Annotated in this window: 95 protein-coding genes and 1 tRNA gene (1 of these 96 cut by a window edge); 41 read left to right on the top strand and 55 right to left on the bottom strand. The window is 55.8% G+C overall.

The annotated features are described in order from the left end of the window. The 8 genes from fba to E1180_RS14890 all read left to right on the top strand — a co-directional run. On the top strand, window positions 1-63 hold the 3' end of the coding sequence (fba, locus tag E1180_RS14855) for a class II fructose-bisphosphate aldolase (protein ID WP_155192001.1). Its footprint begins 1,005 nt before the window's first position; only the last 63 of its 1,068 coding nucleotides appear in the window; its start codon lies off the left edge, out of view; the stop codon is at window positions 61-63. A gap of 135 nt (window positions 64-198) precedes the next feature. Continuing rightward, on the top strand, window positions 199-840 hold the full coding sequence (locus tag E1180_RS14860; RefSeq protein WP_208997161.1) for a thiamine phosphate synthase: 642 nt from the start codon (window positions 199-201) through the stop codon (window positions 838-840). Window positions 841-866: 26 nt separating this feature from the next. After that, complete coding sequence (locus E1180_RS14865; RefSeq protein WP_155192002.1) at window positions 867-1,976, top strand: tetratricopeptide repeat protein; 1,110 nt, start codon at window positions 867-869, stop codon at window positions 1,974-1,976. Window positions 1,977-2,131: 155 nt separating this feature from the next. Beyond that, window positions 2,132-2,695 (top strand): elongation factor P, encoded by a 564-nt coding sequence (efp, locus tag E1180_RS14870; RefSeq protein WP_155192003.1) that lies wholly within the window; start codon window positions 2,132-2,134, stop codon window positions 2,693-2,695. A 70-nt stretch (window positions 2,696-2,765) separates the two neighbouring features. Then, on the top strand, window positions 2,766-3,566 hold the full coding sequence (locus E1180_RS14875; protein WP_155192004.1) for an inositol monophosphatase family protein: 801 nt from the start codon (window positions 2,766-2,768) through the stop codon (window positions 3,564-3,566). A gap of 180 nt (window positions 3,567-3,746) precedes the next feature. After that, window positions 3,747-4,736 carry a flagellar motor protein MotA gene (locus tag E1180_RS14880; RefSeq protein WP_155192005.1) on the top strand — a complete coding sequence of 330 codons (990 nt, stop codon included), beginning with the start codon at window positions 3,747-3,749 and terminating at the stop codon, window positions 4,734-4,736. Between the two features lie 5 nt (window positions 4,737-4,741). After that, window positions 4,742-5,776, top strand: a complete 1,035-nt coding sequence (locus tag E1180_RS14885; RefSeq protein ID WP_155192006.1) for a peptidoglycan -binding protein — start codon at window positions 4,742-4,744, stop codon at window positions 5,774-5,776. A 65-nt stretch (window positions 5,777-5,841) separates the two neighbouring features. After that, complete coding sequence (locus E1180_RS14890) at window positions 5,842-6,225, top strand: GFA family protein (RefSeq protein WP_155192007.1); 384 nt, start codon at window positions 5,842-5,844, stop codon at window positions 6,223-6,225. A gap of 133 nt (window positions 6,226-6,358) precedes the next feature. On the opposite strand, the gene E1180_RS14895 is transcribed toward E1180_RS14890, so the two are convergent. Together E1180_RS14895 and E1180_RS14900 are read right to left on the bottom strand one after the other, a co-directional pair. Continuing rightward, window positions 6,359-7,105: a DUF1013 domain-containing protein gene (locus tag E1180_RS14895; protein ID WP_155192008.1), complete on the bottom strand. Its 747-nt coding sequence runs from the start codon at window positions 7,103-7,105 to the stop codon at window positions 6,359-6,361. Window positions 7,106-7,256: 151 nt separating this feature from the next. Then, on the bottom strand, window positions 7,257-8,261 hold the full coding sequence (locus E1180_RS14900; RefSeq protein WP_155192009.1) for an NAD(P)H-quinone oxidoreductase: 1,005 nt from the start codon (window positions 8,259-8,261) through the stop codon (window positions 7,257-7,259). Between the two features lie 147 nt (window positions 8,262-8,408). On the opposite strand from E1180_RS14900, the gene E1180_RS14905 reads away from it, so the two are divergent. Both E1180_RS14905 and rcdA read left to right on the top strand, forming a co-directional pair. After that, window positions 8,409-8,606, top strand: a complete 198-nt coding sequence (locus tag E1180_RS14905; RefSeq protein WP_155192010.1) for a DUF1192 domain-containing protein — start codon at window positions 8,409-8,411, stop codon at window positions 8,604-8,606. A 413-nt stretch (window positions 8,607-9,019) separates the two neighbouring features. Beyond that, window positions 9,020-9,559, top strand: coding sequence for a protease adaptor protein RcdA (gene rcdA, locus E1180_RS14910; protein ID WP_155192011.1), 540 nt, complete (start codon window positions 9,020-9,022; stop codon window positions 9,557-9,559). A gap of 125 nt (window positions 9,560-9,684) precedes the next feature. Here rcdA and rpmE read toward each other — a convergent pair whose 3' ends face one another. Continuing rightward, complete coding sequence (rpmE, locus tag E1180_RS14915) at window positions 9,685-9,909, bottom strand: 50S ribosomal protein L31 (protein ID WP_155192012.1); 225 nt, start codon at window positions 9,907-9,909, stop codon at window positions 9,685-9,687. Between the two features lie 386 nt (window positions 9,910-10,295). Here rpmE and E1180_RS14920 point away from each other — a divergent pair, with 386 nt between their 5' ends. Then, the gene (locus tag E1180_RS14920) at window positions 10,296-12,083 is read left to right on the top strand and encodes an ABC transporter transmembrane domain-containing protein (RefSeq protein ID WP_155192013.1); all 1,788 of its coding nucleotides are present in this window, start codon (window positions 10,296-10,298) and stop codon (window positions 12,081-12,083) included. Between the two features lie 37 nt (window positions 12,084-12,120). On the opposite strand, the gene E1180_RS14925 is transcribed toward E1180_RS14920, so the two are convergent. Beyond that, the gene (locus E1180_RS14925) at window positions 12,121-12,912 is read right to left on the bottom strand and encodes an SDR family NAD(P)-dependent oxidoreductase (protein WP_283404422.1); all 792 of its coding nucleotides are present in this window, start codon (window positions 12,910-12,912) and stop codon (window positions 12,121-12,123) included. 135 nt (window positions 12,913-13,047) lie between these two features. Then, the gene (locus E1180_RS14930; protein ID WP_155192014.1) at window positions 13,048-14,955 is read right to left on the bottom strand and encodes a propionyl-CoA synthetase; all 1,908 of its coding nucleotides are present in this window, start codon (window positions 14,953-14,955) and stop codon (window positions 13,048-13,050) included. Window positions 14,956-15,132: 177 nt separating this feature from the next. Here E1180_RS14930 and E1180_RS14935 point away from each other — a divergent pair, with 177 nt between their 5' ends. Then, the gene (locus E1180_RS14935) at window positions 15,133-15,897 is read left to right on the top strand and encodes a sulfite exporter TauE/SafE family protein (protein ID WP_155192015.1); all 765 of its coding nucleotides are present in this window, start codon (window positions 15,133-15,135) and stop codon (window positions 15,895-15,897) included. A gap of 74 nt (window positions 15,898-15,971) precedes the next feature. Continuing rightward, on the top strand, window positions 15,972-17,606 hold the full coding sequence (locus E1180_RS14940) for an acyl-CoA synthetase (RefSeq protein WP_155192016.1): 1,635 nt from the start codon (window positions 15,972-15,974) through the stop codon (window positions 17,604-17,606). Window positions 17,607-17,684: 78 nt separating this feature from the next. Here the strand turns inward: E1180_RS14940 and E1180_RS14945 are convergent, their stop codons facing one another. Beyond that, window positions 17,685-17,864 (bottom strand): YdcH family protein, encoded by a 180-nt coding sequence (locus E1180_RS14945; protein ID WP_155192017.1) that lies wholly within the window; start codon window positions 17,862-17,864, stop codon window positions 17,685-17,687. A 356-nt stretch (window positions 17,865-18,220) separates the two neighbouring features. Here E1180_RS14945 and E1180_RS14950 point away from each other — a divergent pair, with 356 nt between their 5' ends. The 3 genes from E1180_RS14950 to E1180_RS14960 all read left to right on the top strand — a co-directional run bounded on the left by E1180_RS14950 (window position 18,221) and on the right by E1180_RS14960 (window position 20,174). Then, window positions 18,221-18,427, top strand: a complete 207-nt coding sequence (locus E1180_RS14950; protein WP_196220606.1) for a YdcH family protein — start codon at window positions 18,221-18,223, stop codon at window positions 18,425-18,427. Window positions 18,428-18,542: 115 nt separating this feature from the next. Then, complete coding sequence (purE, locus tag E1180_RS14955; protein ID WP_155192018.1) at window positions 18,543-19,037, top strand: 5-(carboxyamino)imidazole ribonucleotide mutase; 495 nt, start codon at window positions 18,543-18,545, stop codon at window positions 19,035-19,037. 27 nt (window positions 19,038-19,064) lie between these two features. Then, on the top strand, window positions 19,065-20,174 hold the full coding sequence (locus E1180_RS14960) for a 5-(carboxyamino)imidazole ribonucleotide synthase (protein ID WP_155192019.1): 1,110 nt from the start codon (window positions 19,065-19,067) through the stop codon (window positions 20,172-20,174). An 83-nt stretch (window positions 20,175-20,257) separates the two neighbouring features. Here E1180_RS14960 and E1180_RS14965 read toward each other — a convergent pair whose 3' ends face one another. Continuing rightward, a complete protein-coding gene (locus E1180_RS14965; protein WP_155192020.1) occupies window positions 20,258-21,655 on the bottom strand; it encodes an MATE family efflux transporter in 1,398 nt (465 codons plus the stop codon). 335 nt (window positions 21,656-21,990) lie between these two features. Between E1180_RS14965 and rpsU the strand changes: the two genes are divergently transcribed. Together rpsU and E1180_RS14975 are read left to right on the top strand one after the other, a co-directional pair. Further along, entirely contained in the window at window positions 21,991-22,218 is a 228-nt protein-coding gene (gene rpsU, locus E1180_RS14970; protein ID WP_008188883.1) for a 30S ribosomal protein S21, read from the top strand. Between the two features lie 203 nt (window positions 22,219-22,421). After that, complete coding sequence (locus E1180_RS14975) at window positions 22,422-23,234, top strand: tetratricopeptide repeat protein (protein ID WP_155192162.1); 813 nt, start codon at window positions 22,422-22,424, stop codon at window positions 23,232-23,234. A 2-nt stretch (window positions 23,235-23,236) separates the two neighbouring features. Here the strand turns inward: E1180_RS14975 and E1180_RS14980 are convergent, their stop codons facing one another. From E1180_RS14980 to E1180_RS15000, 5 genes are all read right to left on the bottom strand, one after another. Beyond that, window positions 23,237-23,908 carry an RluA family pseudouridine synthase gene (locus tag E1180_RS14980; protein ID WP_155192021.1) on the bottom strand — a complete coding sequence of 224 codons (672 nt, stop codon included), beginning with the start codon at window positions 23,906-23,908 and terminating at the stop codon, window positions 23,237-23,239. Window positions 23,909-23,996: 88 nt separating this feature from the next. Further along, window positions 23,997-24,278 (bottom strand): aa3-type cytochrome c oxidase subunit IV, encoded by a 282-nt coding sequence (locus E1180_RS14985; RefSeq protein WP_155192022.1) that lies wholly within the window; start codon window positions 24,276-24,278, stop codon window positions 23,997-23,999. Between the two features lie 140 nt (window positions 24,279-24,418). Further along, window positions 24,419-25,798: an ABC1 kinase family protein gene (locus tag E1180_RS14990; protein WP_155192023.1), complete on the bottom strand. Its 1,380-nt coding sequence runs from the start codon at window positions 25,796-25,798 to the stop codon at window positions 24,419-24,421. Window positions 25,799-25,901: 103 nt separating this feature from the next. After that, window positions 25,902-26,867 (bottom strand): heme-dependent oxidative N-demethylase family protein, encoded by a 966-nt coding sequence (locus E1180_RS14995; protein WP_208997163.1) that lies wholly within the window; start codon window positions 26,865-26,867, stop codon window positions 25,902-25,904. Further along, complete coding sequence (locus E1180_RS15000; protein WP_155192024.1) at window positions 26,839-28,665, bottom strand: M3 family oligoendopeptidase; 1,827 nt, start codon at window positions 28,663-28,665, stop codon at window positions 26,839-26,841. The genes E1180_RS14995 and E1180_RS15000 overlap by 29 nt, the downstream gene beginning before the upstream one ends. A 188-nt stretch (window positions 28,666-28,853) precedes the next feature. Between E1180_RS15000 and E1180_RS15005 the strand changes: the two genes are divergently transcribed. Next, window positions 28,854-30,404, top strand: a complete 1,551-nt coding sequence (locus E1180_RS15005) for a sigma-54-dependent transcriptional regulator (protein ID WP_155192025.1) — start codon at window positions 28,854-28,856, stop codon at window positions 30,402-30,404. A gap of 284 nt (window positions 30,405-30,688) precedes the next feature. Next, entirely contained in the window at window positions 30,689-32,431 is a 1,743-nt protein-coding gene (mepK, locus tag E1180_RS15010; RefSeq protein ID WP_155192165.1) for a peptidoglycan L,D-endopeptidase MepK, read from the top strand. A 66-nt stretch (window positions 32,432-32,497) separates the two neighbouring features. Here mepK and E1180_RS15015 read toward each other — a convergent pair whose 3' ends face one another. The 3 genes from E1180_RS15015 to E1180_RS15025 form a co-directional block, all read right to left on the bottom strand. Further along, window positions 32,498-32,761: a DUF2312 domain-containing protein gene (locus tag E1180_RS15015; protein WP_155192026.1), complete on the bottom strand. Its 264-nt coding sequence runs from the start codon at window positions 32,759-32,761 to the stop codon at window positions 32,498-32,500. Between the two features lie 135 nt (window positions 32,762-32,896). After that, window positions 32,897-33,193, bottom strand: a complete 297-nt coding sequence (locus E1180_RS15020; RefSeq protein ID WP_155192027.1) for a DUF1244 domain-containing protein — start codon at window positions 33,191-33,193, stop codon at window positions 32,897-32,899. A gap of 34 nt (window positions 33,194-33,227) precedes the next feature. Further along, window positions 33,228-34,037: an N-formylglutamate amidohydrolase gene (locus E1180_RS15025; protein ID WP_196220607.1), complete on the bottom strand. Its 810-nt coding sequence runs from the start codon at window positions 34,035-34,037 to the stop codon at window positions 33,228-33,230. Between the two features lie 696 nt (window positions 34,038-34,733). On the opposite strand from E1180_RS15025, the gene E1180_RS15030 reads away from it, so the two are divergent. Together E1180_RS15030 and pyk are read left to right on the top strand one after the other, a co-directional pair. Beyond that, on the top strand, window positions 34,734-35,165 hold the full coding sequence (locus E1180_RS15030; RefSeq protein ID WP_155192167.1) for a DUF1036 domain-containing protein: 432 nt from the start codon (window positions 34,734-34,736) through the stop codon (window positions 35,163-35,165). Next, a complete protein-coding gene (gene pyk, locus E1180_RS15035) occupies window positions 35,162-36,598 on the top strand; it encodes a pyruvate kinase (protein WP_155192029.1) in 1,437 nt (478 codons plus the stop codon). Before E1180_RS15030 ends, pyk begins: the two co-directional genes overlap by 4 nt. Before the next feature lie 48 nt (window positions 36,599-36,646). Here the strand turns inward: pyk and E1180_RS15040 are convergent, their stop codons facing one another. The 5 genes from E1180_RS15040 to cpdR all read right to left on the bottom strand — a co-directional run bounded on the left by E1180_RS15040 (window position 36,647) and on the right by cpdR (window position 39,397). Next, the gene (locus tag E1180_RS15040) at window positions 36,647-37,669 is read right to left on the bottom strand and encodes an alpha/beta fold hydrolase (protein ID WP_155192030.1); all 1,023 of its coding nucleotides are present in this window, start codon (window positions 37,667-37,669) and stop codon (window positions 36,647-36,649) included. A gap of 78 nt (window positions 37,670-37,747) precedes the next feature. After that, the gene (locus E1180_RS15045; RefSeq protein WP_155192031.1) at window positions 37,748-38,410 is read right to left on the bottom strand and encodes a tetratricopeptide repeat protein; all 663 of its coding nucleotides are present in this window, start codon (window positions 38,408-38,410) and stop codon (window positions 37,748-37,750) included. Between the two features lie 151 nt (window positions 38,411-38,561). Next, entirely contained in the window at window positions 38,562-38,687 is a 126-nt protein-coding gene (ykgO, locus tag E1180_RS15050; RefSeq protein WP_006932207.1) for a type B 50S ribosomal protein L36, read from the bottom strand. 149 nt (window positions 38,688-38,836) lie between these two features. Further along, window positions 38,837-38,911: transfer RNA gene (locus E1180_RS15055), tRNA-Val, on the bottom strand. 126 nt (window positions 38,912-39,037) lie between these two features. Beyond that, the gene (gene cpdR, locus E1180_RS15060) at window positions 39,038-39,397 is read right to left on the bottom strand and encodes a cell cycle two-component system response regulator CpdR (RefSeq protein ID WP_008196017.1); all 360 of its coding nucleotides are present in this window, start codon (window positions 39,395-39,397) and stop codon (window positions 39,038-39,040) included. Window positions 39,398-39,648: 251 nt separating this feature from the next. Here cpdR and E1180_RS15065 point away from each other — a divergent pair, with 251 nt between their 5' ends. Together E1180_RS15065 and hisN are read left to right on the top strand one after the other, a co-directional pair. Continuing rightward, complete coding sequence (locus tag E1180_RS15065; RefSeq protein WP_155192169.1) at window positions 39,649-40,494, top strand: N-formylglutamate amidohydrolase; 846 nt, start codon at window positions 39,649-39,651, stop codon at window positions 40,492-40,494. Between the two features lie 279 nt (window positions 40,495-40,773). Continuing rightward, a complete protein-coding gene (hisN, locus tag E1180_RS15070) occupies window positions 40,774-41,583 on the top strand; it encodes a histidinol-phosphatase (protein ID WP_155192033.1) in 810 nt (269 codons plus the stop codon). A 33-nt stretch (window positions 41,584-41,616) separates the two neighbouring features. On the opposite strand, the gene E1180_RS15075 is transcribed toward hisN, so the two are convergent. Together E1180_RS15075 and E1180_RS15080 are read right to left on the bottom strand one after the other, a co-directional pair. Beyond that, the gene (locus tag E1180_RS15075) at window positions 41,617-42,690 is read right to left on the bottom strand and encodes an alpha/beta fold hydrolase (RefSeq protein ID WP_155192035.1); all 1,074 of its coding nucleotides are present in this window, start codon (window positions 42,688-42,690) and stop codon (window positions 41,617-41,619) included. Between the two features lie 119 nt (window positions 42,691-42,809). Further along, window positions 42,810-43,217 carry a hypothetical protein gene (locus tag E1180_RS15080; RefSeq protein WP_155192038.1) on the bottom strand — a complete coding sequence of 136 codons (408 nt, stop codon included), beginning with the start codon at window positions 43,215-43,217 and terminating at the stop codon, window positions 42,810-42,812. Window positions 43,218-43,485: 268 nt separating this feature from the next. On the opposite strand from E1180_RS15080, the gene E1180_RS15085 reads away from it, so the two are divergent. Next, window positions 43,486-43,932 (top strand): Hsp20 family protein, encoded by a 447-nt coding sequence (locus E1180_RS15085; protein ID WP_155192040.1) that lies wholly within the window; start codon window positions 43,486-43,488, stop codon window positions 43,930-43,932. A gap of 55 nt (window positions 43,933-43,987) precedes the next feature. Here the strand turns inward: E1180_RS15085 and E1180_RS15090 are convergent, their stop codons facing one another. The 5 genes from E1180_RS15090 to E1180_RS15110 are packed head-to-tail and all read right to left on the bottom strand — an operon-like array spanning window position 43,988 to window position 47,773. Beyond that, window positions 43,988-45,046, bottom strand: a complete 1,059-nt coding sequence (locus E1180_RS15090; RefSeq protein ID WP_155192042.1) for a threonine aldolase family protein — start codon at window positions 45,044-45,046, stop codon at window positions 43,988-43,990. 48 nt (window positions 45,047-45,094) lie between these two features. Beyond that, window positions 45,095-45,679: a DoxX family protein gene (locus E1180_RS15095; protein WP_155192045.1), complete on the bottom strand. Its 585-nt coding sequence runs from the start codon at window positions 45,677-45,679 to the stop codon at window positions 45,095-45,097. Window positions 45,680-45,717: 38 nt separating this feature from the next. After that, window positions 45,718-46,488 carry an HvfC/BufC N-terminal domain-containing protein gene (locus E1180_RS15100; RefSeq protein WP_155192046.1) on the bottom strand — a complete coding sequence of 257 codons (771 nt, stop codon included), beginning with the start codon at window positions 46,486-46,488 and terminating at the stop codon, window positions 45,718-45,720. A 10-nt stretch (window positions 46,489-46,498) separates the two neighbouring features. Beyond that, window positions 46,499-47,458, bottom strand: a complete 960-nt coding sequence (gene bufB, locus E1180_RS15105) for an MNIO family bufferin maturase (protein WP_155192047.1) — start codon at window positions 47,456-47,458, stop codon at window positions 46,499-46,501. 15 nt (window positions 47,459-47,473) lie between these two features. Then, window positions 47,474-47,773: a BufA1 family periplasmic bufferin-type metallophore gene (locus E1180_RS15110; RefSeq protein ID WP_155192048.1), complete on the bottom strand. Its 300-nt coding sequence runs from the start codon at window positions 47,771-47,773 to the stop codon at window positions 47,474-47,476. 607 nt (window positions 47,774-48,380) lie between these two features. Between E1180_RS15110 and gltB the strand changes: the two genes are divergently transcribed. Beyond that, complete coding sequence (gene gltB, locus E1180_RS15115; RefSeq protein WP_155192050.1) at window positions 48,381-53,114, top strand: glutamate synthase large subunit; 4,734 nt, start codon at window positions 48,381-48,383, stop codon at window positions 53,112-53,114. An 86-nt stretch (window positions 53,115-53,200) separates the two neighbouring features. Next, window positions 53,201-54,634 (top strand): glutamate synthase subunit beta, encoded by a 1,434-nt coding sequence (locus E1180_RS15120; protein WP_155192059.1) that lies wholly within the window; start codon window positions 53,201-53,203, stop codon window positions 54,632-54,634. A 161-nt stretch (window positions 54,635-54,795) separates the two neighbouring features. Here the strand turns inward: E1180_RS15120 and E1180_RS15125 are convergent, their stop codons facing one another. From E1180_RS15125 to E1180_RS15135, 3 genes are all read right to left on the bottom strand, one after another. Continuing rightward, the gene (locus E1180_RS15125) at window positions 54,796-55,893 is read right to left on the bottom strand and encodes an SGNH/GDSL hydrolase family protein (protein WP_208997168.1); all 1,098 of its coding nucleotides are present in this window, start codon (window positions 55,891-55,893) and stop codon (window positions 54,796-54,798) included. Window positions 55,894-56,015: 122 nt separating this feature from the next. After that, window positions 56,016-57,284, bottom strand: coding sequence for a lytic murein transglycosylase (locus tag E1180_RS15130; protein ID WP_155192061.1), 1,269 nt, complete (start codon window positions 57,282-57,284; stop codon window positions 56,016-56,018). A 77-nt stretch (window positions 57,285-57,361) separates the two neighbouring features. Beyond that, on the bottom strand, window positions 57,362-58,822 hold the full coding sequence (locus tag E1180_RS15135) for an outer membrane beta-barrel protein (RefSeq protein WP_155192064.1): 1,461 nt from the start codon (window positions 58,820-58,822) through the stop codon (window positions 57,362-57,364). Between the two features lie 194 nt (window positions 58,823-59,016). Here E1180_RS15135 and E1180_RS15140 point away from each other — a divergent pair, with 194 nt between their 5' ends. From E1180_RS15140 to E1180_RS15150, 3 genes are all read left to right on the top strand, one after another. Then, window positions 59,017-60,024, top strand: coding sequence for a KpsF/GutQ family sugar-phosphate isomerase (locus tag E1180_RS15140; RefSeq protein WP_155192066.1), 1,008 nt, complete (start codon window positions 59,017-59,019; stop codon window positions 60,022-60,024). A gap of 158 nt (window positions 60,025-60,182) precedes the next feature. After that, window positions 60,183-60,950, top strand: a complete 768-nt coding sequence (locus tag E1180_RS15145) for a motility protein A (RefSeq protein WP_155192068.1) — start codon at window positions 60,183-60,185, stop codon at window positions 60,948-60,950. A gap of 21 nt (window positions 60,951-60,971) precedes the next feature. Then, a complete protein-coding gene (locus tag E1180_RS15150; RefSeq protein WP_155192070.1) occupies window positions 60,972-61,826 on the top strand; it encodes an OmpA/MotB family protein in 855 nt (284 codons plus the stop codon). 29 nt (window positions 61,827-61,855) lie between these two features. On the opposite strand, the gene E1180_RS15155 is transcribed toward E1180_RS15150, so the two are convergent. The 10 genes from E1180_RS15155 to E1180_RS15200 form a co-directional block, all read right to left on the bottom strand. Continuing rightward, window positions 61,856-62,305 carry an NfeD family protein gene (locus E1180_RS15155; RefSeq protein WP_155192072.1) on the bottom strand — a complete coding sequence of 150 codons (450 nt, stop codon included), beginning with the start codon at window positions 62,303-62,305 and terminating at the stop codon, window positions 61,856-61,858. Between the two features lie 5 nt (window positions 62,306-62,310). Further along, on the bottom strand, window positions 62,311-63,294 hold the full coding sequence (locus tag E1180_RS15160; protein ID WP_155192074.1) for an SPFH domain-containing protein: 984 nt from the start codon (window positions 63,292-63,294) through the stop codon (window positions 62,311-62,313). Window positions 63,295-63,444: 150 nt separating this feature from the next. Beyond that, window positions 63,445-64,518: a ferrochelatase gene (hemH, locus tag E1180_RS15165; RefSeq protein WP_155192173.1), complete on the bottom strand. Its 1,074-nt coding sequence runs from the start codon at window positions 64,516-64,518 to the stop codon at window positions 63,445-63,447. 123 nt (window positions 64,519-64,641) lie between these two features. Further along, window positions 64,642-65,880 (bottom strand): phenylacetate--CoA ligase family protein, encoded by a 1,239-nt coding sequence (locus tag E1180_RS15170; RefSeq protein WP_155192077.1) that lies wholly within the window; start codon window positions 65,878-65,880, stop codon window positions 64,642-64,644. 30 nt (window positions 65,881-65,910) lie between these two features. Beyond that, entirely contained in the window at window positions 65,911-66,756 is an 846-nt protein-coding gene (locus tag E1180_RS15175) for an ABC transporter ATP-binding protein (RefSeq protein WP_155192079.1), read from the bottom strand. A 69-nt stretch (window positions 66,757-66,825) separates the two neighbouring features. Further along, window positions 66,826-68,139: an ABC transporter substrate-binding protein gene (locus E1180_RS15180; RefSeq protein ID WP_155192081.1), complete on the bottom strand. Its 1,314-nt coding sequence runs from the start codon at window positions 68,137-68,139 to the stop codon at window positions 66,826-66,828. A gap of 65 nt (window positions 68,140-68,204) precedes the next feature. Next, on the bottom strand, window positions 68,205-69,281 hold the full coding sequence (locus tag E1180_RS15185) for a branched-chain amino acid ABC transporter permease (RefSeq protein ID WP_155192083.1): 1,077 nt from the start codon (window positions 69,279-69,281) through the stop codon (window positions 68,205-68,207). A 20-nt stretch (window positions 69,282-69,301) separates the two neighbouring features. Next, window positions 69,302-70,261 carry a branched-chain amino acid ABC transporter permease gene (locus tag E1180_RS15190; RefSeq protein ID WP_283404424.1) on the bottom strand — a complete coding sequence of 320 codons (960 nt, stop codon included), beginning with the start codon at window positions 70,259-70,261 and terminating at the stop codon, window positions 69,302-69,304. Window positions 70,262-70,266: 5 nt separating this feature from the next. Further along, window positions 70,267-71,094 carry an ABC transporter ATP-binding protein gene (locus E1180_RS15195; protein WP_155192085.1) on the bottom strand — a complete coding sequence of 276 codons (828 nt, stop codon included), beginning with the start codon at window positions 71,092-71,094 and terminating at the stop codon, window positions 70,267-70,269. Then, complete coding sequence (locus E1180_RS15200; RefSeq protein ID WP_155192087.1) at window positions 71,091-73,076, bottom strand: AMP-binding protein; 1,986 nt, start codon at window positions 73,074-73,076, stop codon at window positions 71,091-71,093. Before E1180_RS15200 ends, E1180_RS15195 begins: the two co-directional genes overlap by 4 nt. Window positions 73,077-73,332: 256 nt before the next feature. Between E1180_RS15200 and E1180_RS15205 the strand changes: the two genes are divergently transcribed. Both E1180_RS15205 and E1180_RS15210 read left to right on the top strand, forming a co-directional pair. Next, the gene (locus E1180_RS15205) at window positions 73,333-75,309 is read left to right on the top strand and encodes a PAS-domain containing protein (protein WP_155192089.1); all 1,977 of its coding nucleotides are present in this window, start codon (window positions 73,333-73,335) and stop codon (window positions 75,307-75,309) included. Next, a complete protein-coding gene (locus E1180_RS15210) occupies window positions 75,306-76,028 on the top strand; it encodes a response regulator transcription factor (protein ID WP_208997169.1) in 723 nt (240 codons plus the stop codon). Before E1180_RS15205 ends, E1180_RS15210 begins: the two co-directional genes overlap by 4 nt. Window positions 76,029-76,088: 60 nt before the next feature. On the opposite strand, the gene E1180_RS15215 is transcribed toward E1180_RS15210, so the two are convergent. The 3 genes from E1180_RS15215 to E1180_RS15225 all read right to left on the bottom strand — a co-directional run bounded on the left by E1180_RS15215 (window position 76,089) and on the right by E1180_RS15225 (window position 80,992). After that, window positions 76,089-78,755 (bottom strand): TRAP transporter large permease subunit, encoded by a 2,667-nt coding sequence (locus E1180_RS15215; protein ID WP_155192091.1) that lies wholly within the window; start codon window positions 78,753-78,755, stop codon window positions 76,089-76,091. Window positions 78,756-78,775: 20 nt separating this feature from the next. Continuing rightward, window positions 78,776-79,783 carry a TRAP transporter small permease subunit gene (locus tag E1180_RS22710; RefSeq protein ID WP_208997170.1) on the bottom strand — a complete coding sequence of 336 codons (1,008 nt, stop codon included), beginning with the start codon at window positions 79,781-79,783 and terminating at the stop codon, window positions 78,776-78,778. Between the two features lie 108 nt (window positions 79,784-79,891). After that, window positions 79,892-80,992, bottom strand: a complete 1,101-nt coding sequence (locus tag E1180_RS15225) for a TRAP transporter substrate-binding protein (RefSeq protein ID WP_155192093.1) — start codon at window positions 80,990-80,992, stop codon at window positions 79,892-79,894. Window positions 80,993-81,181: 189 nt separating this feature from the next. Here E1180_RS15225 and E1180_RS15230 point away from each other — a divergent pair, with 189 nt between their 5' ends. The 3 genes from E1180_RS15230 to E1180_RS15240 all read left to right on the top strand — a co-directional run bounded on the left by E1180_RS15230 (window position 81,182) and on the right by E1180_RS15240 (window position 84,042). Continuing rightward, window positions 81,182-82,543: a cache domain-containing protein gene (locus tag E1180_RS15230; protein WP_208997171.1), complete on the top strand. Its 1,362-nt coding sequence runs from the start codon at window positions 81,182-81,184 to the stop codon at window positions 82,541-82,543. Window positions 82,544-82,553: 10 nt separating this feature from the next. After that, entirely contained in the window at window positions 82,554-83,216 is a 663-nt protein-coding gene (locus E1180_RS15235) for a response regulator (protein ID WP_155192096.1), read from the top strand. 67 nt (window positions 83,217-83,283) lie between these two features. Further along, a complete protein-coding gene (locus E1180_RS15240) occupies window positions 83,284-84,042 on the top strand; it encodes a gamma-glutamyl-gamma-aminobutyrate hydrolase family protein (RefSeq protein WP_155192098.1) in 759 nt (252 codons plus the stop codon). 97 nt (window positions 84,043-84,139) lie between these two features. Here E1180_RS15240 and E1180_RS15245 read toward each other — a convergent pair whose 3' ends face one another. Beyond that, on the bottom strand, window positions 84,140-86,008 hold the full coding sequence (locus tag E1180_RS15245) for a HoxN/HupN/NixA family nickel/cobalt transporter (protein ID WP_208997172.1): 1,869 nt from the start codon (window positions 86,006-86,008) through the stop codon (window positions 84,140-84,142). Between the two features lie 332 nt (window positions 86,009-86,340). On the opposite strand from E1180_RS15245, the gene E1180_RS15250 reads away from it, so the two are divergent. After that, window positions 86,341-87,414 (top strand): Glu/Leu/Phe/Val dehydrogenase dimerization domain-containing protein, encoded by a 1,074-nt coding sequence (locus E1180_RS15250; protein WP_155192100.1) that lies wholly within the window; start codon window positions 86,341-86,343, stop codon window positions 87,412-87,414. 58 nt (window positions 87,415-87,472) lie between these two features. Here E1180_RS15250 and E1180_RS15255 read toward each other — a convergent pair whose 3' ends face one another. From E1180_RS15255 to E1180_RS15275, 5 genes are all read right to left on the bottom strand, one after another. Then, window positions 87,473-88,012: a TetR/AcrR family transcriptional regulator gene (locus E1180_RS15255; RefSeq protein ID WP_155192102.1), complete on the bottom strand. Its 540-nt coding sequence runs from the start codon at window positions 88,010-88,012 to the stop codon at window positions 87,473-87,475. Window positions 88,013-88,095: 83 nt separating this feature from the next. Then, complete coding sequence (locus E1180_RS15260) at window positions 88,096-88,995, bottom strand: LysR family transcriptional regulator (RefSeq protein ID WP_155192104.1); 900 nt, start codon at window positions 88,993-88,995, stop codon at window positions 88,096-88,098. A gap of 98 nt (window positions 88,996-89,093) precedes the next feature. After that, complete coding sequence (locus E1180_RS15265) at window positions 89,094-89,597, bottom strand: DUF2937 family protein (protein ID WP_155192106.1); 504 nt, start codon at window positions 89,595-89,597, stop codon at window positions 89,094-89,096. A gap of 20 nt (window positions 89,598-89,617) precedes the next feature. Beyond that, the gene (locus E1180_RS15270) at window positions 89,618-90,601 is read right to left on the bottom strand and encodes a WD40 repeat domain-containing protein (RefSeq protein ID WP_155192108.1); all 984 of its coding nucleotides are present in this window, start codon (window positions 90,599-90,601) and stop codon (window positions 89,618-89,620) included. A 12-nt stretch (window positions 90,602-90,613) separates the two neighbouring features. Next, entirely contained in the window at window positions 90,614-91,702 is a 1,089-nt protein-coding gene (locus tag E1180_RS15275; RefSeq protein WP_155192111.1) for a CobW family GTP-binding protein, read from the bottom strand. A gap of 204 nt (window positions 91,703-91,906) precedes the next feature. On the opposite strand from E1180_RS15275, the gene E1180_RS15280 reads away from it, so the two are divergent. From E1180_RS15280 to E1180_RS15295, 4 genes are all read left to right on the top strand, one after another. After that, window positions 91,907-93,097: a pyridoxal phosphate-dependent aminotransferase gene (locus E1180_RS15280; protein WP_155192113.1), complete on the top strand. Its 1,191-nt coding sequence runs from the start codon at window positions 91,907-91,909 to the stop codon at window positions 93,095-93,097. Between the two features lie 136 nt (window positions 93,098-93,233). Then, window positions 93,234-95,399 carry a diguanylate cyclase gene (locus tag E1180_RS15285; protein WP_155192120.1) on the top strand — a complete coding sequence of 722 codons (2,166 nt, stop codon included), beginning with the start codon at window positions 93,234-93,236 and terminating at the stop codon, window positions 95,397-95,399. A 255-nt stretch (window positions 95,400-95,654) separates the two neighbouring features. Beyond that, complete coding sequence (locus tag E1180_RS15290) at window positions 95,655-96,068, top strand: universal stress protein (protein WP_155192123.1); 414 nt, start codon at window positions 95,655-95,657, stop codon at window positions 96,066-96,068. A 30-nt stretch (window positions 96,069-96,098) separates the two neighbouring features. After that, a complete protein-coding gene (locus E1180_RS15295; RefSeq protein WP_155192125.1) occupies window positions 96,099-97,739 on the top strand; it encodes a BCCT family transporter in 1,641 nt (546 codons plus the stop codon). A 70-nt stretch (window positions 97,740-97,809) separates the two neighbouring features. Here E1180_RS15295 and E1180_RS15300 read toward each other — a convergent pair whose 3' ends face one another. From E1180_RS15300 to E1180_RS15315, 4 genes are all read right to left on the bottom strand, one after another. Next, window positions 97,810-98,901: a LacI family DNA-binding transcriptional regulator gene (locus tag E1180_RS15300; protein ID WP_155192127.1), complete on the bottom strand. Its 1,092-nt coding sequence runs from the start codon at window positions 98,899-98,901 to the stop codon at window positions 97,810-97,812. 94 nt (window positions 98,902-98,995) lie between these two features. Next, window positions 98,996-99,526 (bottom strand): OmpA family protein, encoded by a 531-nt coding sequence (locus tag E1180_RS15305; protein ID WP_341873560.1) that lies wholly within the window; start codon window positions 99,524-99,526, stop codon window positions 98,996-98,998. Between the two features lie 46 nt (window positions 99,527-99,572). Beyond that, on the bottom strand, window positions 99,573-100,217 hold the full coding sequence (locus tag E1180_RS15310; protein WP_155192129.1) for a L,D-transpeptidase: 645 nt from the start codon (window positions 100,215-100,217) through the stop codon (window positions 99,573-99,575). Window positions 100,218-100,329: 112 nt separating this feature from the next. Further along, on the bottom strand, window positions 100,330-101,235 hold the full coding sequence (locus E1180_RS15315; RefSeq protein WP_155192131.1) for a DMT family transporter: 906 nt from the start codon (window positions 101,233-101,235) through the stop codon (window positions 100,330-100,332). 120 nt (window positions 101,236-101,355) lie between these two features. Between E1180_RS15315 and E1180_RS15320 the strand changes: the two genes are divergently transcribed. Next, on the top strand, window positions 101,356-101,811 hold the full coding sequence (locus E1180_RS15320) for a methylated-DNA--[protein]-cysteine S-methyltransferase (RefSeq protein WP_155192133.1): 456 nt from the start codon (window positions 101,356-101,358) through the stop codon (window positions 101,809-101,811). A gap of 16 nt (window positions 101,812-101,827) precedes the next feature. Here the strand turns inward: E1180_RS15320 and E1180_RS15325 are convergent, their stop codons facing one another. Continuing rightward, entirely contained in the window at window positions 101,828-102,364 is a 537-nt protein-coding gene (locus tag E1180_RS15325; RefSeq protein ID WP_155192135.1) for a MarR family winged helix-turn-helix transcriptional regulator, read from the bottom strand. Between the two features lie 183 nt (window positions 102,365-102,547). After that, window positions 102,548-103,151, bottom strand: a 604-nt coding sequence (locus E1180_RS15330; protein ID WP_155192137.1) for an MFS transporter, incomplete at its 5' end; no start/stop codon positions are given.

Consider the following 103,151-nt stretch of genomic DNA (forward strand, 5'->3'; position numbering starts at 1 on the left):
GTAACGCTTGCCGACATGGCGGCCCGTTACAGTGATGGTAGCCTCGATCCTAAAATCGGGTAACCTGTGCCTGCGATAAGGCAGAACTTCATTCACTTTCTCGAAAGAGGGGCCTTGCGTCCCTCTTTTGCCGTCTTTACGGACAAGAACCCAATTCCAGTACTGGTCCAAAGACCGCATCTTCAGGATTAAGCCCACGTGAACCGCCCGCGCCTCTTTCTCGTAACGCCGCCCAGCTTTGACACGAGCTCCCTTGCAGACAAGCTGCGGCTAGCGTTTCGCGGTGGAGATATTGCCTGTGTCCTGATTTACATGCCGGACGCGAACACCAAAGACATTCAGGCCGCTGCCCAAGCCCTGGTACCCATCATTCAAGAAGGCGGAGCCGCGGCGCTGGTCTATCGGGACACTCAGGCGGCTGGGCGCAGTGGCGCGGACGGTGTGCACGTTGACACCTCCCTTGAGGACGTGAAACTTGCTGTCGAAAGCTTTCAGCCGGACAGAATTGTTGGAACCGGTGGGACCAAGCAAAAACATGATTCCATGGAATGGGCCGAAACTGGTGTTGACTACATCTTTTTCGGAAAATTGGATCTGGACGAAAAGCCGGACGCGCACGCCAAGACCATAAACTCAGCTTCCTGGTGGGCCGAGCTCTTTGAAACACCTTGTGTCGCAATGGCAGGCCAGAGCCTGGAAAGTGTTGAAGAAGCAGCCGGAACGGGGGCGGACTTCGTCGCTATAAAGGATGCCGCCTGGCAGGCGCCCGGAGGGATCGACGAAGTGGTCGCAAACGCTAACCGCATACTGGAGAAGTATCCATTTCCCGACGCCGATTGAAAATTTCAGAAGCTGGAGCCGCAGTCATGGAACTTAAAGGCCAGCAGGTCTTGAAGCAGGCCGCTATGGGTGCGTCTTGTGCCCTATCGGCTCTTGTGTTGGCAGCAGGACAGGCAAATGCGCAGGTGGCGCCTTCAGGAGAGGCTGGCGATGCGCCCGCAGCCGCTGTGTCTGAAGCGCCCCTGGTTCGGGACTACACCACAACTGACAAAACTCTCAAAAGCATTGTCGATGTGGGCCCGCCACGTCTTTCAGATGGAGAACAGGCGACCGCTGTGACAGCCTATTCGGCTTTCCAGCGGGGGTGGTACTTGACTGCTCTTGCGATTGCCACACCGCTTGCCGAACAAAATGATGTCGCAGCTCAAGCGCTGCTTGGTGTATTGCACGAAGCAGGGCTCGGAATAAGGCAGGACAAAGCCAAGGCCGCGGACTGGTACTCACTTGCAGCGGCAAGCGGCGACAATGGTTCGGCGCTTCAGCTTGCGCAGCTCTACCTTGCCGGAGATGGGGTGGATGAGAACAAGAGCCGCGCAGCCGACCTTTTCGAGCAGGCCGCGCAAACCGAAAATGCGTCGGCCTTGTACAATCTCGCGATCATCTACCAGGAAGGCGAAGGGCGGCCGTTTAATGAGCAAAAAGCCCGTGATCTTCTGGTCGAGGCAGCCCAGCTGAACGACCCGGAAGCCCAATATGCCCTCGCCCTCTCCTTCCTGGAGGTTCAAGGCGATGAAACCGATGCGCGGAAAGGCGCCTTCTGGATGGGACGCGCAGCGCGCCGGGGCCATTCTTCGGCACAAGTTTACTACGGCATCCTGCGGTTTCAGGGCAAAGGGGTCGAGCCGGATCGGGAAGAAGCTGCAGACTGGTTTGAACGGGCCGCCCGCGCGGGAAACCCTGTGGGCATGAACCGGCTTGCCCGGATTTATGCTTATGGCGAAGGGCGGGCACAGAACAATACGGCAGCTGCTGGTTGGCACTTGATAGCCAGGACACTCGGAGTTTCAGACCGGACGCTTGATGGCCTGGTTGGAACACTGGATGATGAAACTCTGGCAAACGCCCAGAAGCTGGCCCAGCAATACTCGACCACACTGATGGCCCCAACCGCGAACCCGGCGAGAGAATCACCGTAATCCTTGCGATTGACATGTGATTGGGAGCCTTTGCCGCCTTTTTTCCTTGATAACAGCTTGGTTTTGTGGTGGACAGGCGCCAGCAAACACTGCGTGCCGGCTTAGACGGCCTCCGCATTGCTTAGATCCAAACAACTTGTGAAGTCGGTCGTTCCATGAAAATCAACGGAAACGAAATCAAGCCGGGCAACGTGCTCCAGCATCAAGACACCCTGTGGGCCGTCGTAAAGGTCCAGCACGTTAAGCCGGGAAAAGGTGGCGCGTTCGCTCAGGTTGAAATGAAAAACCTTATCGACGGCCGCAAACTGAACGAGCGTTTTCGCTCCGAAGACAAGGTCGAGCGGGTTCGTCTTGAACAAAAAGACTTTCAGTATCTCTTCACCCAGGAAGACATGCTGGTATTCATGGACACCGAGACATACGAACAGCTGGAGCTGCAAGCCGATTTCGTCGGCGACCGCGCCGCGTTCCTCCAAGATGGCATGATGGTCACTGTCGAGCTTCACGAAGAGCGCCCGATTGGCATCACGCTGCCTCAGCACGTCACCCTCGAAATCAGTGAGGCTGACGCTGTAGTCAAGGGTCAAACGCAGTCCTCGTCCTACAAGCCGGCTCTTATGGAGAACGGTGTTCGCGTCATGGTTCCCCCGTTCATCACCGCCGGCGAAAAAATCATCGTCGACACCGGGACATTGGAATATGTCCGGCGCGCGGACTGACTTTTTAACGGTACTCAAATGTTGGTGCGCCATGGAAACCGGGCCGCACCTGGAAAGTAAGTGTTCTTAAATGGCTCGCACAGCTCTTCTCAATGTCATGGTTCAGGCCGCGATCAAAGCAGGCCGAAGCCTCGTCCGTGACTTCGGTGAAGTGGAAAATCTTCAGGTATCCCGCAAGGGTCCGGGGGACTTTGTCTCCGCCGCGGACCGCAAAGCTGAAGAGATCGTGCGCTCCGAACTGACCAAGGCCCGGCCGACATTTGGTCTCGTGATGGAAGAAAGCGGTGTCATCGATGGTACCGACGGCCAGCACCGCTGGCACATTGATCCGTTGGACGGCACCACCAATTTCCTGCACGGCATCCCGATGTTTGCGACATCCATCGCATTGGAGCGCAATGGGGAAATTGTCGCCGGTGTAATCTACAACCCCGTGATGGACGAGCTTTACACGGCCGAACGGGGCCGCGGCGCCTATTTGAACGACCGGCGGCTTCGCGTTGCCGGCCGCACCGAGCTTCCTGAAATGGTGTTTGCAACCGGCTTGCCCTTTATCGGTCACGGAGACCATGGCCGCAGCCTTCGGGAACTACGCTACATCATGCCTGAGGTTGCAGGTATTCGCCGGGCCGGTGCCGCCGCCCTTGACCTGGCATGGACTGCCTCCGGCCGCTTGGACGGGTATTGGGAGCGCAATCTGAATTCCTGGGATATTGCGGCTGGACTTTTGATGGTCAAAGAGGCCGGCGGCTTTGTCAGTGACCTTGACGGCAAGAACAAGATGCTGGACAGCGGCGACGTTGTTGTCGGCAACGAAGTCGCTCACAAACACCTTCTGGCGCTTTTGAAAAAAGCAGCGGTCACAGACTAGGGTCTTAGCGTCAAGACCGGATCCTGCCGGGTTCTTTGCATGTGAAAACACGGTAGGGAACGTCTGGTAATTTCCACCTTTCCAGACATATTCCGGCTTATCGCCGGATAAGAGGTTTCCAAGCCGTTAAAAATCACGCTATCAATCTGTTACCCCTTAAACAGGTGACAGATAGCGCATATGGCACGTGAATTTGATCCCTACAGCCTGTCCAGCCCGAGGGCGTATTTAACATTCATGATCATCTTTCTGGTGATCGTCGCCTTCATTGCCTTCATTCTATTTCCGCAGATTTCAACAGCGTTTATGAGCAATCCGGGTCTGAACGGATTGATCGTCATGGTCGGCGCATTTGGTGTGCTTCTGCTGTTCGGGCGAGTTATCCGGCTCTTCCCCGAAATCAGCTGGGTCAACAGTTTCCGCATAGGCGATCCCGCGCTGGACACCCGCTCACCCGTACTACTTGCCCCAATGGCCGCCCTTCTGGGCAACAAGGCCGGCGACATGGCGCTGACGCCGACAACCGCACGGTCAATCCTTGATTCCATTGGTATGCGCCTCGAGGAATCGCGTGAGATGTCGCGGTACCTGACCGGCCTATTGGTTTTTTTGGGACTCCTCGGGACCTTCTGGGGCCTTTTGCAGACAGTCAGTTCTGTTGGAGCCACAATTCAGTCCTTGGACGTTGGCTCCGGCGACGCCAATGTGATTTTCGAGGATCTGAAAGCCGGACTGGAAGCACCGCTATCGGGCATGGGCACGGCCTTTTCATCCTCCCTGTTCGGATTGACCGGTTCCTTGGTGCTCGGTTTTCTCGACCTGCAGGCCGGCCAGGCGCAAAACCGTTTCTACACCGAACTGGAAGACTGGCTTTCAACCGTTACTGATATCGATCCGGAAGATGGCGGCTTTGGCGCGGCCGATTCGCCCGGCGTGGAACAAATCCAGACATCAATCTCGGCCCTGCAGAAATCGGTTGAAGAAGGCGGCAGCAAGAATGCCGCCCAGGCGATGGCCAATCTGGCAGAGGGCATTCAGGGTCTCGTCAAACATGTCCGGTCGGAACAGCAAATGATGCGGGATTGGGCAGAAGCACAGGGTGAACAGCAAAAGCGCATTGAAGCCTTGCTGTCCTCCATCGCAGCTGCGTTTGACCGGGCGAAGGAGTAGCGGGAATGGCCGGAGGATTGCGCGCGCGCCGCAGAGGCCAATCCACGGATTATTGGCCCGGCTTTGTCGATGCGATGGCCACATTGCTGCTGGTCATCATATTCCTGCTGTCGATTTTCATGCTGGCGCAATTCTTTCTCTCGCAGCAATTGTCCGGGCGCGACACCGTCCTCAACCGCCTGAATGCGCAGATCAGCGAACTTACCGAGCTGCTTGCGCTGGAACGTGCCAGTTCCGGCGAACTTGAGGATACAATTTCAGGACTTCAGGCAAGCCTTGGCGCAGCGGAAGCCGAACAGCAGCGTCTACTCGGGCTGTTGGATAGCAGCTCAGGCGAGGCAGATGCCGCAGGCGGCCGCGCAGCCCGGCTGGAAAACATGCTGGATGAGGAACGGCAAGTGAGCCAGCAGGCCTTGGCCCAAGTCGAACTTCTCAATCAGCAAATCGCAGCGCTCAGGCGGCAGATTGCAGCCGCAAATGCGGCCTTGGAGGCCTCAGAAGCAAAAGAGGCCGAAAGCCAGGCAAAAATCGCCAGCCTCGGGCGCCGCCTCAATGCCGCCTTGGTTCAGCGGGTTCAGGAACTGTCGCGCTACAGATCAGACTTCTTTGGCCGGTTGCGTGAAATCCTGTCCCAAAGGTCGGATATTTCCGTCGTTGGGGACCGCTTCGTCTTCCAGTCTGAAGTCTTGTTTGATTCCGGATCCGAAGACATCAACCCTGCCGGACAGCAGGAACTCGACAAGCTGGCAGAAGCCATTCTGGAGCTCAGCGTCCAGATCCCGGATGAGATCAATTGGGTCTTGAGAGTTGACGGTCACACGGATGCAAGGCCGCTTTCCGGCACAGGCCGCCTTCGCAACAACTGGGAGCTCTCAGCCGCACGCGCCATATCGGTAGTCCGCTATCTCATCGAGCAGGGTGTTGACCCGCGGCGCTTGGTTGCTGCCGGGTTTGGTGAATTCCAACCGCTTGAAGAGGGTGAAACACCCGACGCTCTTGCGCGGAACCGGCGGATCGAGCTGAAATTGACCGAACGTTAAACAGAAAGCCCCTCATCGCTTGATGAAACGAAAACTGCCTCTCGGCAATTTCTCAGGAGACAGACTTGCTCAAAGGTCGCTGTGACTGCGGAAAAGTCCGGTTCGAAGTTCCAAAGGTTCGAAATACGGTCACGGTTTGTCATTGCGGACAATGCCGCCGTGCGAGCGGGCATGCCTGGGCATCGACGCATGCCCCCTATGACAGTTTGAGCTTCACGGCGGATGATGGCCTGACCTGGTATGAATCATCTGATTTCGCCAAACGCGGCTTTTGCAAGTTTTGTGGATGCAGCCTGTTTTACCGCATGAATACCGAAGACGGCATAGGCATCGCAGCCGGGTGTCTGGAAAGTCCGACCGGACTTAAAATTGGCAAACACATCTTTGTCAAAGACAAGGGTGACTATTATGACATCACCGGCGACGCCCCTCAGCTCCAGAAACTCTAAGTAACATCTGCACCTAACCTAAGGTCAGGGACTGTTACAGCTTCCACCCCGCGCATTTCCTCACCTTAGAGGACAAAAAACCACCGGCTGATGCTTCAACCGGTGGCTTCAGAACTGCCGCTGGAGCAGGCGTTTAAGACTTGTTCGAGCTGTCGTCGTCCGTTTCGTCGCCGCCTTCTGATTCTTTCGGAGAGCTCAGATTTGCGAACACGGCGTCGACATCGATCTCCTCTTCTTCCTCGCGCTGGATCGGCTTGCTTGTATCAAGCGAGAAAGCAGCGGCGATTGCATCGTCACTGGTGCTCTCATCGACGGACATAAGGGTGTTTTCAGCCTCTCCGGCCGCTGGTAGAGGAGCATTCTTCGCCGCCTTTTCGACTTCCATATCCAACTCCAACTGGCTGCAAAGTCCAAGTGTGACGGGATCAGACGGTGTCAAATTGGCGGAATTCCAGTGCGTCCGGTCGCGAATAGCTGCGATGGTCGGCTTTGTTGTCCCAACCAGCCGCATGATCTGGGCATCTTTCAACTCCGGGTGGTTGCGCACCAACCACAAAATTGCGTTCGGCCGGTCCTGACGGCGGGACACCGGAGTATAGCGCGGCCCTTTCCGTTTGGATTCGGGAACAACAACTTTCGAGCCCTGCAGCTTCAGCTGATAGTTCGGGTCGTTTTGAGCCTTTTCGACTTCTTCACGCGTCAGCTGACCAGTTAGGATCGGATCAAGACCTTTAATGCCCTGAGCAGCTTCGCCGTCCGCAATCGCCTTCACCTCAAGCGGATGAAGTTTGCAGAAGCTTGCGATCTGAGTGAAGCTCAGCGCGGTGTTGTCCACGAGCCAGACAGCGGTTGCCTTCGGCATAAGCGGCGTGTTCGCCATCGGTCAAATTCCTCCTGTGTGCTCTCTCGCCCGGCAGGGCGAAAAAGCGATGTACCATTCAAGATTAATGGGAAGTTGCCTGAATATAGTCCGAACGCAGTCCAAACGCAAACATCCGCGACAGAAACCTTGGCTGAAGGCAACGGGGCAGTCACGTTTCGAACGTCAGCACGATTTTCCCGATATGGCTTGAACTCTCCATGCGTTCATGAGCCTTGGCCGAATCTTGAAATGGAAAAGTCGAATCCATGACGGGGCGTATCTGCCCGTCCCCGACCTTCGGCCATACAGTGTCCAGCAATTGGGCCGCAATCCGGTCTTTGAAAGCAACGCTGCGTGGCCTCAGAGTAGTCCCGGTATGGGTTAAGCGCTTCACCATGAGGCGGGAAAAATTGACCTTGTCGGAGACACCATTGAGTGTCGCAATCTGGCAGACCCGTCCTTCTATTGCTGCAGCTTTCCAGTTCCGCTCAACATAGTCGCCCCCAACCATGTCAAGAATGACGTCAACACCCTGTCCATTGGTAATTTCCAGGATTTCCTTTTCAAACACCTGGTTGCGGTAATTGATGACATGGTCCGCGCCCAGCTTTTTGACGGCGTCTGCTTTGGCATCGGATCCCACGGTCGTGAACACTTGCGCACCGAAGGTTTTGGCAAGCTGGATCGCCGTTGTTCCTATCCCGGACGACCCGCCATGAACGAGAAACGTTTCACCTGCCTTCAAGCCGCACCTGTCGAACACATTCGCCCAGACCGTAAAGAACGTTTCCGGCAATGCTGCGGCTTCAACAATGGACAGGTTACCAGGGACGGGTAAAGCATGTCCGGCCGGCACTTTACAAAACTCTGCATAACCGCCACCCGGGGCCAGAGCTGTTACCAGTGCGCCAGGTTGGTACCGGTCAACATCCGGCGCAACGCTGACAACTTCACCGGCGACCTCAAGCCCCGGCAGGTCTGACGCCCCTTTTGGTGGAGGATAAGCCCCTGCCCGCTGAAGCACATCAGGACGATTAACGCCCGCAGCCTGAACTCTGATCAGGATTTCCCCGCTCTCAAGTTCTGGCAGAGGCCGTTTTTCCAATTTTAGGACTTCCGGCCCTCCGGGTTCCGAAATCGCAATCGCAGACATTTCTTGCGGCAGATTTTGCATGGCGGCCTTTCTTCGCGGTTCATTTTGACACACTAGTCACAGTATCCTAAGCCAGATAGACGCAAGCATAAGGCGGCAAAGGCAAGGCAAAACTGCTGCAGAGCCGGATGTGCAACGAGTGCTTAACACGTGATTGGGAGTGTTGACATGGGCCTGTTCGATGAAGATGTCCCCAAAAAATCCCCATTTGAAACAATTTCGGTGGGCGATAATCTCGAACGCCTGTCCGAAGATGAACTCGCCGAGCGGATTAAGGCTCTTAAGGGTGAGATCGAAAGGACACAGGCAGCCCTCGAACAACGTGGCAATATTCGCAATGCCGCAGACGCGTTTTTCAAAAAATAGATGTGATATTTCTTACATTTACTAGAGAGATAAACAGCTTCCCGTCAAACTCTAGGGCAGCCAAATAGGTAAAAATTTAATCGTTTACCAGTCATTAATCTTTCTAAAATATAAACAGAGGCATCCAGTCATCTGGATTGAGTGGCTCTAATCCACTCTGTTTGACGCCTCCCTGTTAATGACTTCAGAGCCGCTGCTTGCGGCTCTTTTTTTTGCTTCAAACCAATAGTAAGGTGACGGCATCTGGTTAACGGCCGTTAACGAATTGCATCTGGCACGCCCTTTGCTGAGTTACCGGTACACCAGAGCGAAAGGTCCCAAAATAAGACACCTGAACCGGAGTGAGACACTTTGACAGGATGTCGGGACCCACAAGCTCTGAACCGGCAGTATTAGCGAGGCGTAGCAGTCCTATGACCGAAGAAATCAAATCAGCAAGCCGCCCTGTGAGCGCTGTGCACATTGCGCACCACCTTGCAAGCTCGGACAATTTCCAGAGCCTGTTTCAGGAAGGCATGTCTTTAGTTGAAGAGACTGCAATGTATCTGGACGGTGACGGCCGCGAGGAAGCCAAGCTTCTTGAACGCCCTGCTTCGCTTGCCTATGCCACAGAATCAATGCGGCTGACGACACGGCTCATGCAGCTTGCATCCTGGCTGCTTCTTCAGCGCGCGGTGAATGAAGGCGAGATGTCACGCGAGCAAGCCGGCAACGACAAGAACAAGGTGCGTCTCGACAAACTGAGCAGTGCAACCGGCGGATCGGCCTGGCAAGACCTGCCGCAAACCCTGCGCGATTTGATTGAACGCTCAACGCGGCTGCAGGAACGCATCGTCCACCTCGACAAGATGCTTTACCGGGTCGAAGAAGAGCAAGCCGAGCAAGCAGGAAACGACAATCCGGTCGCCTCTCAGCTCAACAAGTTGAATGCCGCGTTCGGCAACATCCGATAAAGAAATGCGCTTATGACGCTTGAGAGGCCGCCTGCATAAGGCGGCCTTTTTCATTTAGCCAGCGCCAACAAAAAACCCGGCCATCGGCCGGGTTTTCTCGTTTGCTTTCCGATTTTCCTAACAGCTTAAGAGCCGAGAAAACCAGCAAATTTGTTCTTGAAGCGAGACACGCGGCCGCCGCGGTCCATCAGCTGGGTGTTGCCACCCGTCCATGCTGGATGGGACGAAGGATCGATGTCGAGCTGAAGAGTGTCACCTTCTGCCCCATAAGTGGAGCGGGTGGTGAACTCGGTACCATCGGTCATAACGACTTTGATGGTGTGGTAATCGGGATGGATATCCGCTTTCATGGCCTGTCCTTTCAAGCGCTTCCAGCACGCCTATTTGTGAAACGGGCAAGGACAACGCAAACGAAATAAAGGGCCGCCAATCCGGTTGCAGACGCCGCCCTTAGAAACATGAGGCGGGGATATACCCTAAGGCAGCGGCTGAAACAAGAGGTCGGCGGTGCTTTTTACAAACAGGAATAGCTCCCCGTCCCGCAATAACTCGAAAGCCACTCTGATGTCAGATCCGTTACACACCGATCCCTGAGTTTTTCAGACAAGTCCTTCGAGGAAAATCTGGTGGATCAGGCGGAAATTCGCTGCCGGATTTGAAAAGGATTGGCACCGCTCCCTCACCTGATTATGTAGGCACTCAACCAAAAAAACCCAAAGAGCAAAATTCCAAAACAATGACGACGGACAAAACCAACCGAAGCCAGAAGTCTCTTCGTCCGCTGATCCGGCTACTGCCCTACATCACGCGCCACAAGCTGATGGTTTCAGCGGCGGTAGTTGCATTGTTTTCGGCGGCAATCATTACACTCATTCTACCGGCGGCGGTTCGCCGTATGATCGACTTCGGCTTTGGTGCCGACGATCCTGCCTTGGTGAACTCTTATTTCAGTGTTCTGATTGGGGTCGTTTGTGCGCTGGCTTTGGCGAGCTCGGTGCGATACTTCCTCGTGATGTGGATCGGTGAACGGGTGGTGGCCGATGTCCGCTCAGATGTCTTTGCGCACATGACGTATCTCAGCGCAAGTTTCTATGACAGCGCGAAATCAGGCGAGATACTCTCGCGTTTGACAGCCGATACGACCCAGATCAAGTCGGCCTTCGGTGCCAGTGCCTCACTTGCCATGCGCAACTTGATCATGTTTGCCGGTGCGAGCGTAATGATGGTCGTGACAAGCCCGCGCCTCTCAATCATCGTTTTGGCTGCAATTCCGGTGATTTTGGTTCCCGTGCTCGGCTTCGGCCGTCAGGTCCGGAAACGATCCAGGTTCGCACAGGACACGCTGGCTGACGCGTCCGCCTACGCGGGTGAGATGCTGGGTTCCGTGCGCACCCTTCAGGCCTTTACCTATGAAGCACTCAGCGCTGGAAAGTACGGCCGGGCCGTCGAAACGGCCTTTCAAGCCGCCCGCAAGGCCATCGTGGCGCGGGCAGCGTTGACCGGCTTCGCCATCATCGTCATTGGGAGCAGTATCGTTGCCGTTCTCTGGATTGGCGCAAGCGATGTTTTTGCAGGGCGGATCACAGGCGGGGAACTGAGCCAATTCCTTCTTTACTCGATCCTGGCGGCAGGTTCGCTGGCAGCTCTTTCCGAAGTCTGGGGAGAGCTTTCACAAGCAGCGGGCGCCGCCGAGCGCCTTTCGGAACTTCTGAATGTCGCGCCCGAAATTGCTGCCCCTGCGCAGCCAAAAACGCTGCCGGACACCGCCAGAGGTGAAATCATCTTTGACAACGTCTCTTTTTCGTACCGCAACAGCAGCACGCTTCCCGTGGTGGAAAACTTCGCGTTGACCATTTCACCTGGTGAAACCGTTGCGGTTGTGGGACCATCTGGTGCTGGCAAATCGACGCTCTTTAGCCTGTTGATGCGCTACTACGATCCGGTTGATGGACAGATCCGTTTCGATGGTGTGGCCCTTCCCGATTTCGACCCGCAGGACCTGCGCCGCCACATAGCGCTTGTTCCTCAAGATACTGTCGTTTTCGGGGCGTCCATCGCGGAAAACATCGGCTATGGCAAACCGGAGGCGAGCAGAGCCGAAATAGAGGCTGCGGCAAAAGCAGCGCTTGCTGCAGACTTTATTGAAGCCATGCCTGAGGGATACGACACAATCGTCGGCGAGCGGGGCATCACCTTATCCGGTGGGCAACGCCAACGAATTGCGATTGCTCGCGCTGTTTTGAAAAGCGCTCCGGTCCTCCTGCTCGACGAAGCCACAAGCGCCCTGGACGCCGAAAGCGAAAGCCTTGTTCAACAGGCACTCGACAGCTTGATGAAGGGCCGGACCACACTTGTCATTGCGCACCGCCTTGCAACAGTGCTGAAGGCCGACAGAATTGTCGTGATGGATCAGGGAAAGATTGTGGAGTCAGGCACCCACGACGCGCTGAGCAAGGCCGATGGGCTTTACGCAAAGCTCGCCAGGCTTCAATTCGGTGCGGACAAAAAAAACGGGATGTCTTGAGACACCCCGCTTCGTCTTGTCTGCTTTGCAGAACCAGTTAGTCACCGTCGGGAACCGCAACCGTGTAATTCAGCGGGAGGCGCCCGCCATCTGCAAAAATCGTCTGCCCGGTGACATAGCTCGCATCCTGGGATGCAAGGAAAGCGGCCACACTGGCAATTTCAGACGGCTCACCAATACGCAGCATCGGAGTCCGGGACATGATCCGGTTTTTCGCCGCCGGGTCGCTATTCACCGATGATAGCATCTCCGTCATGATCGAGCCCGGACCGATCGCGTTTACGCGAATGCCATGAGGCGCAAGCGCGAGCGCGGTCGTCTTGGTGAGCTGCGTCATGCCACCTTTGGAAACGCAGTAAGGGATCTGATTCGGGATGGCGACCACCGAATTGATCGACGACATATTGATGATACAGCCAGGGGATCCGCCTGCCTCGACCTGCTCGACCATGTGACGGGCTACCGCCTGCGAACACAGGAAGGCTCCCTTCAGGTTGATCGAGAGGACGCGATCAAAATCATCTTCTTCCAGTTCCAAAAAGTCCGCGCCCACGACAACTCCGGCGTTGTTTACCAGAATATCGATATCCTTGAAGGCGTTCAGTGTTTCCGCAACGAGGTTACGGACATCCAGCCGCTGCGCCACATTGCAATGCACATACATCGCATCACCAAGGCTCTGAAGATCCTTCACAGCCTCTTCGCCCGCCTGATCATCAACATCGGCAATGACAACTTTCGCGCCATCCATGACAAAGCGCTTGGCAACTGCAAATCCGATTCCGCGCGCAGCACCCGTAACAATGGCGACCTTGTTTTCCAAAGACACGTTCAAAACCCCACGGCAAACTATCTGACCTGCCACGAATAACACGTGGGCCGCATTGCGGCGGGGAGACCATAGGCGCGGAAAACCGGCATGTCGATGGATGTTCTCCACATGCCGTTAGGACACATTTGTTTCCTAAGCCGAAATGCCGTGGGATTTCAAAGCTTCGGTGATCTCGTCCAAAATCGCCGGGTCGTCGATCGTTGCGGGCATCTTGTAAGTTTCCCCATCTGCAATCTGACGCATCGTTCCGCGCAAGATTTTACCGGAACGGGTTTTCGGCAACCGGTCGACGGTGATCGCAATCTTGAAGGCGGCGACCGGCCCAATACGCTCCCGGACCAGTTTCACAAGTTCTTTCTCGATGTCCTCATGAGCGCGCTCCACACCGGCTTTCAAAACCACAAACCCGCATGGCAATTGACCTTTAAGCTTGTCGGCGATCCCGATCACGGCACATTCGGCCACATCCGGATGGGTCGCCAGCACTTCCTCCATGCCACCAGTCGATAGCCGGTGCCCGGCGACATTGATGATATCGTCGGTCCGCGCCATGATCGACAGATATCCATCATCGTCGATTACTCCGGCATCAGCCGTTTTGTAGTAGCCGGGAAACTCGGCCAGATAAGAATCAAAGAACCGCTTGTCGGCATTCCAAAGGGTCGGGAATGTACCGGGCGGAAGCGGCAACTTAACTACGATATTTCCCAGTGTATTTGGCCCAAGCGGGTGGCCGGCATCATCGAGGACCTGAACGTCATAGCCCGGCATCGGAACCGTTGGCGATCCCGGTTTCACCGGCAATGATCCGAGCCCAAGCGGGTTGCCGACAATGCACCAGCCGGTCTCCGTCTGCCACCAGTGATCAATCACAGGGACCTGCAGCTGATCGATTGCCCAGTTGACAGTCTCTGGATCCGCCCGCTCGCCAGCCAGGAAAAGCGAGCGGTAAGTCGACAGATCGTACTGCTTGATGAGTTCGCCCTTCGGGTCCTCCTTGCGGATGGCCCGGAACGCGGTGGGCGCCGTGAAAAGCGAAACAACGTTGTGCTCCGAGATGACGCGCCAGAACACGCCTGCGTCCGGTGTTCCAACGGGTTTGCCTTCGAAGAGAATCGTTGTGCAACCATGCAAAAGCGGCGCATAGCAAATGTAGGAATGACCAACGACCCAGCCGACATCGGAGGCTGCCCAAAAGACTTCTCCCGGTTGCACGTCATATAGGTTCGACATGGTCCATTTCAGAGCAACCATATGGCCGCCATTGTCACGCACCACGCCTTTCGGCTGGCCGGTCGTACCCGAGGTATAAAGGACATAAAGCGGATCCGTCGCCTTCACGGGCACCGGGGACACTTTCCTCCCAGCGGCGACAGCATCTGCCTGCAAGGCACCCAGATCGTGATCGCGTCCGTCCTGCAGCTCAGCTTTTTGTTCCTCGCGTTGAACAACCAGCACACTGTCCGGCTTATGCTTGGAAAGCTCTATAGCCTGGTCAATCAGCGGCTTGTAGGCAATCACCCGGCCAGGCTCGATACCGCAAGATGCAGCGATAATGGTTTTTGGCGTCGCATCGTCGATCCGGGTCGCCAGTTCGTTTGCCGCGAAACCACCAAACACGACCGAATGAACGACCCCGAGCCTTGCACAAGCAAGCATCGCCATGACCGCTTGCGGGATCATCGGCATGTAAATGATGGCCCGGTCACCCTTGGATAGGCCCTGATCCTGAAGGACGGCCGCAAACCCTTCCACTTCTTCCAGGAGCTCCGCGTAAGTGAAGGTTTGCTTCCGCCCCGTGATCGGGCTGTCATAGATCAGCGCTGGCTGCCCCGGGCGTCCGCGCTCGACATGTCTGTCGAGGCAGTTGTAGCACGTATTGCATTCCCAATCGGGGAACCAGCGTCCATACTGCCCTTGATCCGGATCAAATATCTTGTCCGACGTCGCCACCCAGTCGATCTCAGAGGCGGCAGACTTCCAAAAACCGAGCGGATCTTCCTTCCAGCCCTTATAGACGTCATGATAACGGCTTGCCATGCATCGTCCTCCCAAACTCGCAGCGGCGCTTTCGCCTACAGTGGTGCATGCGGCGGCGCAAAAGCAAGTGTCACTGCTTAGGCAATTAGATTATCGGGTCTTTACGTAAGTCTTTCGCCGTGATTGTTTCGCGTTCCCGCGCGCTCAACCCGCAAGCACCCGAAAAGCGTTTCTCTCATGCATCCAATAGCTGACCCCTGGTTTTATGCGGCCGCGATCCCGGCAGTGTTTCTCGTGGGTCTTTCCAAGGGCGGGTTCGGGGGCACTTTTGCAATGCTCGGCGTGCCGCTAATGGCCCTGGTCATTTCGCCGCTCCAAGCAGCCGGCATCATGCTTCCCATCCTGCTCCTGATGGATGGAGTTGCGTTGGTCGCCTACAAGGGACGGGCGGATTGGCGGACACTGCTTATCTTGTTGCCTGCGGCAATCGCAGGGATCGGCATTGGCTGGGCGACTGCCTCCTATGTTGATGAAGCGGTCATGACCTTGGTGATTGGACTTATCGCAGTGGCGTTCGTGGCCGACTATGTTTTCAAGCGCAAAGGAACAAGCGAGCCTGCGGATCATAATGTGCCAAAAGGTGTATTTTGGGGAACGATCGCAGGCATAACCAGTTTCGTCAGTCACACAGGCGGCCCGCCATTTCAAATGTACACGCTGCCGCTCAGACTGCCACCGGTGCTATTTGCGGGAACCGCAGTCATTTTTTTTGCCGTCGTAAACACCGTAAAGGTCGCTCCCTATTTCTTCCTCGGCCAGTTTGATGCTACCAACCTCGCCACTTCGGCGATGCTGTTTCCGCTTGCCCTTGTTGCAACGCTCATTGGTGTCCGGCTGGTAAAGATCGTCAAGGCAGAGACTTTTTACAGGCTCTTGTATGCGTTCATGGGGCTGATCGGTTTGAAGTTGCTCTACGACGGCGCAATCGTTCTGATCGCCTGACCTCGACAAAGGTGACATTGCGCAGACGTGCTTTTCCCGCTTTGATGCTGGCAAAACAATGCGGGAGGAAGATCATGGACGCCACAGCGACACCCTATGCCCAGGGTCTGGAAAAAACCGCAGCAAATTACGCAGCCTTGAGCCCTTTGAGCTTTCTGGCCCGGGCGGCTGGTGTTTTCCCGGAGACCACTGCAATCGTACACGGCCGCCAGCGCTTGGATTACCGGACATTTTACAAGCGCAGCCGCCAGCTCGCATCCTCGCTCAGCAGGCTGGGCGTCGGTAAAAACGATACGGTCAGTGTCATGCTGTCCAATGTTCCACCGATGCTGGAAGCCCACTACGGCGTGCCCATGGTGAAGGCGGTTCTTCATTCGCTCAACACGCGGCTGGATGCCGCCATCATCGCCTTTCAGCTCGACCATGCGGATTGTAAGGTCCTCATCACCGATCGCGAGTTTGCACCTGTTATTCAAGAAGCTCTCTCATTGGCAAAGGTATCACCAACGATCATTGACTACTCTGACCCCGAGTTTCCCCAAGAGGGGGCCCGTCTCGGGACCTTGGATTACGATGAATTCGTTGCTGATGGAGATCCCGAGTTTGCCTGGTCGCTTCCGGACGATGAATGGGATGCCATTACTTTAAACTATACCTCTGGAACGACCGGCAATCCGAAAGGCGTCGTCTACCACCACCGCGGCGCTTATCTTCTGGCTCAGGCGAACGTCATCACCGCTTCAATGGCAAAGCATCCGGTCTACTTGTGGACCTTGCCAATGTTCCATTGCAATGGCTGGTGTTTTCCCTGGTCCCTTTCCGTTGTCGCCGGCACGCATGTTTGCCTTCGCTGGGTGCGCCCGCAAGCCATGTGGGATCTCATGGCGGATGAGGATGTGACCCATCTCTGCGGTGCTCCGATCATCATGTCGACCCTCTTGAACGCACCAGCCGACCAAAAGCGGGACCTTGGAAGAACGGTTGAGTTCTTTACCGCCGCGGCGCCACCTCCTGAAAGCGTATTGGCCGCCATGAAGAATGCCGGTTTCAATGTGACCCATCTTTACGGCCTGACCGAAGTCTATGGGCCTGCCGTCGTCAATGACTGGAAGTCCGAGTGGGAGGACTTATCACCGGCGGAACAGGCTCAGAAAAAGGCAAGGCAAGGCGTCCGGTATGTTGCTCTTGAAGATCTCGCAGTCCTCGATCCGGAAACAATGACACCGGTCCCGGCTGATGGAACAACATTGGGCGAAGTCATGTTCCGCGGAAATGTTGTGATGAAAGGATATCTGAAAAATCCGGAGGCAACCGACAGCGCGTTTAAGGGCGGCTGGTTCCATTCCGGCGATCTGGGTGTCATGCATCCAGATGGCTACATCCAACTCAAAGACCGCTCGAAGGACATTATCATTTCAGGGGGCGAAAACATCTCGTCGATTGAAGTCGAGGATGTACTTTACAAGCACGATGCCATTCAAGCAGTTGCCGTCGTTGCAAAGCCGGACGAAAAGTGGGGAGAAACACCTTGCGCCTTTGTCGAGCTGAAGCCTGGAATGGAGGCGACCGAAGCGGAGTTGATTGCCTTTTGCAAAGAGCATCTTGCCAACTTTAAAGCACCCAAGAACGTGGTGTTCGTCGACGTGCCGAAAACTTCGACCGGAAAGATTCAGAAGTTCGCGCTGCGGGAGCAGGCGAAAAACCTTTAACGCGTCTTTCTCCGGGCTTCCAAACAAAAACGCCGCGGAGGTCGCGGCGTTTCAAATTCCGATAGTGGCTTTCACTCCTTAGTGGAGCGTTTCGCCCTGCCGTATTCGCTCGATCTCGTCTTTGATCTTGAGCTTTTTTCGTTTCATGTCAGCCAATTGAAGGGAGTCCGTACTCGGATGCAACTGAGCGTCTTCGATCTTGCGTTCCATTTCCGCGTGGCGGCGCTCGAGTTCGGCGAGATGTGACTGCAGTGACATGGATAAACCTCCTGTCTGTTGGCTCAACCCAACCATGGTGCACATAAAAGCGGATCTTGTCGATTGCCGAAATTGCATATCGTAGGCGTTTTGCCGACGAATTATGCATTCTCGCAATTAGCCTTAGGAAACCCTAAACCCGCGACGGCTTGCCGATGCTCAAAACCGCGCTTTTCCCTTCGGAGAGCCATCGCCAAGAACCCGCAGCTGAAGGAGACTGAAAACTCATGGCATTCCGCTCATTTCAACGCTGGCGCAAAGACGGACCCGCGGCCGGAAATGCGTTTCAAGATGATATCTTGCAGGATGGCAGTAAATTAGACTAGGACTGAAGCCTTGGTTTTGGGGGAAGATGAATGGCACCGATGGACACAGAGGCCTTGCGCACCGAGCTGGCCCAACTCCGTCAGGAACACCGGGACTTGGATGTCGCGGTCGAAGCTCTTGCAGCCACGGCCAATCACGATGTGCTTCAACTCCAACGGCTGAAAAAACGGAAACTGATGATCAAAGACCGGATATCCGCTCTGGAGGACCAACTGTTCCCGGACATCATTGCCTGAGCTGTGAACAAGCAAACGCCAAGCAAGAAATCAACATTTTCCATTCGGGCTTGCACTGAACCGCTCCCTGCATATACTCCGCGCCTCTTCAGCCCTCGGACCGCCGGAGCCGAACATGACACAAGCCGATGTCGCCATCATTATGGGCAGCCAATCCGATTGGCCGACGATGAAACATGCCGCAGAGACGCTGGCGCTGCTGGGCATCAGTTATGATGCACGTATCGTTTCCGCCCACCGCACTCCGGACCGGATGTACGATTTCGCAAAAGGGGCAAAGGCCGCGGGCTTCAAGGTCATTATTGCAGGCGCAGGGGGCGCGGCGCACTTACCCGGAATGACGGCGTCCTTGACACCGCTTCCAGTGTTTGGAGTGCCGGTGGAAAGCCGCGCGCTTTCCGGTGAAGACAGTCTTTTGTCGATCGTTCAAATGCCGGGCGGCATTCCGGTCGGCACTTTGGCAATCGGAAAAGCAGGAGCAACCAATGCCGCCCTTCTGGCGGCGGCAGTGCTCGCACTGTCAGATGAGCGGATTGAAACCGCCCTTGAGACTTATCGCGCGGACCGGACCCGTGCCGTTGCGGAAACACCCGACACAACAGCCGGCTAGGCACACTTCAGCAGCAGGACAAGCAGGATGAGCACACCGGCGAGGCTTCAGCCCGGCGATACGATCGGAATTCTGGGTGGCGGCCAGCTTGGCCGGATGCTGGCCCAGTCTGCTGCAAAAATGGGCCTGAAGACACATATCTATTGCCCGGACCCGGGCAGTCCTGCATTTGACGTCAGCAACACATTCACGGTTGCACCTTATGAGGATGCGGACGCGCTCGACAGATTTGCGGCCGCCGTAGATGTCGTGACTTACGAATTCGAGAACGTTCCCGGTCCGACGGCCAGCCGGCTGCACGCTAAAGTGCCGGTCCGCCCCGGTGTGCGAGCGCTTGAGATTTCGCAAGACCGCCTGTTCGAAAAACAATACCTTACCAAGGCCAGTGTCGACATAGCCGGTTTTGCCGAGATCAACTCGCAGGAAGATCTCGATCAAGCGCTTCAAAAATTCAACGGAAAAGGTGTCCTGAAAACCCGACGCTTCGGATATGACGGCAAAGGCCAATTGATGATCCGGAGCAGCGCTGACGGCAACGGCGCATATGCCGCACTTGGTAGCGTACCGGCGGTCCTGGAGCAGCTCATCGCATTTGAATGCGAAGTATCGGTTATCGTAGCAAGAAGCCTTGATGGCACCTGTGTCAGCTATGACATCGCCCGGAACCACCATGAGAACCACATCCTGAAGACATCAACCGTTCCTGCGGGCGTGACGGCAGAAACACTGAATACCGCACGCCGGATGGCTGAGCAGATCGTGACAGGCCTTGAATATGTGGGTGTCATGGGCGTTGAAATGTTTCTGCTTCAGGAAGATGGAGAGGAACGGCTCCTCGTGAATGAAATAGCGCCTCGGGTCCACAACTCCGGGCACTGGACCCAGGACGCTTGCCTGACATCCCAGTTCGACCAGCACATTCGCGCTGTTGCCGGATGGCCGCTCGGTTCGGCCCAACGCCACTCGGACGCGGTTATGGAAAACCTGATCGGATTTGAAGCTGATGAGTGGCATGCAGCCCTATCCGATCCGAACGCATGCCTTCACCTATACGGCAAATCGGAAACACGTGAGGGGCGCAAGATGGGTCATGTCAACCACATCAAGGCCAAAGCCCTCACTGAGGGCGAAACCTGACTTTTTAGCTTCTAAAACGGTGCCTGCTCGAGCAAAGCACCGTTTGGCTATCGTCCAGTCCGCACGATCAGACACTGGAGCCCTCAGAGCTTGACCAGGCCGAGTTTCTCTCGCCTCGAAAACCGGTAGTTTGCGAGAAGGGCAACCGATGCAAGACCACCGGCAAGGCCACACCATACGCCAACGCCCCCCCAGCCCGCCACGAAGCCTAGGCCGAGCGACAAACTGATCCCAACTCCCCAGTACCCGAACAGGGCGTAAAGTAGAGGGATTGTGGTATCTCCAAGGCCGCGCAGGTTGTTGACACCGATAATCTGCCCGCCATCGGCCAGCTGGAATAGCGCTGCGACGAGCAAGAACGAGACGCCATAAGCCAGGACCTCGGCGGATTCCGGATCGCTAAGATCCAGGTAAAAGCCGACGAGCGTTTCGGGGATCGTCCAGAACAGGATCGCAAAGAAACCCATGAAGACCATCGTCACGGCAAGAGACGTCCAACCGGCCCGGCCAACACCGGCCCGGTCACCGCGCCCGGCGGCAAGGCTTACGCGGGTCATGGCGGCCACCGACAAGCCGACCGGAACCATGAAGGTGAGCGATGCGATTTGAAGGGCGATCCCGTGTCCGGCCAGCGGCAACGTCCCGAGCCATCCAATCATGATGGCCGACATTGAAAACAGCGACCCTTCCGCAATGATTGTTAATCCGATTGGTGTTCCCAACCGGACAATCATAAAGAACGCAGGCCAGTCTGAACGCCAGATCCGGCCAAGAATTGCATAGCGGCGCAGTTTTGGATGGACGAGCGTATAGACCAACAAGAACACGAATGTTGTCGTTGCACTGAAGACCGAAGCAATCCCCGCCCCGACCAGCTCTAGTCTTGGAAAGCCGTATTCCCCGAAAATGAGCAGGTAATCCAGAATGGCATTCACCACCGCACCAGCGATCGTTGCCCATAAGACCACCTGCGTCTTCTCCATGACGGTCAGGAAGCCTCGGATTGCCATGATCAGAAGGGCCGGCAGCATCGTCCACTGCAGATACACCATGTAATCCCCTGCCATCTGCGCAAGTCTTGGATCCTGGCCGAACAGGATCAGGAGCTCCTCGGTGAAAAACAGAAGCATCCAGACGGGAAGGCAGAACAGGACGGCGATCCAGAACCCCATGCGCACCGCACGGCGGAGGTCCCTCGGCTTTCGCTGGCCGCGCGCCTTGGCCGCCAGCGGAATTACGGCCTGCAAGACTCCCATGCCGAAAAACCACAGGAGCATATAAAAGTTGAAGGCCAAAACGGAGGCCGCAAGTTCCTCGGCACCAAGCCGCCCGATCATCAGAACATCGGTGGTATTGATCGCCATCTGCGCAAGCTGGGCGCCCGCCAGCGGCAGGCCAAGACTGAGCGTTGGCAGCACGTCCGTGCGCCATAACGATTTTGCGGTAGGCGAATCAGGGGTCCCCGGAGCGCTCGGCGCCATCGTCTCCTCCAACACTCAGGGCAATGGGAAAGACGACAGCTCTACTTGGCAATATCGTCAGTGTCCATCCCCAATGGCTACGCACCGGAGGCCGGTCAACCCGGAGAAACCGATTCTTTTGCCGATGGCTGTGGACACAGCCGGTTTGCTCTGGTAGATACTCGCACAAAGTAAGCGACGCGTAAGCGGCGGCTAAGTTTCTGTACTCTTATGAAAGCATGCCGGTTTGATTGCGTGTTTCCGATGCAGTCAAGCGCTCCGCAGTCTGTGTTTTGCTTCAATCAACTTTTTCAGCTGTGGATGGGCCACAGCGCATCGAAAACGGGAAAAAACGCGTGCAGGTTCTGGTTCGCGACAACAATGTCGATCAAGCGCTGAAAGCGCTCAAGAAAAAGATGCAGCGTGAAGGCATCTTCCGCGAAATGAAACTTCGCGGTCACTTTGAAAAACCGTCTGAGAAAAAAGCTCGTGAAAAAGCTGAAGCCATTCGCCGCGCGCGCAAATTGGCTCGCAAGCGGGCTCAGCGCGAAGGTCTTCTTCCGGGCAAATCTGCTCGCCGCTAATCGCGGCTAGAGCTGTCTGGTAAGGTGAAACGCCTTAGCTGCTATATAGAAGCCGTGAGGCCGGCCGGAATAACGGTCGGCTTTTTGGCGTTACGGGCCGCAAATCAGCAAGGCAAAGCGAAGCTCCCAGTCATACTGGTGCCGTAATGAAGGCAGACAACCGCATGTGTTACCGCTTTGGATTGAAAGAGCATCTCTATCGCATGCGCAGACTGCTGCCACACGCTACAGTGCTTGGACTTGCGACCTTTCTCGCAGCCTGCCAGGGCAGCGGTGTTTATAACGACGTTCCGGTAAACACATCCGCCGGTTCGGCGACAAACATTGCGTCATTGACCGCAGTCATCGAAGCCAATCCATCGGATGCAAATGCCTACAGCACCCGTGGAATTGCGTATGGTCAGGCCGGCAAACTTGATCAAGCCGTCGCCGATTTCAACACCGCGCTCCAGCTGAATCCGCAGTCATTCCAGACATATGCGAACCGCGCGCTTGTCTACCGGCGGCTTGGTCAGAATGATTTGGCCGTCGCTGACTACACGCGCGCGATCAATATCAAGCCTGATTACGATGTCGCCTATGTGGGCCGCGGCAATATCTACCGTCAGCAAGGAAACTTCAGCGCCGCCTTGGCTGATTTCAATTCGGTTATTGCGCGCGACAGCAGCGATGCCCGCGCCTTCTATAACCGGGGCCTGATTTATCAGGCGCAGAACCAGGACAGCCAGGCGATCGAAGACTTCGCGACCGCGATCGGTCTTAATCCGAAAGCCAGCGCGCCTTACATCGCCCGCGGGATTTCCTATCTTGCCGTGAACGATCCGAACGCTGCGCTGGAAGACCTGTCCATGGCGGTCAACCTAGACCGGGACTCGTCCGTGGCCTGGGCTAACCGCGGCTTGGCGCTCGAGATGCTTGGGCAGAACTCCGATGCGCGCCGGAACTACACCCGCGCCATGACGCTGGATAACTCCAATCAGATTGCCCGCGACGGTCTGGGCCGGATCAGAAGCTGACCCTAAAACGGGTGCTGCATCTCAAAACTCATCCATGTGCCATCGCTTGGATGATGCAATGACAGCTTCTCAGCATGCAGAGCCAGTCTTGATTTGGCTGCAAGGGCTTCGCCAGTAGCATAAAACCGGTCACCGATAATCGGATGGCCCAGCGCCATCATGTGAACACGCAACTGGTGCGACCGGCCGGTTTTCGGCATCAGCTTCAAAAGCGTGGTGCGTTCCCGTCTTTCGATCACCTGCCATCGGGTTTCGGCAAATTTTCCGTGTTCAAAACAAACCTTCTGCCTTGGGCGGTTCGGCCAATCACAAATAAGCGGCAGATCGACAACTCCCCCGGTTTGGCTCATGTGGCCCCAGACTTCGGCGAAATAGGTTTTTTCCGTCTTACGGCGCTCGAACTGAAGGCCGAGATGCCGATGCGCCTTTGGGCACATGGCCAGAACCATCACCCCTGAGGTATCCATATCAAGCCGGTGGACAATGCGCGCGCAAGCATAAAGAGACTGAGCCCGCGCTTCCACGCAATCGCCGTGTTCCGACGCCTTGCCAGGCACACTCAAAAGGCCGGTTGGTTTTGAGACAACTAGGATGTGGTTATCAGCGTGCAGAACCGGCAAGAATGGTTCTTGCGGCGGATTGTATTCAAATGTGGGCGGGACAGTCTGCTCCATGCGGTCACATTTCAAAAACAACGCAAAAAGGCGCGGCAAGGCCGCGCCAATTCGCAAATTCAGATAACCTTTGGCAATGGCCCCGGGTTTAAACCATCAGGACAGCCAAAACGACGGTCAGGCCGAACACTGCGGTCGGGGGAATCCATCCGGACGCGCCAAGTGCCATGCCAATGGCGGTTGCGACTAGGGTCGCGATGAGCATCAGCCATCCGAACACAACGGCTGTTGTGCCGCCGAAAGCAAACAAAATAAGGCAAACAACGATGTTCAACACTGCAACAGTGCCGATCTTCGAGAAGTTGATAAACGCCTCATACGTCCGCTCGTGCGAGTCGTAGTCCATTGCCGACGCGTTGTCTTCAGACATTAAGTCCCCCAAAAAGATCCTCTATCAGCTGGTTCTTTACAATACGGGCCGTCATTGGGCAATCCAATCAACTGTGATTTTCCGCCGCAAGCTTTGCGGCTTGCAACGCCAGGGTACGGCTTGCCCATCTACCGTGAATTTCACTCAGCAGCTGCGATTTCGCGAAGTCCGGCCTGCCGCATGACACCGTCCTGCCGCTGCTCGACTGTGTCTGCCTCGAAACCATCGATCTGCTCGTTGAACAACTGATAGAAGTTGAGTTCCGCCCGCAGGTGCAAAAACACCCCACCGAGACCGATGGCTGCCCGGTCCATGAAAACGAATTCTTGCGGCACCGTGACCGGGCCAAGCTCCTTCAGTGCGGAGTGCACTCGAAACGCCTCTTTGCGCCCATACTCAGCGGCCGACACACCATCTGCGATGGACCGGACACGGTCCGTCAGCAACGGTCCATAGATGAAGCGCGCCCAGATGTTCAAAACCTCGATGATTTCCTTTTTGAGATTTTTAAAGCCCCACAATTCATACGCACCGACCACACGGTCGTCATCTTCGGCAAGGAGCCCACGATAGAGCTCAACCACGCCCTGGACGAACTGTTTCGGGAAGATCCTGATACAGCCATAATCCAGCAGGTTGATGCCTGTGGGCGCCCCGTCTTCCTCAAATACCGTATAGTTTCCAAGATGCGGATCACCGTGAATGACGCCAAAATGGCTGAACGGGTGCCACCACGCATGGAACATGGTTTGAGCGAGGCGATTCCGTTCTTCCTGACTGTGCTCCTTGAAGTCCAACAATGGTTTTCCGTTCAACCATCCCATGGTCAAAAGACGGCTTGTTGAAAGCTCAGACCGCACTTCTGGCACGCGGATGTGGTCAGCGCCTGCCAGAATGATTCGATACATTGCAATGTGTCCCGCTTCGCGGGTGTAATCGAGTTCTTCGCGGACCCGCGCACTGATTTCCTTTGCGATCTCCCTGGTATCGATTGCAGGGGACATCCGCCGATGCATCGAGAACAGCCATTGCAACTGTTTGAGATCTGCTTCAACTGCTGACGCCATATCGGGATATTGCAGTTTACAAGCGAGACCTTCGCCATCTTTTCCGACTGCCCTGTGCACCTGCCCCAAAGACGCGGCAGCGGCTGGCTCCTTGTCGAACTCACCAAAGCGGTCTTGCCAATTGGCACCAAGCTCAGCGCGCATGCGCCGTTTGACAAATGCCCAGCCCATGGGCGGCGCATTCGCCTGCAACTTCGCCAATTCCGTGGTGTATTCGGGCGGCAAAGCATCTGGTATTGTAGACAGCAACTGCGCAACCTTCATAAGCGGGCCCTTCAACCCGCCCAGCGCTGCCGCCAACTCGGCCGCATTCTTGGAATTGTCCAAGTTCATCCCAAGCAGCCGGGCGCCGGCAACCTTGGCTGCAATGCCGCCGACATTGCCGCCCACGCGGGCGTAGCGGCCCATTCGCGCTGAAAGCCTGTTACCTTCCCGGTCTTTTTCCTCGGCCATACGGCAGTTTACCTCAAAGTATCTGGACCTATTCTTATCGGACTACATAAGACGTACCCGCAAAACGACCAGATGGTGCATGTTTGAATCCACACTCTGCCGATCACATCAGTTGGCCGTTTCCAAGTTTTTCAAGAGCATCAACAAGGTCTGCCTTGATCCGGCCAATCCCTTTGTAGTGGGTTTGATCAGGATCGAGAGCACGCAACTGCTTTGCCAGCCCACTCGCAAGCGAGCTCCCGTCCGGATCATCCAAAATCGCGGCAATCGGATCGTGATGGATCTTGATCGTGAACAGCAAATCACCGCTTTCCGGCATCCGCCGGAGGGTTTGCCGCTCTACACGCACATACAAGCGGACAAGGCCTTGTGCCGTTACATCTCCGCGCAAGCGTTTCGGGCGCGGATGATGGAGTTCGGCATCGGGGTACAAAGACCAGTTGTAGCGGCACACAATCTGCTCAGGCTTCAGGTTTTCAAAAATGCGCGCCACCATTTGCCCCATGCGCGCACCATTGAAGCCGGGAACATTTTCATGAAGCCCAGACATGGGCTGTCCGAACTTTTCAACCAGCGACCATGATGATGGGAAACAGAGACAGGCGGCGGCCAAGCGGTATTCATCACCCGAAGCCCGCATCACAACGAGGTCTTCTTGAACGAGGCGGGCTGCAATCGTCAGCGGAGCGTCCCCGGGCGCGGTCTGGACTGTCCGGTTCTCGCCGATTGTGACCGTGTCGGGGCTGACCTTATAGATGTCCGGATGATGGATCTGAAGATGATCCCGTATCATCGCAAGGATTTCCCGCTGCGCCGGCTCCGTTTCAGCCTCTGCTTGAAAAACGCTTTCCCGGCTGGTCTCCAGCAAGCTGTCTTTTACCGCCAGATGCTCCAAAAGATGGCGGTCCGGCTCGATCCAAGCCGCCTTGTCAATGGGCCGCAAGCCGACTGTAAACGGATTGGTTGACCCATCATAGGGCGTGTGCATGAACGGTGGAGCTGCGCGTTTCATTGGGTTCACAAGCTCAAGTGACAGGTTTTCAGTGCCTATCCAACTGCTCGAGCTCATCTATAAGCCCTTCGATGACGGCAAGCCCTTTCCGCCAGAAATCTGGCTCAGCAGCGCTCAAACCGAAAGGTGCCAAGAGCTCGCTATGGTGCTTGGTTCCGCCGGCCTTGAGCAAATCAAAGTACTTGTCTTGAAAGCCCGCATCAGCTTGCTCATAGACGGCATAAAGAGAGTTCACCAGGCAATCGCCAAACGCATATGCGTAGACATAGAAAGGTGAATGAATGAAGTGCGGGATATACGTCCAAAAGGTCTCATACCCGTCGTTGAGTTTTACCGCCGGGCCGAGACTCTCGCTTTGCACCGACATCCAAAGCTCACCAATCTTGTCGGCCGTCAGCTCGCCATTCCGGCGTTCCGTGTGCACCTTGCGCTCAAACGTGTAGAACGCGATCTGGCGCACGACGGTGTTCAGCATGTCCTCTGCTTTGGACGCCAGCATGTTCTTCTTTTTTTCGGGATTGTCCGCTTTTTCAAGCAAAGACTTGAATGTCAGCATTTCCCCAAAGACGCTCGCTGTTTCCGCAAGTGTCAGCGGTGTTGGCGCCATCAGAGGTCCGTTCGCTCCGGCCAACACCTGATGGACGCCATGACCCAGTTCATGGGCCAAGGTCATCACATCACGAATTTTGCCCTGGTAATTGAGCAGGACGTACGGATGCGAACTTGGAACAGTGGGATGGGCAAAGGCGCCTGGCGCCTTTCCGGTGCGCGCGGGTGCATCTATCCAGCCTCTTTCAAAAAAGCGGTTCGCGATTTCGGCCATGTCCGGCGAAAAGCGGCTATAGGCTGCAAGCACTGTGTCCTTGGCTTCGGTCCACGGGATAATCCGGGTATCCGCGTCTGGCAACGGCGCGTTCCGGTCCCAAGCATTGAGCTGCTCCATGCCCAGCCACTTGGCTTTCATTTTGTAGTAGCGGTGCGAGAGCCGCGGATAGGCCTCGCGGACCGCCAAAACCAGAGCATCAACAACTTCACGTTCGACCCGGTTCGACAGATGCCTGTCATCGGCAATATCCGCAAACTTACGCCAGCGGTCGGAAACCTCTTTGTCTTTGGCCAGTGTATTCGTGATCAGGGTGAACGTCGGCAGCTGGCGGGAAAACGTCGACTGCAAGGCGTCAAAAGCAGCCTTGCGAACATCACCGGACGGGTCCTGCAACATATTCAGGGTTGGCTCGATACCAAGGTCTTGCCCGTCCACCTGGAACGATAGCGACGTCATCGTTTCATCGAAAAGGCGGTTCCAAGCGCCGCTGCCGGTCACTGACTTTTCGTGGAACAGCTGCTCGACCCGGTCTTCGAGCTGGTAAGGTTTGCCTTTTCGCAGATCCGTGATCCAGGGCCGGTAGTGCGACAGGCCTGCGTCTTCCATGGCCTGATCCATCACCGCATCGTCGATTCGGTTCATCTCCAGCGTAAAGAATAAAAGATGCGTGCTCGCCGTCGTGATCTGTTCTTGAACATCGCCATAGAACTTCTGCGTCGCGGGATCGGACGTATTACCGGCATAAACCAGGCCTGCAAACGAGATCAGACGGCCCATGAGATCCTCAAGATCCTCATAGGCACGGATGGCGGTTGTCAGCCCAAACACGTTTTCTGATGCCAATTGCTCGAGCCGGCCTTTGTAGGAGGTCTCAAACGTCACAGCTCTGCTCAACGCCTCAGAAAGATCACCCTTCACCTGATCGGAGTCCATCCCGGCGTAAAGATCGGTCAAATCCCATTCCGGTAGACTTCCAAGATCTTCTGCGGCGGCCGTCTTTGGCGAATATACGGGCTGGTTACGAGGCATTTACAACTCCGGTCAAGACTTTGATTCAGGCGCATCAACACTGTTTTCCGTGAAACTAGTAGGCTGCGGCCACTGCATCCGGCAATCAGTATGCCGGATTTTTTTTGAACCGCCATGGAGGAATTGTTTACCCAAATCCGACCAGAATGGTTCGAAACGAGACAAAATCAAATCGGGTAGCGACAAGAATGCAAGCTGTAAATGGCCGGATCCTGATCGTGGACGATGACCCAATCCAACGGCGGCTTCTGGAGGAGGCGGTCAAGAAGTTTGGGTACAGGTCAAAATCCGCCACGAATGGCGCCGAAGCCGTACGGATCATGACCGGCCCGGAAGCGGGGGAGATCGACCTCATTATTCTGGATATGGTCATGCCCGAACTCGACGGCTTGGGGGTCCTGGAAAGGCTTCGGTCAGATAAAATTCCCACACCCGTCATTGTTCAGACGGCTCATGGCGGCATTGATACGGTGGTGAGCGTCATGAATGCTGGCGCCCAGGATTTTGTCGTCAAGCCGGTCGCGCCCGAACGTTTGAATGTGTCCATTCGCAATCTTCTGAAGACATCGGCTCTGGAAGACGAGATTACCCGCATTCGCAAGCATGCCTCAGGCACCTTGACGTTTGCCGACATCATAACGCGTTCAAGCGCCATGGAACGGGTGCTGGATCTTGGCAAGCGGGCGGCTTCGTCGAACATCCCCATTCTGATCGAAGGTGAAAGCGGCGTCGGCAAGGAGATGATTGCGAGCGCCATTCAAGGTTCCAGTGACCGCAGAAACAAGCCGCTTGTGACGGTCAACTGCGGAGCCATTCCGGACAGCTTGGTGGAATCAATCCTGTTCGGGCATGAAAAAGGTGCGTTCACAGGCGCAGTCGACAAGCATGTCGGCAAATTCCAAGAGGCCCATGGCGGAACTCTTTTTCTGGATGAGGTCGGCGAGCTGCCGCAGGATGTCCAGGTCAAATTGCTGCGCGCGCTACAGGAAGGTGAAATCGATCCGATTGGTGCACGGCGCCCCGTGAAGGTTGATTTCAGGCTGATATCTGCCACGAACCGGCGGCTGATCGACCAAGTCAAGGACGGCGCCTTCCGAGAAGACCTTTATTACCGCTTGAACGTCTTTCCGATCTGGATTCCCCCGCTTCGCGACAGGATAGAAGATATTCCGGCGTTAACGCGTCATTTTATCGCGCGTTTCGCGGCAGAAGCCGGAAAGCCGCAAGTCGCCGGCATAACGCCTGACGCCCTTGACCTTCTCCAGCAATACAGATGGCCGGGGAACATTCGCCAGCTTGAAAATGCCGTGTTCCGGGCAGTCGTTCTTTGTGATGGCGTTCAGTTGACCGCACATGACTTTCCGCAGGTCACCTCTGCAATGGATTATCCTGCGCCGTCGGGCGTCCCATCAAACAGCGCGCCGATAGCAACGCCTGCACCGCACCATGCCCCCGCCCCGCATACACCGGGAACGCAGATAAGCGAGCCAATCCAGGCGGAGCAGCCGCAGTCCGGCTTCGAGCATCAAGCCCCATTTGGTTTCATGCGCAATCTGGATCATGACGGGCACGTGCGCAAACTCGCTGATGTTGAGGAAGAGATGATTCGCGCTGCAATCACCCACTACTCGGGCAGAATGACCGAAGTCGCAAAACGGCTAGGCATCGGCCGTTCAACACTTTACCGCAAACTCAAAGAATACGGCCTCGATGATAATGGCAAGGATGCTGCCGCCTGAATTTGGACAATCAGAATGCATTCAACCGGTTGGACGATTTTCGTCATAATCATGAGGTATCGGGAGAGCTGGGCCGACGGGCATTGCGGTACATGCTCGTCTCACCGCCGATATGTTACGTTTTTGCCACGATTTCCAAGCGATCGTTTTTAAGGTAAAAACTTCTTAACTTGCGGTGGCTAATGTACGGCTCCTGCTGGGGAGCATCGATGGGCGGCAAGCCATCAAAACGGCGAGACTTGAGAGTGCTGAAACGGTTAGGTGAATTGAGCGCCGTCGTCTGGATGAAGCGCGCTGCAATAGCGCTCGGAGCTGCTGCTATTCTGGCAACGGGTTTTAGCATCTCCGCTCTTGCAGAAACCCGCACACTGAAGCTCTACAACACGCATACCAAGGAACGGGTGTCGATCACATTCAAGAAGAATGGGCGGTATCTGTCTGGCGGCCTGCGCGAAGCGAACCGATTCCTGCGCGATTGGCGCCGTAACGAAATCACAAAAATTGATCCCGAACTGCTGGATCTTGTTTGGGAAGTCTATCGGAAAGTGGGCGCCCGGGACTACATTCACGTCGTCTCAAGCTACCGTTCGCCGGCAACCAATAATATGTTGCGGAAACGGTCCTCTGGCGTGGCCCGGAACAGCCAGCACACCCTTGGCAAGGCCATGGACTTCTACATTCCCGGTGTAAAGGTCTCCAAGTTGCGGGCAGCAGGCTTACGTAAGCAAGTCGGCGGAGTTGGTTATTATCCGCGCTCAGGCTCGCCATTTGTTCATTTGGATACCGGCAGTGTTCGCCACTGGCCGAAGATGAGCCGCTCTCAGCTCGCGAGAGTGTTTCCGAATGGCAAGACATTGCATATCCCGTCCGATGGCAAGCCGATGAAGGGGTACAAGGTTGCCCTGGCCGAAGCGAAGTCCGGCAACAGGCGGAAATCCAGACCAACAATTGTCGCATCACGAGACACATCGACATCGCGGCCAGCAAACACACGCAACCAATCACTAACCAACAGCCGCGAGGACACGACGACTTCTGGCAGAGAAGCTCCTGAAGGCGGAAATCTTTTTGCCCGCCTCTTTGGCGGGGCCGGGGACAATCAGGAAACGGCAACGCGGCCAGGGGCAATCGGCAACCAGCCGGCTCGCGCGGTAGCTTCCGCCCCCTCACCGATCGTCGACAATCCGCCCGTACCAGTGAAAAAATTTATCGACGTGCCTGACGAGCCAACAACACCGATAGTTGTTGCAAGCGCAGCTCCAACGCTTAAGCCGGAAACCGAGCTGTCGGCAACTGCTGCGGTTGTTGCGAGCGCGTCTCCGCCCCCCGCCCCGAACACGCTGGATGCCCAGCGCCAAACACTTGAGACCGGAGGACCGGCTGCCGCAAGCCAGCCGCTTGACGCAAGGTTCCAGATCGCAAGGGCGCCTGCCGAAAAACCGACACCTAGCTTGAGCGCTGCAGCACAGGAAGCGGCTGCTGAATTGGGGCTTTCCACAACTGCAACGCCGCGGGCGGCACCTGCCGGAGATGCAGTCGCTGCGATTGCCGCAGCCACCGGCACGGCGCCTCCGTCTCCTGCACCGGCCCCGCGCCCGGAAACGACGCTTGCCTATGCATCTCCCACCGCAACACCTCCAGCGCTTGAACGCAGTTTACGGCCGTCAGTTTCGCCGGACACACCGCAAGCAGCACGCCCCTCACGAGCCGTGGAGGAAAACCGGAACCGGCCTGCAACCGCCTCTGTTTCGGGCCGCATTCCGAAAGACCAGATCGTCGATCCTTTAGCAGGGTTCGCCAGCTTGCCCGACAAAAGTGAACCTGCCCTTCTTTCCGGCACAGGGACAACACGCCACCAGGATTTCGCTTGGCTGAGCCACCCCAACCAAAGGCAGATGGAAAACGTGATGCTCCCAGGAAACAGGTTTGTATCGGCCTCCTTCGAGCGCAGGCCATACGGCAATCTGCGAACGGACCGGTTTGATGGACCAGCCATTGTTGTGCTGCCGATCCGATACGCACGCTAATCCTCGTTCATTCAAACAAAAAAAGAGCGGCATCAGCCGCTCTTTTTGTTTCTAAGGCTGGAAGGACTAACCTTCGGCAGGCGCGCCGGCCATACCGAGCGCGTGCAGATAAAGATCAAGCACAGCCTCTTCTTCTTCGCGCTCGTGCGGCTGCTTCTTGCGAAGCGAAACAACCTTCCGCAGAATCTTCACATCGTAGCCATTGCCCTTTGCTTCCGCATAGACATCCTTGATGTCGTCGGCAATGACTTTTTTCTCTTCTTCAAGCCGCTCAATGCGTTCGATGAATGCACGCAGTTGATCTGCGGCCACTCCACCCGGATCGGACATGAGTGTACAACTCCTTCTTGTTTTTCTCGCGTTTGCTGATGATCCGCATGATCGGCGGAATTAGGACGACGCGGGCCGTGCCGTGCCAGTTTTGCGCCTTACCGTCAAGACGCATTAGACACGGACGCCCCCCTGTCAGTTATGGGTGTTGCTCTTCTCAAAGGCTGCCTTTTGCTCGGCTGTCGCTTCCGTCTGATACTTGCTCTTCCACTCGTCATAAGGCATGCCGTAAACGAGCTCGCGGGCCCCGGCCTTATCAAGATCAAGACCTTTCTCGGCTGCAGCGTCCTGGTACCAGTTTGAAAGGCAATTGCGGCAAAACCCTGCCAGATTCATCATGTCTATATTCTGAACATCCGTGCGTGCGCGCAGATGCTCCACAAGACGCCGGAAAACCGCAGCTTCGAGCTCGAGCTTTTCTTGATCATCCATATCCAGGGTCCTTTTCATCCAACAAGCGGTGGTTTCAGTCGGCATCGCACCGGGAGCGAAAGAACTGAATGGTTCGGCACTCCGCATCCTGTGCGATTTCTCTCAATATTGGCTCCAAACGGCCCGCCCATTCCAGCTGTCCACCCGTGTTGGCTATGAGGTCCTGGCGAAGCTCCAGAAGCACTTGAGACAGACCGCGGCGGGTTGCATGCCGGTACATTGTGTCGTTTTTGAGCGCTCCATCATAAGGCTCATTATCACCGACAACCAGATCAGGTTGCCGGCGCAAACCATCAAGCATTAGCCTTACAGCCCTTGGATCGCTGTCCCACAAAACCGTTGCATGCCATGGACGCGGAACACCGCGCCACACCGGTGTGAAGCTGTGGATGGAAACCACAACCGGCGGCGGCGCAGACTGAAGCGACAGGTCAAGCGTTGTCTCGATCAGATCGTGATAGGGCTTGTGAAAACGGCTGATACGGCGCTCTCGTTCTTTCTGATCGGCATGTGCATTTCCTGGAACGACGGCGCCATCTGACAACCGCATCAAGAGCGTTGGATCGTCCTCCCCACGATTTGGATCGATCAGCAATCGGGAATAGGTTGTCAGGCAAGCCGGGGCATTCAAACGCTTTGCAAGTTCAAGCGTCACGGCACGGGCCCCTATGTCATAACCAATGTGCCGTTCAAACTGCTCAGCCGGCACGCCTAGATCACCATATTCGGGCGGCACGGCATTTGACGCATGGTCGCAGAGCAGAAGAAGGCCGGACCCAGGATCTCCAGTCACATACTCATAGGGCGGAAAATCAATCGCGGACGGGTCTGCTGCTTGGTTCATCTTTGCCATTTTATCAGTTGAGCGGCTCTCGGACGCTGACCTATCAGGATTTGCATGTGTTTTGGACAAAAAACGCATCTCGCCAGACATCGAACAGCAATCCTCGCGCGAGGCCCGCGAGGTAATCACAGCGTGGTCCGCCAGCTTTCAATCCCTGCGTTCAAGGTCTCCAGCATCCGGGTTCAACTCAAAACACCAGGCCCGGTTTTTAAACCGGCCGACATGTTTCGTAGGGGCAGCTTAAAGGGGCGCAATGCTCTATTCAGGGCCGCTCATTTGACACTTCAGAATATGGTCTGATTGCAATCATCGATCATGGCGGAAATTGAAGCGAATCGATCAATCTGAGGTGGGTAAAATGATGCTACCGGATTGCCGCCTAAACGAAATTCCTCGTGGATAGCAATGCTTTATATACCATTTTCCGATCGCTAGGCATCATGGATGCCGCTTTGGTCATGTTCCCGCCCCAATTGTCCAGTCATAGGAGACCTTGGAAACCTGCGGCTTTCATGCCGTGGGATTTTCGTGCATAAGGATGGGCGAAAGCACCAACATATCTTGTTAACGACGTTGACAAGCCCCCCTTGTCCACGCAAAAAGCGAATGTCTAACAAGCAGCAAAGTGAACGACTGCATATGTTTAAGGTACGGGAACGGCGCCAGGGACGGCCTCGGGCACATTGCTTTGTGTCTATGCCGACGGCGACTGTATGTCTCCTGAGCCTTTTGCTGCTTCCTGCACTCAGTGGTGAGGCAAAAGCCGACTTGCGTCTGTGTAACAAGACAGACAGCCAGGTCGGCGTAGCAATCGGATACAAGGATAATGCCGATTGGGTCACCGAGGGCTGGTGGAACCTTTCCTCCAACACCTGTGAAACACTGGTGCCGGGCGCTTTGGTGTCACGATACTATTACATCTACGCAGTTGACTATGATCAGTTCGGCGAGTGGGGCGGGCGCGCGTTCATGTGCACCCGTGAAAAGGAATTCACCATTCGCGGGATCGAGGATTGCGTGGCTCGCGGCTATGAGCGGACAGGCTTTTTTGAAATCGACACGGGCGAACAGAGCAGCTGGACGGTCCAGCTGACAGAACCCGTGCAACAAGGGACAGGTGGGCGATGAGGCGAAACCGGCGAGTCAAAATTCTAGCAACTCTCGGTCCCTCCTCCTCAGAACAAGACATCATCGAAAAACTGTATCGCTCGGGTGCGGACGTGTTCCGCATCAACATGAGCCATACTGATCATGATCGTCTGAAGATGCTGGTCAGCCGCATCCGGACTGTGGAAGAGAATATAGGGCGTCCGATCGGCATATTGGCTGATCTTCAAGGACCCAAACTGCGCGTGGGAACGTTTTCAGACGGACCTGTGATGCTTGAAAATGGCGCAAAGTTTACTCTCGACGCCGACACGTCGGACGGGGACGTAAACCGGGTTCACTTGCCCCATCCGGAAATTCTCCAAGCGCTGGAACCGGGACACCGGCTCCTCCTGGATGACGGAAAAATTCAACTCAAGGTCATTGAGGCGAACCCGACGAAGGCCGTGACCGAAGTCGTTGTTGGCGGAAAATTGTCGAACCGGAAAGGCGTCAGCGTCCCGGACTCGGAAATTGCGACCAGCGCGATGACGGAGAAGGACCACAAGGATCTGATCGCCGCCCTGGATCAGAATGTCGACTGGGTTGCGTTGTCTTTCGTTCAACGGCCGGATGATCTGGCTGAAGTCCGCAAGATTACCCGCGGACGCGCCGGGGTTCTGGCGAAGATCGAAAAACCGCAGGCAATTGGCCGCCTGGACGAAATAATCGAGCTATCTGATGCGATCATGGTCGCCCGGGGAGATCTGGGCGTTGAAATGCCGCTGGAGCAGGTTCCCGGCCTTCAAAAGCGCATCACGAGAGCCTGCCGCCGCGCCGGCAAGCCGGTTGTTGTTGCAACCCAGATGCTGGAATCGATGATCACCTCACCGGTACCGACCCGCGCTGAAGTATCGGATGTTGCAACGGCTGTTTTTGAAGGCGCGGACGCGGTCATGCTCTCCGCCGAATCTGCTGCAGGCGATTTCCCGGTTGAAGCCGTGACCACCATGGACAAGATTGCGCAGCAAGTGGAGCAGGATTCCAACTACCGCAACATCATCCACTCGCAACGGACCGACCCGGAAGCCACCGGCGCCGATGCAATCTCAGCCGCAGCGCGGCAGATTGCGGAAACACTCAACCTGGCGGCCGTCGTTTGTTACACGACATCAGGGGCAACAGGCCTGAGGGCATCGCGTGAACGCCCTGCCTCTCCGGTGATTGTTCTGTCGCCGGTTCTTTCAACAGCCCGCCGCCTTTCCCTTGGCTGGGGTCTGCACTGCGTTGTCAGTGAAGATGCAGCCAATGAGGAAGATATGATCGACCGTGCCTGCCGGATATCCTATTCAGAGGATTTCGCGAAGCCGGGCCAGCGGATCATCATCACGGCCGGTGTTCCGTTTGGAACCCCCGGATCAACCAACATGTTGCGGATTGCGTTCGTTGGGAACGACGGCCAAGGTGGCATTTGACGATCTAATCGTTTCGCATGCTCACAAAGGCGGCTTCGGCCGCCTTTTTTAGTGCGCGTTTTCCAACCTCATCCCCGGCACCGGACGGCATTCCCTCTCACTGGTTTCAGCCGAGCGATCTTGCACACGCCGAACAAGACGGTTCAATTCCCTCAGGATTGCATCTGTGTGAGTATGATGCGGCATGTGTCCCGCTGTGTCCAAAATCAACAATTCGGCATCCGGCAGATCTTGAAGCAACCCCTCAGAATGGATCGAAGGCCACACAACACTGTCCGCGGTGCCGGTTACAATCAGGGCCGGTTGACCGATCGACCGGTACTTTTCGGATTGCGCGATGACAGAGGCTTTCAGGTTGGCGATATCAAAAGCGTTGGAGCGGAAGACATCCGGCACCAGCAGTAAGTCAGCCCTGATTTCAGAGACGTAGTTGCCCGGTGCCGGCTGCGGTTTGAAAACGTTTTCTACTGCCCTCGGCATCACGCGCTCGGCAACAGGAAGCGTCAATGTCCAGCAGAAAATTTTGCCAACCACCGGCGTTGCCGCCAATCGGTAATACCAATTCACTTCAGTTGGCCAGGGATGGGTGGCAGGAGCCAGAAAAGCCACGCCCTTTACCTTCTGCGGCTCTTCCATCGCCAGTGCCGCGGCAACCGCAGCGCCCAGCGAATGACCAATCACGATCGCATCGTGGATCTGAAGTTCGGACAACAATGCGCTGATAAGCTTGGCCTGGCCTTCCGGCGTATTCTGGTCCGCGTGAGACCGGTTGGAAAAGCCGAGGCCAGGACGGTCGATAAACAAAAGCGAAAACTTGTCCTTGAGCGTGCTTTCAAAGGCCAGGCGGCTGTCATAAGCGTTCCCGCTAGCGCCATGCAGAAAGACCAGGACCGGACCAGTGTCTCGATCGGCCACGTCAGACTGTAGAAAGTGATAGTGAAGACGTGTGCCATTAAGCGTGGCAAACGAACCATCCGGTGCTGAATTGCGGGATATCTGGTAAGCGCGCACGTGCGTGTAGCCATATAGCGCACAGACGACGGCCAAAATCGTCAAAGCTGCAATGATCATGACACATGAGATGGGCCAGGTAGCCAGGTTATCAACCTGCAGAGCAGATGAGAAGCTGCTTGCAGGGCTTGCGCCCCACTAGGTCGGCTCTCCGTCCGCACCCTTTTGCAAGTCTTCTACGGCCTCACTTGCGTTTTCAAGGCCCGGATGAATCGCAAGTGCGCGCTGGAACGTCTTTAGGGCATCGTCCTCGAAGCCCAAACGGCGCTGAATGATGCCGAGACCCGACAAAGCGCCCCAGTGCCGGGGCTCCAGAGCAAGAACGCGCTCGATATCCACAAGCGATTTTCCAAAGTCTTCGCGCATGTAATGGACGGTTGCCCGGCGGTTCCAGCCTTCGGCATAGTCCGGCTTCAGGATCACGATGGTATCAAGCAAATCCATGGCCAGGGCATGATCGTCCGCTTGTATGGCCTTACCGGCCCGTGCCATCAGCAGATTGACTGTTGGGCTGCCGGAATCCATCCAGGCCCTTTGTATCTCACGGGCCGCCCGCTGTGTCGTGCCGGGTTCATCGGCTTCCGCGAGATCGGCAAACAGTTGGTCGATGCGGGATTTTTCTTCATCACCGCCATCCTCTTCAACAACAACCTGCCCGCCCTCGTCCTCTGGCACGTCGGGTAGTGCATCGAAGTCTTCAGCCGAAGGAGGCTGAACGTCGGGGCCCAAATCCGGCACCGGCTGGGCCAGAGCGAAACCAGAGCAAATGAGCAAAGCTGTTGTAAACGCAAAAATCCGCATCTCACGATTATGGGTCGTGAAATGCGGCGGTCAATCCTGGAATTTGACTCAAAGGCGCTGTGCAAGCTGAACCCGGTCTATATATGGCGGCTAAGCCAATCCACCGCGAGCCCAGAATGCCGGTTTACCGGCGATGCACTCTCAACAAGTGTTAGCCCTGACGTGCTTTAAAACGCGGGTTTTTCTTGTTGATGATGTAAACGCGGCCCTTACGGCGAACCATGCGGTTGTCGCGGTGGCGGGTCATCAGAGCTTTAAGCGAGTTCTTGATCTTCATGTCACTGCCCCCTGGAGGGTCCTGCTTCTTTAAACCAAACGAGCGCCCAAGGCGCTCATGTTCAACTAAGTCAGACCGGAAACAGCTGTCTTACCGCGCTATATTTCTGGCCAACCTGCGCACTGTGTATCGATCACCCTGCGCAATAATGGTGGGCGTGACAGGGATTGAACCTGTGACCCCTTCGATGTCAACGAAGTGCTCTCCCGCTGAGCTACACGCCCGAATTTCTCGGTAGTCCGGCGTCCCAACGCCGTGGTGGAGTGCGATATAACGGGGAACGCTAACCAGTGCAACCCCCCTTTTTGACAAGACTGCCGAATTTTCGGAGTTCGGCCGCCCGTCCCTAATTAGGCCGCCAGCATCCGCTCCACTTCCTGCACCAAATCCTTCAAATGGAACGGCTTGGACAGCACTTTGGCGTCCTTAGGCGCATCGGATTCCGGGTTGAGTGCAACCGCTGCAAACCCTGTAATGAACATAACCTTTAGGTCAGGATCGAGCTGCGTCGCCCGGCGCGCAAGTTCAATCCCGTCCATTTCCGGCATGACAATATCCGTCAACAGCAAGGAAAAAGGTTCTTCACGAAGCCGCTCATAGGCACTTTTGCCATTATCGAACGAAACAACATCATAACCGGCATTTTCCAGCGCCTTCGCAAGAAAGCGGCGCATATCATTATCGTCTTCAGCTAAAAGGATTCGCGGCATTTTAAGTGACCATGTTCCTTTACAATGACTGGTGCAGTGTACCTTTTGCCGGTTATAGCCCGAATTGCACAGAATGATAGAGAGAATTGGTTCTCCTGAGGTTTTGATAAAGGCACTGTGGACTGCGTGTTGATTCCTTGGCACCATGGCAGCTTCAAATTTGCGGGACACGGCATTTGCAAAACGGAACCTGGTCTTCTCCTCAACCGGACACAGAAGCGGATTTTAACGGCCATCCACCTTTTGAGGTGCTGTGCCCGGCAGACCAGCGCCTTCCGTATGTTTTCAACTCTCCCCATTCGGGCCGGCAGTATCCGCAGAGCTTTGTCGAAGGCTCAAGGCTTGATGCGGTGTCAATAAGACGTTCGGAAGATGCCTATGTGGATGACCTTTTCGCTCACGTTGTTCCGCTGGGCGCCCCCATGCTCAGAGCGCATTTTCCAAGAGCCTATCTTGATGTGAACCGGGAACCTTATGAACTTGATCCGAAGATGTTCGATGGACGGCTTCCGTCCTACGCCAACATCCGGTCCATCAGAGTTGCCGGCGGGCTTGGAACCGTTGCCCGTATCGTGAGCGAAAATCACGAGATCTACAGGCACAAGCTTCCTGTGGAGGCTGCTCTCAACCGCATCGAAACTATCTACAAGCCCTATCACTCGACGCTCAGACGGCTTCTCGCCCAAACGCACGTGACATTTGGATATTCGGTCCTGATCGATTGCCATTCCATGCCGTCCAGCGTGAAATGCCAGACAACAGATACACGTCCGGACTTCGTGCTAGGCGACCGCTACGGCACCAGTTGTGGCGGGGCGCTTACCGAATTTGCAAGCTCCATATTGACCAGGATGGGATACAGCGTCAGCCGGAACAAACCTTACGCCGGCGGCTTTATCACCGAACATTACGGCCGCCCTGCTGGCGGGCTGCATGCCCTTCAGATCGAGATCAACCGGGGCCTTTACGTGAATGAGACAACTCAAGAACTCACGCCGGGCTTTGGGACACTGTTTCATGATTTGCGCGAGTTCGTGCAGGAGCTCACCAGCATGCCGGACGCATCATTATTCGCCGATCCGATCGCAGCCGAATAATTCCATCGCTTGAAATAAAAAAGAGGCCGCACTCTAACGAGGCGGCCCGAGTCTAGGGAGGAAACGCCCAAGGAGGGCGATGCGGTAGAACGTACCGCACCGCAATAAAGTCGCATTGCATCGCACAAAAATCAAGGCTGGAGCCCCGTTCGCCTTGCTCAAATAATGAGCAAGGCGTCATGTTTTACCGATCCAATTTTCGGCAAATCACGTTATAGAAGCCCAAACGTTCGAAAAACCGAACAGATCCCTGTATCCCGCCCGCTCTGGAGCCACCTCATGACAGCAGCCGTTCCCCAAAGCTCTCATATATTTGCGCAGTTTCTGGAACAACTTGCTGACGCCGCTGGCGCTGCCATTATGCCCCATTTCCGGCAGGGATCAGCGATCGACAACAAACTGGAAAAAGGGTTTGATCCGGTCACCATTGCCGACAAGAACGGCGAATTGGCCATGCGTGATCTGATTAACCGCACATACCCATCCCATGGCATTTTGGGCGAGGAGCATGGCCCTGAGAACCTGGAGGCCGAGCACGTCTGGGTTCTTGATCCGATTGATGGAACCCGCGCGTTCATCACAGGACTGCCAACGTGGGGATCCCTTATCGGCCTTTGCAGTTCGAAAAAACCGTCGCTGGGCATGATGCTGCAGCCCTATATCGGGGAACGGTTCACAGGCGATTGCAGTGGCGCGTGGTATTCAGGCCCGTTAGGTACACAAAAACTCACGTGCCGTCCCTGCACGGGCATTGAAAACGCGACGGTTTTCACGACCACACCCGCGCTTTTTAATCAGGTTGAGCGACCCGTCTTCGACCAAATAGAACAAATAGCACAACTGACCCGGTACGGCACAGATTGTTATGCCTATTGTATGGTTGCTGCCGGCCAGGGCGATGCGGTCATTGAATCCGGCCTGCAAGCCTATGATATCGTTGCGCTGGTACCGATTATCGAGGGCGCAGGCGGAGTGGTCACGACCTGGACTGGTGGATCTCCGGCAGATGGCGGCCAGATCGTCGCGAGCGGTGATCCCAGGCTCCACGACCTTCTGCTCAAGGAGTTGTCAGCGGCTGCATCCGCCTAATCCATCAAGCAGCAAGCTCAAACCCTTGGTTGGCTATTCGGCACCCGCCCTTCGTGCAAGATCCTGTTCGGCCTCAAATCCTGGCAGAAACGCATCGAATGCCGCCCAGAACTGATCTCTGAAAACATCGCGTTCCATCATCAATTCGTGTTCGGCCCCAGGAATCTCGATGTAAGTTGCCGCTTTTGTGCGGGACACGAAATCTTCGATCATAGGCGTCGAAACGATACGGTCATTCCCTGCGGCCAGAACAAGGCACGGCAGCCGCACATTGGGGCCGGCATTCCTCAGCCGCAGATTTTTCATGGCTCTGGCGGCTGCATTCAACCAACCGAGTGTCGGAGACCCAATACCGAGATCGGGCGCGACGTCCAGAACCTTGTTAAACCGGTCAAACCGCGCTTGATCGGACGTCTGCCGGTTTGTGTGGAAGGGAACAAGGATCTGGGAGTTGCCGCCCGGCACGAAGAGCCGCCCAAGGCCGATTAATGCTGCAAAGTAGGCTAGCGGAAACCCAATCGTTTCAGCAAGCGGAGGTTTGCGTGCGGACGCGGACCTGGGTGGCTTTTTCCTGATAAGGCCCAGGCTGAGGACGCTCACCAAAAAGCGTTTGATGGAAAACCCCTTGCCGCTATTGGCAAGCCCCAGCAAGGGAGCCGTCAATATCGCCCGGTCCAGCATCGTTCGCAGTCGCTCGGTATCTGAAAGGAGAACCAGCGCCCCTGTTGAATGCGCCACCGCGAAATGCGGGCCCGAGTAAGTTGCCAACGAGACTTCTTTCAGGATTGTCCGCAGATCCAGCCTGAATTTTGCAAAGCTGCGGATATGGCCGCGCTTCGGATTACGGGTCATGCGCTGTGATCCGCCCTGGCCACGCCAGTCGAACGTCACGACGTTGAAGCCACGCTCACGCAGATCGGAGATAATCTCAAAATACTTCTCTATGAATTCCGACCGCCCTTGAAGAAGCGTAACCGTTCCAAGTCGGCGGCTGCCGGTTGCCGGCCAATGAGCGAAACGCAGTCTCACTTTGTCCGGCGTGACGATGACACCGCTTTTTGCCCCATCAGGAACCGGGTTTTCAGGAATTGAAATCAATAAGCTCATGGCAATCCGGTCTCGACCTCGACACCCAACTGATACAAGCCAAAAACGACCGCCTCAATAGGCTTCCAGCCGGTCCCCCAAGGAACCGGCCCGAAAGACTTTACAAGTCCGGCAAAAGCTTACCATCCGTAGGTGCGGTAGTAACCTTGTCCGATCGGCCGGCTGCGAACAACTTGTGCGGTACGGCTGTCGACCACCAGTCTCATCGGCATTCCCCGCCATCCACGGGCCTTCACAATGTAGACGGGGCCGCGCTTGTCCAGAATCTTGATCCGGTAGTATCCCTGGTGGCGAAGGCTGCGGCGGATTTGGCGTGGCTTCATCTTGTGCCCGTACCAATGACGCTCACCGCGCCATCCGCGCCCTCCATGCCGATGATCAACCTGAACAATTCGTTCCGAGGCAACATCCTGCCCAAGAAGCTTTGTGTGTCCGGGCGAAGCAGCCGCGCTGCTGGACACGGATGCAGCTGCAAGGAAAGCAATTGCGGCAAGTGGGGCGGCGATACTGGATGCGGTCTTGAACATTACATGTCTCCTTGTCCTTGCCAGCGCTTCGCTGACGATGAAAGGAGATTGCCTGACTGCGTTTGAACCCAACCGGAAGCATCCGTTCATCGCAGGTTCATGTCCAAAGCAACGGACCACTTGTCTCCTCTTGACAAGAAATCGACCAATTCCCACCTCTCCCATTGCAGGCGCCAATAGGGTCTGCATCACACGCTGCTCCCGCCTGTATGGGGGAGCCGCACAACGAAACAGTGAAGTATCAGTTGCTCAAATAGAGGACATAATCATGCGTCACTTCGACCTGACACCGCTCTACCGCTCCACCGTCGGCTTTGACCGCCTTTTCTCCATGCTGGACAACGCCGGTGCGGATACACCAAGCTACCCGCCCTACAACATCGAACGCACGGGTGAAAACGCCTACCGGATCACCATGGCCGTCGCCGGGTTCTCCGAGGATGAGCTCTCCTTGGAAGCCAAGGAGCACGTCCTGACGATCAAGGGCGAGAAAAGCGAAGAGGATTCCAACCGCGAAATTCTTTATCGCGGCATCGCATCGCGCACGTTCGAGCGCCGCTTCCAGATTGCGGAATACGTCCGTGTTGACGGAGCCAGCCTCGAAAACGGCCTGCTTCACGTGGACCTTGTCCGCGAATTGCCGGAAGCCATGAAGCCGCGTAAAATCGAGATCACGTCCAACACGGCGAAGCAGATCGAAACGACTGCCCATTAAGCGTTGAACTGAAGATTGTTTTGGAAGCGCCTTGCCTCAAGGCGCTTCCTTGGTTTTAAGTGGCCGGTTTCAGCGTATTTAGGAACGCGTCGACATCTTCGCTTGTGGTTGCAAAGCAAGTGACCATGCGCAGGCAGACCTCATCGTCACTTGGCCGGATCGAATCAGGCAGATCACCTCCCGGCCATTCGTAAAGCTTTGCACCAGCGGCTTGAAGCTGTTCAAACTGGCTCCGCTTGAGAATCGGAAACACTTCATTTGCCTCCACCGGACACGCAGTCCGCCCGCCCGCCGCTCTAATTCCTTCTGCCAGCAGCAGGGCCATCGCGTTTGCGTGAGCGGCTGTCCCCAGCCAGTTGCCGTCCTCGAAATAGCCCTCGAACTGGGCCGCGGAGAAGCGGTTCTTCGAGAACAGGTGCCCGCCGCGCTTGCGCAGATATTCAAAGCCTTCGGCAGCCTTTAGATCAAAAAACACCACAGCTTCCGCACACCAGCATCCGTTCTTTGTCGCTCCGAAGGAAAGAACATCGACACCGGCACGCCAGGTCATATCGGCAGGAGAGCACCCGAGCGTGCTGAGCGCATTGGCGAACCGGGCCCCGTCCATATGGAGCGGCACATCACGGGAGGCAGCCACCTCTTTGAGTGCTGCGATTTCATCAAGCGTATAGACAGTGCCCCACTCCGTTGCCTGCGTGAGTGAAACAGCGGCAACGCGTCCATGGTGAACAACGCCATCGGGAAATGCCGACATGGATGATCGCAGCGAATCTGGCGTCATCTTGCCGAAGTCCCCGGGGACACTGACAAGCTTATTGCCGCCTGTCATGAACTCCGGACAATTGCATTCATCGACCTGCACATGCGAATCGCGATGACAGAACACCACTCCCCCAGGCTTGGCATAGGCGGCCAAGGCGAGCGCATTTGCAGCGGTTCCCGTTGCCACCTGAAAAACGGCAACGTCGCGTTCAAAAATTTCGTTGAATGTCTGAGCGACGCTCTCGGTAAGCGGATCTGATGTGTAAGCGGGCGCGTAGCCCGTATTATGGCGGGTCAGCGCCGACATCACCGCCGGAGCCGCACCCGCCCAGTTGTCACTGGCAAAATTCATAGGCCGGTTTAAGCACTCACACTTGGAACCGGCAACCCGTAATCCGGATCAGTAGTACATTTCGCGCTTCCGATAGGATCGTCCAAGCAGCCAATCCAGGGATAACGCACCCGGTCCCTTCAGGGTTGGAACGAGCAGAAGAAAAATCCACATGAGCCGGTCATCTGCGATGATTGAATAAGGATCGCCATCGAACAGAGCGCCAATCGTTTTGGCATCCGCACCGTGGCCTGTGATGTCGACATAAGACATCACCACAATGAACACGATCATTCCAAGACTAGCCGCCCGCGTGAACAGGCCAACCACGACCAGAACCGGCAAAATGAATTCGCCCCACGTTCCAAGGAGAACAATCAGTCCATAGGGAAAAAAAGCGATCTGACTCGTGTCGTAACTCACCTGCTCCATAAGCTGCGGCAGCATTTGCGCGTAGGCACCGGCTGTCGGCGTAAAGATGTTCATGAAATTGCCGCCAATTTTGGTCAGCGCAGAATTCCAGAAAAACTGAAACAAGACGGCAGCGAAAATCACGCGTGATGCAAGCCCCAAGAGCCAACCATTGGTGAGCTGCTCGAGCGTCCCAAATACAACTGTATAAAGCCTGACGAAGAATCCGATCAGTGCCCCCATAACTACCCCCTTACCGCAGCTGGTGCGTGGCGCTTGGCCTATTGCACAATGATATCTTTAAATGCACCGCTAGAGAAACAGTCCGACAGAGCGCCGGACAACGAAAATTCCGGATCCGCCGCTGCAGAGGCTTCGGCGGCCTCCTGGAGCGTGCGCCCCTTCAAAAGCAGATCCATGAAAACAGCATTGCTGTGCTGAACGAAAGTCATCTTCACATCAAGCTCAGGCCGGGTCACCAGCACCTGCTGTGGCTGCTTCAAGTCGACAGAAACTGTATCGTTTTTTTCAAATCGGTTCTGGCGAACGAGATCGAGAATCGGAAACTCGGACACAATAAGCGCAGATGCCGGATGCGGCTCGAATCGCGCGGCTCCCAGCTGTTCGGGAGCAATCGCAACGACCACGGAAGGGTCCAACGGCCCGCAATCAGCTGTATGATAGGCCTGTAGCCATGCCCACTCCAAACGCGCGACATCAGCGAGATACGGATAGCCCGCCAAAGGAGGAAAAGCCTCCAGAAAAGCCGGGAAGTCGGCACCATACCACAGCAACACAGGTGATTGCGGCGGATGTACTGTTACAAATGCTCTGGCTAGTGCCTGGAAATACTCATCGCCAAGCAGATTCTGAACAGCGGGAAATGTTTGCGCCAAAGCCTCTGACAGGCTTACGACGACATTGTTGCGGTACACATTGAACCGTTTCGGTGAGATGTCGCCATCGGGGCCGACAATTCCGCGCGGCGCCGCCTCGTCAGGCTTCAACAAAGCCGAACTGAATTCTGCAGCGCTAACAGTGGATACCGGCATCGCGCGCTCTTTACATTGCTTCTTTATAAGACGCGGAAAGGGTCCGCTGCATTAGGCGGTCAGCGGCCTCGACCTCTTCCAACAGGACAGGCCACGACGGGACGTCGTTGTCCCATTCTATCAAGGTCGGAACAGCCCCAGCCCGCTCAATGGCAAAGGCATAAAGCGACCATACGGCATCATCGACCTCGCGGTCATGTGCATCAATCAACAAAGGCCTGCCGTGATCATCCGTGTCGGGAGCGTGTCCCCCAAGGTGAATCTCGCCCACTGCTTCCATGGGAAATTCATTCAGATAATCCCGTGGACAGCTTTCGTGATTTATAGCGGAAACATAGACATTGTTGACGTCGAGCAAAAGGCCGCAGCCGGTCCGCGCAACAACCTGTTTCAAAAAGTCCAGTTCGCTCATCGAGCTTTGCTCGAAGGCAATATAGGTCGACGGATTTTCCAGCAGCATCTGGCGGCCTACAACATCCTGGACCTCATCGATATGGTCACAAACCCGATTAAGGGATTCAGTGTCATAAGGAACGGGCAGAAGGTCATTGTAGTAGACGGTGTCATGCGTCGACCAGGCCAAGTGTTCGGAAAACAGGCCTGGCGCATATCGCTTGTTAAGCGCTGCAAGCCTTGCCAGATGCGCTTTGTCGAGGGTTCCTTCGCCACCGATGGACAATCCGACCCCGTGAAGCGACAAGGGATATCGGTCACGCATGGCTTCGAGTTGCCGGTGCGGCCGCCCTCCGTCTCCCATGTAATTTTCTGCGTGGACCTCAAAAAAACCCACATCTGCGGAGGTATTTAGGACCGTCTCTATGTGCTCGGACTTGAGGCCGGCTCCGGCTCGCGCAGGAACATCCGCCGCTGGTCTTGGCCGTTCAGGTGAGGTGGTCTTCAAGGTTCGCTCCAAAATGGCCCGCGAGTTCCCGCCGGATGGCAGATAACCGCCATCCCGCAACGTATTCATCAGAATGACCAGATATCAGGCTTCCGGCAAGTCCCGGTCAAGCTCGGACAAGGATCCCTTGCGGTCGCCAGGCAATTCCATGGTGACGCATGTGCCCTTGGGGACCAAGGTCCATGCATTGCCCTGATAATCTACTGTCGAGCTGCCGGCACACGTCGTACCCGGTCCTGCTTTACAATCGTTTTGACCAGCCAGGGAAATACCATAGCATTTCTCCTTGGCTTGAGCGTGGGCCGGAGTGGTGGCCGACAGGCCTGCAACTGCTGTCGCAACGGCACCGGCTACAAATGCTGCGGTCATCGCCTTTTGTGTCATGTCTATCTCCTCTGGTCGAGCCGACTTAAAATTGGTGCTTCGGCACTATCATTCGGTTCGCGCCGGACACTCCTGATACATGCTCGTAATGCGGATAAATGGGAAATCAAACGCCCGTGACCCTGTCGCGAGCGCGCCCCTTCGAACAAGTATCCAGCAACAATCTTACACAAAGATGCGCCCGCAGGACTTTTAGAGACGCTTGGCAGGCCACATGCGAAACATCTATAATGATATGGTGAAGAAACGCTCTTGCCGATGGCGGAGAAATCTGTCATGGTCCGCGCGCCTAGGATAGGACAGTCATGCTGTCCTTTTATCGAGCTGCGGTAACGCCATGTGTTAGGCGCGCGTGCCTGTGGTAAGATCAGGTAGCCTGCATGCCGGTTCCGGGGAGGAATACGGGTCCGGAGGCAAAACAGTTTCGGCAGCGGACATCCGCTGCGTCAATGCGACGGTTTGTTTAGGGCGGCCGTTGCGGAATATACAACACCAGAGCCGCGGCATAAGCCAGGGTTCACCGAGCCGCAATCTTGAAAGATTGCGACCCGACTAGATCCCGGCGCTCAAAGCGACGGTTTAACTGGGGTTAGAAGTGAGGGCGCACATGACGAATATAGAGCTGACGACCAGCACAGCTATGCAGGCAGCAGGTACGGAGACAAAGTCTACCGTCACCAAGACACTTGCAGACCGACTGGGCACGGCCGCCGAAAAAGGGCTCTACAATCCGTCACGCGAACACGACGCCTGCGGTGTCGGCTTCGTCGCGCATATGAAGGGCCAAAAATCCCACAAGATCGTCGCCGATGGCCTTCAGGTTCTCGAAAACCTGACCCATCGCGGTGCCGTTGGCGCGGACCCGCTCATGGGTGATGGCGCCGGTATGCTTATCCAGATCCCCCACGCCTTTTTCAAAGAGGAAATGGCAAAAGCGGGATCCGAGCTGCCTGAGGCTGGCAATTACGGTGTGGGCTTCCTGTTTTTGCCGCAAGACGATGATCTTCGCTCCAAGTGCGAGGAGATCGTTGAGCGCGTCATCGCGGCGGAAGGTCAGCAACTCATCGGCTGGCGGGATGTGCCTGTCGACAACGCCTCCCTTTCCAAAGCTCCGGATATTGCCGCGACAGAACCGGTTTCACGCCAGGTCTTTATAAAAAAGTCCAGTGATGATGACGAGAAGGCATTCGAGCGGCGGCTCTATGTGCTTCGCAAAGTGATCTCCAACACGGTTCGCGCAGAGACCGATGCGGTCAAGAAGGGCTTTTATATCGTTTCGCTTTCAAGCCGGACGATCGTCTATAAGGGCATGTTTCTGGCCTATCAGCTTGGTGCGTATTATGCGGATCTGAGCGACGAACGGTTTACGTCGGCGCTGGCGCTTGTGCACCAGCGTTTTTCCACCAACACATTCCCGTCCTGGGATTTGTCGCACCCTTACCGTAAGGTCTCGCATAACGGCGAGATCAACACACTGCGCGGTAACGTCAATTGGATGGCGGCACGGCAGGCATCGGTGTCCTCAGCACTGCTGGGGGACGACATCTCAAAACTCTGGCCGATTTCCTATGAAGGCCAGTCCGACACGGCTTGTTTCGACAATGCGCTCGAATTCCTGGTCATGGGCGGCTACTCGCTGGCACATGCTGCGATGATGCTCATCCCCGAGGCGTGGGCCGGAAACCCGTTGATGGACGACAACCGGCGCGCCTTTTACGAATATCACGCCGCGCTTATGGAGCCTTGGGACGGTCCGGCCGCGGTTGCTTTCACGGATGGACGGCAGATCGGAGCCACGCTGGACCGGAACGGATTGCGTCCCGCCCGCTACATCGTCACCGAAGACGATTTTGTAATCATGTCGTCAGAGGTTGGTGTCCTTCCGGTTGAAGAGGAAAAAATCGTCCAGAAGTGGCGCCTTCAGCCGGGCCGCATGCTGCTGATCGATATGGAAGAGGGCCGTATCGTCTCGGATGATGAGATCAAGCGGCAACTGTCAACGGCCAACCCTTATAAGGACTGGCTGCACCGGTCCCAGATCGTGCTGGAAGATCTTCCTGGCGTACGCCAGCGCGCGCCAGTCGCCGGTGAGAGCCTGCTCGACCGCCAGCAAGCATTCGGCTACACGCAGGAAGACATTAAACTTCTGATGACGCCAATGGCGACCATTGGCCAGGAAGCGATCGGTTCAATGGGAACCGACACCCCGATTTCAGCTTTATCTGACAAGTCGAAGCTTCTTTACACATACTTCAAGCAGAACTTCGCTCAGGTCACGAACCCTCCGATTGACCCGATCCGCGAAGAATTGGTTATGAGCCTTGTATCGTTCATCGGCCCCCGTCCGAACATTTTTGATCTGGGCGGCCTGTCAACGTCCAAGCGCCTCGAAGTACGTCAGCCGATTTTGACAAACGAGGATTTGGAAAAGATCCGCGCGATTGGGGATATCGCCGACAATCAGTTTTCCGCCAAGACGCTAGACATCACCTACAATGCGGAAAAAAGTTCCGGCGGCATGGAAAGCGCTCTGCAGGAACTCTGCGATCGCGCTGAAGCGGCTGTTCACAACGGCTACAACATCATCATCCTATCCGACCGGCTCATCAGCCGGACCCGGATCGCAATTCCGGCACTGCTTGCAACGGCGGCAGTCCATCATCACTTGATCCGCAAGGGATTGCGGACCTCGGTCGGACTTGTTGTTGAGACCGGCGAAGCGCGTGAAGTCCACCACTTCTGTGTGCTTGCAGGCTACGGCGCGGAGGCGATCAATCCGTACCTGGCGTTCGAAACCCTTCTGTCCATGCACATGGAGATGGATTTCCCGGAAGAAGTGGATCAGTTCGAGGTCGTCGAGCGTTACATCAAATCCATCGACAAGGGCATCTTGAAGGTCATGTCCAAAATGGGCATTTCGACCTATCAGTCCTACTGCGGCGCCCAGATTTTCGACGCCGTCGGATTGTCGTCGGAGTTCGTTGAGCAGTACTTCTTCGGCACGGCAACCATGATCGAGGGCATTGGCCTCGCGGAAGTCGCCGAAGAGACCGTGCAGCGTCAGTCCGCTGCTTTCGGCGATGTCGAAATTCTGCGCCGCTCACTCGACGTCGGCGGCGAGTATGCTTACCGCACACGTGGCGAAAGCCATATGTGGACCCCGGATTCCATCGCCAATCTGCAGCATGCGGTCCGGGCAAACCTCCCTGACATGTACCGGGCTTTCGCGAAGGAAGTGAACGAGGAAAGCGGACGTTACTCGATCCGCGGATTGTTCCGGATCAAAAGCGCGGAGGAAATCGGCCGAACATCCATCGACATCTCGGACGTCGAACCCGCCGAAGCCATCGTGAAACGGTTTGTGACCGGCGCAATGTCCTTTGGATCGATTTCTCGCGAAGCACATGCGACCCTAGCAGTTGCCATGAACCGGCTCGGCGGGAAGTCGAATACTGGCGAAGGCGGTGAGGAGCCGGAACGCTTCAACCCTATGCCGGACGGGTCAATGAACCCGGAACGCTCTGCCATCAAGCAGGTCGCCTCCGGCCGTTTCGGCGTGACCACCGAGTATCTTGTCAACTCTGACATGATACAGATTAAGGTGGCTCAAGGTGCAAAGCCTGGCGAAGGCGGCCAGCTGCCCGGCCACAAGGTGGATGCTGTAATCGCGAAGGTGCGGCATTCGACGCCGGGCGTTGGCCTGATTTCTCCACCTCCCCACCATGACATCTATTCAATCGAGGATCTGGCACAGCTGATCTATGACTTGAAAAACGTCAATCCGGCTGCCGATATCTCCGTAAAGCTTGTCTCCGAAGTTGGTGTTGGAACGGTAGCGGCAGGTGTTGCCAAGGCACGTGCCGACCATATCACCGTCTCCGGATTCGACGGTGGTACGGGGGCCTCCCCGCTCACCTCCATCAAGCACGCCGGCAGCCCATGGGAAATCGGCCTGGCAGAAACCCAGCAGACACTGGTTCTGAACGGTCTGCGCTCCCGCGTTGCCCTTCAGGTCGATGGCGGTTTACGGACCGGACGCGACGTGATCGTTGGCGCACTTCTTGGCGCAGATGAATTCGGGTTCTCAACGGCGCCCCTCATTGCCGCTGGTTGCCTGATGATGCGAAAATGCCACCTCAACACCTGCCCGGTCGGTATTGCGACGCAGGACCCGGTGTTGCGGAAACGGTTTAAGGGCACGCCGGAGCACGTCATCAATTACTTCTTCTATGTTGCAGAAGAGGTCCGCGAGTTGATGGCATCCCTCGGCGTTACCAAACTTGACGACATGATCGGACGGACCGACTACCTCGACAAGAATGCAGCGCTTGATCACTGGAAGGCCAAGGGGCTTGATTTCAAGCGCCTCTTCTTCCAGCCAGAGGCACCCCCGGAAGAAACGCGTTGGACGGCCCGTCAGGACCATCCGATTGACGACATTTTGGACCGGCGTCTGATTGCTGCGGCTCAGCCGACGCTTGAGACCCGCGAGCCCATGGAAATCCATGAGACCATTTGCTCGGTGGATCGGTCGGTCGGTGCAATGCTGTCCGGCGAGATCGCGAAGCGTTACGGCAGCAAGGGCTTGAAAAAGCCCGATACGCTGATGATCAAACTAAAAGGAACTGCTGGCCAAGCATTCGGAGCGTTTGTCGCCAAAGGTGTCACGATCGACCTGGAAGGCGATGCCAACGATTATGTCGGCAAAGGCTTGTCTGGCGGCAAACTGATTGTCCGCCCGCCTGAAAACACCCGGATTGTTGCGGAAAATTCCATCATTGTTGGGAATACGGTTCTGTATGGAGCGACCGAAGGCGAGTGTTACTTCCGCGGTGTTGCAGGAGAACGTTTTGCCGTCCGGAATTCCGGCGCCATCGCTGTTGTCGAAGGTGTTGGCGATCACGGCTGCGAGTATATGACTGGCGGAGTTGTTGTGGTTATCGGCCAGACCGGGCGGAACTTTGCCGCCGGCATGTCTGGTGGGATCGCCTATGTTCTCGATGAAGACGGGACATTCGGCACCAGGTGCAATCTGGCCATGGTCGAGCTTGAACCGGTGACCGAGGAAGATGATCTTCTTGAGAAGCTGCACCACCATGGCGGCGACATTGAACACAAGGGCCGCGTCGATCTTTCATGCGACATGACCCGTCATGACGACGAACGTTTGCGTCAGATGCTCGAAAAGCATGTTCAATACACAGGATCAGCCAAAGCTGCCGAGATCTTGGGCAACTGGGAGCGTTTCCGTCCGAAATTCGTAAAAGTTATGCCGGTCGAATACCGCCGCGCATTGCGCGAGATGGAAGAGCAGCGCCTCGGAATGGTCGCAGCAGAGTAACGCCAAAATGGACAGGAAGGCTCTCGGCCGCCCCGTGCGGCCGATTGGAGCCTTCCAACGCACGAATAGAATTTGAGGAGGCCGCCTTGGGCAAGGTAACCGGTTTTTTGGAGATTGATCGGCAGGAACAAAAGTACCAGCCGGCGTCGGATCGGATCCGGCATTTCCGCGAGTTTACAATTCCGCTGAATGACCAGGAAGTTGCCAATCAGGCCGCGCGCTGCATGGACTGCGGCATTCCTTTTTGCCATGGCCCGGCCGGTTGCCCTGTGAACAACCAGATCCCTGACTGGAACGATCTCGTGTATCAGGGGGATTGGGATATCGCGCTTCGCAATCTGCATTCGACAAACAACTTCCCTGAATTTACGGGCCGCATTTGCCCAGCCCCATGTGAAGAGGCTTGCACGCTTAATCTGGAAGATGTTCCGGTCAATATCAAAAGCGTCGAACAAGCAATCGCGGACAAGGGCTGGGAAGAAGGCTGGATTACGCCGCAGCCCTCAGCGCGGAAAACCGGCAAGGCAGTTGCGATCATCGGCTCCGGTCCCGCCGGCATGGCAGCCGCTCAGCAACTCGGCCGCGCCGGCCACACGGTTCACGTATACGAGCGTGAACCGAAGGCTGGCGGCCTGCTGCGCTACGGCATCCCCGACTTCAAGATGGAGAAGCACTACATCGACCGCCGGGTCAAACAGATGGAAGGCGAAGGTGTCACGTTCCACTACGGTGTAAATGTCGGCGTAACAGTCAGCCTCGATGAACTTTCAGAACGCCACGATGCGGTTATCCTATGCGCCGGAGCGGAACGTCCCCGGGATCCGGGTGTGGAAGGCATGGACCTGCACGGATGTCACTGGGCGATGGATTATCTGGTTCAACAGAACCGCCGTGTCGGCGGCGAGCCGGAAGGAGCCGAAGCGCCCATCTGGGCCGGCGGCAAACATGTCGTTGTCATTGGAGGCGGTGATACGGCGTCCGACTGTGTTGGAACAGCTTTCCGTCAGGGCGCGCTCTCGGTCACACAGCTTGATATCCGGCCCATTCCTCCGCTGAAGGAAGACAAAATGACAGTCTGGCCGTATTGGCCGACGAAGTTCAGGACATCGTCCTCGCAAGCCGAAGGCGCGGAACGAGAGTTTTCCGCAGCAACGCTTGGGCTTGTCGCCGATGAAGACAATGTGGTGACCGGTGTCAAATGTGCTCGGGTCGATGAAAAGCGGCAGCCAATCGCGGGAACCGAGTTCATTTTAAGGGCCGATCTTGTGTTTGCCGCGATCGGATTTTCCGGTCCGCGCCTCGACACCTATATCGCGCAGGCCGGTGACAAGCTTGAGCTGGATGGCCGGACCAACGTCAAAGCCAACACAGATGATTACAAGACCACGATGGAAAACGTCTTCGCTGCAGGTGACGTGCGCAAGGGGCAATCTCTTGTGGTCTGGGCAATCCGCGAAGGCCGGCAAGCCGCCAGAGCTGTTGATGAATTCCTGACGGGATCTTCTGATCTGCCACGTTAAGGGCGTAAGGGTTGCCCGCAGGTCCACCGCCTTTCGAGCATAAACGGGTTCCCGGACGCGTTTTCAGCGCGTCCGGGAGTGTCCTTTGCCGGACCCGGTTCCACAACCTCTTCAGTCCGGTACGGCAGCACTACCATTTATCGGGCTGCATGTGCCGGTCACTACGATCCGCTTTGATCGGATAATCCCAAGGCCGACGTTTCTTCGATTGGGTGACGGGGATCGTCAACCCGGCCCCGGATCCTTGACGGCGGCTCACCTTTGACAAAGTACCGGTAGGCGGGACTGTTCTTGTCGATCTCGCGGGTCTCTTCGCCGCCAAGCAATAACGATTCGGGCGACGTCGTACGGCCAGTCAGAACGATGAAGTTTGGGTCATCTTCGACGCCTTCAAATGCCAGGCCACCATATCCGCCAAGCAGCCTGGAAAGCTCTCTTTCCACGAAAAACGCGACTTTTCGATACCCAGCCCACGTAAAGCCGATCCTATCATTGGTCCTCAAGCGCGCGTTCTTGCCCTCAACATCCGGGCCAAACGAGGAATACGTGCCGTCTTCCGCCAGGAAGATATCCCAAATGTCCACATAGCGGACACGGCGGTCTTCAGAGGCACCCTGGAAGAGGGAATTCAGCTGCGTAAAATCGCCGTTGAGAATCTCATTGTTGGTTGGAGGCAATCCCGCCCAGACAACCGGCTTCTTTTCGCGCCGCACCGTGTTCACGAGTTCGTCGATTTCATCCATGTAAGCTTCGAGCCACTCGGACGTCATGAACTCAACGGGAGGTTCGCCAGGAAATGCTTCGCCGATATCCTCCCGTCCGATCATCACGACAACAGCTTTTACGTCAGCTCCGCGGATTTTTGACAGGACTTGGGTAGACCAATCCGGCGCTGGCTCGCCTGTAAATCCGGACTTGTCGTCCGTAATCCGCTCAATCCGGATCTGTGGCTTGTCAGCAAGCGTGAACCGCAAGCCGTCGGCAACACCGCGTGCCATTCGGTCACCGACAACGAGAATGAGACCCGCATCGGGATCTTTTTCTACGACTTCAAATCGCGGCGCGGTTCCGGCAGGCCGCGTTGCAGCGGGCCTTTTCTCCACCGGCTTCTGGCGCTTGCGCTCACGATCCCCCCTGAAAAGGCGTTTTAGCGGGGCAAACGGATTAAAGCCTCGAAACGGTCCGTTTTGGGCCAGAATGATCGGATCGTTCCGCACATCTTCAATCGGCTCCGCCACGGCTGTGGAGGACAATGTCACAGAAGCGCTAATGACAGCAGCACATGCCACCGCCAAAAGAGACCTGATGGTTTTAAACCGTTTGCGTCCACATTTTGCTGCGGCCACCTAAACCACCCCTGAGCAATCACCCTTCCAGATTGCTAGCCATCCATTTTGAGTTTGGCCAGCAATACGGCGGAAGCATATCCGTCCGGAACCAATCCCCGCGAAACCTGAAATGCACGGATCCCACGGCGCGTTGCCGGACCGACTTTGCCATCTGCTGCGCCAACTTGGAAGCCACGGCGGTTCAAAAGGGCTTGCAGTTCTTTTGTTTCCGAACGCGTGAGCGGCAGATGCTGCCGCGACCAGTCGCCTGCGAGAGGCCCCCCGCCAATAATGCGATCAGCCAGATGCCCAACAGCCAAAGCGTAGGCGGTGGCATTGTTGTACCGTTTGATCACATAAAAGTTGCGGAGCATCAGGAAGGCCGGGCCGTTGGCACCAGCAGGCAGAACCAGGATTGCATTGTCTGACGGCCGCGGGAAATCCCGGCCATTCATCCGCTGCACACCGTACCGGGTCCATTCAGACAGTGTCTTCGTTTTTTCGCCATCTGCCAGGTGATAGTCAAAACCGGACGGCAACTGAACTTCGTAGCCCCAGGTCTTGCCCGTCTGCCACCCATGCTTTTTCAAGTATGACGCCGTGGACGCCAGGGCATCCGGAATAGATGTCCAAATGTCGCGGCGGCCATCGCCGTCATAGTCCGCAGCATAGGCTTTCCAGCTGGACGGCATGAATTGTGTGTGCCCCATGGCCCCGGCCCAAGACCCTTCCATGTCCTGAAAGCGCACGTGGCCTGCCTGCACGATGTTCAAAGCTGTCACGAGCTCCCGCTCCCAGAAGCTCTTCCTCCGGGGAGCTGCGTAAGCCAATGTTGCAAGGGCCTGGATGACATTGTGGCGGCCCATGAAACCGCCATAGTTGGTTTCCATGCCCCAAATAGCCAGCACTGCCTCACGATCGACCCCAAAGCGGGCCTCAATCTGGCGCAGCACCGGGCCATATTGTTGCAAGAGTTCACGGCCCTTCTCGACACGGCTTTCAGAAACAGCACTGTCGAGATATTCCCAAATAGGCTTCACGAACTCAGATTGCCGGTCCATCAACCGCAATGTGTCCGTATCGGGCTCCATGCCCGCAAAAACACTGTTGTAGGTTTGAGCTGACACGCCTGCTGCGCGGGCTGTTGGCCAGAAGTCTGCCACAAATCGGCTGAAGCCTGGATCAGCTGCCGCCTGACCGGCCGGCAGGGCGACTAAGCCGGCTACCGCAACTCGCCACGTTGTCCTTTTGACACTCGACAAAGCACTGGCCACCGGATTACGAAGAAGAAAGACAGTTGCTTTACGCAAAGAACTCCGCATGAGGGCCTCCTAATGCCCAAATCCTATATTGTGTCAGCCCCCGCCTATTGAATGCTCCGGTCTTGGTTACCGTATCGTTAATGCCGGAACCGAAGTCCGGCTTCAATTGCATTTTCCGTATAATCGCTGCCAGTTTGTGAACTGTCAAAACGCCTATGTGTATAACTGCCGGTCAAAGCCACATTTTGTGTGAGCGCAAATGTCAGCCCACCGAACCCGCTCAGTGTCTTTTCCTCAATCGATACACCTTCATAGGTTCTATAACTGTAGCCGGCACCGGTTTCGGCAACCAGCCGGTCGCTGAAACTATGGGCCAGCCGGATATCACCTGAATAGATGATTGATCCACTCGAGCCATCAATGTCTGTGGCAGAGAAACTTGTTCCAAGTCCGGCTGTTACGGTCGTCAAGCGGCTGGGCGACCAAACCAAGGAGGCATCAACAATGAGACCTGCCAGATTATCCAGACGCTGATCTTCAACATCTTCGATCCGCCAACCAGCTCCGACTTCACCAGCCAGCTTTGGGCCGGACGCGATTGCGACGCCGCCCCGCAGTTCATATCCGTTGGCATCCCTTTTTTCGCACAAACTGTCGCTGCACGTATCGTCGTACCGGCGCAACAAGAGAGCCCCTTGGACGAACGGTTCGATGACGCTGCCCGTATTGGCGTCCAAACGCAGATTTGCGGAGTAGAGCGTATTATCGCGGCCGCTTTCGGACCCGTCATCGGACGTGTAGGCACTGCGATCCGCAGCAAGGCCTGCAGACACACCAACCAGCCCAACCTGCCGTGAGGCAGTAACACCACCTGAAATCTGCTGGATGTGATCCACACCGGAAGACGATTCTGCGCTCCCGTCCTCCTCCCGCGCATAGGAGTAACCAAGACTTGTTGTGACCTGCGTAGCTTCACTCACGTCGAGACGGAAATTCACAGCTGCTGTGACGTTCCCATCCGAGTCGTCCGAGTTATCCGGATAACCGGTGTAAGAGCCCCGCAATGACATGTCGAGTTCGTGCCGGGACCAGTCTGAGGTCAAAGAAATGTCCGGGGCAATGTCATAGAAGCCGCCAGGTTCACCGCCGGCTGATTGCGATGTGTTGTCTGTCCATCCACTTGAGATCGTCAATTGCGGCGTCAACGTAAACGAGCCTAAACGGATCCCCTCGGCGGCATCGAATGATGTGTCACCATCAAAGACACTCTCATCAATTCCCCCCTCTGCCAACGGTTCGGCGCGGCTAACTGCGGCAATCCGGTCTGAAAATGGCCTGATCGGCACGACACGCCCATTCGTCCCAAGACCACTGGACCCATCCTCGGCTTCGGCACTGTTTAGTCCGGGCCGAAGGGCGAAAACATCAGATTGTGCTGGATTGCGCTGGCTACCATCCGTACTTTGAGCGGACTCTGAAGCGGTTTCAGGCCCATCTCCAAAATCACCGGACCCGCGCAAATCCTCAAGGGATTGAGCAGCAAGCGGGTTTGTCTGCAGATATGCAAGACAAACCAGGATCGGTAAGGCACGTTTCATCAGGTGTCCGGGACAAGACGGATTTGCAATCTGACCCAACCTGAAGGACTATGGTTAACGCATCCTTTCCAAGTTGCAAAATCGGAAACAGGTTAACTGTTTTCAGTCTAATCAATTTAATAAACGGGCGGTTCTTGATCCCTTCCGGCGGTTACCTTAGAGCTATTTCGTTAAGTAATGAGTGAAAGACCAACATGACCGATCCAGCAATTCGAATTGACACCGACAGTGAGACAGCAGATCTGTGCCTTGTGTCAGCCGAACGGACCTTGGAAACTGAAATCGCTGGATTGAGCGCGGTTCGCGCCGCTCTCAAGAATGGTCTTTCCACACCGTTCAAGAAGACTTTCGAGCTAATTCAATCCAGCCGCGGCCGGGTTATCGTCACAGGCGTTGGCAAGAGCGGTCACATTGGTACGAAAATCGCCGCAAGCCTAGCGTCGACGGGCACACCCGCGCACTTCGTGCATGCAACTGAAGCAAGCCACGGCGACATGGGGATGATCACGCAAGATGATGTGGTCATCGCCATTTCCTGGTCCGGCGAGACACAAGAGCTGGCTGCGATTGTTGCCTATACCCGCAGGTTTAAAGTCCCGCTTGTATCGATCACATCGCGCGAAGACAGCACGCTCGGACGCGCATCCGACATCGTCATAAATCTGCCGGCGGTAGCAGAGGCATGTCCCCACGGCCTGGCGCCGACCACATCGGCCCTCGTTCAACTGGCAATTGGCGACGCGCTGGCGGTTGCTCTCCTTGAAGGGCGCGGCTTCAGCCCGCAGGACTACAAGGTCTTGCATCCAGGCGGCCGTCTGGGGGCCAGCTTGAAGTCCGCAAAGGACATCATGCACACGGGCGATGCCTTGCCTCTTGTGAAGTCGACCATGCCAATGAGCGAAGGCATCGTCCTGATGTCCAAAAAAAGCTTTGGTGTCCTGGGCGTCATCGACGAGTTGAACCAGCTGATCGGCATCATCACGGATGGTGACTTGCGCAGGCATATCTCCTCAGATCTGCTGGCAAAAACTGCGGGCGAAATCATGACCCGGGATCCAAAGACGGTGTCTCCCGCCGCGCTTTCAGCTTCGGTTCTGGAGTTGGTCAACAGCCTATCCATCACCTCTGTTTTCGTTGTGGAAGATGCACGGCCGGTCGGGATTGTGCATTTGCATGATCTTCTTCGGATCGGTGCTGCTTGATCCTCAAATACGGGTCACTTTTGCCTGACTGTCACTGAAAGGTCCCGGTTTAAACGGTTTGTCGCAATCCTTATTAGGATTTGATTAGCCATAGCGACCGTACACTGCCGTCAATGTCAAACAAGCCCGCGGCTTGAAGCAATCGGTGTGTGTACAGAATGGATCTGGCGACTCTAATCGGAATGGTCGGTGCGTTTGGCATCGTGATCACCGCTATCTTCCTTGGCGGCAGCTTCACGCAATTTGTCGATGTGCCGTCAATGCTGATCGTTATCGGTGGCGGACTTGCTGCAACATTGATCCGCTTTCAATTGTCGGACATTGCCGCCGCTTTCGTGACTGGTTTTAAAGTCGCGCTCAGTGGAGCCGGAGCCAGCCCCCGCGATCTCATCACCGAAATCACCAACCTGGGTGAAATCGTACGCAAATCCGGTCCGCTCGGACTGGAAAATGTTGATGTCTCCGATCCGATCCTCGCAAAAGGTGTCCAGTACATAGCCGACGGCTATGAGCTTGAGTTCATCAAGGAGTCCATGGAACGTGAACGGGATCTGCAGCTGAGCCGCTTGTCAGAAGGGCGCCGTGTCATGAAGGCGCTCGGCGATTCCGCACCCGCTTTTGGCATGATCGGAACGCTTGTCGGTCTGGTGCAAATGCTTGCCAACATGGATGATCCGGCAGCTATCGGCCCTTCTATGGCGGTCGCTCTTCTCACAACTCTCTATGGCGCTCTGATTTCCAACATCATCTGCTTGCCGATGGTCGACAAACTGGACGCCAAATTTGATGTTGATGAACTTAACCAAACGCTGATCATTGATGGGGTCTGCCAGATACGGGAATCTAAAAGCCCGGCTCTCATCAAAGAGATGCTCGTTGCCTACCTGCCGGAGAAAGCCCGCGCAGAGATGGTCGAAGCGGCTTAACGGCACGGCAAGGCAAAGCTTATGGCACGCAAGAAACAAAAAACCGGCGGAGGCGCTCCAGATTGGCTTGTGACGTTCGCTGATCTTATGTCACTGCTCGTATGTTTTTTCGTTCTGATTATCTCCTTCTCGATCCAAGACAAGGAAAAGCTTCAGGTTGTTGCTGGGTCCATGCGGGAGGCTTTCGGGGTCAAGGACACCTCGAGAAAAACCGGCATAATCGAGGTCGAAGGTATCCCGATCCGGGACTACATGAAGGATATCAGCCAGGTCGAGCAGGAAATGGACTCCGATTTCTCCCAAGAGCGCCATGAACAGAGGCGGAAACAGGGGCCGGAAGCCAACACCCATGACACGCTCGAAGCTGACATTGAAAAGCCGAGGCAGTTTGCAACCGCTGCCGCGTCGCTCCGCCAAGCCTGGCAGGAAATGCCCGAAATAACGGAAATTTCGAGCAACATTATTCTCGAAGAAAGCGATGAAGGATTGAACATCATGCTGGTCGACCAGGATGGCCGCTCGATGTTCCGGGAAGGCTCCAAATACCCTTATGAGACCACCCGCCGCCTCATTGCGAAAATGGCGCCAGTCTTGTCCCAGATGCCCAACCGGATCGAAATCACAGGGCACACAACGGCGGGACAACGGACAATTGACCCAAGCTACACAGGCTGGGATCTTTCAAGCGAGCGTGCGAACATCGCCCGCCAAATCCTGTCCGAATACGGGGTTCCCAACAACCAGTTTTTCGCCGTGGTCGGCAAGGCAGATACAGAGCCGCTTTTTCCGAATGATCCGTATCTTGCCGCAAACCGGCGTGTCGGCATTTTGTTGAAAGCCGAAGAACCACCCGTCCCGCCCGGGCACAGGCCGTAGACCCTGGTTATAAATACGGCAGCCAGCTGCTATTCAGCCGCAGCCACAACCAGCCGTGCACCGTCGATCGATTCAACACGTACTTTGGTTCCGGCCGGCAGGTCGGGACCCGTAATACGCCAAATCGTGTCATCAATGGACAATCTGCCAGCCCCTTGGGACAAAGGCGCCTCCAGCCGGAATTCGCGGCCGATATAGCGCGAGCCGCGCTGATTGAGACCTGGGTCTCCACGCTCGGATGCGAGGTTCCGCATTAGCTTGCGGCCGACGACGAGGCTGACCAGAGACAGAACGAGAAACAAGCCGACATTGATCTGCCAGCCGGTGTCAAAGCCAAGCGCGATACCACCTGTAATCAAGGCCGCGACACCGAACCACAAGAAGACGGTTCCCGGTGCCAGAATCTCCAGGCTCAAGAGGATCAATCCTCCAATCACCCAGCTCCATGCGCCCAGCGCAGTGATTGTCTCCAGGATCATGAGACTTAGGGCCTTCCGTCCGTTGGCCCGGTGTCCGGGATCCGGGACCCTGAACGCCCGCCTTTTGCCTCATCGCCAAAAGCTTCTTTTGCAATCTCTCCAATGCCGGTAAGCGCACCGAGCAGTGACGTTGCTTCCATCGGAAGGATCAATGTCTTCTGGTTACGGGACGTGGCCAGCTCCTTGAATGCCTCGACATACTTGTTGGCAACGAAATAATTGATCGCCTGTACATCGCCGGCTGCGATTGCAGCGCTCACCATCTGTGTAGCCTTGGCTTCTGCTTCAGCTTCGCGTTCCCGTGCCTCCGCGTCCCTGAATGCAGACTCTCTCCGGCCTTCGGCTTCAAGGATCAATGACTGTTTCTCGCCTTCTGCTTTCAGGATTTCCGACTGGCGTTTTCCTTCAGCTTCAAGGATGGAGGCGCGTTTTTCGCGCTCCGCTTTCATTTGGCGGGCCATGGCATCAACAAGATCGCGCGGCGGATTGATATCCTTGATCTCGATCCGTGTGATCTTTATCCCCCAGGGTTCTGCAGCCGCATCGACGACCCGCAGGATCTGAGCGTTGATCTCATCGCGGTTCGACAAGAGATTGTCCAGATCCATGGATCCCATCACAGACCGGATGTTGGTCATCGTAAGGTTCAGGATCGCGTTCTGGAGCCCCAGGACTTCATAGGCGGCTCTGGCTGCATCAAGGACCTGATAGAATGTCACACCATCGGCAGTTACGGTCGCGTTGTCCCGGGTGATGACCTCTTGCGACGGGACATCGAGGACCTGCTCCATCATGTTCAGCTTGTGACCGATCCGGTCGACAAAAGGCACAATGAAGTTCAGGCCCGGTGTCAGTGTCTTGCGGTACTTTCCAAACCTTTCGATGGTGTAATTGTATCCCTGTGGAACGGTTTTTACGCCGGCAAAGATCACCAGCACGACAAGGACGAGTAGACCAATCAGAAATATGTCGAAACCAGCCAACGGCATTGGAAACTCCCAAGATCAAAACATGAGTCGGACAGCACTATGCGCCGAACCACAGCGGAGTACCAGTCGGCACACAGCGGTCCGGGCGCAAAATCGCTTTACAGTGAAGATCTTGTAGAGGTCCTGTGAAGGCAGAATTATGACGCCAGATCAGATCCAGCCGCCAAGCTCCCGCCGCACAATCTTTTCAAGGACGTCCATTCCTAGATCGCTGTCATTCAGGCAAGGAATATGGCTGAAGTGCTCACCGCCATTCTCCTCGAAGATCTCGCCGGCCTCGCCCGCAATCTCTTCAAGTGTCTCCAGGCAATCTGACACGAAGCCAGGGTTCATGACGGCGACCTTTTTCACGCCGTCCTTGGCAAGTTGCTCCACGGTCTTGTCAGTGTATGGCTGAAGCCATTCTTCCGGTCCGAAGCGGGACTGGAATGTCACCCGGAGTTTGGTGTCATCCATTCCAAGGACTTCACGCATGAGCCGTGTCGTTTTCATGCAATGGCAGTGATACGGGTCGCCGCGCTTGAAGTATGACTGCGGGATGCCGTGGTACGATGTCAGGATGACATCCGGGTCGAAGTCTAGGGTTTCCAGGTGCCGCTCGACTGATTTGGCAAGCGCAGTCACATAAACCGGATCGTCATGATAGGGCGGAACTGTCCGGATGGCGGGCTGCCAGCGCATCTCCAGCAAGGACTTGCAAACAACATCGTTCACTGTTGCCGTGGTCGTCGCCGAGTATTGCGGGTAGAGCGGGAAGACGAGGATTCGATCACATCCCTCGTCTTTCAGTGCTTTGAGCTTATCGGGAATTGACGGCTGGCCATAACGCATCGCCCACTCCACCTTCAGGCGGCCGTCGCTATCGCCAAGAATTTCCGTCAATTTGTCCGATTGGCTGCGGGTAATCGTCCGCAGTGGCGACTCATTTTTTTCGTGGTTCCAGATTTCCTCATAGGCCTTGCCGGATTTGCCCGGCCGCGTCATCAGGACAATGCCGTAGAGGATCGGAAACCAGATCGCGCGTGGCCACTCGATTACACGCTTATCCGACAAAAACTCCCGCAGATAGCGGCGCATCGGCCAATAATCTGTCGCATCGGGTGTTCCCAAATTGACCAGCAAAACACCAACCTTGCCGCTTTTCACGGTCGGGTGGCCGTCTGGCAGATGCACTTGGCGGAAATCCGTTATCTGGTCAGCGGAAACCGGGGGCTGTTGATGCATGTTCATAAGACGTGCTGATCCTTGGCATTCTGAAACTGTGCTGCATTACATAGGCTACTGTTGAGAGCAGGCCAATGCGACAAACCCAGTACGTATCAGAAAACTTACAGATCACCTTGCCCGTCAGCCATAATCCCGCTCATCAGAGATAACCTTACCATCATTCGGCAATCCGCCAGGAGCGACGAGTTCCACCGCCCCTTTGAGTCTCGTAATGTCGCGCAGCGTAGAGGCAACACGGTCTCCGAGCCCGTTTTCCGCACTGGCGGTTTCCACCGACAATGTCATCACATCGCTTTCGCCGTCCCGGCGCACTGCCAGCCTTGCTTTACTGACTTCCGGGTGAGCGGAAACTATTTCGGCGACTTGCTTTGGATCGACAAACATCCCCTTGATCTTTGTCCGCTGGTCCGCACGGCCCATCCAACCCGCAAGCCGCATGTTGGTCCGCCCACATGGAGACTGTCCAGGAACAATCTTGGAGAGGTCTCCGGTGCCGAACCGGATCAATGGATAAGTCGGATTGAAACACGTGACCACCAATTCGCCGACTTCCCCATCAGAGACCGCCTCACCGGTTCCAGGACGGACGATTTCGACAATGTAGTCCTCGTTAACGACCATGCCGGTATCCGCACCGGTCTCATAGGCAATCACACCGAGATCTGCGGTCGCATAACACTGGGCGACCTTGATGCCCTGTCCTTCGTATTCTTGCCGAAGGCTTGGAAACAAGGCGCCACCTGACACAAGAGCTTTCGTGATCGAAGACACATCGCGCCCCTGGTCCTTCGCCCGGTCCAGCAAGACTTTCAGATAGTCCGGAGTACCAACGAAGCCGACGGGCTCGAGTGTCTCGATCACCTCGATCTGCATATCAGTGTTGCCAACGCCTGCAGGAAAAACCGTACAGCCAAGTGCGATCGCACCTTGATCAAGGATGAAACCACCGGGGGTCAGGTGGTAGGAAAACGCATTGAGGACGACATCCCCCGCCCGGAAACCGGCAGCAAAAAGGCTCCTTGCACCGTTCCAAGGATCAAGTCCAGGTGCCTGGGGCTCCCAAATCGGCCCCGGTGACATGAAGACGCGCGATGCCCCGGACAAATCCCCTGCGAGGAAGCCACCGAAAGGAGGCCTGGCTTTTTGTTTTTCCATCAGCTCGGACTTTCGGAGCACCGGCAGCCGGGCAAGCGCGGACCGGTCCGTAACACCCGCCAGATCGCATCCTTGCAAATACTCCGCCCACCCCGGTGCCTTGGACACGGCATGCCCTAAGAACTCCGGCAATTTGGCAAAAAGATCCTGTTCGCGCTGAGCGGGATCTTGCCGCTCGCGCGCATCAAATTGCATCTCGCCCATGGTATTCTCCGCTTGTTTGGGCCCGTCAGATCAGGCCAGCCAGCGCTTCCTGCGTTTGTAGTGTTTCACATTGCGGAAAGAGCGGCGCCCTTCGCCACCTGTTCCGAGATAGAATTCCTTTACGTCCTCATTCTCGCGAAGCGTTTTGGCATCTCCATCCAGAACGATCCGCCCGGATTCAAGAATGTAGCCATAGGTCGCGTATTTGAGGGCGACATTCGTATTCTGTTCCGCCAGCAAGAAGGACACGCCTTCATTCTGGTTCAGCTTGCGTACGATCTCGAAGATCTCCTCGACAAGCTGGGGCGCCAGTCCCATGGAGGGTTCGTCGAGCAAAATCATGGTTGGCCGGCTCATCAGCGCACGGCCGATTGCGCACATTTGCTGTTCGCCGCCGGAGGTGTACCCAGCCTGGCTCTGACGCCGCTCACGGAGGCGGGGGAAATACTCATAGACCATTTCAAGGTCTGATTTGATCGCGCTTTGACCGTCCTTGCGGGTGTATGCACCCGTCAAAAGATTTTCTTCAATCGAAAGGTGGCCGAAGCAGTGCCGGCCTTCCATGACCTGGATGCAGCCGCGTTTAACCAGCTCATTTGGGGATAGGGCCTGAACCTCATTCCCTTTGAACAGGATCTTGCCCTTTGTGACTTCACCGCGCTCAGCACCCAGAAGGTTCGACACCGCCTTCAGCGTCGTGGTTTTGCCCGCGCCGTTTGCTCCCAAAAGAGCAACGATCCCGCCCTTGGGCACCGTCAGAGAAACGCCTTTCAAGACCAGAATGACGTGGTCATAAATCACTTCAATATTGTTGACCGAGAGGATCGTCCCGGTTGCATCGTCCCGTGCCTCTTCCGGCGCAGCATGTACATTCATGGAGAAAGCTCCAAAACTTCCGGTGATGGAACCGGGACCTGGAATGGTCCCGGTTCTCAAGAGACCAACTTACTCGCAGGGCAGAGCCGAACGGTCCGGCCAAGGTGCGTTTGACTCCGCATACTCGGCAGCTTTCGCTTTTTCGAGCGGCTCAATCACAGCGCGATCCGGCATCAGCTTGTCGGAAACCTGAACAAACTCAGTTCCGTTCCACTCCAGCATCCAGCCGCCACCGTGACCGGTGTGGTTGGTGCAACTGGTTGAGAAAGGAACGGTCATGCCAGCCATGCCCAGATCGGCAAGCACTTCATCCGTGATGTTCAAGTTCTCAAGACCCCAGCGCAGCTGCTCTGCATTGATTTCCGGCGTGCCGAACTTCTCCTGAGCAGCCTTGATGCCTTCGACAAGGATCATCGAGATGACAATTCCGCGCTGATAGAAGACCGAGTTCATGTCCTCCGGGCTGTCGAGCAGGGAGTTTCCGGCATCAACAACATGCGTTTTGATGTCATCCATCACAGGATAGGAGCCAGGAACGTTCCAAGAGATGGATTTGTAGCCCTTGCCCTTTTCGCCAACAAGCTTCAGGTCGCCGTCATAGCCAGACCACCAGACGCCAACGAACTGATCCATTGGATAGCGTGTCTTCACCGCTTCGGTGATGGCACCCGCATTCATTGCGCCCCAGCCCCACATGATCACGAAATCCGGACGCTCGCGGCGGATTTGCAACCACTGGGCAGACTGGTTTTGCATTTCCTTAAGACCGACCGGGATCGGCAGGAACTCAAAGCCGTTTTCCTCCGCCAGCTTTTCAATCAGCGGGATCGGCTCCTTGCCGAATGGGTGATCAAGGTGCAGAAGAGCGACTTTCTTGCCGTTCAAGCTGGAAAGATCACCATCTGAAATATAGTTGAGGATCATTGACGCGCCGTCCCAGTAGGAGATCGGCGGGTTGAAGGCCCATGCAAACACCTCGCCATCTGCCATCGGCGAGAACCCGTAACCAGGTGCTAGGATCGGGATCTTGTCCACGTTGGTGCGCGGCAGCACCTGGAGGGTGATGCCCGTTGACCAAGGCTGCGTCACGACCGCCTTGGACTTGGTTTTTTCATAACATTCAACACCCTTGTTGGTGTTGTAGCCGGTCTCACATTCATCAAAGATCAGCTTCGCGCCACCGACACCGCCATCGCGGGCATTTAGCATTTCCACGTAGTCGCGCTGACCGTTCATCAGCGGAATACCGGTAGCGGCAAACGGACCGGTCCGATAGGACAGGTTCGGAATATAGATTTCGGCGGCCGAAGCGATGCTCGAGCTCAGCGCGACCCCGAGGGAGAGAACTCCCGCACAGCCGGCAACTTTCCAGTTAAAACCCATTTCTTCCTCCACATTTTGCGTGCCTCAGTGCCTCCCAACACCTTGGCTCACTCTTCTTGCCATCCCTAGTAAGGGAATGGCCACAAGATCAGTTTTTCCCGAATGATCGCATAGAACCGGGCCAAGCCGTGCGGCTCGAGGATCAAGAATGCAATAATCAGTGCTCCGACGATCATCACATTCAAGTGCTCAAGTGTTGCCGAATCTATCGGAATGCCAAGCGCATTCGGAAGCAGGTTCAGCACCACCGGCAGGGCAACGATTAGAATCGCCCCAAGATAGTTGCCCAGGATCGACCCCAGTCCGCCGATAATTGCGATGAACAAAATTTGGAATGATAGCGGAATGTCGAACAGGTTCGGTTCCGCAGCACCTTTCCAGAAAAACACCAGCAAGCCGCCTGCAATTCCCACGATGTATGAGGACACTGCGAATGCCGTGAGTTTGGCCGTGATCAACTTGATCCCCACCAGTTCGGCCGCGATATCCATGTCACGGGTTGCCTTCCACATCCGTCCGTACCGGCCACGGGTCAGATTGATTGCAAACCAGGTGACAAGTGTCACGACGATGAGCACGCAATAATACTGCACGATGGGCAGAGCGGTCGGCCCCGTAACGGTGATGCCGAAGACGGACGAGGTGGAGACCTCAATAGCTCCGGAGGCATTGTAGTTGTAAAGCCATGCCCATTTCTCGAACAGCCAAACGAGGAAGAACTGGGCGGCCAAAGTTGCGATGGCCAGATAAAACCCCTTGATCCTCAAGGACGGCAACCCGAAGGCTACACCCACCGCAGCTGAGAAAAAGCCCGACAGGAAGATGGCCACGAAGATGTTCATCTCCGGAAAGATGCTCATGAACTTGTAGGTGGCATACGCCCCCACACCCATGAAGGCCGCCGTTCCGAGCGACAGCTGGCCGCAATACCCCGTCAGGATGTTAAGACCAAGTGCTGCAAGGGAATAGATCAGCACGGGAACAAGCAGTGCCTTGAAGGCAAACTCGCTGGCGGTCAGCGGAAACACGACATAGGCGAGAAGCAAAACGCCCAGCACGAGGTAGAAGTCCTGCTTGATCGGGAACAGAGCCTGATCTGCCTCGTAGGACGTCTTGAACTGACCTGCAGTACGAAAAATCATGTGTTACTCCCAGCCACAGATCAGATGCGCTCGATGATGCGCTCGCCGAACAGCCCTTGAGGACGGAACAGCAGCACAAGAAGCGCGAAGATGAACGGGAACCATGTTTCCGTGTTCCCACCCAAAAACGGCTGTCCCCAATAGATCTCGAAAATCTTCTCCAGAATTCCAATGGCTATGCCACCGACAATGGCTCCAGAGACAGACTCCAATCCGCCAAGCATCAGGACGGGCAACGCCTTGTAGGCAATGACTTCCAGCGCAAAGGACACACCGGCACGCGCGCCCCACACCACACCTGTCACGAGGGCTATTACACCTGCGATGAACCAGACCAGAACCCAGATGGTGGACAGGGAGATTCCGACCGAAAGGGCGGCTTGGTGATCATCACCAAGGGCGCGGATTGCGCGGCCCATCTTGGTTTTGTTCAAGAAGACCAGCAAGCCGACAACCAGCAGGATTGCGAGCGTGACAGCTGTCAGATCCTTCTGTTCAATAAGAACGAAACCGCCAAACGGCTCCAGCTCAAAGGCCCCGGTCGGAATACCCAGCTGTTCTGTGATCATGACCTTGTTGTCACCGCCGAAGACGAGCTGACCGAAGCCGATCAGGAACAAGGTGATCCCGATCGTTGCCATGAACAGGATGATGTCCGGCTGATTGACGAGAGGGCGAAGCACGACGCGCTCAATGCTCATGGCAAGTAGGTACATGACCAGCAGCGTCAAAGGCACGGCTGCAATCGCCGGAACCCCCATGGAATGCAATCCAACAAGAGTAAGCGCCGAGAAAACGACCATGATGCCTTGCGCGAAGTTGAAAATCCGCGAGGACTTGTAAATAAGAACAAACCCTAGGGCGATCAAAGCGTAGAGCACCCCAGAGACAAACCCTTCCCAAAGCACCTGCAGGAAAAAGTCCGGCAGGGCAAACATCTGAACGAAGGGATCGATCAAAACATCATAAAGCACACGCACCTCCCCTAATGTGCCACACCAAGATAGGCGTCGATAACATTCTGATTGGCCTGGACCTCCTCCGGCCGGCCATCAGCAATCTTCTTGCCGTAATCGAGAACAACAACCCGGTCTGAGAGATCCATCACGACGCCCATGTCATGTTCAATAAGCGCGATGGTGGTCCCAAATTCCTGGTTCACATCCACAATGAACCGGCTCATGTCTTCTTTTTCTTCCAGGTTCATTCCGGCCATCGGCTCGTCCAGCAGGAGGAGTTCAGGCTCCATGGCTAGGGCCCGGGCAAGTTCGACCCGTTTTTGCAGGCCATAGGGCAGTTTGCCCACCGGGGTCCTCCGGATAGCCTGGATTTCAAGAAAGTCGATGATGTCCTCGACACGTTTGCGATGCTCAATTTCCTCCCGCATGGCCGCGCCATACCAGATCATCTGGAAAAAGATGTTGGCTTTCATCCGTGTCGACCGGCCAGCCATGATGTTGTCGAGCGTGGACATCCCCTTGAACAAAGCGACGTTCTGAAACGTACGGGCAATGCCCTGTGAGACCGCCTCATGAGGCTTGATCTTGTTGCGGACCTTCCCCTGCCACGTGATCGTGCCTTCCTGAGGATGGTAAAAACCGTTGATGACATTCAGCATAGAGGTTTTGCCGGCCCCATTGGGCCCGATGATGGCGCGGATTTCCCCCTTCAGGATATCGAAGGAGATGTCGGTGATTGCTTTCACACCGCCAAATGAAAGCGAGACGTTCTCGACATTGAGCAGAACCTCCCGGTCTTCATCGGCCGATGGGTTGGCTGAGCTCAGGGCCTTGTCGGCGACAAAGGCGTTCATTCGGCCGCCTCCCTGTGAATACTTCCAGAGGGATAGACCGTCATGTCGCGGATCTCCACTGTCGCTTCAATAGCCCCCTTGCGGCCATCCTCAAAGGTTACTTCCGTGCGCACATGCTTGCTTTTTGAACCGTCATAAAGCGCTTCAATCAGCGGCTCGTAACGATCTGCAATAAAGGAGCGGCGCACTTTTTGTGTCCGGGTCAATTCCCCATCATCCGCATCCAGCTCCTTGTGGAGCACCAGGAAGCGCTTGATCTGGGCCCCCGCCATCATCGGCTCGGCCGACAGGTCCCTGTTGACCTGATCGACATGGCTCTCGATCATTTTGTAAACGTCGGGATTTGCCGCAAGCTCCTGATAGGAAGCATAGTTCACGTTGTTCCGCTCTGCCCACGAGCCGACCGCCGTCAAATCAATGTTGATGAACACAGCCACACTGTCCCGCTCATGACCGAAGGCGACCACCTCCTTGATGTTGGGGAAGAATTTCAGCTTGTTCTCGATGTATTTCGGCGCAAAGAGCGACCCATCGGTGAGCTTGCCGACGTCCTTGGCGCGGTCGATGATCTTCAGGTGGCCATTCTCGGCGATAATGCCTGCATCACCTGTCAGGACCCAACCGTCAGGGGTTTTCGTGGAAGCGGTGGCTTCATCGTTTTTAAAATATCCGACGAAGACACCCGGAGAGCGGTACATGACCTCACCACTTTCCGCGATTTTCAGCTCAACGTCCGGCGCAGGTTTGCCGACAGTGTCACCGAAGATTTCACCGTCCGGCTGCAGGGTAATGTAAACGGCCGCTTCGGTTTGACCATAGAGTTGTTTGAGGTTGAGACCGAGAGACCGGAAGAACTGGAAGATCTCCGGACCAATCGCCTCGCCGGCAGTGTATCCGACTTTCAAACGGGACAGCCCCATCCGGTTTTTCAAAGGACCGTAAACCAGGATTTCTCCCATCCTGTAGAGCATGCGGTCAACAAGTCCGACTTCTTCTCCGTTGAGAATCCGCTCACCGGTGTTGCGCGCAACCCCCATGAAGTAGTCGAACATTGCCTTTTTCAGCTTTCCCGCATCCTCCATCCGCACCATGATCCGCGTCAGCAGATTTTCATAAACGCGGGGCGGCGCGAAGAAATAGGTCGGCGCGATTTCCAGCCGGTCGACGTCAACCGTATCCATGTTCTCGGGACAGTTCACGCAGTAGCCGGCAGTAAAGGCTTGGGCCAGCGAGAAGACATGGTCGCCGATCCAGGCCATCGGCAGATAGGCGAGCACTTCTTCCGTCTCATCCAGGCGATCAAACTTGTTTCCGTTCCGCCCGGAAATAACGAGATTGTCGAAGGAAAGCATAACCCCCTTCGGCCGTCCGGTCGTTCCGGACGTGTATAGCATGACGGCAATGTCACTGCCGGTCGCACCCGAAAAGCCTTTGGCCCAGTTGTCCGCAGCACCCGCATCGCTAGCCAGTGCCGCACGTCCTTTTTCCTGGACGGAGGTAAACGCATGCAGCCGCGTGTGGTCATAGTCACGCAAGCCCCGCGGCTCGTCATAAATTACATGGCGCAGGCTCGGCACTTCCTCGGACATCCCAAGAAGCTTGTCGACCTGCTCCTGATCCTCGACAATGGCGAAGACGACTTCGGCGTGCCCGAGGACGTAGGCCATTTCTTCGGCAACAGAATCCGCATAAACCGGCACCGGCACACCGCCAAGCGCCTGAACGGCGACCATTGACCAGTAAAGCCTCGGCCGGTTTGATCCTACAATGGCGACTTTGTCTCCGGCCGATAGACCGAGCGACTTCAGACCGAGTGAAAATGCGCGGAGTTCCTCGAGCACCTCGGACCAGGTCCAGCTTTGCCAGATCCCAAAGTCCTTTTCCCGGAAAGCCGTCCGGGATCCGAGTACTTCTGCATTGTGCAGCAGTATTTTCGGAAAGGTGTCGTCCGCACGCTTCGAGGCGCTGGCAGACCCAACCATGTATCGTTTCTTCCCTTAGAAGGCGCCCCGGTTTCCGGGGTCGTTTTGTCACCGTTCATGAAACAGTCTGCCGATCCGATCCGCAACCCGTAACTTGGGTAAAGCGGGAGACGACATAATCCCAATCCCGACATTAGGACGGTAGCGAGGGGCATTTTCAGCAATATGTTTCAATCATTTCAAATTGTTTCAATCTCGCTGCAGGCGCGAAACGACCCCATAGCCAAGCAGGATTTAGGAGCATAATCTGGCGCCCATGGAGGAGATAAACCAACTCAAAGCGCAGCTGGATTTGATGCAGGCCGCGCTCGACCACATCAATCAGGGCTTCACGGTCTTCGACCGCGATCTCCGGCTGGTTGCATGGAACCGCGGTCTGTACGACATGCTCGACATGCCGAAGGATATCGTGAAGCGCGGATCCCATTTGGAGGCGTTCATTCGTGTGAATGCAGAGCGTGGGGAGTATGGCGCGGGCGACATCGAAGGGAAGATTGCAAGACGGATCGAGCGGGCCAAGCTGTTCGAACCACACTATTTCGAACGTATCCGGCCAAATGGCCAGATTATCGCCGTCTCCGGTACACCACTGCCTCAGGGCGGCTTCGTTACAATCTACTCCGATGTCACGGAGGAGCGACGCCGGCAGGAAACACTGGAACAGACGGTTGCCGAACGCTCGCGCGCGCTCCAGCAAAGTGAAGACTGGCTGCGGCTCGTCACGGACAACATACCGGCACTGATTGCATATCTCTCCCCCGGGCCAGTCTTCCGGTTCGCCAATCGCAGATATGCGGAGTGGTTTGGACAGTCCGTGACTTCAATCGCCGGCCGTGGCGCAAAGGAGGTGGTCGGCGCAGAGCTTTTTGGAGAACTGGAACCGCATATTGAACGCGCCTTCTCCGGAAATGCGGTCAGCTATGAGTACCAGCGCGAACGGCCCGACGGCACAAATGCCTTCATGCGCTCCACCCTTATTCCGGATATGACAAAGGACGGGCGGACCCTCGGGATTTTCGTATTATCGCTGGATGCAACGGATCAGAAGCAAGCAGAGGCCGCCCTTGTTCAATCCCAGAGGATGGACGCAGTCGGTAAGTTGACCGGCGGCCTGGCGCATGACTTCAACAATCTGCTCGCAATCATCATGGGCAACCTTCTCAGTTTGAACCGGGCCGAGACGCCAATTGCACGCACGGACTTGGACCGCAAGGTCGCCCCGATGCTGGACGCGGCACAACGCGGATCTGACTTGATTGAACGGTTGCTAGCATTCAGCAGAGGGAAAGCGATTGATCCTCAAGTAGTTGCTCTTGCAGATATTTTGACGTCGGCCAAAACCCTTTTGGAAGGATCCTTGCCGTCATCCATCGACCTAAAGCTCGATGCCAATGACAACCACATTGCAGCGCTGATTGATCCAACGCAGATGGAGACGGTCTTAATCAACCTGGCATTCAATGCCCGTGATGCCATGCCCGATGGCGGCGTGTTGAGCGTGTCTCTTTCAGAAGCTGACCTTGGAACTGGAGAAGCAGAAAAACTTGGTGTTGCGCCGGGCCATTATGCCCTCGTATCGGTCCGGGATACCGGTATCGGCATGGACCAGGAAACACGCCTGAAAATCTTTGAGCCGTTTTTCACGACAAAGAGTTTTGGCACCGGAAGCGGGCTGGGACTGTCCACCGTCTATGGTTTCATTCACCAATCCGGGGGAGCAATTGATGTTCAAAGCGCGCCGGGCGCCGGAACCTGTTTTTCAATCTATTTGCCTTTCACGCAGTGTGTGTCAGGACCCGGAAATGCCAGTGAGCCAAGCTCCTGGGATGAAACTCTGAAAGGTGAAGGTGAGTTGATCCTGCTGGCGGAAGATGACCCATCGGTCGCACAGGCGGTCACCGATCAGTTGCAAAGACTAGGATATTCTGTCTTGCAGGCGGAAAGTGCCGAAGACGCGAAAAATCTCGCGCTCACATTGCCTGACATCAAGTGCCTTTTGAGCGATATCATAATGCCGGGGCAGTTGAATGGACTGGCCTTGGCAAGATCGATCCGCAAAGACCGGCCGGATTTGGGAATTGCCTTGATGACCGGCTACACAGACTGGTCGGCGCTTGCCGGAAAACAGGCATCGTGTGAGTTCACTGTCCTGGCAAAGCCTTTTTCAGATATGCAATTGGCTGAAACAATTACACATGTTTTATCTTCAGCAAACGGGACTGACGGGTCTTGACCACTTTTCGCCCACCGCAAAAACCAACGGTCTTTATTGTCGACGACGAACCGGATATCGGCCACCTGCTGCAGGAGGCCATGTCACAGTTCGATATCCGGTCTGAGGTGTTTTCAACCGCAGCAAGTTTCTTGTCGGCATTGGAACTCAGGCAGCCTGATACCTGCATTATCGACTTGGGTCTGCCGGACATGGAAGGGATGGCGCTTATCAATGAGGTCCGCCGGTCATCGTCCGTGCCAATCATCGTCCTGTCCGCGCGCGGCCACTCTACCGATCGGGTGCTGGGGCTCGAACTTGGAGCAGACGACTATGTGGTCAAACCTTTCGACCCGCGTGAAGTTGTGGCGCGCATAAGATCCATTCTGAGAAGATCCAGCGACAAGACCGAACAGGCGGCCGAGCCAGCTGAACGCGCCCATTTCGTTGGTTGGGCCTATCAACCCTCATCGCATTGCCTCATATCGCCTGAGGGCGAGGAGACATTTCTGTCAACCGGAGAGGCGTCCCTTCTGGAGGCGCTTTTGCGCGCGCCAAAACGCGTTTTGACGCGAGACTATCTTCTTGAGCACGGTGGCCGGGATGAAAGTCTCGATCGTTCGATTGATGTCCGCATTTCCAGGATACGCAAGAAATTGAACCGGAAAAACGAACCGGCCCATATCCGGACAATCTACGGATCTGGCTACATGCTGGCGTGTGACGTTCACTGGTCCTGAACTAACAACGAAAAACGGGGAGGTCGCCCTCCTCGTTTTCCTGGTCGCTCGCTATGCAGATTAGAAGCTCAGCGAAATATCCCTATGACCGGACAAGCATGCTGCAACGTCGAGAGCCATATCATCCGGCAAACGGTCCTGTTGTCTCAGACCGATGTTCCGGTTGATCGCCTGATCGTAAACCAGAAGTTCTGGCAGCAGTTCTTGCGCACCGCGCTGACGCCACTGGAGATCCGCAGCTAATGCAGCGAGCGTGTTGTCGATTTCCGCGGCGGCTGCCTCCGGATTAGGCTCCCGGCTACGCATGATTTTGCGGGCTTCAGTGAGACCTTTTCTGATATCGCTAGAGCCCTCAATCTCCCCAACGCGCGAGCGCATCGCAGCAATTGCTTCAACCGCTGCCTCAGGCTCCAGTTGCTGGATTTGATCTTTTAGAGCCGCAATGTCCGGTTCCAAAGCAGCCAGCGCATCAGCACCACTGAGGATTGCTTTCACCTCAAGGATAGGCTCGTAAGCATCATCCGCGGTCCGGCGGTAAGTTCTGCGTGCCTGTGTTTCCGCCCGCTGGATCGCCGCGAACTCATCATGGACCGGATCCCATTCCTCCGGAATCTCCGCCAGAAGAGCGTCCCGCTCGGTTCTCAGGCTTTCAATGCGTGACTGCGCACGTTCGCCCTGAGCTTCCGTGTAGATGCCATTCGGACCGGCGCGGCTCACGATAACCTCGAGATCCGCAATGGTTGTATCGATCCGGCGCGCATCCCGCTCAAGAGCCCTCACCTCAACATGCAATGGCCTGTAATCCGTCGCAGCAGCATTTACGGCCTCTTCCGCATCGTGAATGGCTTGCATCTGGGGCAATGCTTCCCGAGCCTTTTCAAACCCTTCGGCAAGATCCTCTTGAAGGTCTTCCGGCAGATAGCTGAAGTCGAGCGCTTCCGCAACTTGGATTGCCGCCAGGATGCCGTTGCCATTCTGCGCGAAATCCTCGTTCACAAGCTTTTCAATGCAATATTGCAAGCGCGGGTTTTGCGGTGGCGGCGCCGTCTCAGATAGCAGTGACGACCGATTCGGCAGATAGTTCACCAGCTGCGGATAGAAACCGACGATGCCAAGGGCGAACAATTGCAGTCCGATGAAAGCAATCACGCCTTTATACATATCGATGGTCTTCACCACCGCAGGCGCGACCCCTCGCAAGTAGAATAGGGCAAACCCGAAGGGCGGGGTCAGGAACGAGGTCTGGATGTTCAGACCGATCATCACCCCAAGCCATACGGCCGTGACATTGGCAGACGGATCGGCGAGAAGGATCGGCGCAACGATCGGCACCACGACCACTGCGATCTCGATGAAATCGAGGAAGAAGCCGAGAATGAAAATCACCAGCATCACGATCAAGAATTGAGCCCAGAAACCGCCAGGCAGCCCCTGCAGGAATTCCTTCACCAGATGCTCGCCGCCAAACGCCCGGAAGGCAGACGTCAGCATGGCTGCGCCCAGGAGGATGATGAACACCAAAGAAGTCGTCTTGGCAGTGTCGATCATCACGCCGCGCAAGGTATCTTCAAGCTTGAGTGTGCGCCAGCCAGACCAGAAGATTGCGATCAAGACGAGCGAGACAGCAATCAGTGCCAGAATAAGGCTGAGCACATCCTGGCTGGTGTCGATCCGCTTAATGTTGACCTCGCCAAAGAAACTGATGACAACGGCAAGCCCAAGCAGCGCGACGATGGCGATGATTGCTGGCGAATAAGCTCCTTTTTCGCCTTCCTTGAGGCGATACCCGGCCATGACCATAGCGCCGACAGCACCGATGGCACCTGCCTGATTGACGGTTGCGATACCGCCAATGATCGAGCCAAGAACAAGGAAAATCAGAGCAAGCGGCGGAACGAGCGTAATCAGAACCCTCACGGCAAATTCGCGCGTGAATGTGCCTTCCTCGTGAACCGCCGGTGCAGCCTTTGGATTTAGAAGCGCGAACCCGAGGATGAAGAGCATGTAAAGTCCGACCAGAACAAGGCCGGGCAGGAACGCGCCCAGGAACATTTCCCCGGCGCTCGTCGACACGACAGCATAGTCTGACGGCATCGACAATTCGCCTGTTGTGTCCTTGTACAGGGTCTGACGGATTGATCCTGCCTGATCGACCGCGCTTGCCAGCTGGTCAGCCAGAATGATGAGCACGATGGAGGGCGGGATAATCTGGCCGAGCGTTCCCGAGGCTGCAATCGTTCCTGTTGCCAACGGTGTCGAATAGTTGTTGCGCAGCATGGCCGGCAGCGAAATCAGACCCATTGCAACAACGGTTGCGCCCACAATCCCTGTGGTCGCGGCAAGAAGGGCACCAACGAAGACAACCGAGATGCCGAGACCGCCAGGAACTGGCCCGAACAGACGTGCCATGGTCACCAATAGATCTTCAGCGATTTTTGAGCGCTGAAGCATGATGCCCATGAAGACGAACAAGGGAATCGCTATGAGCGTATCTCGCTCAGCCTCCCAGTAAATTCCGCGAAAATTGGTGACCCCTGCACTCAACCACTGGGCTGGCCCACCGGAATCGAAAAATGCATCGGTATTGCCGGCAAACAGGTAACCGGTACCAGCGGCCAGCGCGATTGTGATGATCGCCGATCCAGGCAGCGCAAAGGCTACGGGGAAACCCGAGCCCAGCGCGAAAGCCATCAGGACGACGAGAAGAGCAAGAAAAAGAAGTTCCATGTCAATCTGTCTCTGATGGGTTATTGAACGGCATGAGAATCGTGATCCCGGCCGCCGGGTTCACCGCGGATATCCGCTATAGCATCCAGGAAATAGCTTACGAACTGGATCATCATGGACACTGCAAAGACGCCTAGAAAGCCCGCCATGAGGTATTTGACGTAAAGACCGAAACCGGCCTGCGTCGTCTCGTAAGACAGGATCGGCGCATTGATGACGTTCTGCTTGCCGCCCATGCCGATGAAGATGATGACCGCGCAAAGGGACATCCCCAAAACTACGGATCCAATCGCGTTAACATAGCCCTTGGTCTTTGGGCCCATGCCTGCGTAGAAGACGTCAACGCGAACGTGCCCTTCTTCGAGGAGCGTGTAGGCACTGGCAAACAGGAACAGGGCCGCGTACCAGAACCGCACCAGATCCGCCATGAAGGCCTGCTCGTAGGACAGGATGAAGCGGCCGATAACAATCAGCAGTTCCGCGACCACGACCAGCAGCGCGAGCCATGTGAAACCAAGGGTTCTGGTGAAGGCGGCAATTACGAAAGACGCTGCGATGAGGGGCATGTGAATATAGCCGCCCCTAAACTGTGAGCGGCCCAAATTGGCCGCCATGTCAGTTCCAACGACAGCCTCAAGCAGCCCTTCAACGCGCAAGAATGAGATGGCTGCGTCAACCAGCCCCACGATCAACACAGCAAAGAACATTGCGCGGATGAGATAGGCGTTGATGTCGCTTATTTTCTTACTGTCTTCCCGGAGCGTGCGGTCCTTGCTGCGCTGCACGAGCAAAACGGCCACAACGATTGCTGCCACATAAAGGGCCAGCTGAAGCCAAGACCAGAACATTGGAGCCGACCCGTTTGCCACGCCACCAAAGATGGGAGCAACACCTGGTAGGTCCTGCCAGTAGGTCAGATAATTGTTCAGCACAAATGCTGCCATTATCATCAGAATCAACCAGCCGAAGATCCGGAATGATGCGGCGCTTCCCTGCGCCGTGTGAGGAGTTGCCCCTTGTGCAGACACGATGTCTCCAACCCCGCCTACGGCTTAAAATGCCGTAGCGCCAATTTTTGTTATTGAAACGCGGAAGGGGACGGGATGTTTCCCGCCCCCATGTAGCTATGCCGGTTCTTAGACAGTGATGCCAAGAACGCGGTTACGCTGCTGGGTGTATCCAGTATCAGCAAGCAGCATCCAGCGGCCGATTTCGGACCGGGCTTTTGCAAAGCTTTCATGGGTGCGCGCAGCAAGATCGGAGTGCTGAATGGTCTCTTCAAAGACTTCTTCAGCTGCTTCGCCGAACGCGTCATAGACCTCATCGTTGAACTGCTTCAGTTCAACGCCGTGCTCGTTGATGAGGCGGTCAAGATAGACACCGTTCTGAGCATTGGTCTCGGCCATCTGACGTGCATTCTCTTCGTTACATGCTGCCTGAATTATAGCCTGATCGGTTGGAGACAGGCTGTCCCAGAACGCACGGTTCATGCCGAATGCAAGCTGAGAACCCGGCTCATGCATGCCCGGATAGTAGTAGTATTTGGCGGCTTCGTAGAACTTCATAAAGTAATCGTTGTACGGCCCCACCCATTCGGTTGCATCGACGGCACCAGAAACAAGGTTTTCATAAATCTGACCGCCCGGCAGCGACACCGGAGACGCACCCAGCTTCGCCATGACGTCGCCGCCAAGACCAGGAATACGCATCTTCAGACCCTTGAGATCGTCTGCGGTTTCGATTTCCTTGTTGAACCAGCCGCCCATCTGAACGCCGGTGTTGCCGCAGGCAAAGTTTTTCAGGCCGAACTCACCTGCCACTTCGTCCCATAGCTCCTGCCCGCCACCGTATTTGATCCACGCATCAATTTCGGCATAGGTCAGACCGAATGGGACGGCAGTAAAGTAAGCCCATGCCGGGTGCTTGCCCTTCCAGTAATAATCAGCAGCGATGTAAGCCTGCGCGTTGCCGGAAGCCACTTCGTCAAAGGAGTCGAAAGCACCGACGCGTTCGCCAGCGGCGAAGTATTGAACCGCAATGCGCCCATCGGTGAGCTCACCAATGCGAGCGGCAAGACGCTGCGCGGAAATACCCAGGCCCGGGAAATCCCGCGGCCAAGTAGAAACGATAACCAGATCGGTGGTGGACTGCGCGATTGCTGGTGCGGCAAGCGCGGTTCCAGCTGCGATACCGCCAGCACCAAGACCGGCTTTTTTGATAAACGAACGACGATCCATTAGTTTCCTCCCTAAACGGACCCGATATCGGACCGGCGGTTACATTTGCACCGATCTCACCATATGTCTAGTTGACCAGGGGGCGTGTCGGCTATTCGTGGTTCTGCGCATCATTTCAGTAATACTACTGAGCAACGCGCAAGACTGGACACAAAAACAGCTTATCCGCGCAAGAAGAGGACGAAAGCGGTGACGTTTAAGACAAAACTGGCACTCATCACCATTCTTCCGCTGGTTGCCGTTTCTCTGCTGATTGGCGGCGCCACATACTACCAGTCATTGCAATTGATCGATGCCGAAACCCAGTCGGTCCAAAATCGTATTCTCGCCGCTAAACGCCAGGAAATCCGCAACTATGTCAGCCTGGCCCTGACCTCTATCGAACAGATCTACAGGGACGAACCCGGTGGCCGGGAGGCCGCGCAAAGGGAAGTCAAAGACATTCTCCACAATTTGACGTTCGACTACGACGGCTACTTTTTCGTCTACACCTTGGATGGCACGAATGTGGTTCACCCGAAGCTGCCACAGCTGGTTGGCGAAAACTGGTGGGATTTGCAGGACGACAACGGTGACTACGTTATCCGCAACCTGATCGCGCAAGCCCAGGGAGGCGGCGGTTTTCATCAATATGTCTGGCACAAGCCGTCTACGGGTTCGATCGAAGAAAAGCTCGGATACGCGATTCTGCTCGACAAGTGGGGATGGATGCTCGGGACAGGGCTGTACACGGACGACATTTCAAAAGAGGTGGCGGCGATCCGTGCCGACTTTGCCCGGAGCATCCGGCAAACGCTGTTCGTCATCTTCATGATCACACTGACAGCCATTGTCGTTGCCGGAACCATGATCGCTTGGGTCCGGTTCTCAGAACAACGGTTTGCCGACACCCGGCTAAAAGAACTCACAAACAGGATCTTTCAAGTCCAGGAACAGGAACGCAAGCGGGTCTCCACGGAATTGCATGACAGCATATCTCAGCTGCTTGTATCCGTCCGGTACGGGGTCGAACTGATTCACAGTGAGGCGGACAAGGATGTAGAGCTTCAAGCGCACGCAGCCAAGTGCTTGAAAACACTCGACGGGACGATAGGCGAGGTCCGGCGGATTTCACGGGACTTAAGGCCAAGCGTGCTTGACGATATGGGCCTTGCTTCTGCGCTGGTCAGCCTGGGCAAGGAGTTTCAGACCCAGTCGGGTATAACGGTCAATGTCGATGCAGAAAAATGCCGGACACGCCTGTCGGAAGGCGCCAAAACGGCACTCTACCGGGTTGTCCAGGAATGCATGACCAATGTGGCACGGCACGCCCAGGCCAACGAGGTCGATATTTCTTTGAAAATCGGGACGCACTCATTGACGCTTCTGGTTGAAGACAATGGTGTCGGATTGCCCAAACCATTGCCAAAAACGGGCGGGCTGGGCTTCCGCAATATGCGCGAACGTATCGAAACCTACAGGGGACGGCTTACACTGAACCGCAGAGGCTCTGGCGGAACTCAAATCAAGGTGCAAATGCCACTCGATAACGTAGACGCGAAGGCCGCATGATAGGCTCTAGATGACTGCTCCAGAAACACTCAGCAATTCAAAACCCATACGGGTTCTCTTGGCCGATGACCACGAACTGGTTCGTGACGGCATACGTGCGCGCCTGCAGAAGGTGCCAGGATTAGACGTTGTCGGAGAGACGACCAACGGGCGGGACGCCGTGAGCCTGTGCCAGAGCCTCGAGCCCGATGTCCTGTTGATGGATGTGTCCATGCCCATCATGAATGGCTTGGAGGCGGCAACTGAAATCAGAAAACAAAGGCCGGGTGTGGCAGTCCTCATCCTGTCCATCTATGACAATCCGGAATATGTGCGCGGCGTGGTCCAGGCGGGCGCGCGCGGCTACATTCTGAAAGATATCTCAGCTTCGGAAATGATTACGGCGATCACCAGCGTTGCGTCCGGGGGCTATTACTTCTCCTCCGCGGTCGGCCCGACCCTTGTCGGCTCGGCCACATCCGCAGCCGTTGAGGATCCCTACGGCCTGACAGAACGCGAACGGCAAGTCCTGACGGCGATTGCCAAGGGCCAGCCGAACAAGGAGGTCGCACGCGATCTCGGGATTAGTGTGCGAACCGTAGAGTCCCACAGACTGAACCTGCGCGAAAAAGTCGGCAGCAAGAATGCCGCCCAACTCTACAAAGTCGCCCAAGAACTGGGATTGCTGGATTAACGCGCAACGGGTATCAGAACAGTGGGCAGCTCCTGCCCGGCTTCCGACCATGACCATAGGCAAAATCATGTCAAAACCGCTGGTGCTCGTGACCGCCGACGTAAAGTCCATCGATGGCTTCAACTGGCACGCAACGATCTCGACCTACCTCCAGGCAATCGTTAAAGGCGCCGATGCCGTCCCGATGATATTGCCGGCTCTAGGGGCGGACCTCGACCTGGATGCAGCACTGGACAACGTGGACGGTGTACTGATCACCGGCTCCAGATCCAATGTGAACCCACAGCTTTATGGTGAAGAGCCAACGGAAGCCAATGGTCCTTATGACCCGGACCGCGATGCAACCACCCTGCCCCTTATCAAACGCGCGGTCGAACGCGGTGTTCCTGTTTTTGCGATCTGCCGCGGCATGCAAGAGATGAACGTTGCCTTCGGCGGAACCCTCCTGACCGAAGTTCAAAATATTGAGGGGCGCAAAGATCACCGGCCGCCCGTGTCGGACAATCAGGATGAACGCTTCCAGATCGCCCACACAGTTGAAGTGAACCGGGGCGGACCGTTGGAAACGGTGCTCGGAGGCGAGCCTTTCGAGGTAAATTCACTTCACCGGCAAGCGGTCGGAACACTCGGAAAGGGATTGACTATCGAGGCTAGAGCGGAAGATGGGACAATTGAGTCCATGACCGTCGCAGACGCACCCGGCTATGTCATTGCAACGCAGTGGCATCCCGAATACTGGGTCACGACTGATGGCCCGTCCCAGAAGCTTTTTGCAGCTTTCGGTGAAGCGGCGCGGGCTTACCGGCAGAAAAGACTGGCCCTTTGAATGCCAGATTCTTTATTGCAAGTGCAGGCTCCGGCCGGCCGCAAGACCGTAGAGATAAAGCCCCTATAACAACGGGGCAGCCGCATCCCGAGCGGCATTAGCCGTACCCGACCGCCGCGATCAAAAGCGTTATGCCAAGCAGCAAGACAATGGCAGCCCCAACGATCTCAATCGTGCGGTGGATGCGGATCGCCATCGGGCTTCCGTCACCAAACAGACGGATTGCAAGATCTTTCGCCGAAACAGCCAGTCCGGCAAGAAGGGACACAGTAATACCTGTGCCCACGGCCATGGCGAGCGTTGAGGCAACACCTGCGGTAATCATGCCTTGCGAGAGAGCAAACACGAGGACCACCAGAGCGCCCGTGCATGGCCGAAGCCCCACAGCCAATACAATCGACACGGCTTTGGCCGCCGTTATCTCTCCTTGAAGCATGTCTGGCGTTGGCGCATGCGCATGTCCGCAACTCGTGCACACACCATCGGCGCCAATATGATGATGATGGCCATCATCATCATGGTGGTGGTGTTTGTGATGGTGGTGGCCATCATGGTGGTGGGCGTGATGTGCTCCACCTGCATTTGCACCGGCCAACACCAATCCATCCGTCCCGCGATTGGAAAAAAGGGTCATCACGCGGCCAAGGGCAGGCTTTGCAGCTTTTTGCCATAACAGCCAGGCACCGAGCCCGGAAATCAAGACATAAGACCCTATTTCAAACCAGCGCGCGGTGTCTTGGATGGCAATGCTCGTCAGATTAAAAACAACGGCCAAACCACCGACCAGCACAATGGCCGTGACAGCCTGCGCAAAGGCTGAAGCGAAGGACAACACGATGCCCTTTTTGAGGGTTTCATTGTTCGCGACCACATAAGACGTAATCACGGCCTTGCCATGGCCCGGGCCGGCGGCATGAAACACGCCATAGGCAAAGGACAAACCCACGAGCAGCCAGAAGGCATTGGGATTGTTTCGGAAGGACCGCAAACTGGCAACCAGCTTCTGATAAAAGTCCTTCTGCAATTGCGCAATTGAACCGAACACCTGATCAAACAGACCAGGTTCGATCACCATCGTCTGCTGGGTATTTTCAATTACATCGGACCTTCGGGTCGAGCCGCCGGTACCGGCCGATGGCTGAAAAAGCGTCTCCATCGCGACGGCTGCACTGTCAATTTCAGCGCCACCGGGCTCACCTTGCTCGCCCACTGACTGCGCAGCGGCACCCATTTCACCATTCGCTGCGGCAAGAGCCGCGGGACCGCACGCGACAATCATCTGATTGATCTGGGTGGCAGCAGCCCATTGCAACTCGGGCGGCAATTCCCTTTGATCCGGGCCAATTTGAGCAAGTGCGTAGGCGGTGGCATCGTCAAGCGGCGGCGGTTCTTTTCGCGTTACCTGGCATGTTCCCGGCGAATTCACCGTACCGGTAGCCGCCGGATCCTGGCTAAACCGGAAATCCACGTAATAGGTGGGATCATAGACGTCGAGTGTAATCGGCTGAGCTGCATCTGACGGATCTTTCAGAGGCAGGGTGAAATGCAACTCCAGCAGTTTTACGGTTTCAGGAGCGGTGCCCCCATTCATCCGCACATCTTCAGCAATTGCCTCAAAGTCCTCGGGCTTCATGACCCAATAATCTTCGAGCTCAACCGTTCTCACCTCAAGCCAATAGTCCGTTGGAGAATTGAAATCCAGCTCGACACGGCCGTTGTCTCCAAACGTGAAGTAGCCGAAATCCGCCATGCTATCGACATTGACTTGCGCGAGCTCGCTCAGCTCATCGCGTGAATAAACGCCATCTTGATTGGTATCAAACCCCTGAATGGCGAAGGCCGTGAACGCATCGTCAAAACGGAAAACATTTTTTACGGCAACCGCCACGCCGTCATCGTTAAAGACAATCTTCGTCCGGGCCTCCACGAAGACATGCGGATGTGCAGATGCAGAACCAATCGTCAAAAGAGCCGCTAACAAAGCGCCGAGGAACGCCCAACCGGTGCGATGGCGACCTAGCGCAGTATGGATATTCGGACGGTTCACGCGTTTCCCCCAAAGGACCTATGTAACATCATTACCCTTGACCGGGACAGTGCCTGCCCACCGATCACGGCAAGAAGATGACACGCCGGTTTCGCAGCGCAGAATTCTGGAAATAAGAATTTCTCGCACACCCATCAATATCAGGAAATTCCTGCCTTATTGAGCTGCAAATATGAGAACAAAGAACACATATTTCAGCGAGCTGGAATGAAAATCATCTCAACCATAACCACTACCTGCCAGAGCCAGCCATGAACGCATTACACACAACTATCCGGCACAGCGCCGTTTTTGACCATCCTGAAATGGGCACACACGAAGACATCGTCTTTGTTCAAGACCACACAACCGGTTTAAAGGCCATCATCGCCGTTCATGACACCACTCTCGGGCCGGCATTGGGCGGATGCCGCGTCTGGCCCTACGACAAGCCGGCTGATGCCTTGACCGATGCCCTTCGGCTTTCCAAAGGCATGACTTATAAAAACGCGCTTGCCGGACTGGACCTTGGCGGCGGGAAGGCCGTCATTATTGCCGATCCGCGCAAGGACAAAACATCTGCCATGATGGAGAGTTTTGGCCGCCATGTGGAACGCTTGAGCGGCACATACATTACAGCGGAAGATGTGGGCGTATCGCCCGACGACATGGAAGCCGTGGCGCGCCAAACGGCTCATGTCCGCGGCACGCAGGCAACCGGGCTGGGTGACCCTTCGCCCTACACAGCACTCGGTGTTTTTGAAGGCATCAAGGCATCGGCAAGACATGTCTTCGGCAGCGATGACTTAACCAACAAAACAGTCTCTGTTCAGGGTCTTGGGCATGTTGGATACGACGTTGCCCGGCACTTACATCATGCAGGAGCAAAACTGATCGTTTCGGATATTCATGCGCCAGCAGTTGCTGCAGCTGTCGAAGCGTTCAACGCAACCGCGACCGATCCTCTGGCTGCCCATGCGGCCGAAGCAGATATTTTTGTTCCTTGCGCGCTGGGAGCAGGTTTGAACGCCCGGACAATTCCGGAAATCAAATCTCGAATCGTCGCCGGAGCGGCTAACAATCAGCTGGAAACGACTGCGGATGGCGAGGCGTTGAAAGAACGCGGGATCCTCTATGCCCCTGACTACGCGATCAATGCTGGCGGCGTCATTTCAATCGCACTGGCAACACCGGGCTGCGGCGACAATGTCGTCCGCCACAAGACCATAGACATTGGCAAGACGCTGACCCGGATTTTTGAAAGAGCCGAGAAGGACGGCAAAACACCGGAACAGCTTGCTGACCAGATCGCAGAAGAAAGGCTGGCGGAAGCCCGCATTGCCTGAGCGGGCACGAGTTGAAACCGGCGGGACCCCGCCGGTTTTCCCAAAACGGTCAAACGTATTAGGAAAGCTTGCTCAATCTGTCCGATTTGAACATCAGGCGGACAAGATGTTTTGCGTTCTCAACGGCGGCCTCGCCAAGTTCGGCATAGCTTGCCATCACACCTTCGTGGAGCACGTAGATTGACGCGGAAAACTCCATGTTGCCGGCAAGTTCTCCAAAAAGGGTCAGCATCTCGGTTTTGTGACGCTGAACCGTTTCTGCAATGGCGACGCTGTCGGGGTTTGCAGCAAGCGCCTGACGGAAAAAACACGTTTTACCCGCAGTAAGGCGCATCCAGCCTCCCAGCTTGTCGAACAGCTGTTCGGATGCACACAGACCCGGCGCTTCTATGCCCTCGCGAACATATTCCATGTACCGGCGGTGCCTGTACTCAAGTGCTCCAAGCACCATCGCTTCGCGCGACGGAAAATGCCGGTAGAGCGTCCGCATGCTCACCCCAACGCCTGCCCTCAGATCGGGCACACTCGGGTCTGAGAATCCCCGATTCCAAAAAACCTGCTCCAGCCCGGCGGCGATTTTTTCTTGAGCCTTGTCCATCCACCTATTCTGCGACTGATTGACGCTTCTGGCAATCAAAATATCCGGTACAGCAGCCACTTGCTGAATGCTTGCAAGCAAACTTAAACAAAGACCTTTGAACCTGCGTACCATTTCACAAGGAAGTCTACGAACGCCCGCACTTTCCCGGTCAAATGGCGCCTGTGCGGATAGACCGCATAAATACCCCGTTCAGGCTCTTCAAATGTCTCAAGCAGAACCGCCAGTTTGCCTGCCCTAACGTCGTTAGCCACAAAAAAGAGCGGGGTTCTCAGAAATCCCAAGCCTCTCAAGGCCGCCTCGCGGGCTGCCGCAGCACTGTTGACTTCCAGTGGTCCCTTAACGGAAACAGAGACACGCTCGCCGGCGTCCTCAAAAATCCAGTTCTGTTTGAAGCGGTAGTTGGTATCAATGAGACACGGCAAGGCAGCAAGATCTTGCGGAACACGCGGCTCGCCGTATTTCGCGATCGCTTCGGCACTCGCGCACAAAACGGTCCTGAATGGCGCAATCTTGCGCGCAATCAGGCTTGAATCCTCAAGCTGGGTCACCCTGACTGCAAGGTCGAACCCCTCTTCCACAAGGTCGACGAACCTGTCTTCCAACCGTAAATCCAGCTTGATGTCCGGGTGTTGGGCCAGAAACTCCATCATCGCAGGATTTAAAATGTCATCCCCAAGAGACCGGGGTGCCGACACACGAAGGCGCCCGCGCACTTGCTGATGTGATGATTGCACCGAGGCCTGCAGGTCATCAATGCGCTGAAGGATCTCGGCCGCTTCCTTGTAGTAGGCCTCGCCCACTTCCGTCAGCGACACCTGACGTGTTGTCCGGTTGAGTAGGCGGACACCAAGCTCGTCTTCCAGTTCACCAACATACTTGGAAACCAAGGCTTTGGATCGGCCCATCTCACGGGCGGCTGCCGAAAAGCCATTTGAACCCACAACCTGAATAAAGCAACGCATACGAGTAATGGCGTCCATCAATCACTCTTTTTTCAACCGTTTGTCAGTTGCTTACCGTATGCCGAAATCCGCAGCTAAAACAATCCTGCGATAAGACTGCAGAATTGAAGACCGGCTCATGATGCGGCCACGGGCCGGCGCCTTCTCCGGAAGAACCTTGCTAGAAAAAGAGCCCTCACCAACAGGAACCCGGCAAGTGCACCAAATGCGGCACTCGCGAACCCTGCAGCTGTCACAGGGACTGCGGGTTGAAAGTCTTCTGCGGCCGCCTGCGCGAGATCTCGGTCGAAGCCTTGCGCGAAAATGAGGATCCTCTGGAAAGATCCAGCCTGTTTCAAAGCGATTTGCTGTTCTTGCAGCTGGTTCAACCGCTCGAGCGCGGCCTCCATACTCTCCCCTCTGGCCCGCACAAACGGATCATCAGAAGAGCCCTGGCGTTTGATCGCCTCATCTATGGTCAAACCAAACGCTGCCGCGTCCCGTTGAAAGTCGTGTATGACCACTTGCAGAGCATCGATTGCACCACCGAGCCGCTGGAAATACTGTTGCGTAAATTCCGGTAACTGCGACGAGGCCGTGCCCGAAAGCATCATCACCAGCACTAGGAACATACGGGCCATTGGAAGCTCCTGCGTGCGGGTCAATCCTGCAGGTAAATGATGCCGGCTTCCCCGGCCTCGGACCCAAAGGCCAACCGGGAGCCATCACGATCCCATCCCATCGTCCCGATGGGCCCGCGCCCAGGCCGGCGCAACTGGACTTCAGCATTGTCATTGAAACGGCACATCATGATCATTCCGTCCTGGTAGCTGATGGCAACGACCTGCTCCGTTGGATGACAGGCAACGCCCGTCACCAATGCATCACTGCGCGTGCCAAGTTGCAAAGGTTGCTGCCCCATAGGGCCGGTTTTTCCGGAGAAAGGCCAGAGAATTGCAGCATTGGCACCTGACGTTGCAAGATACTTTCCCTTCGCGGACCAGCTAAAGGATTTTACCTTCGCTGGATATCCACTCATCCGCATGTCCTGGCTATCCGACAACCGCCAGCCATGAAGTGCATTCTCCTGCATGGCCGTCACCAAGTATCTGCCGTCTGGAGAAAAGCATGTACCCAAGTGGGCCCCTTTCCAGGTCAACTCTACCGGGTTTCCATCCGACGCCGCCCACCAGAGGGTCGCCCCATCGTAACGGGCAACCGCGAGACGCATCCCCTTTGGAGCAAAGGCCAGTCCGCCAACAGCACGGTCATGGCTGAACTCGCGTTCCCGGCCATCGGCAAACCTGACCCACGCAGTCCGCCCGCTTGCAAATGCAACAGCGCCCGAAGGACCGCAGGCGATCAAGTCGATCCATTTGCGTGGCCGCTCTGCGACCAGGGCGGCCGATCCATCCGCCTTAACTGAATAGATGCACCCGTCATCACCGGAGGTGACCAGTGACTTGTAATCATGCGATATTTCCGCCGCTAGAAGTCCCGATTTATGCGGCGACACGGTCACAGCTCCATCTTCGTCCCGCTGGAAAATAATATTGCCTTCACCGTCGGCAAAAAAAGCACTGTTTTCAACGAAACCCGCACGGACCACAAACCCGCCCAGATCGACCGGAGCTATTGTTGGCAAGTGTTATCGTCCTTATTGCGCGGCGCAGGCGTTGAAACTGTCTCTCAAAACGTCCCAGTTGAGATCACGGCCGATGAACACAAGGCGGCTTTCCCGAGCCTCATCGTCCTTCCAGTCCCTTTGGTGGTCGCCTTCTACAATCATATGAACCCCCTGAATCACATATCTTTGAGGGTCGTCCTTGAATGCCAGGATACCTTTTAGACGCAAAATATTCGGTCCCTGAACCTGAGTGACTTGGTTGATCCAGGGGAAAAACATATCGGGATCCAGATCACCAGCCTTCAGGGATATGCTCTTGACCGAATGCCGGTCCTCGTGATGCGCATGCTCATGGCCGCAGTCCGGACCGCACTCATGATCGTGTGTATGATCATGATGGCCGTGATCGTGGTCGCGGTCACAGTCTGGCCCGCATTCATGGTCGTGGTGACCATGCTGCAAGAAGTGTGGATCAAGCGACAAAATCCGGTCCAGATCAAAGGCTCCGCGGTTCAACACCTTTGAGATTTCGACGCTCGAGCGCTCGCTCCGGTGAAGAACCGCATACGGATTAATTCTTCTAATTCTTGCCTCAACGGCTGCAAGCTCAGCATCAGTGACCAGATCGATCTTGTTGACGAGGATGACATCCGCAAACGCAATCTGGTCTTCCGCCTCCGATGTGTCTTCCAGACGCTGCAGCACATGCCGGGCATCGACAACTGCCACAACTGCATCCAGCTTCGCCGCAGCGCGCACATCATCGTCCATGAAGAAGGTCTGCGCCACCGGGGCAGGATCGGCAACACCGGTCGTCTCGACAATAATGGCGTCGAACGCGCCGCGCCGTTTCATCAAGTTCTGGACGGTCCGAATAAGATCGCCGCGCACGGTGCAACAGATGCAACCATTATTCATCTCAAAGATTTCCTCGTCGGATTCAACGAGAAGATCATTATCGATACCCACTTCTCCGAACTCATTCACGATAACCGCATAGCGCTGGCCATGGTGTTCTGTCAGGATCCGGTTGAGAAGCGTTGTCTTTCCCGCACCAAGATATCCGGTAAGGACTGTTACGGGGATCTGAGACGGGCTGTCTTCTTGTGTCGCAGACATGTGCGTGCCTTTCTGGCGTCAACTGTAATCATGAAGCGCCTGAAGCGCTCGAAGTTGCGGCGAATATAGGCGCATCAGCGGGTAATTGGGAGAGGCGCCAAAGCATTTCCCACATACGTACCGATATCCCTCTTCCAGGACCTTTCAATCCGGTTCCGCCTGCGCAAAGATCCGTTTGGCCTGCATTGATATGACTGGAGATGATTGGTGAAAACGATCCCTGGATTTGATCGGATTGGTGAGGAAAACGCGTTCGCAGTCCTCTCCAGAGCGACCGAACTGCAGCAACAAGGCCGTGACATCATAAATCTGGGCATCGGGCAGCCGGATTTCAGAACACCGGAGCACATTTCCGAGGCAGCCATAAAAGCCATACGTGATGGCCACCACGGATACACCCCCGCAACCGGGATCCCCGCTTTACGCGAAGCGGTAGCAGCAGATCTGAAGACGCGCCATGACGTTGAGATCAACCCAGGCCATGTGCTGATCGTTCCGGGCGGGAAGGTTACCATGTTCATGGCAATCTTGATGTTCGGCGAACCGGGCGTGGACATTTTATATCCTGACCCGGGTTTTCCGATCTACCGGTCCATGATCGAGTTTACCGGCGCAACTCCGGTCCCCATCCCGGTTAGGGAAGAAAACGGCTTTGCATTTTCAGCCGACGAAACACTGCCTCTGATATCAGACCGGACGCGCCTGATCATTTTGAATTCACCTGCCAACCCCACGGGCGGCGTCACTCCACGCTCTGAAATCGAAGCGCTTGTTGACGGTCTTGACCGTTTTCCGGACCTTGCCGTTCTGTCGGACGAGATCTACTCGCAGATGGTCTATGACGGACAAGAGCACGTATCGCTTTTGTCTTTTCCGAGCATTCGCGACCGGGTCATCCTGCTCGACGGCTGGTCCAAGACCTATGCCATGACAGGATGGCGGCTCGGCTACGCAGTGTGGCCAGACGGACTGATCGACAAGGCGCGCAAACTGGCCGTGAACGCATGGTCATGCGTGAACGCGCCGGCGCAATATGCGGGCCTTGCAGCCCTTACCGGCCCGCAGGATCCCGTTGACCGGATGGTTGAGGAATTTGCAAGCCGCCGGTCAGTGATTGTTGAACGGCTTAACCAGATCCCGAATCTGTCCTGCCGGGCACCTGCAGGTGCGTTTTATGCCTTTGCAAATGTGTCGCGGACGGGTTGGAAAGCTAAGCCACTGGCAGCAGCATTGCTTGAAGAAACAGGCGTTGCCGCGATAGGGGGCCCGGATTTCGGCATATTGGGAGAGGGGTTCATCCGGTTTTCATATGCAAACTCGACCAGCAACATTATCGATGCTCTACAACGGCTGGAAGACTTCTTGGGTCGCTCTCCCGCCCCGGCGCACAGATGAATCGGCCAGTAGCTAAAACTGTAACAAGCTTCACATTTACTAACAAAATCCGTAAGACTTACGCAACGTATCCCTTTATTAAACTTTGTCGTCTTCACTAAGCCAGCCTGACAAGGACATGTGAGTGGGGACCGATATGGCCGAAAGCATTATTTTGGATCTGCAGCAATCGTTCGGGGATCTCAACGAGGCCGTTCTTGTGACGAATTCGAACCGGACGATCATCTTTGTCAACAAGGCAGCCGAACAGCTTTTGAAGGCCAATAGCAGCGCTCTTGTCGGAACGACAACGAAACGGTTTTTCGCCGATCCCGAACAATTTGAGGCTATGGCGGATCTTTATGAAAAACCGTCTGATAGCCGGCATCGCAAGGCCCATGCGATCGACCTCTTAAAGGGGGATGGCACGAAGTGCCCGGCGGAAGTTGTCAGCGCCCCTCTCTTTACATCGTCCCATGAACTGTCAGGCCTGTTGTTCATAGCACGGGATGTTACCGAACGGATCGCACTTGAAACGAAACTGAGCGACATTGCGCTCACGCTTGAAGATGCGCTGGACGCGATCTCGGAGGGCTTTGCGCTTTATGACACGGAAGACCGGCTGGTTCTGTGCAACGACAATTACCGAGATATTTACGCCCATTCGGCTCCAGCGATTTTCCCAGGCAACCGCTTCGAAGACATCTTGCAATATGGCCTGACAAAAAATCAGTACGATACTGGTGGCAAGACAAATGAAGAATGGATTGCCGAACGTCTGAAGCAACATGAAGCTTCGGACGGCCAGGTGATTGAACAACAGCTGGACGACGGCCGTTGGCTTCGGATTTCGGAAACCCGGACCTTAAGCGGCGGCATTGCCGGCATTCGGGCGGACATTACAGAACTTAAAAAGGCGCGCGCCGAAGCTGAAAAGGCTTTCAAGAATTTGTCGCTGATCGCGGACAATCTCTATTCATCAATTACGGAAGTCGATCTAGATGGCCGGTGCGTCTTCATCAACAAGACCGGATCGGAATGGTTCGCTGGAACTGATGAGGGATTAATTGGCACCCGGCTAAGAGACAAATTGCCTTGGAAGGAACGGGAGCAAGTCCGCACAATGTTCCAGCGGGCAATCAAGGGTGAAAATGTCTCCGAAGAAGTGCGTTTCCACTTCCCGGACGGCGTGACCCGCGAATGTGAGTTCCAGTGCAATCCGCGGATCGATGACAACGGTGAAGTGCACGGTCTTGTCGTCCTGATAAATGACATTACCGACCGGAAGAAAACGGAGCGGACACTTGCCGAGCTCTATGCAATCACATCGACCCAAGAGCTAAGCCATGAAGACAAGATTTCCGAGATCCTGCGCCTCGGCAGCGAGCATTTCGAACTACCGTTCGCCATTATCAGCCATGTCATCGATCAGAGGTACACGATCACACATGCTCACAGCCCGGGCGGGGAATTGGTACCTGGCACCTCTTTCGATCTGAAGGACACCTACTGCACATTGACCTTGCAAGCTGAAGGACCGCTGGCCACAGCGAGCGCTGCCCATTCAGAATTTGCAAAACATCCATGCTACGAGTTATTTGCGCTTGAGACCTATATTGGTGCCCCGCTTCTTGTGGACGGGCTGGTTCACGGAACGATCAATTTCAGCGCGCCAGACTCGCGCAAACGCCCGTTCAGTCCTGCAGACGTTCAGATCGTCCGCCAGTTCGCGGACTGGATCGGTCATGAAATTGCGCGGCAGAGAGATCATGAAGCGCTCATGAATGCGAAGATCAATCTGGAACGCGTAGCCAGCATCGACGACCTGACACAAGTGTTGAATCGCCGCGCTTTCCTGGAACGCGCCAATACAGAAATCCAACGCTTCCGCAGGACAAAACGGCCGTTGACGGCTGTGATGATCGATATCGATAAGTTCAAAGCGATCAATGACAACAATGGTCATGCCGCCGGCGACGCGGTGTTGAAGCGGTTCGCCGACATAATCAATGGCGCATTACGCGCGGTCGATGTGTTCGGCCGGGTCGGCGGCGAGGAGTTTTGCCTGATCCTCCACAACACTGAAATTGAGGATGCACTCATGGTCAGCGAGCGGCTCCGCCAAAAGATCATTGAGCAATGCCAATTCGAAGAAATAGACCAGCTGATCACGTGCTCGATGGGGCTTGCGCCAGCCGCCCGCGAAGAAATCGAGTTTTCAACGTTGATGCAGAAGGCAGACATGGCCCTTTATGAGGCTAAAACGACGGGCCGCAACAAATGCATCGTCTATAAGGATGAAATGGCGCCAGCCGGTTTGTAACGGCTCAAGGCCTGCCGACTTCACGAACGCCCTGCCAGCTGCAGGGCGTTTTTGTTATACGCAAGGTCGCAAAACTTTCCCAAAATAACCCAAAACATCTTTGACGCGCCAAATAGTATATGACAGTATCCACATAGAACTGTGCATATATATAAGAGGCATGTACCAAAAAAAGATCCTTCAATGGACACCCCGCCTTATTAGTATCGCAAAGAATTGATCACTTTCTTTGACATAAAAAGCTGGGAGATACTCTTGTTTAACAAGGTTTTCATACCAATCGACCTGCAACATGCAGAAAAGCTCGAAAAAGCAATTTCTGTCGGCACGCAGCTGGCAAAATCTGGCAACTTGCCTGTAGTTTTTGCCGCCGTTACGTCCGCTGCTCCTGGGGCAGTCGCGCACACGCCAGATGAGTTCCGCTCGAAGCTCAATAGCTTTGCCACGCAACAGGCAGAACAACATGGCGTCATTACTTCAGGCCATGCCGTATTCGTACATGACCCGTCGGTAGAATTGGAAAGCGCCTTGCTGAATGCAATTCGGGAAACCAAGAGCGACCTTGTCGTCATGGCAACTCATATTCCGCACTTAAGCGATCATGTCTGGCCCTCAAACGGCGGTCGCATCGCCTCTCATGCGGATGTTTCCGTTTTTCTAGTCAGATAAATCATTGCTCAAACCACAAGGAACGCTGCCATGTCTGACAGCACGTCCACACCGGGAATTCCGGATCCTGAAGGTGCCGCAAACGTAATAGACACCGATTACGAAATCGGCCAGGACAATATCGAAGCCAGCGTCGGTCCGTTCAACCTCGACATACATAATCCGGTATTCGTGATTTCCGGTCTCTCGATTGTCGCCTTTGTTTTCCTGACCCTGGCCTTTCAAACCGAAGTGGGGCCGATTTTCGACGCCCTCCGCAAATGGCTAACCTCGAACCTGGATTGGTTCTTCATTCTTTCGGGCAACATTTTCGTACTGGTCTGCTTTGCCTTGATCCTCACACCGCTCGGCAATGTCAGAATTGGGGGCAAGGAAGCGGAACCAGACTACAGCTATTTCGGCTGGTTCGCCATGTTATTCGCTGCCGGAATGGGCATCGGTCTGATGTTCTTCGGCGTTTTGGAACCCGTATATCATATGGCGTTTTCCGAGCCCATCGGGATTGCATCGCCTTATGATGCGGACGGAAACCTAATTCCTGAAAATGTCGCAGCGGCGAAAGCAATGGGCATGGCCGCGACGATTTTCCACTGGGGCCTGCATCCTTGGGCGATCTACGCAGTTGTTGCCTTGGCACTTGCCTTGTTCTCCTTCAACAAAGGGCTGCCTCTCACGATGCGCTCGGTCTTTTATCCCATCTTTGGTGAGCGTACTTGGGGATGGCCGGGGCATATTGTTGATATCCTGGCAGTGTTCGCGACGCTCTTCGGTCTCGCCACATCACTGGGTTTCGGCGCTCAACAAGCTAATGCGGGACTTGAATTCGTGTTTGGCATTCCGGTCAGCAACACAGCTCAAATCATCCTGATCCTGGGCATCACCGCGGTAGCGCTGGTCTCGGTAATGCGGGGGCTCGATGGCGGGGTGAAAGTGCTCTCCGAAATCAACATGGCCATCGCAGCATTGTTACTTGTGTTCGTGATCCTGGCCGGCCCGACCGCCACCCTCGTCTCGGACTTCGTTTCCAATCTTGCAGCCTATGGCAGGGAAGTCATTCCGCTCTCCATGCCCTTTGGCCGGGAGGATGACGGCTTCCGCCAAGGGTGGACCGCCTTCTACTGGGCCTGGTGGATTTCCTGGTCACCTTTTGTCGGCATGTTCATCGCGCGGGTCAGCCGTGGCCGGACCGTCCGTGAGTTCGTCATTTGCGTTCTGATCATTCCGACCTTTGTGTCCGTGATTTGGATGACGGCATTCGGCGGCACCGCAATCGAACAGGTCATTGCGAACGGCTCTGACAGCCAGGTCCACCAGTATGTGATTGCCAGCTACAGCCCCGAGCTGTCGTTGTTCGGCATGCTCGCCGATCTGCCGCTCGCTTCGATCACATCCTTCATCGCGATCGTTTTGGTGATTGTTTTCTTTGTCACGTCGTCGGATTCCGGTTCTCTCGTGATCGACACCATCACCGCGGGCGGCAAAGTGGATGCCCCAGTTTCGCAAAGGGTCTTCTGGTGCACCTTCGAGGGCCTTGTGGCCATCGCATTGTTGCTCGGAGGCGGCCTCGGCGCGCTTCAGGCAATGGCGGTATCGACAGGGTTCCCGTTCACGATTGTCCTTTTGCTGGCCTGCTACGCCATCTTCAAGGGACTGCGGGACGAACCGCGTTAGGAAGGCCGCCTTCCGAAAAACGAAAAACGGGCAGCCACGGCTGCCCGTTTTGCATCTAAGAGGTGTTATCTCATTCGCTCAGCTTGGGACCGATCCGCACACCGGGGGGCGGAGCGCTTTCACGGATTTTCAAATCCGGCTCGATGACAATCGGCGTATTCGGAACGCGATCCCCAGCAATCTGACGGAGAAGAGTAAGAGCTGCCAGGCGGCCGATCTTATCCGCCTGATTGGAGACTGTCGTCAGCGCGGGTGTGCGTGCATCGGCACCATCAACATCGTCATAGCCTGTGATGGCAATATCGGGACCTGGCTCAATGCCTGCGCGCCGAAGCGTCGTCATCATGCCAAGCGCTACAAGATCGTTGAAACCAACGATCGCCGTTGGACGCTCTTTCGCTTCGAGGATTACCTGAACAGCAGCCCGGCCATCGGCTTGCGTCATCAGTTCCGGCAAATCGATCTGCGCGGAGGGATCAAGACCTGCGTCTTCCAGAGCTGTCCGCCAACCACTTGCGCGGAAACGTCCTGTCGAACTTTCGCGCCGTCCACCGACCATCGCAATTTTTGAATGCCCCTGTTCGATCAGGTGCTTTGTTATCTGATACGTTCCCTTGTAGTCGTCGCCACGTACGCATGGTGCCCAGACACCTGGCACCTCACGTGCCACCAGTGTGACCGGGATACCCTGATCCACCAGACGGTTGATTTCCTCGGATGTTGTTCCAACGGAGGGGCAAAGGATCAGGCCGTCGGCCCTGTGCTGCAAAAGCGTGTTCACAAAGGCCCGCTGGCGTTTCACGTCATCCCTGTGGTTGCAGATAAAGATCATCTGCCCCTGTTCTTCGAGAACATCTTCGAGCGCAGAAAAAACCTCGGCAAAATAGGGATTGAGAATATCGTGGACCGCAACCCCGACAATTTGGCTTCTGGCAGTCCGCAAGGACGCTGCAGACCGGTTGTAGATATATCCAATTTCCTGAGCGGTCTGCTTTACCTTCTCCCGGGTTTCCTCGGCAACCAGCGGGCTGTCGCGCAATGCCAGCGATACTGTGGCGGTAGAGATGCCCAACTGGTCGGCAATATGGCCGAGTGTCAGCCGCTTTCCGGGTTTTTGGGGTACGTCCTCAGGCGAGGAAGATCCATCATGATCGTCTGACATTCCAACCAACTTGTAGTCCGGCTCATAGGTGCGACGCCGGTTATAGACCGAGCGGGCAGGCCCGGTGCACAACTAAATTGAACGTTCGGACTGCTTACCGCCGCTGCGGCGCCGAGTCATCAAATTCTTCCCTCAAGTTCACCACCACGCGCCGGTTTTGGGATTGGCACGTCAACTCATCGCAGTCTGTGACCGGACGCTCGATGCCATACCCCTTCACCCAAAGACGATTGCGATCAACACCGCGCTGAACGAGCGCCGCCATTACAGCATCCCCTCTTTGTGTGGACAGCGTTTTTTGAGCCGTCTCGCTCCCGGGGTCGTCCGCATGGCCCTGAATCTTCACCAGCCACTTCGTATTCTTATTCAGCCATTCCGCCTGATTGTCGATGGTCATCTTCGCTTCGTCTGAAACTGCCGCCGAGCCTTCGGAAAAATAGATCCGGCGCCCAACATTGATGATGAATTCCTCTTCAGATCCCGGCGCGATGTTGGCAAAGCCGTCCGCTGGAGCATTCGTCACGTCCGGTGACGACAAGCCGGCGCTGTTGCAGCCGGTCAAGACGATTGACAAAGCGCATACGACCGGCGCCATGCGGCCGGGATGCCAATAATTGAACTTCACGATGCCCCCATCTTGCTGCAGAAGCCGTCTGCGTTTTCAAAATACTTTATCCAGCATTCGCGCCCAGGTGTTCCAGGACAAGCACACCTGTTCCTTTCGGGCATCTCTGGTAAAGGTCAATCACGTCCTCAGGGAACATCCGGATACACCCGCTGGAGACATCGTGGCCGATGCTCCAGGGCTCCAGCGTCCCATGCAAACGGTATCCAAGGTCAGCGCCATTACGGTAGAGGTAAAGCGCACGCGGACCAAGCGGGTTGTTGGCCGCACCACCTTCGACTTTGCGGGGCAGGTCCGGTTGACGCTGAAGCATTTCCGGCGGTGGAACCCATCTGGGCCAGAGCGCTTTCCGGTCGATCCGCGCACGCCCATACCATTTGAAACCTTCCCGGCCGACACCGACGCCATACCGGAGCGCTGTGTTGTTCTCCCAGATCCAGTACAAAAAATGGTTGGTGGTATCGACGACAACAGTACCGGGCGGTTCTGAACTGAAGTACTTCACCATCTGCCGGCGCCAGACCGGGTCAATGCGGGTGAAATTTGTCCGCCTGTATTGGAAGCCGTTGTCGGTTTGGTATCCGCGGAAATAGGCGTCGGCCGCAGCGTTTGCCCAGCCGGCTGTCGGAAGAACACAAGCGCTCGTAACCGCAGTCATGCCTTTGATCAAATCCCGGCGATCAAGTGCCATTCCGATCCTCCCATGACATGGCAGCTTCAAAAAGCCAACCAAACTTCATAGCCTTATTAAGCAAGCAACCACAGGAGCACGTCAACCGGCAGCGCCGGACAAACCGAAATGGTCAAAGTCCTTTGACCCGCTCCCTGTACAAAATGTACAAGCCCGAGCTCACAACAATCGCCGCGCCAAACAAGGTCATCACGGTGGGAACATCTGCAAATACGAGATAGCCAAGAGCAACCATCCAGACGATTTGCGTGTAGATGAACGGTGCAAGCATCGGTGCTGGCGCCAGCCTGTGGGCCATGATGAACAGAAAATGGCCGCCACCGCCAAAAGCACCGGTTGCGCATAACAGCACCCAAGTCCAGACATCGGGGGGCGTCACCCAGTTTGAAATGCCGGCCGGCGCCATGGCAACAGCCGCGACAGCGCCTGATATGATGAGCATTCCTGCCGAGCTGTCGGTTGCTGTCAACTGCCGGGTTAGGAGGGCGTAAGTGGAGTAAAACAACATGGCAGCGATCGAATAGATGGCGGCCCAGTGCATTCCTCCGCTTCCAGGCTGCGTGACAACCAACACGCCCACAAAGCCGACAACAATTGCCGCCCAGCGCCGCGGACCTGCCCACTCACCCAGGAATGGACCTGCAAGCGCAGTGATCACGAAAGGCGCTGCAAACATGATTGCCATGGTTTCCGCCAATTGGAGATACCGGACCGCAAGGAAATTGAAGACGGTGGTACCAAGCAGGCAGAAAGCCCGAACAATTTGGAGCCAGGGCCGCTTCGTATGCAGCAGCGTTGGCGTTTTCCAAACGCGGAACAAGATCACCGCAATAATCAAGTGACTGACAAACCGCACCCAGACGATCTGGAGTGTCGGCAAGGTTGCGGAAAGATACTTTGCCGTGGCATCCAGGATCGAGAAGCCAAGACATGCCAGCACGATCAATGCGATACCGGCTATAGGCGCTTTTGTTGGCCCCGGGCGTAAACCTTCGGAAACGTCGGCGTTGGGTGCCATGGAAGTCAATCTCAACCAGATGCGGGACATCAATAACGGCGGCAAAAACTCCGGACCGAATCCGGGCCAAACACAATATGCTGCTGATTGTAGATTGCAGTGAGTGTAAAAGGAAAGCGAATGCCGGTCGCCTCAATAGATACTTGGCTTGGACGCCTCTCCATTTATGAAGATCAAGGGCAAATCACTCGAGTAGACTGGACTGGTCCGGACTGTGACGACACATCCGAAGTGCTTGACAATGCATGCCAGCAGATAAGCGAGTATCTAGATGGTGCGCGCAATAGCTTCTCGCTTCCTCTGGCTCCCCGAGGAAGCGCCTTTTACCAATCCGTGTTCAGGGCGATGCTCGACGTACCCTACGGGCAAACAAGAACCTATGGCCAGCTGGCCGAAAAGCTCGGGACATATGGCCAGCCCGTCGGTCAGGCGTGCGGTGCAAATCCGATCCCAATCATTATACCGTGCCACCGCATCCTGTCAGCAGAGGGATTGGGGGGATATTCTGGAGCAGGTGGCGTTGAGACCAAGATCGCCTTGTTGAAGCTGGAGAAAGGATATCCGTTCCTCCTTTGAGACCAGCGAGCCTGGCTTAAGCGGCCGAGAGTTCTTTTTTATCCGCGCTCCCGGCTTTTCCCTCTGCTTCAGTCTTGTCATCATCTCCGTCAAGATCAGCTTCATGATCCGGATCGTCGTCGACCGAAGAAGAAAGGTTTTTCTCTACCTGACGCAACAGCTTGCGTAGCTTCTTACGATCCTTATCTTCCAAACCGGACATAGCCTCACGTTCGAGCCTTTTCCACGCCTTGTCGACAGAGGTGACCAGTTCGCGGCCCGCTTCTGTCAGATGGACACGGGCCAAACGGCCGTCGGTGTCAGAGACCTGCCGCCGCACATAGCCTTGGCTGGATAGCCTTGTAACCATCTTCGTAACGGTTGGCGGCTGAACTCCAAGTGCAAGTGCTAGCTGGCTCATTGTCCGGCCATCTGCATCCGCAAGAACTTTCAGAACCAGCTCCTGACCGGGATGCAGGCCAATGCGGGTGAGGTGGGAGCCTGACCTAGCACGCTGCGCTTTTGCAGCCTGCAAAAGCCGGAAAGTTATGCTTTTTTTGTAGTTGAAAGCCATACATTCGCCCCTGGGCTAAGACCATATGAATCACGTCATTGATCGACGCGCGGGCACCCTAGCCGGACCATTTAACCGTCAAATGACAATTCGGAACCACTTTGGGCCGCAATAGAGGGCCCAGCCCATCCGCATTGACGACCAACCGTGCAGCCGTAGCGGCACTTCATCATACAGCCGACGCTAGCCCGTACGCGTTTTCAGCGCCCCTGCCAGGAACGGAAGAGCTGTTGTAAAAAGAACCACAATAAGCAAGGAGGCGCGCAAGGACACAAGGTCTCCGACAAAACCCAATAGGGGCGGTCCAAGAAGAAATGCGCCGTACCCGAGCGTTGCAACCGCGGCAAGAGCACGTCCTTTGGACATATGCGGATCACTTGCTGCCCGTGACATGGCAAGTGGAAACAGAACGGCATATCCGAGGCCCATGACAAAGCACCCGGCCCAAACCACCCACAAAGACCATCCAGATACAAATAATAGCCCGCCAAACAGAGCGGCGGCACCGCTGACCCTGGCAACCTTCACAGGACCGTGGGCGGCAATTATGCGGTCACCGGCAAAACGCATGACAACCATGGCGAACGAGAAAATGGCGAACGCTGTGGGAGCAAGGTAGTCCGGATATCCAAGATCCTGAATCTGATAAAGCGCCGCCCAGTCGGTCACGGCGCCCTCGCCAAGCGCGGCGATTAAGGCAACGACGCCGACGAGTGCGAGACCGCCCTTGGGAAGGGCCAGAAATGGCGCTCGCTCGCCCGTTCTTGAAACAGTATCGCTTTCCCAG

This window comes from Roseibium denhamense, assembly GCF_009711415.1.
In the GTDB taxonomy this organism is placed as follows: Bacteria; Pseudomonadota; Alphaproteobacteria; order Rhizobiales; family Stappiaceae; genus Roseibium; species Roseibium denhamense.

What these genes read in the sequence shown, in the direction of transcription:
- E1180_RS14865 (WP_155192002.1), top strand. Translation starts at nt 867, where the DNA reads ATGGAACTTAAAGGCCAGCAGGTCTTGAAGCAGGCCGCTATGGGTGCG.
- efp (WP_155192003.1), top strand. Translation starts at nt 2,132, where the DNA reads ATGAAAATCAACGGAAACGAAATCAAGCCGGGCAACGTGCTCCAGCAT.
- E1180_RS14875 (WP_155192004.1), top strand. Translation starts at nt 2,766, where the DNA reads ATGGCTCGCACAGCTCTTCTCAATGTCATGGTTCAGGCCGCGATCAAA.
- E1180_RS14880 (WP_155192005.1), top strand. Translation starts at nt 3,747, where the DNA reads ATGGCACGTGAATTTGATCCCTACAGCCTGTCCAGCCCGAGGGCGTAT.
- E1180_RS14885 (WP_155192006.1), top strand. Translation starts at nt 4,742, where the DNA reads ATGGCCGGAGGATTGCGCGCGCGCCGCAGAGGCCAATCCACGGATTAT.
- E1180_RS14895 (WP_155192008.1), bottom strand. Translation starts at nt 7,105, where the DNA reads ATGGCGAACACGCCGCTTATGCCGAAGGCAACCGCTGTCTGGCTCGTG.
- E1180_RS14900 (WP_155192009.1), bottom strand. Translation starts at nt 8,261, where the DNA reads ATGCAAAATCTGCCGCAAGAAATGTCTGCGATTGCGATTTCGGAACCC.
- E1180_RS14905 (WP_155192010.1), top strand. Translation starts at nt 8,409, where the DNA reads ATGGGCCTGTTCGATGAAGATGTCCCCAAAAAATCCCCATTTGAAACA.
- rcdA (WP_155192011.1), top strand. Translation starts at nt 9,020, where the DNA reads ATGACCGAAGAAATCAAATCAGCAAGCCGCCCTGTGAGCGCTGTGCAC.
- rpmE (WP_155192012.1), bottom strand. Translation starts at nt 9,909, where the DNA reads ATGAAAGCGGATATCCATCCCGATTACCACACCATCAAAGTCGTTATG.
- E1180_RS14920 (WP_155192013.1), top strand. Translation starts at nt 10,296, where the DNA reads ATGACGACGGACAAAACCAACCGAAGCCAGAAGTCTCTTCGTCCGCTG.
- E1180_RS14930 (WP_155192014.1), bottom strand. Translation starts at nt 14,955, where the DNA reads ATGGCAAGCCGTTATCATGACGTCTATAAGGGCTGGAAGGAAGATCCG.
- E1180_RS14935 (WP_155192015.1), top strand. Translation starts at nt 15,133, where the DNA reads ATGCATCCAATAGCTGACCCCTGGTTTTATGCGGCCGCGATCCCGGCA.
- E1180_RS14940 (WP_155192016.1), top strand. Translation starts at nt 15,972, where the DNA reads ATGGACGCCACAGCGACACCCTATGCCCAGGGTCTGGAAAAAACCGCA.
- E1180_RS14945 (WP_155192017.1), bottom strand. Translation starts at nt 17,864, where the DNA reads ATGTCACTGCAGTCACATCTCGCCGAACTCGAGCGCCGCCACGCGGAA.
- E1180_RS14950 (WP_196220606.1), top strand. Translation starts at nt 18,221, where the DNA reads ATGGCACCGATGGACACAGAGGCCTTGCGCACCGAGCTGGCCCAACTC.
- purE (WP_155192018.1), top strand. Translation starts at nt 18,543, where the DNA reads ATGACACAAGCCGATGTCGCCATCATTATGGGCAGCCAATCCGATTGG.
- E1180_RS14960 (WP_155192019.1), top strand. Translation starts at nt 19,065, where the DNA reads ATGAGCACACCGGCGAGGCTTCAGCCCGGCGATACGATCGGAATTCTG.
- E1180_RS14965 (WP_155192020.1), bottom strand. Translation starts at nt 21,655, where the DNA reads ATGGCGCCGAGCGCTCCGGGGACCCCTGATTCGCCTACCGCAAAATCG.
- E1180_RS14975 (WP_155192162.1), top strand. Translation starts at nt 22,422, where the DNA reads ATGCGCAGACTGCTGCCACACGCTACAGTGCTTGGACTTGCGACCTTT.
- E1180_RS14980 (WP_155192021.1), bottom strand. Translation starts at nt 23,908, where the DNA reads ATGGAGCAGACTGTCCCGCCCACATTTGAATACAATCCGCCGCAAGAA.
- E1180_RS14985 (WP_155192022.1), bottom strand. Translation starts at nt 24,278, where the DNA reads ATGTCTGAAGACAACGCGTCGGCAATGGACTACGACTCGCACGAGCGG.
- E1180_RS14990 (WP_155192023.1), bottom strand. Translation starts at nt 25,798, where the DNA reads ATGGCCGAGGAAAAAGACCGGGAAGGTAACAGGCTTTCAGCGCGAATG.
- E1180_RS14995 (WP_208997163.1), bottom strand. Translation starts at nt 26,867, where the DNA reads ATGAGCTCGAGCAGTTGGATAGGCACTGAAAACCTGTCACTTGAGCTT.
- E1180_RS15000 (WP_155192024.1), bottom strand. Translation starts at nt 28,665, where the DNA reads ATGCCTCGTAACCAGCCCGTATATTCGCCAAAGACGGCCGCCGCAGAA.
- E1180_RS15005 (WP_155192025.1), top strand. Translation starts at nt 28,854, where the DNA reads ATGCAAGCTGTAAATGGCCGGATCCTGATCGTGGACGATGACCCAATC.
- mepK (WP_155192165.1), top strand. Translation starts at nt 30,689, where the DNA reads ATGAAGCGCGCTGCAATAGCGCTCGGAGCTGCTGCTATTCTGGCAACG.
- E1180_RS15015 (WP_155192026.1), bottom strand. Translation starts at nt 32,761, where the DNA reads ATGTCCGATCCGGGTGGAGTGGCCGCAGATCAACTGCGTGCATTCATC.
- E1180_RS15020 (WP_155192027.1), bottom strand. Translation starts at nt 33,193, where the DNA reads ATGGATGATCAAGAAAAGCTCGAGCTCGAAGCTGCGGTTTTCCGGCGT.
- E1180_RS15025 (WP_196220607.1), bottom strand. Translation starts at nt 34,037, where the DNA reads ATGAACCAAGCAGCAGACCCGTCCGCGATTGATTTTCCGCCCTATGAG.
- E1180_RS15030 (WP_155192167.1), top strand. Translation starts at nt 34,734, where the DNA reads ATGCCGACGGCGACTGTATGTCTCCTGAGCCTTTTGCTGCTTCCTGCA.
- pyk (WP_155192029.1), top strand. Translation starts at nt 35,162, where the DNA reads ATGAGGCGAAACCGGCGAGTCAAAATTCTAGCAACTCTCGGTCCCTCC.
- E1180_RS15040 (WP_155192030.1), bottom strand. Translation starts at nt 37,669, where the DNA reads ATGATCATTGCAGCTTTGACGATTTTGGCCGTCGTCTGTGCGCTATAT.
- E1180_RS15045 (WP_155192031.1), bottom strand. Translation starts at nt 38,410, where the DNA reads ATGCGGATTTTTGCGTTTACAACAGCTTTGCTCATTTGCTCTGGTTTC.
- ykgO (WP_006932207.1), bottom strand. Translation starts at nt 38,687, where the DNA reads ATGAAGATCAAGAACTCGCTTAAAGCTCTGATGACCCGCCACCGCGAC.
- cpdR (WP_008196017.1), bottom strand. Translation starts at nt 39,397, where the DNA reads ATGCCGCGAATCCTTTTAGCTGAAGACGATAATGATATGCGCCGCTTT.
- hisN (WP_155192033.1), top strand. Translation starts at nt 40,774, where the DNA reads ATGACAGCAGCCGTTCCCCAAAGCTCTCATATATTTGCGCAGTTTCTG.
- E1180_RS15075 (WP_155192035.1), bottom strand. Translation starts at nt 42,690, where the DNA reads ATGAGCTTATTGATTTCAATTCCTGAAAACCCGGTTCCTGATGGGGCA.
- E1180_RS15080 (WP_155192038.1), bottom strand. Translation starts at nt 43,217, where the DNA reads ATGTTCAAGACCGCATCCAGTATCGCCGCCCCACTTGCCGCAATTGCT.
- E1180_RS15085 (WP_155192040.1), top strand. Translation starts at nt 43,486, where the DNA reads ATGCGTCACTTCGACCTGACACCGCTCTACCGCTCCACCGTCGGCTTT.
- E1180_RS15090 (WP_155192042.1), bottom strand. Translation starts at nt 45,046, where the DNA reads ATGAATTTTGCCAGTGACAACTGGGCGGGTGCGGCTCCGGCGGTGATG.
- E1180_RS15095 (WP_155192045.1), bottom strand. Translation starts at nt 45,679, where the DNA reads ATGGGGGCACTGATCGGATTCTTCGTCAGGCTTTATACAGTTGTATTT.
- E1180_RS15100 (WP_155192046.1), bottom strand. Translation starts at nt 46,488, where the DNA reads ATGCCGGTATCCACTGTTAGCGCTGCAGAATTCAGTTCGGCTTTGTTG.
- bufB (WP_155192047.1), bottom strand. Translation starts at nt 47,458, where the DNA reads ATGAATACGTTGCGGGATGGCGGTTATCTGCCATCCGGCGGGAACTCG.
- E1180_RS15110 (WP_155192048.1), bottom strand. Translation starts at nt 47,773, where the DNA reads ATGACACAAAAGGCGATGACCGCAGCATTTGTAGCCGGTGCCGTTGCG.
- gltB (WP_155192050.1), top strand. Translation starts at nt 48,381, where the DNA reads ATGACGAATATAGAGCTGACGACCAGCACAGCTATGCAGGCAGCAGGT.
- E1180_RS15130 (WP_155192061.1), bottom strand. Translation starts at nt 57,284, where the DNA reads ATGCGGAGTTCTTTGCGTAAAGCAACTGTCTTTCTTCTTCGTAATCCG.
- E1180_RS15135 (WP_155192064.1), bottom strand. Translation starts at nt 58,822, where the DNA reads ATGAAACGTGCCTTACCGATCCTGGTTTGTCTTGCATATCTGCAGACA.
- E1180_RS15140 (WP_155192066.1), top strand. Translation starts at nt 59,017, where the DNA reads ATGACCGATCCAGCAATTCGAATTGACACCGACAGTGAGACAGCAGAT.
- E1180_RS15145 (WP_155192068.1), top strand. Translation starts at nt 60,183, where the DNA reads ATGGATCTGGCGACTCTAATCGGAATGGTCGGTGCGTTTGGCATCGTG.
- E1180_RS15150 (WP_155192070.1), top strand. Translation starts at nt 60,972, where the DNA reads ATGGCACGCAAGAAACAAAAAACCGGCGGAGGCGCTCCAGATTGGCTT.
- E1180_RS15155 (WP_155192072.1), bottom strand. Translation starts at nt 62,305, where the DNA reads ATGATCCTGGAGACAATCACTGCGCTGGGCGCATGGAGCTGGGTGATT.
- E1180_RS15160 (WP_155192074.1), bottom strand. Translation starts at nt 63,294, where the DNA reads ATGCCGTTGGCTGGTTTCGACATATTTCTGATTGGTCTACTCGTCCTT.
- hemH (WP_155192173.1), bottom strand. Translation starts at nt 64,518, where the DNA reads ATGCATCAACAGCCCCCGGTTTCCGCTGACCAGATAACGGATTTCCGC.
- E1180_RS15170 (WP_155192077.1), bottom strand. Translation starts at nt 65,880, where the DNA reads ATGGGCGAGATGCAATTTGATGCGCGCGAGCGGCAAGATCCCGCTCAG.
- E1180_RS15175 (WP_155192079.1), bottom strand. Translation starts at nt 66,756, where the DNA reads ATGAATGTACATGCTGCGCCGGAAGAGGCACGGGACGATGCAACCGGG.
- E1180_RS15180 (WP_155192081.1), bottom strand. Translation starts at nt 68,139, where the DNA reads ATGGGTTTTAACTGGAAAGTTGCCGGCTGTGCGGGAGTTCTCTCCCTC.
- E1180_RS15185 (WP_155192083.1), bottom strand. Translation starts at nt 69,281, where the DNA reads ATGATTTTTCGTACTGCAGGTCAGTTCAAGACGTCCTACGAGGCAGAT.
- E1180_RS15195 (WP_155192085.1), bottom strand. Translation starts at nt 71,094, where the DNA reads ATGAACGCCTTTGTCGCCGACAAGGCCCTGAGCTCAGCCAACCCATCG.
- E1180_RS15200 (WP_155192087.1), bottom strand. Translation starts at nt 73,076, where the DNA reads ATGGTTGGGTCTGCCAGCGCCTCGAAGCGTGCGGACGACACCTTTCCG.
- E1180_RS15205 (WP_155192089.1), top strand. Translation starts at nt 73,333, where the DNA reads ATGGAGGAGATAAACCAACTCAAAGCGCAGCTGGATTTGATGCAGGCC.
- E1180_RS15215 (WP_155192091.1), bottom strand. Translation starts at nt 78,755, where the DNA reads ATGGAACTTCTTTTTCTTGCTCTTCTCGTCGTCCTGATGGCTTTCGCG.
- E1180_RS15225 (WP_155192093.1), bottom strand. Translation starts at nt 80,992, where the DNA reads ATGGATCGTCGTTCGTTTATCAAAAAAGCCGGTCTTGGTGCTGGCGGT.
- E1180_RS15235 (WP_155192096.1), top strand. Translation starts at nt 82,554, where the DNA reads ATGACTGCTCCAGAAACACTCAGCAATTCAAAACCCATACGGGTTCTC.
- E1180_RS15240 (WP_155192098.1), top strand. Translation starts at nt 83,284, where the DNA reads ATGTCAAAACCGCTGGTGCTCGTGACCGCCGACGTAAAGTCCATCGAT.
- E1180_RS15250 (WP_155192100.1), top strand. Translation starts at nt 86,341, where the DNA reads ATGAACGCATTACACACAACTATCCGGCACAGCGCCGTTTTTGACCAT.
- E1180_RS15255 (WP_155192102.1), bottom strand. Translation starts at nt 88,012, where the DNA reads ATGGACAAGGCTCAAGAAAAAATCGCCGCCGGGCTGGAGCAGGTTTTT.
- E1180_RS15260 (WP_155192104.1), bottom strand. Translation starts at nt 88,995, where the DNA reads ATGGACGCCATTACTCGTATGCGTTGCTTTATTCAGGTTGTGGGTTCA.
- E1180_RS15265 (WP_155192106.1), bottom strand. Translation starts at nt 89,597, where the DNA reads ATGGCCCGTATGTTCCTAGTGCTGGTGATGATGCTTTCGGGCACGGCC.
- E1180_RS15275 (WP_155192111.1), bottom strand. Translation starts at nt 91,702, where the DNA reads ATGTCTGCGACACAAGAAGACAGCCCGTCTCAGATCCCCGTAACAGTC.
- E1180_RS15285 (WP_155192120.1), top strand. Translation starts at nt 93,234, where the DNA reads ATGGCCGAAAGCATTATTTTGGATCTGCAGCAATCGTTCGGGGATCTC.
- E1180_RS15295 (WP_155192125.1), top strand. Translation starts at nt 96,099, where the DNA reads ATGTCTGACAGCACGTCCACACCGGGAATTCCGGATCCTGAAGGTGCC.
- E1180_RS15300 (WP_155192127.1), bottom strand. Translation starts at nt 98,901, where the DNA reads ATGTCAGACGATCATGATGGATCTTCCTCGCCTGAGGACGTACCCCAA.
- E1180_RS15310 (WP_155192129.1), bottom strand. Translation starts at nt 100,217, where the DNA reads ATGGCACTTGATCGCCGGGATTTGATCAAAGGCATGACTGCGGTTACG.
- E1180_RS15315 (WP_155192131.1), bottom strand. Translation starts at nt 101,235, where the DNA reads ATGGCACCCAACGCCGACGTTTCCGAAGGTTTACGCCCGGGGCCAACA.
- E1180_RS15320 (WP_155192133.1), top strand. Translation starts at nt 101,356, where the DNA reads ATGCCGGTCGCCTCAATAGATACTTGGCTTGGACGCCTCTCCATTTAT.
- E1180_RS15325 (WP_155192135.1), bottom strand. Translation starts at nt 102,364, where the DNA reads ATGGCTTTCAACTACAAAAAAAGCATAACTTTCCGGCTTTTGCAGGCT.